This is a genomic window from Billgrantia endophytica, assembly GCF_002879615.1.
In the GTDB taxonomy this organism is placed as follows: Bacteria; Pseudomonadota; Gammaproteobacteria; order Pseudomonadales; family Halomonadaceae; genus Halomonas; species Halomonas endophytica.
Genome location: NZ_PNRF01000023.1, coordinates 1 through 110,943, shown reverse-complemented (window position 1 = coordinate 110,943; position 110,943 = coordinate 1). Strand labels below are relative to the sequence as shown.

At 63.6% G+C, this 110,943-nt stretch carries 97 protein-coding genes and 2 pseudogenes; 72 read left to right on the top strand and 27 right to left on the bottom strand.

Translation table 11 applies throughout. The features are described from left to right. Positions 1-211: 211 nt before the first annotated feature. Positions 212-1,669, bottom strand: coding sequence for an SLC13 family permease (locus tag C1H69_RS11730; protein WP_102653587.1), 1,458 nt, complete (start codon positions 1,667-1,669; stop codon positions 212-214). Between the two features lie 165 nt (positions 1,670-1,834). Between C1H69_RS11730 and cysQ the strand changes: the two genes are divergently transcribed. The 10 genes from cysQ (at position 1,835) to ihfA (ending at position 11,605) form a co-directional block, all read left to right on the top strand. Further along, positions 1,835-2,650, top strand: a complete 816-nt coding sequence (gene cysQ, locus C1H69_RS11725; RefSeq protein WP_165789464.1) for a 3'(2'),5'-bisphosphate nucleotidase CysQ — start codon at positions 1,835-1,837, stop codon at positions 2,648-2,650. 65 nt (positions 2,651-2,715) lie between these two features. Further along, positions 2,716-3,183, top strand: a complete 468-nt coding sequence (locus tag C1H69_RS11720) for a DUF2489 domain-containing protein (RefSeq protein WP_102653585.1) — start codon at positions 2,716-2,718, stop codon at positions 3,181-3,183. Between the two features lie 269 nt (positions 3,184-3,452). Next, positions 3,453-4,124, top strand: coding sequence for an OmpA family protein (locus tag C1H69_RS11715; protein ID WP_102653584.1), 672 nt, complete (start codon positions 3,453-3,455; stop codon positions 4,122-4,124). 308 nt (positions 4,125-4,432) lie between these two features. Next, positions 4,433-6,331 carry a threonine--tRNA ligase gene (gene thrS / locus C1H69_RS11710; RefSeq protein WP_102653583.1) on the top strand — a complete coding sequence of 633 codons (1,899 nt, stop codon included), beginning with the start codon at positions 4,433-4,435 and terminating at the stop codon, positions 6,329-6,331. Beyond that, complete coding sequence (gene infC / locus C1H69_RS11705; protein ID WP_102653582.1) at positions 6,294-6,905, top strand: translation initiation factor IF-3; 612 nt, start codon at positions 6,294-6,296, stop codon at positions 6,903-6,905. Before thrS ends, infC begins: the two co-directional genes overlap by 38 nt. An 85-nt stretch (positions 6,906-6,990) precedes the next feature. Beyond that, entirely contained in the window at positions 6,991-7,185 is a 195-nt protein-coding gene (gene rpmI, locus C1H69_RS11700; RefSeq protein WP_023006837.1) for a 50S ribosomal protein L35, read from the top strand. Between the two features lie 36 nt (positions 7,186-7,221). Continuing rightward, a complete protein-coding gene (rplT, locus tag C1H69_RS11695; RefSeq protein WP_102653581.1) occupies positions 7,222-7,575 on the top strand; it encodes a 50S ribosomal protein L20 in 354 nt (117 codons plus the stop codon). Between the two features lie 168 nt (positions 7,576-7,743). After that, entirely contained in the window at positions 7,744-8,763 is a 1,020-nt protein-coding gene (gene pheS / locus C1H69_RS11690; RefSeq protein WP_102653580.1) for a phenylalanine--tRNA ligase subunit alpha, read from the top strand. A gap of 43 nt (positions 8,764-8,806) precedes the next feature. Continuing rightward, positions 8,807-11,188: a phenylalanine--tRNA ligase subunit beta gene (pheT, locus tag C1H69_RS11685; RefSeq protein ID WP_102653579.1), complete on the top strand. Its 2,382-nt coding sequence runs from the start codon at positions 8,807-8,809 to the stop codon at positions 11,186-11,188. A 111-nt stretch (positions 11,189-11,299) separates the two neighbouring features. Beyond that, positions 11,300-11,605, top strand: a complete 306-nt coding sequence (gene ihfA, locus C1H69_RS11680; RefSeq protein WP_102653578.1) for an integration host factor subunit alpha — start codon at positions 11,300-11,302, stop codon at positions 11,603-11,605. A 67-nt stretch (positions 11,606-11,672) separates the two neighbouring features. Here ihfA and C1H69_RS11675 read toward each other — a convergent pair whose 3' ends face one another. Then, positions 11,673-11,882 carry a DUF2788 domain-containing protein gene (locus tag C1H69_RS11675; protein ID WP_102653577.1) on the bottom strand — a complete coding sequence of 70 codons (210 nt, stop codon included), beginning with the start codon at positions 11,880-11,882 and terminating at the stop codon, positions 11,673-11,675. A gap of 105 nt (positions 11,883-11,987) precedes the next feature. Here C1H69_RS11675 and C1H69_RS11670 point away from each other — a divergent pair, with 105 nt between their 5' ends. Further along, positions 11,988-12,452, top strand: a complete 465-nt coding sequence (locus C1H69_RS11670; protein WP_102653576.1) for a flavodoxin domain-containing protein — start codon at positions 11,988-11,990, stop codon at positions 12,450-12,452. Further along, the gene (locus C1H69_RS11665; protein ID WP_102653575.1) at positions 12,452-12,823 is read left to right on the top strand and encodes a hypothetical protein; all 372 of its coding nucleotides are present in this window, start codon (positions 12,452-12,454) and stop codon (positions 12,821-12,823) included. Before C1H69_RS11670 ends, C1H69_RS11665 begins: the two co-directional genes overlap by 1 nt. Before the next feature lie 225 nt (positions 12,824-13,048). Here C1H69_RS11665 and ppnN read toward each other — a convergent pair whose 3' ends face one another. After that, a complete protein-coding gene (ppnN, locus tag C1H69_RS11660; RefSeq protein ID WP_102653574.1) occupies positions 13,049-14,413 on the bottom strand; it encodes a nucleotide 5'-monophosphate nucleosidase PpnN in 1,365 nt (454 codons plus the stop codon). A 232-nt stretch (positions 14,414-14,645) separates the two neighbouring features. On the opposite strand from ppnN, the gene C1H69_RS11655 reads away from it, so the two are divergent. Continuing rightward, positions 14,646-15,560, top strand: coding sequence for a LysR family transcriptional regulator (locus tag C1H69_RS11655; RefSeq protein ID WP_102653573.1), 915 nt, complete (start codon positions 14,646-14,648; stop codon positions 15,558-15,560). Between the two features lie 92 nt (positions 15,561-15,652). Here the strand turns inward: C1H69_RS11655 and gcvP are convergent, their stop codons facing one another. Together gcvP and gcvH are read right to left on the bottom strand one after the other, a co-directional pair. Further along, on the bottom strand, positions 15,653-18,547 hold the full coding sequence (gene gcvP / locus C1H69_RS11650; RefSeq protein ID WP_102653572.1) for an aminomethyl-transferring glycine dehydrogenase: 2,895 nt from the start codon (positions 18,545-18,547) through the stop codon (positions 15,653-15,655). 69 nt (positions 18,548-18,616) lie between these two features. Continuing rightward, positions 18,617-19,009 carry a glycine cleavage system protein GcvH gene (gene gcvH, locus C1H69_RS11645; RefSeq protein ID WP_102653571.1) on the bottom strand — a complete coding sequence of 131 codons (393 nt, stop codon included), beginning with the start codon at positions 19,007-19,009 and terminating at the stop codon, positions 18,617-18,619. A gap of 631 nt (positions 19,010-19,640) precedes the next feature. On the opposite strand from gcvH, the gene C1H69_RS11640 reads away from it, so the two are divergent. Together C1H69_RS11640 and gcvT are read left to right on the top strand one after the other, a co-directional pair. Beyond that, complete coding sequence (locus tag C1H69_RS11640; RefSeq protein WP_102653570.1) at positions 19,641-21,047, top strand: alanine/glycine:cation symporter family protein; 1,407 nt, start codon at positions 19,641-19,643, stop codon at positions 21,045-21,047. A 128-nt stretch (positions 21,048-21,175) separates the two neighbouring features. Then, the gene (gene gcvT, locus C1H69_RS11635; protein ID WP_102653569.1) at positions 21,176-22,288 is read left to right on the top strand and encodes a glycine cleavage system aminomethyltransferase GcvT; all 1,113 of its coding nucleotides are present in this window, start codon (positions 21,176-21,178) and stop codon (positions 22,286-22,288) included. A 102-nt stretch (positions 22,289-22,390) separates the two neighbouring features. Here gcvT and C1H69_RS11630 read toward each other — a convergent pair whose 3' ends face one another. Genes C1H69_RS11630 through C1H69_RS11615 form a run of 4 tightly spaced genes read right to left on the bottom strand, consistent with a single transcriptional unit; the run spans position 22,391 to position 26,468 of the window. Beyond that, the gene (locus C1H69_RS11630) at positions 22,391-24,505 is read right to left on the bottom strand and encodes a YjbH domain-containing protein (protein WP_205738470.1); all 2,115 of its coding nucleotides are present in this window, start codon (positions 24,503-24,505) and stop codon (positions 22,391-22,393) included. Then, positions 24,502-25,371: a hypothetical protein gene (locus C1H69_RS11625; RefSeq protein ID WP_102653568.1), complete on the bottom strand. Its 870-nt coding sequence runs from the start codon at positions 25,369-25,371 to the stop codon at positions 24,502-24,504. Before C1H69_RS11625 ends, C1H69_RS11630 begins: the two co-directional genes overlap by 4 nt. A 21-nt stretch (positions 25,372-25,392) precedes the next feature. Then, the gene (locus tag C1H69_RS11620; protein WP_102653567.1) at positions 25,393-26,139 is read right to left on the bottom strand and encodes a YjbF family lipoprotein; all 747 of its coding nucleotides are present in this window, start codon (positions 26,137-26,139) and stop codon (positions 25,393-25,395) included. Further along, entirely contained in the window at positions 26,139-26,468 is a 330-nt protein-coding gene (locus C1H69_RS11615) for a hypothetical protein (RefSeq protein WP_102653566.1), read from the bottom strand. Before C1H69_RS11615 ends, C1H69_RS11620 begins: the two co-directional genes overlap by 1 nt. Before the next feature lie 150 nt (positions 26,469-26,618). Here C1H69_RS11615 and C1H69_RS23565 point away from each other — a divergent pair, with 150 nt between their 5' ends. From C1H69_RS23565 to C1H69_RS11515, 22 genes and pseudogenes are all read left to right on the top strand, one after another. Beyond that, positions 26,619-26,774: a hypothetical protein gene (locus C1H69_RS23565; RefSeq protein ID WP_165789463.1), complete on the top strand. Its 156-nt coding sequence runs from the start codon at positions 26,619-26,621 to the stop codon at positions 26,772-26,774. 481 nt (positions 26,775-27,255) lie between these two features. Then, positions 27,256-28,392: a polysaccharide export protein gene (locus C1H69_RS11610; RefSeq protein ID WP_240609916.1), complete on the top strand. Its 1,137-nt coding sequence runs from the start codon at positions 27,256-27,258 to the stop codon at positions 28,390-28,392. 8 nt (positions 28,393-28,400) lie between these two features. Then, positions 28,401-28,883 (top strand): low molecular weight protein-tyrosine-phosphatase, encoded by a 483-nt coding sequence (locus tag C1H69_RS11605; RefSeq protein ID WP_338066175.1) that lies wholly within the window; start codon positions 28,401-28,403, stop codon positions 28,881-28,883. A gap of 14 nt (positions 28,884-28,897) precedes the next feature. Beyond that, complete coding sequence (locus C1H69_RS11600; protein WP_102653565.1) at positions 28,898-31,096, top strand: polysaccharide biosynthesis tyrosine autokinase; 2,199 nt, start codon at positions 28,898-28,900, stop codon at positions 31,094-31,096. Between the two features lie 124 nt (positions 31,097-31,220). Then, positions 31,221-32,537: a nucleotide sugar dehydrogenase gene (locus C1H69_RS11595; RefSeq protein ID WP_102653564.1), complete on the top strand. Its 1,317-nt coding sequence runs from the start codon at positions 31,221-31,223 to the stop codon at positions 32,535-32,537. A 59-nt stretch (positions 32,538-32,596) separates the two neighbouring features. After that, complete coding sequence (locus tag C1H69_RS11590) at positions 32,597-33,547, top strand: Gfo/Idh/MocA family oxidoreductase (RefSeq protein ID WP_102653563.1); 951 nt, start codon at positions 32,597-32,599, stop codon at positions 33,545-33,547. Between the two features lie 8 nt (positions 33,548-33,555). Beyond that, positions 33,556-34,149, top strand: a pseudogene (locus C1H69_RS23825) (acyltransferase); the annotation flags it as partial. A 54-nt stretch (positions 34,150-34,203) separates the two neighbouring features. Beyond that, on the top strand, positions 34,204-35,289 hold the full coding sequence (locus C1H69_RS23820) for a DegT/DnrJ/EryC1/StrS family aminotransferase (RefSeq protein ID WP_205738472.1): 1,086 nt from the start codon (positions 34,204-34,206) through the stop codon (positions 35,287-35,289). A 28-nt stretch (positions 35,290-35,317) separates the two neighbouring features. After that, the gene (locus tag C1H69_RS11580; RefSeq protein WP_102653561.1) at positions 35,318-36,760 is read left to right on the top strand and encodes a lipopolysaccharide biosynthesis protein; all 1,443 of its coding nucleotides are present in this window, start codon (positions 35,318-35,320) and stop codon (positions 36,758-36,760) included. Continuing rightward, on the top strand, positions 36,760-38,385 hold the full coding sequence (locus C1H69_RS11575) for an asparagine synthase-related protein (RefSeq protein ID WP_102653560.1): 1,626 nt from the start codon (positions 36,760-36,762) through the stop codon (positions 38,383-38,385). Before C1H69_RS11580 ends, C1H69_RS11575 begins: the two co-directional genes overlap by 1 nt. 3 nt (positions 38,386-38,388) lie before the next feature. Continuing rightward, positions 38,389-39,039, top strand: coding sequence for a GNAT family N-acetyltransferase (locus tag C1H69_RS11570; protein ID WP_102653559.1), 651 nt, complete (start codon positions 38,389-38,391; stop codon positions 39,037-39,039). After that, positions 39,036-39,962 (top strand): GNAT family N-acetyltransferase, encoded by a 927-nt coding sequence (locus tag C1H69_RS11565; protein ID WP_102653558.1) that lies wholly within the window; start codon positions 39,036-39,038, stop codon positions 39,960-39,962. The genes C1H69_RS11570 and C1H69_RS11565 overlap by 4 nt, the downstream gene beginning before the upstream one ends. A gap of 5 nt (positions 39,963-39,967) precedes the next feature. Continuing rightward, entirely contained in the window at positions 39,968-41,416 is a 1,449-nt protein-coding gene (locus tag C1H69_RS11560; RefSeq protein WP_205738469.1) for a polysaccharide deacetylase family protein, read from the top strand. Between the two features lie 33 nt (positions 41,417-41,449). Further along, positions 41,450-42,736: a hypothetical protein gene (locus C1H69_RS11555; RefSeq protein WP_102653557.1), complete on the top strand. Its 1,287-nt coding sequence runs from the start codon at positions 41,450-41,452 to the stop codon at positions 42,734-42,736. A 2-nt stretch (positions 42,737-42,738) separates the two neighbouring features. Beyond that, positions 42,739-43,869, top strand: coding sequence for a glycosyltransferase family 4 protein (locus C1H69_RS11550; RefSeq protein WP_102653556.1), 1,131 nt, complete (start codon positions 42,739-42,741; stop codon positions 43,867-43,869). Next, complete coding sequence (locus C1H69_RS11545; protein ID WP_102653555.1) at positions 43,870-45,120, top strand: glycosyltransferase family 4 protein; 1,251 nt, start codon at positions 43,870-43,872, stop codon at positions 45,118-45,120. Beyond that, the gene (locus tag C1H69_RS11540) at positions 45,117-45,713 is read left to right on the top strand and encodes a sugar transferase (protein ID WP_102653554.1); all 597 of its coding nucleotides are present in this window, start codon (positions 45,117-45,119) and stop codon (positions 45,711-45,713) included. Before C1H69_RS11545 ends, C1H69_RS11540 begins: the two co-directional genes overlap by 4 nt. Then, positions 45,706-46,425 carry an acetyltransferase gene (locus tag C1H69_RS11535; protein WP_102653553.1) on the top strand — a complete coding sequence of 240 codons (720 nt, stop codon included), beginning with the start codon at positions 45,706-45,708 and terminating at the stop codon, positions 46,423-46,425. The genes C1H69_RS11540 and C1H69_RS11535 overlap by 8 nt, the downstream gene beginning before the upstream one ends. After that, positions 46,425-47,606, top strand: a complete 1,182-nt coding sequence (locus tag C1H69_RS11530) for a DegT/DnrJ/EryC1/StrS family aminotransferase (protein WP_102653552.1) — start codon at positions 46,425-46,427, stop codon at positions 47,604-47,606. The genes C1H69_RS11535 and C1H69_RS11530 overlap by 1 nt, the downstream gene beginning before the upstream one ends. Before the next feature lie 58 nt (positions 47,607-47,664). After that, complete coding sequence (locus C1H69_RS11525; RefSeq protein ID WP_102653551.1) at positions 47,665-49,632, top strand: polysaccharide biosynthesis protein; 1,968 nt, start codon at positions 47,665-47,667, stop codon at positions 49,630-49,632. Positions 49,633-49,714: 82 nt separating this feature from the next. After that, positions 49,715-51,568, top strand: coding sequence for a glutamine--fructose-6-phosphate transaminase (isomerizing) (gene glmS / locus C1H69_RS11520; RefSeq protein ID WP_102653550.1), 1,854 nt, complete (start codon positions 49,715-49,717; stop codon positions 51,566-51,568). Positions 51,569-51,605: 37 nt separating this feature from the next. Then, positions 51,606-52,895 carry an O-antigen ligase family protein gene (locus tag C1H69_RS11515; RefSeq protein WP_102653549.1) on the top strand — a complete coding sequence of 430 codons (1,290 nt, stop codon included), beginning with the start codon at positions 51,606-51,608 and terminating at the stop codon, positions 52,893-52,895. Here C1H69_RS11515 and C1H69_RS11510 read toward each other — a convergent pair. The 4 genes from C1H69_RS11510 to C1H69_RS11495 all read right to left on the bottom strand — a co-directional run bounded on the left by C1H69_RS11510 (position 52,846) and on the right by C1H69_RS11495 (position 56,218). After that, complete coding sequence (locus C1H69_RS11510; protein ID WP_102653548.1) at positions 52,846-53,484, bottom strand: alpha-ketoglutarate-dependent dioxygenase AlkB family protein; 639 nt, start codon at positions 53,482-53,484, stop codon at positions 52,846-52,848. The genes C1H69_RS11515 and C1H69_RS11510 overlap by 50 nt on opposite strands. Positions 53,485-53,489: 5 nt before the next feature. Next, a complete protein-coding gene (locus C1H69_RS11505) occupies positions 53,490-54,428 on the bottom strand; it encodes a M23 family metallopeptidase (RefSeq protein ID WP_102653547.1) in 939 nt (312 codons plus the stop codon). Beyond that, entirely contained in the window at positions 54,377-55,246 is an 870-nt protein-coding gene (locus tag C1H69_RS11500) for an acyltransferase (RefSeq protein WP_102653546.1), read from the bottom strand. Before C1H69_RS11500 ends, C1H69_RS11505 begins: the two co-directional genes overlap by 52 nt. 90 nt (positions 55,247-55,336) lie before the next feature. Further along, the gene (locus tag C1H69_RS11495; RefSeq protein ID WP_102653595.1) at positions 55,337-56,218 is read right to left on the bottom strand and encodes a LysR family transcriptional regulator; all 882 of its coding nucleotides are present in this window, start codon (positions 56,216-56,218) and stop codon (positions 55,337-55,339) included. A gap of 128 nt (positions 56,219-56,346) precedes the next feature. Between C1H69_RS11495 and C1H69_RS11490 the strand changes: the two genes are divergently transcribed. Beyond that, complete coding sequence (locus tag C1H69_RS11490) at positions 56,347-57,045, top strand: CoA transferase subunit A (RefSeq protein WP_102653545.1); 699 nt, start codon at positions 56,347-56,349, stop codon at positions 57,043-57,045. A gap of 76 nt (positions 57,046-57,121) precedes the next feature. Further along, a complete protein-coding gene (locus tag C1H69_RS11485; protein WP_102653544.1) occupies positions 57,122-57,781 on the top strand; it encodes a CoA transferase subunit B in 660 nt (219 codons plus the stop codon). Positions 57,782-58,013: 232 nt separating this feature from the next. Here C1H69_RS11485 and C1H69_RS11480 read toward each other — a convergent pair whose 3' ends face one another. From C1H69_RS11480 to C1H69_RS11470, 3 genes are all read right to left on the bottom strand, one after another. Then, positions 58,014-58,781, bottom strand: a complete 768-nt coding sequence (locus C1H69_RS11480) for a VOC family protein (RefSeq protein ID WP_102653543.1) — start codon at positions 58,779-58,781, stop codon at positions 58,014-58,016. A gap of 138 nt (positions 58,782-58,919) precedes the next feature. After that, a complete protein-coding gene (locus tag C1H69_RS11475; RefSeq protein ID WP_102653542.1) occupies positions 58,920-59,195 on the bottom strand; it encodes a GrxA family glutaredoxin in 276 nt (91 codons plus the stop codon). A 166-nt stretch (positions 59,196-59,361) separates the two neighbouring features. Continuing rightward, a complete protein-coding gene (locus C1H69_RS11470) occupies positions 59,362-60,192 on the bottom strand; it encodes an inositol monophosphatase family protein (RefSeq protein ID WP_102653541.1) in 831 nt (276 codons plus the stop codon). Positions 60,193-60,293: 101 nt separating this feature from the next. Here C1H69_RS11470 and hybE point away from each other — a divergent pair, with 101 nt between their 5' ends. Together hybE and C1H69_RS11460 are read left to right on the top strand one after the other, a co-directional pair. After that, positions 60,294-60,734 (top strand): [NiFe]-hydrogenase assembly chaperone HybE, encoded by a 441-nt coding sequence (gene hybE, locus C1H69_RS11465; RefSeq protein WP_165789462.1) that lies wholly within the window; start codon positions 60,294-60,296, stop codon positions 60,732-60,734. Between the two features lie 209 nt (positions 60,735-60,943). Next, a complete protein-coding gene (locus tag C1H69_RS11460) occupies positions 60,944-61,717 on the top strand; it encodes a 3-hydroxybutyrate dehydrogenase (protein ID WP_102653539.1) in 774 nt (257 codons plus the stop codon). 27 nt (positions 61,718-61,744) lie between these two features. Here C1H69_RS11460 and C1H69_RS11455 read toward each other — a convergent pair whose 3' ends face one another. Next, positions 61,745-62,284 (bottom strand): response regulator transcription factor, encoded by a 540-nt coding sequence (locus tag C1H69_RS11455; RefSeq protein ID WP_102653538.1) that lies wholly within the window; start codon positions 62,282-62,284, stop codon positions 61,745-61,747. A 15-nt stretch (positions 62,285-62,299) separates the two neighbouring features. Continuing rightward, positions 62,300-63,586 carry an ATP-binding protein gene (locus C1H69_RS11450; RefSeq protein ID WP_102653537.1) on the bottom strand — a complete coding sequence of 429 codons (1,287 nt, stop codon included), beginning with the start codon at positions 63,584-63,586 and terminating at the stop codon, positions 62,300-62,302. A gap of 271 nt (positions 63,587-63,857) precedes the next feature. Between C1H69_RS11450 and gbdR the strand changes: the two genes are divergently transcribed. The 10 genes from gbdR to fdhF all read left to right on the top strand — a co-directional run bounded on the left by gbdR (position 63,858) and on the right by fdhF (position 79,579). Beyond that, the gene (gene gbdR, locus C1H69_RS11445) at positions 63,858-65,018 is read left to right on the top strand and encodes a choline metabolism transcriptional regulator GbdR (RefSeq protein WP_102653536.1); all 1,161 of its coding nucleotides are present in this window, start codon (positions 63,858-63,860) and stop codon (positions 65,016-65,018) included. Positions 65,019-65,199: 181 nt separating this feature from the next. Further along, positions 65,200-66,177 (top strand): dipeptidase, encoded by a 978-nt coding sequence (locus C1H69_RS11440; RefSeq protein ID WP_102653535.1) that lies wholly within the window; start codon positions 65,200-65,202, stop codon positions 66,175-66,177. Between the two features lie 183 nt (positions 66,178-66,360). Continuing rightward, positions 66,361-66,903: a 4-vinyl reductase gene (locus C1H69_RS11435; RefSeq protein ID WP_102653534.1), complete on the top strand. Its 543-nt coding sequence runs from the start codon at positions 66,361-66,363 to the stop codon at positions 66,901-66,903. Positions 66,904-66,914: 11 nt separating this feature from the next. Next, positions 66,915-68,999 (top strand): dimethylglycine demethylation protein DgcA, encoded by a 2,085-nt coding sequence (gene dgcA, locus C1H69_RS11430; RefSeq protein WP_102653533.1) that lies wholly within the window; start codon positions 66,915-66,917, stop codon positions 68,997-68,999. A 123-nt stretch (positions 69,000-69,122) separates the two neighbouring features. Continuing rightward, a complete protein-coding gene (locus C1H69_RS11425; protein WP_102653532.1) occupies positions 69,123-71,144 on the top strand; it encodes a (Fe-S)-binding protein in 2,022 nt (673 codons plus the stop codon). Continuing rightward, positions 71,141-72,475: an electron transfer flavoprotein subunit alpha gene (gene etfA, locus C1H69_RS11420; protein WP_102653531.1), complete on the top strand. Its 1,335-nt coding sequence runs from the start codon at positions 71,141-71,143 to the stop codon at positions 72,473-72,475. Before C1H69_RS11425 ends, etfA begins: the two co-directional genes overlap by 4 nt. Then, positions 72,465-73,289 carry an electron transfer flavoprotein subunit beta gene (gene etfB / locus C1H69_RS11415; RefSeq protein ID WP_102653530.1) on the top strand — a complete coding sequence of 275 codons (825 nt, stop codon included), beginning with the start codon at positions 72,465-72,467 and terminating at the stop codon, positions 73,287-73,289. Before etfA ends, etfB begins: the two co-directional genes overlap by 11 nt. A gap of 319 nt (positions 73,290-73,608) precedes the next feature. After that, entirely contained in the window at positions 73,609-74,802 is a 1,194-nt protein-coding gene (gene fdhA / locus C1H69_RS11410; protein WP_102653529.1) for a formaldehyde dehydrogenase, glutathione-independent, read from the top strand. A gap of 145 nt (positions 74,803-74,947) precedes the next feature. Beyond that, positions 74,948-76,702: an NADH-ubiquinone oxidoreductase-F iron-sulfur binding region domain-containing protein gene (locus C1H69_RS11405; RefSeq protein ID WP_240609915.1), complete on the top strand. Its 1,755-nt coding sequence runs from the start codon at positions 74,948-74,950 to the stop codon at positions 76,700-76,702. Positions 76,703-76,708: 6 nt separating this feature from the next. After that, a complete protein-coding gene (gene fdhF, locus C1H69_RS11400; RefSeq protein ID WP_240609914.1) occupies positions 76,709-79,579 on the top strand; it encodes a formate dehydrogenase subunit alpha in 2,871 nt (956 codons plus the stop codon). A 126-nt stretch (positions 79,580-79,705) separates the two neighbouring features. Here the strand turns inward: fdhF and C1H69_RS11395 are convergent, their stop codons facing one another. Then, positions 79,706-80,992, bottom strand: coding sequence for an aromatic ring-hydroxylating oxygenase subunit alpha (locus C1H69_RS11395; protein WP_102653528.1), 1,287 nt, complete (start codon positions 80,990-80,992; stop codon positions 79,706-79,708). Positions 80,993-81,292: 300 nt separating this feature from the next. On the opposite strand from C1H69_RS11395, the gene C1H69_RS11390 reads away from it, so the two are divergent. Next, complete coding sequence (locus C1H69_RS11390; RefSeq protein WP_102653527.1) at positions 81,293-82,399, top strand: FAD-binding oxidoreductase; 1,107 nt, start codon at positions 81,293-81,295, stop codon at positions 82,397-82,399. Between the two features lie 181 nt (positions 82,400-82,580). On the opposite strand, the gene C1H69_RS11385 is transcribed toward C1H69_RS11390, so the two are convergent. Then, entirely contained in the window at positions 82,581-84,266 is a 1,686-nt protein-coding gene (locus tag C1H69_RS11385; protein WP_102653592.1) for a BCCT family transporter, read from the bottom strand. 399 nt (positions 84,267-84,665) lie between these two features. On the opposite strand from C1H69_RS11385, the gene C1H69_RS11380 reads away from it, so the two are divergent. Next, complete coding sequence (locus C1H69_RS11380) at positions 84,666-86,255, top strand: peptide chain release factor 3 (RefSeq protein ID WP_102653526.1); 1,590 nt, start codon at positions 84,666-84,668, stop codon at positions 86,253-86,255. Positions 86,256-86,294: 39 nt separating this feature from the next. After that, entirely contained in the window at positions 86,295-87,062 is a 768-nt protein-coding gene (locus C1H69_RS11375) for a TatD family hydrolase (protein ID WP_102653525.1), read from the top strand. On the opposite strand, the gene ygfZ is transcribed toward C1H69_RS11375, so the two are convergent. Beyond that, the gene (ygfZ, locus tag C1H69_RS11370) at positions 87,059-88,087 is read right to left on the bottom strand and encodes a CAF17-like 4Fe-4S cluster assembly/insertion protein YgfZ (RefSeq protein WP_102653524.1); all 1,029 of its coding nucleotides are present in this window, start codon (positions 88,085-88,087) and stop codon (positions 87,059-87,061) included. The two genes, C1H69_RS11375 and ygfZ, sit on opposite strands and share 4 nt — an antisense overlap. A 165-nt stretch (positions 88,088-88,252) precedes the next feature. On the opposite strand from ygfZ, the gene C1H69_RS11365 reads away from it, so the two are divergent. The 3 genes from C1H69_RS11365 (at position 88,253) to uvrB (ending at position 90,980) form a co-directional block, all read left to right on the top strand. Further along, positions 88,253-88,450 (top strand): copper-exporting P-type ATPase CopA, encoded by a 198-nt coding sequence (locus C1H69_RS11365; RefSeq protein ID WP_102653523.1) that lies wholly within the window; start codon positions 88,253-88,255, stop codon positions 88,448-88,450. Positions 88,451-88,468: 18 nt separating this feature from the next. Further along, positions 88,469-88,891, top strand: coding sequence for an OsmC family protein (locus C1H69_RS11360; protein ID WP_102653522.1), 423 nt, complete (start codon positions 88,469-88,471; stop codon positions 88,889-88,891). A 67-nt stretch (positions 88,892-88,958) separates the two neighbouring features. Then, positions 88,959-90,980: an excinuclease ABC subunit UvrB gene (uvrB, locus tag C1H69_RS11355; protein ID WP_102653521.1), complete on the top strand. Its 2,022-nt coding sequence runs from the start codon at positions 88,959-88,961 to the stop codon at positions 90,978-90,980. A gap of 197 nt (positions 90,981-91,177) precedes the next feature. Here uvrB and C1H69_RS11350 read toward each other — a convergent pair whose 3' ends face one another. Further along, entirely contained in the window at positions 91,178-92,965 is a 1,788-nt protein-coding gene (locus C1H69_RS11350) for a thiamine pyrophosphate-requiring protein (protein WP_102653591.1), read from the bottom strand. Positions 92,966-93,199: 234 nt separating this feature from the next. Between C1H69_RS11350 and C1H69_RS11345 the strand changes: the two genes are divergently transcribed. The 3 genes from C1H69_RS11345 (at position 93,200) to C1H69_RS11335 (ending at position 97,292) form a co-directional block, all read left to right on the top strand. Further along, complete coding sequence (locus C1H69_RS11345) at positions 93,200-94,705, top strand: fumarate hydratase (RefSeq protein ID WP_102653520.1); 1,506 nt, start codon at positions 93,200-93,202, stop codon at positions 94,703-94,705. Between the two features lie 104 nt (positions 94,706-94,809). After that, positions 94,810-96,228, top strand: a complete 1,419-nt coding sequence (gene cls, locus C1H69_RS11340) for a cardiolipin synthase (RefSeq protein WP_102653519.1) — start codon at positions 94,810-94,812, stop codon at positions 96,226-96,228. A gap of 143 nt (positions 96,229-96,371) precedes the next feature. Next, complete coding sequence (locus C1H69_RS11335) at positions 96,372-97,292, top strand: LysR substrate-binding domain-containing protein (RefSeq protein ID WP_102653518.1); 921 nt, start codon at positions 96,372-96,374, stop codon at positions 97,290-97,292. A gap of 30 nt (positions 97,293-97,322) precedes the next feature. On the opposite strand, the gene C1H69_RS11330 is transcribed toward C1H69_RS11335, so the two are convergent. After that, a complete protein-coding gene (locus C1H69_RS11330) occupies positions 97,323-98,399 on the bottom strand; it encodes a bifunctional nicotinamide-nucleotide adenylyltransferase/Nudix hydroxylase (protein ID WP_102653517.1) in 1,077 nt (358 codons plus the stop codon). 149 nt (positions 98,400-98,548) lie between these two features. Here C1H69_RS11330 and C1H69_RS11325 point away from each other — a divergent pair, with 149 nt between their 5' ends. Then, positions 98,549-99,436 (top strand): YihY/virulence factor BrkB family protein, encoded by an 888-nt coding sequence (locus C1H69_RS11325; RefSeq protein WP_102653590.1) that lies wholly within the window; start codon positions 98,549-98,551, stop codon positions 99,434-99,436. A gap of 32 nt (positions 99,437-99,468) precedes the next feature. On the opposite strand, the gene C1H69_RS11320 is transcribed toward C1H69_RS11325, so the two are convergent. After that, positions 99,469-100,512, bottom strand: coding sequence for a Glu/Leu/Phe/Val family dehydrogenase (locus C1H69_RS11320; RefSeq protein WP_102653516.1), 1,044 nt, complete (start codon positions 100,510-100,512; stop codon positions 99,469-99,471). A gap of 186 nt (positions 100,513-100,698) precedes the next feature. Here C1H69_RS11320 and C1H69_RS11315 point away from each other — a divergent pair, with 186 nt between their 5' ends. After that, positions 100,699-100,971: an acylphosphatase gene (locus C1H69_RS11315; protein ID WP_102653589.1), complete on the top strand. Its 273-nt coding sequence runs from the start codon at positions 100,699-100,701 to the stop codon at positions 100,969-100,971. A 24-nt stretch (positions 100,972-100,995) separates the two neighbouring features. Here C1H69_RS11315 and C1H69_RS11310 read toward each other — a convergent pair whose 3' ends face one another. From C1H69_RS11310 to C1H69_RS11300, 3 genes are read right to left on the bottom strand one after another with little or no spacing between them, the layout of a single operon-like run. Then, a complete protein-coding gene (locus C1H69_RS11310) occupies positions 100,996-101,937 on the bottom strand; it encodes a nucleoside hydrolase (RefSeq protein ID WP_102653515.1) in 942 nt (313 codons plus the stop codon). Positions 101,938-101,954: 17 nt separating this feature from the next. After that, positions 101,955-102,851: a ribokinase gene (locus C1H69_RS11305; RefSeq protein WP_102653514.1), complete on the bottom strand. Its 897-nt coding sequence runs from the start codon at positions 102,849-102,851 to the stop codon at positions 101,955-101,957. Positions 102,852-102,866: 15 nt separating this feature from the next. Next, positions 102,867-103,802: a D-2-hydroxyacid dehydrogenase gene (locus tag C1H69_RS11300; protein ID WP_102653513.1), complete on the bottom strand. Its 936-nt coding sequence runs from the start codon at positions 103,800-103,802 to the stop codon at positions 102,867-102,869. A gap of 157 nt (positions 103,803-103,959) precedes the next feature. Between C1H69_RS11300 and C1H69_RS11295 the strand changes: the two genes are divergently transcribed. The 10 genes and pseudogenes from C1H69_RS11295 to C1H69_RS11250 all read left to right on the top strand — a co-directional run. Continuing rightward, positions 103,960-104,244 carry an FmdB family zinc ribbon protein gene (locus C1H69_RS11295; RefSeq protein ID WP_102653512.1) on the top strand — a complete coding sequence of 95 codons (285 nt, stop codon included), beginning with the start codon at positions 103,960-103,962 and terminating at the stop codon, positions 104,242-104,244. Between the two features lie 57 nt (positions 104,245-104,301). Next, positions 104,302-106,083, top strand: a complete 1,782-nt coding sequence (gene aspS, locus C1H69_RS11290; RefSeq protein ID WP_102653511.1) for an aspartate--tRNA ligase — start codon at positions 104,302-104,304, stop codon at positions 106,081-106,083. Between the two features lie 60 nt (positions 106,084-106,143). Beyond that, positions 106,144-106,254 (top strand): YebC/PmpR family DNA-binding transcriptional regulator, encoded by a 111-nt coding sequence (locus C1H69_RS24135; protein WP_240609913.1) that lies wholly within the window; start codon positions 106,144-106,146, stop codon positions 106,252-106,254. A gap of 30 nt (positions 106,255-106,284) precedes the next feature. Beyond that, on the top strand, positions 106,285-106,824 hold the full coding sequence (ruvC, locus tag C1H69_RS11280) for a crossover junction endodeoxyribonuclease RuvC (RefSeq protein WP_102653510.1): 540 nt from the start codon (positions 106,285-106,287) through the stop codon (positions 106,822-106,824). A gap of 138 nt (positions 106,825-106,962) precedes the next feature. Continuing rightward, a complete protein-coding gene (gene ruvA, locus C1H69_RS11275; protein ID WP_102653509.1) occupies positions 106,963-107,580 on the top strand; it encodes a Holliday junction branch migration protein RuvA in 618 nt (205 codons plus the stop codon). A 25-nt stretch (positions 107,581-107,605) separates the two neighbouring features. Then, entirely contained in the window at positions 107,606-108,643 is a 1,038-nt protein-coding gene (ruvB, locus tag C1H69_RS11270) for a Holliday junction branch migration DNA helicase RuvB (RefSeq protein WP_102653508.1), read from the top strand. Continuing rightward, on the top strand, positions 108,640-109,035 hold the full coding sequence (gene ybgC, locus C1H69_RS11265; RefSeq protein WP_102653507.1) for a tol-pal system-associated acyl-CoA thioesterase: 396 nt from the start codon (positions 108,640-108,642) through the stop codon (positions 109,033-109,035). Before ruvB ends, ybgC begins: the two co-directional genes overlap by 4 nt. A gap of 23 nt (positions 109,036-109,058) precedes the next feature. Further along, on the top strand, positions 109,059-109,748 hold the full coding sequence (tolQ, locus tag C1H69_RS11260) for a protein TolQ (RefSeq protein ID WP_102653588.1): 690 nt from the start codon (positions 109,059-109,061) through the stop codon (positions 109,746-109,748). A 12-nt stretch (positions 109,749-109,760) separates the two neighbouring features. Beyond that, complete coding sequence (tolR, locus tag C1H69_RS11255) at positions 109,761-110,198, top strand: protein TolR (protein ID WP_102653506.1); 438 nt, start codon at positions 109,761-109,763, stop codon at positions 110,196-110,198. Between the two features lie 16 nt (positions 110,199-110,214). After that, a pseudogene (locus C1H69_RS11250) lies at positions 110,215-110,943 on the top strand (cell envelope integrity protein TolA); the annotation flags it as partial.

Here is a 110,943-nt window from a genome sequence, read left to right as displayed (position 1 = left end):
GCGAGCTGAAGCTGGCTCCAACAAGCCTGCTTTTCCCACCCTTGTTGGAGCGCTGCTCCGCATCGCGACTGGCGCCGTCAGGCGCCTTGGCGGAGGCCGCTGTCGTTGGTGGCTATCGCCAACGCAGGGCAACCCCGCGGTCGCGAGCTGAAGCTGGCTCCAGCAGCTGTTTTTTCTACCCTGTTGGAGCGCCGCGCCGCGACCTCCTATCTCACCACAGCGTGACGATCAGGAAATACGCCATCAGGGTCACCAGCACGGTACATAGCAGGTTCAGGGCGAATCCTGCGCGCATCATTGACTGGATCTTCATGTGGCCGGTCGCAAATACGATGGCGTTGGGTGGCGTTGCCACGGGCATCATGAAGGCACAGCTGGCAGCAATGGCGGCGGGCACCGTGATCAGCAGCGGCGAGATCCCCTGAGACATCGCCAGTGCGCCCAGCAGTGGCAGGAATGCGGCGGCCGTGGCGGTATTGGAGGTGATTTCCGTCAGGAAGATGATCACCAGCACCACGATGCCGACCAGGGCCAGCAACGGGAAGGCGCCAAATACACCAAGCTGCTCCGCTATCCACTCGGCCAGGCCGGAACGGCTGATCGAGCCAGCCAGGGCGAGACCACCACCGAACAGCAGCAGGATGCCCCAGGGCAGCTTCTGCGCTTCCTCCCAGATCATCAGACGCTCGCCGTTGCCGCGTCCGCTGGGCACCAGGAACAGTGCGATGCCGGCGGCTATGGCAATGCTGGTATCCGACAGCCAGCCAAGCCCCATGTCGTTGATTAGCGGACGCACCACCCAGGCCAGGGCGGCAAGCAGGAAGATGATGCCTACCCGGGCTTCCGGAGCGGTCATCCTGCCCAGTTTGTTCAATTCGTCACTTATCATGGTGCCGCCGCCGTTACCGGTCTGTATATTGAAATTGCGGCGGGTCAGCCACCACCAGGCGCTGACCATCATCACCACGCTGATTGGCAGCCCGACCAGCATCCACTGGGCAAAACCGATCTCGATTCCTCTGTCTTCGGCCAGATAAGCGGCGAGCAGGGCATTGGGCGGGGTGCCGATCAGCGTGGCCACGCCACCGATGCTGGCCGAGTAGGCAATGGCAAGCAGCAGGGCGGTGGCGTAGCGGCTGAGCTCGCGAGGATCGCTATCGCCGAGCAGATTGATCACCGACATGCCGATCGGCAGCATCATGATGGCGGTTGCCGTATTGGACACCCACATGCTGAGAAAGCCGGTGGCAATCATGAAGCCGGCGATCTGACGCCGTGGCTGGTGGCCGACCACCTTGAGGACATGCAGCGCTATGCGCCGATGCAGATTCCAGTACTGCATCGAGATACCAAGCAGGAAGCCACCCAGGAAGAGGTAGATGATCGGGTTGGCATAGCTCGAGGCGGCATCACTCATGCTACCGATGCCCAGTGCTGGCACCAGTACCAGGGGCAGCAGGGAGGTTACCGGTATGGGAATGGCTTCGGTGGACCACCAGGTGGCCATCAGTAGTGCCAGTCCGGCGCAAGTCCAGGCGGGGTCGGACATGCCGGCGGGTGCCGGCAGCACAAGTGTGATCACCACCCAGAGCGGGCCAAGCCACAGGCCGATTCGTCCGGCACGAGAGGGGCCGGACTTGAGTGCCGGGGTTTCACTGGTGGTCTGCATGAGCGCTCCATGAATGGGTTGCTGCTTTGATTGAGGCTGAGCCTGGGAAGCGGCCGCACATTATACGTAAGTTGAGGATCGTCTCCAGAGGCGCCAGCGTAAATTCAGCATGGAATCCATGACCACGGAAGAGAGAGCATGACTGGGGGCAGGAGTGACCGGCAGGTGAACTTGCCGAGTCTGGAGGCGTTGCGCGCGCTTTGTGAGGCTGCCGGACGGGATATCCTCTCGGTGCGCCGGGGTGAAGGCCACGTCTCCTACAAGCTGGATGGCAGCCCGCTGACGGCGGCAGACATGGCGGCTCAGCAACGGCTTGCCGACGGCCTGCCCGGGCTGCTGGACGTTCCCATCCTGTCCGAGGAGCAGGCTGAGACGCCTTGGCCGGTACGGCGCCACTGGCGCTGCTATTGGTTGGTCGATCCACTGGATGGAACCCGGGAGTTCGTTGATGGCTTCGACGACTTTACGGTCAATGTGGCCCTGATCCAGGACGGCGGGGTGGTCGTCGGAATGGTGCATGCGCCTGCCTTGGGATCGACCTGGGCGGGCGGCTCCGGCCTGGGGGCCTGGCGCTGGGAGAGTGGCGCCCGGGAGTCCATTTCCGTATCCGTTCGATCTTCCCCGTCTGGTGGTTCGGCCACCACCGACGAGCCGCCGCTTCGCATTCTGGCCAGCCGTGCACACCTGGATGCCGGGACACGTGAGTGGTTGGCCGGGTTTCCTGCGGCGCGGTTGTCGAGGTGCGGCAGCTCAGTGAAATTCTGCCGCATCGCCGAGGGGACGGCCGATCTCTACCCACGTTTCGGACCTACCTGCGAGTGGGATACGGCCGCCGGACAGGGTGTGCTCGAAGGGGCCGGCGGGGCGGTGCTATGCCATGAGACGGGGGCGGCGCTTTGTTACAATGCCAGGGAAAGCCTGATCAACGGCCCCTTCGTGGCCTGCGGTGACGTGACCCGTCTTGTACCGACCGGCACCTGAAACATGTCGCATCGATGTGCTTGCTGTACAATTTCCGCCTCATTCCCCGACCGCCTGGATGCCCCATGACGACGACGACCGCCCTGATCCTGCTTGCGCTGGGCCTGGCCATCATTGCCGGCCTGGGCACGTATGCCTTTACCTTGTGGCGTGAGGTCAAGCGCCGCGAAGCCTTCCGACGGGACGAGTTGCGTCGGGCGCATGAAAACTGCCTGGAAAACCTCGAGATGGTGGCCTCCTCGCTGCTGCAGGAGCAGGTTGATGTCACCGAAGGGGCCTGGCGCTGCAAGGTGCTGCTGGAGATTCTCGACCCGCGACTGCTGGAGCGTCCGGCGTTTCAGCCCTTTGGTGAGGTCCACGCCCGAACGCAGCATCTGCACACCCACTCGGCCCGCAAGGCGTTGACGCCGCGAGACAGGATGCGTGAGGACCGCGAGAGGCTGGCGATAGAAGACGAGCTTCGCCAGCCGGTGCTGGAGGCGGCCGCGGCGGTACTGGAATTTCGTCGTGGTTGGCCGGCAAGCCTGCATTGAGGTGTTTTTCGGTAACCTGGGGGGTGGCTGTACGTAAATAGTACAGTAAGATGTAATTGCAACATTTTGCCCTTTTCGGCAAGCTAATTAGTGGGTTCCGTGTAGTATTCCGTGCTCGGATCGCAGCGTTATGCGACGTTGGAATTAGGTTGTACTTTGAGCTTGGCTCAATTAGGCCTACACTTTCCGGAACCGGGGCTTAGAATTCCCGGATCTTTCGGGATATCAAAAACGGATTGCCCGAATATGAATCAAGAAGGAGTCTTGTAATGAAAAAATCTACGACTGGCTTGCTGTTAGGTTCTGCTCTGGTCATCGGCCTTTCCGGCTGTGCCAACACCGGGGGAGGGGCTACGGCATCATCCGATCGTGCCTGGTATCAGCAGCCTGTGGTGTGCGGTATTGCCGGCGGCCTGATTGGCGGTAGTATCGGCTATGCTGTCAGCGGTAGTTCCGATGAGGATCAAGGCATCGGTGTCGGTGGTGCATCCGGTGCCGCTATCGGCGCGCTGCTGTGTGCCGATCGCACTCCGGAGCCGGTTGCCCAACCCGAGCCGGAGCCGATGCCGGAGCCCGAGCCGACTCCTCCGCCCACCTTCGAGCCGGTAGTGCTGGATAGCGAAGTCACCTTCGCTTTCGATTCCGACGAAATCCGTCCGGAAGCGCATCGCGAGCTGGACCAGGTGGCCAACACCCTGCGTGAAAACACCGACCTCCGCGTTCGTATCGAGGGTCATACCGACCACGTGGGCTCTGCGGAGTACAACCAGGGGCTCTCCCAGCGTCGTGCTGAATCCGTCAGGGACTTCCTCGTCTCTCGCGGTATTGCCGAGAACCGCATGACTACCATCGGTCACGGTGAAGAGCGTCCGGTTGCCACCAATGAGACCGACGAGGGCCGTGCCCAGAACCGTCGCGTGGAAATCGTCAACTGGGATTGATTCATCGATCAAGACCCAGGGCCTGATGGATGGGCCGACGGCATGACACAGGGGCACCTTCGGGTGCCCCTGTTGCGTGGTGCTGCCGTGGGATGGGCGTGGCGCGGCGGGCCGTGCTTCTGGTAGTCTTGTCGGCTGACGTGACGCGCGGCGGGGCGCCTGAATGGCCGCACCCGCATCGTCCAGAGTAGAGGGCGGGCTGCGTGGCTCACGATCTCCATCGTTTTTTCTCCATGATTTTGCTCTACGCCACTAACCGCGACACGTGATCCCTGGTATGGATCACCACTGCGCACAAGGACGCTTCAATGCCCATCGTCACCTTGCCCGACGGCAGCCAGAGAACTTTCGACGAACCCCTTTCCATCATGCAGCTGGCCGAATCCATCGGCCCCGGTCTGGCCAAGGCCTGTATCGCCGGCAAGATCGATGGCGAACTCGTCGATGCCGCTGACATCATCGACCACGATGCGGAAGTGGCGATCATGACTGCCCGCGACCCGGAAGGCGAAGAGATCATCCGTCACTCCTGCGCCCACCTGATCGGCCATGCGGTCAAGCAGCTCTATCCCGACGCCAAGATGGCCATCGGGCCGGTCATCGACGACGGGTTTTACTACGACATCGATTTCGGGCGCTCGGTGACGCCGGAAGATCTCGAGGCGATCGAGACGCGCATGAAAGCGCTGATCGACACCGAGTATGACGTGGTGCGCGAGTACGTCGACCGTGACCAGGCGATGCTGACCTTCCTGCACAGGGACGAGCCCTATAAACAGGAAATCGTGCGGGAGATCCCCGAGGACGAAACGATTCGTCTCTACCGGCACGAGGAATATATCGACATGTGCCGGGGCCCCCACGTGCCCAATACCCGGCATCTGAAGGCCTTCAAGTTGACCAAGCTGGCCGGCGCCTACTGGCGTGGCGACGCCACCAAGCCGATGCTGACGCGCATCTACGGGACGGCCTGGGGCGACAAGAAGCAGCTCAAGGCCTATCTGAAGCGCCTCGAGGAGGCGGAGAAGCGCGATCACCGCAAGCTGGCCAAGCGCATGAATCTCTTCCACCTGCAGGAAGAGGCGCCGGGCATGGTGTTCTGGCACCCGAATGGCTGGACGATCTACCAGGCGCTGGAGCAATACATGCGCAAGGTGCAGGTCGAGCACGGCTACCAGGAGATACGCACCCCCCAGGTGGTCGACCTGTCGCTGTGGAAGAAGTCGGGCCACTGGGGCCACTACAGCGACCTGATGTTCACCACCGAGTCGGAGAAGCGCGAATACGCGGTGAAGCCGATGAACTGTCCCTGTCACGTGCAGGTGTTCAACCAGGGGCTGAAGAGCTATCGCGACCTGCCACTGCGACTGGCCGAGTTCGGCAGCTGCCATCGTAACGAGCCGTCCGGCTCGCTGCATGGCCTGATGCGGGTGCGCGGCTTCACCCAAGACGATGCGCACATCTTCTGCACCGAGAAGCAGATTCAGGCCGAGGCGGAAGATTTCATTGCCCTGACACTCAAGGTTTACAAGGAGCTGGGCTTCGACGACGTGGAACTCAAGCTGTCGACGCGCCCGGAGGACTTCATGGGCGAGGCGGCGCTGTGGGACCGTGCCGAGCAGGGGCTCGAGGCCGCATTGAACGCGACAGGGCTCCAATGGGAGCTGCAGCCGGGCGAGGGCGCCTTTTATGGCCCGAAGATCGAGTTCGCGCTGCGCGATTGTCTGAATCGCGTCTGGCAATGCGGTACACTGCAGCTGGACTTCAATCTGCCGGGCAGGCTGGGCGCTCAATTCGTCGACGAGGACGGGGAGCGCAAGACGCCGGTCATGCTCCATCGGGCGATCCTGGGCTCTTTCGAGCGCTTCATCGGTATCCTGATCGAGCACTACGCCGGGGCCATGCCGCTGTGGCTGGCTCCCGAGCAGATAGTGATCATGACGATTACCGATGCCCAGCGTGACTATGCGGTACAATTGGAGCGTCGCTTGCAGAAAATTGGTCTTCGCGTCAAGGCGGACTTGAGGAACGAGAAGATCGGCTTTAAAATCCGCGAGCATACCTTGCAGAAAGTTCCCTATCTCCTCGTGGTAGGGGATAAGGAAGTCGAAGCCGACTCGGTTGCCGTGCGCACCCGCACAGGCGAAAACCTCGGCATCCAGACCGTCGATGAATTCATCGAGCGCGTTCGGGCCGAAGGTTGGTAACGACACTGTCAATTACCGGAACGGAGACGGAACGATCAAGCGAAGCAGCCAGCGCGGACGTCCACAGGACAAGCGCCCCCCAATGAACGAGCGTATTACCGAGGATCAGGTGCGCCTGATCGACAGCGACGGCGAGCAGCTGGGTGTCGTACCCACCAGCGAAGCACTGGAACGCGCCGAAGCAGCCGGTTTGGACCTCGTCCAGATTTCAAATGCCGATCCGATTGTCTGCAAGATCATGGATTATGGCAAATTCGTCTTTGAGCAGAAAAAGCAGAAGGCCGCTCAGAAGAAAAAGACGAAACAGATTCAGGTCAAGGAAGTCAAATTCCGGCCTGGCACCGACGAGGGCGACTATCAGGTCAAGCTGAAAAACCTGGTTCGCTTCCTCGAAGGTGGCGACAAGGGCAAGGTCACGCTGCGGTTTCGCGGCCGTGAAATGGCGCATCAGGACATCGGCCGCAAGCTGATGGAGCGGATCGCCGCGGATCTCGAGGAACTCGGGACCGTGGAGTCCTTCCCCAAGATGGAAGGGCGCCAGATGATCATGATCATTGCCCCCAAGAAGAAGTGATCCGAAGGCCCGTCAAACGGATGGCTGGCGTCAGCGCCGGCCATTGGCCCCGGATTTTCTAAAAAACTCGAGCGGAGAATTCCTCATGCCGAAAATCAAGAGCAACAGCGGCGCTGCCAAGCGCTTCAAGAAGACCGCCAATGGCTTCAAGCACAAGCAGTCTTTCCGTAGCCACATCCTGACCAAGAAGTCGACCAAGCGTAAGCGTCACCTGCGCGGTATGAAGCAGATCCACGACGCGGACAAGGCCCTCATTCAGCGCATGTTGCCGAATCTGTAAGCCTCTGGTTGCTCACTTTAACGTCAGGAGAATGCCATGACTCGTGTCAAGCGTGGTGTCGTCGCTCGTCGTCGTCACAAGAAAGTTCTGAAGCTGGCCAAGGGTTACTACGGTGCCCGTTCGCGGGTTTTCCGCGTTGCCAAGCAGGCCGTTATCAAGGCCGGCCAGTACGCATACCGTGACCGTCGCAACCGCAAGCGTCAGTTCCGTGCCCTGTGGATCCAGCGTATCAACGCCGGTGCCCGTCAGCATGGCCTGTCCTATAGCCGTTTCGTCGGTGGCCTGAAGAAGGCCGGTATCGAGATCGACCGCAAGGTGCTGGCCGATCTGGCTGTTCACGAGAAGGCCGCCTTTGCTGCCATCGTCGAGAAGGCCAAGGCTGCCCAGTAAGTGATACCGACCGATGGTGTGGGCCGGCATTGACTGGTCCTGTGTCACACCAGACCGTCACGGGGGAAGAGCAGCCGCTCTTCCCCTGTTTTTTTGCACCATGTCTTTTGAGCCGGGTCTTTTGAACCGGTATCTTCAGCCAAGATCAACGATTTCGGAGCTCAACGGATGGACCACCTTCCCACACTGGTCACCGAGGCCCGTCAAGCCATTCAGGCCGCCGAGAGCATTGCGGCACTCGATGAGCTGCGGGTGCGCTACCTCGGCAAGAAGGGCGAGATCACCGCACAGCTCAAGGGGCTGGGCAAGTTGTCGGCGAGTGAGCGACCCGCGGCCGGTGAGCGTATCAACCAGGCCAAGCAGGCTCTGACCCAGGAACTGGACGAGCGCAGGCAGTCACTGTCAAAGGCGGCGCTGGAGGCCCAGTTGGCCGCCGAGCGTATCGACGTCACCTTGCCGGGGCGCGGTCAGCCCGGTGGTGGCCTGCATCCGGTGACGCTGACCCTGGAGCGTATCGAGAGGCTCTTCACCCGGATCGGCTATGACGTGGCCGTGGGGCCGGAAATCGAGGATGACTACCACAACTTCGAGGCGCTCAACATTCCCGCCCACCACCCGGCACGGGGCATGGCCGATACCTTCTATTTCGATGCCACCCGGCTGCTGCGCACCCATACCTCGCCGGTTCAGGTCCGGACCATGAAGGAGCAGGCGCCGCCGATTCGCATCGTCTGCCCGGGGCGGGTCTACCGCAGCGACTCCGACCTGACGCATACGCCGATGTTCCATCAGGTGGAAGGGCTGCTGGTGGATGAGGACATCAGCCTCGCCGACCTCAAGGGGACCATCGAGGACTTCCTGCACGCCTTCTTCGAACGTGAGGATCTCTCGGTGCGCTTCCGTCCTTCCTATTTCCCCTTCACCGAGCCGTCGGCCGAGGTCGATATCCAATGCGTGATGTGCAGCGGTGAAGGCTGCCGGGTCTGTTCGCAAAGCGGCTGGCTGGAAGTGATGGGCTGCGGCATGGTCCATCCGGAAGTGTTTCGCCATTCCGGTATCGATTCCGAGCGCTACAAGGGCTTCGCCTTCGGCATGGGGGCCGAGCGCCTGGCCATGCTGCGCTATGGCGTCAACGATCTGCGCCTGTTCTTCGAGAACGACCTGCGCTTTCTGCGCCAGTTCGCCTGACCTCGCGGCATTACATGTACATCGGCAGAACACAGGATGAGTCATGAAATTTTCCGAACAGTGGCTGCGTGAGTGGGTCTCGCCGCAGCTTGGCGCCCAGGCATTGGCCGACCAGATCACCATGGCCGGGTTGGAAGTCGATGCCGTCGAGCCGGTGGCAGCGGTTTTCAATGGCGTGGTGGTGGCCGAGGTGGTCGGCAAGGAGCCGCATCCCGATGCTGACAAGCTGAATGTTTGCCAGGTGGACGATGGCAGCGGCGAGCCGGTCCAGGTGGTGTGTGGTGCATCCAACGTGGCGGTAGGCCAGAAAGTGCCCTTTGCCCGTGTCGGAGCCGTGCTGCCCGGCGACTTCCAGATCAAGAAGGCGGCGCTTCGAGGCGTGGAGTCCCGCGGCATGATCTGTTCTGCCTCGGAGCTGGGCCTGGAGGAGGAAACGTCGCCCGGTATCCTCGAGCTGCCGCTCGATGCGCCGGCGGGCGAGGATTTCCGGGCCTGGATGGGGCTCGACGATCATACGATTGAAGTGGACCTGACACCCAACCGCGGCGATTGCCTGAGTCTCAAGGGCCTGGCGCGTGAAGTGGGCGTGCTCAACCGGTTGCCAGTGATGTCGCCGGACGTGACGCCGGTGGCACCGGTTCATGACGAGACCTTCCCGGTTCGCATCGAGGATGTCGAGCGCTGCCCGCGGTATATCGGTCGCCTGATCAAGGGCGTCGATGTCACCGCTGTGACGCCGTTATGGATGGTCGAGCGGCTGCGTCGCAGCGGCGTGCGTTCCATCGATCCGGTCGTCGATATCACCAATTACGTGATGCTGGAACTGGGGCAGCCATTGCACGCCTTCGACCGGGCCAATCTGCATGGGGCGGTGATCGTACGCCTGGCCCGTGAAGGCGAGAGGCTGGTGCTGCTCGATGGCCAGGAAATCACCCTGAATGCCAATACGCTGGTCATTGCCGATGAGCGTGGTCCGCTGGCCATGGCCGGGGTGATGGGGGGAGAGGGATCGGGCGTCAGCGAAGCCACCCGCGACATCTTCCTGGAGTCGGCCTTCTTTTCTTCCCTGGCGATTGCCGGTCAGGCGCGCTCCTACGGCCTGCATACCGATGCCTCCCATCGTTTCGAGCGCGGTGTCGATCCGCAGCTGACCGTGGATGCCGTGGAGAGGGCGACCGCGTTGCTGCTGCAGATCACCGGTGGCGAGCCGGGCCCGCTGGTGGAAGCGGCAAGCCAGGCGCACCTGCCGGGTGAGCGTGAGGTGACCCTGCGCGCCGCGCGCCTCGAACAGGCGTTGTGCAAGCGGCTGCCCGCCGGTGACGTCACCGAGATACTCGAGCGACTCGGCATGGGTGTCGAAACGGGTGAGGCCGGTTGGCAGGTGCGCGTGCCGAGCTGGCGTTTCGATATCGCCATCGAGGAGGACCTGATCGAGGAGGTGGCCAGAATCCACGGCTACAACCTGTTGCCGGCACGTCGTCCCGCGGCACGCCTGGCGCTGCGTCCCGATCACGAGGCTCGCACGCCTCTGGGCCGGTTGCGTCGGCAGATGGTGGCACGGGGCTACCAGGAGGCCGTGACCTACAGCTTCGTGGCTCCCGAGCTGCAGCGGGCGCTGCTGCCGGACGCCGTCTCCCCGCGACTGGCCAACCCCATCTCCAGCGACCTTTCCGTCATGCGCGCGAGCCTGTTCCCTGGCCTGGTGCGGGCCCTCGAGCATAACCTCAATCGCCAGCAGACACGGGTTCGCCTGTTCGAGGCAGGCCTGGTGTTTCGCGGGGACCTGGATGACCTGCAGCAGACTCCCATGCTGGGAGCGCTGGTCTGTGGTTCGCGTGAGCCCGAGGGCTGGGCGGGTGGCCGTGAGCAGGTCGATTTCTTCGACCTCAAGGGTGACCTGGAGAGCTTGACCGCCATGGGGGGGGAGGCCGAGGCCTGGCGCTTCGAGCCAGGCGAGCACCCCTCGCTGCACCCGGGGCAGAGTGCCCGAATTCTTTATCGCGGCGAGGCCGTGGGCTGGATCGGGGCGCTTCATCCCGGGGTCCGCGCGACGCTGGGCCTCAAGGCCGATGCGCTGCTGTTCGAGGTGCGCCAGGATGCCCTGACCCGAGGTGTGCTGCCGGCCTTTGCGCCGCTGTCTCGCTATCCGGAAGTCCGCCGTGACCTGGCCTTCCTGCTGGAAGAGGACCAGTCGGTCCAGACATTGCTGGATTGTGTACGCAGCCAGGCCGGCCAGTGGCTCGAGGAACTGCGCCTTTTCGACGTCTATCAGGGCAAGGGGGTTACGGAAGGGCACAAGAGCGTCGCCTTGGGCTTGACCTGGCAGCATCCTTCGCGCACGCTGAATGACGAGGAAATCAATCAGTTGGTCGATGCCATCGTCGCCGAGTCGCACCAGCATCTGGGTGCCGAGCTACGCGGATGAAGTTTCGGGGTGTCTTTTCGTGCCACGAGGCTGCGCAGCATGACCTGCCGCGCACTTCCCGGGCGAAAAATCACCGGCGACGGGCTGGACCGCCACTCTGAAGGAGTAGACATGGGAGCGTTGACCAAGGCGGAACTGGCCGAGCACCTTCACGCCGAGTTGGGACTGACCAAGCGGGAAGCCAAGGCGATGGTAGAAGCCTTCTTCGAGGAAATACGGGCCTGCCTGCGTGAGAACGAACAGGTGAAGCTGTCGGGATTCGGCAACTTCGACCTGCGTGACAAGCGCGAGCGTCCTGGCCGAAACCCCAAGACGGGCGAGGAGATTCCCATCTCGGCTCGCCGGGTCGTGACCTTCCGTCCTGGCCAGAAACTCAAGAGCCAGGTGGAGTGCTACGAAGGGCCGCCGCCAAGCTGACTTCTGAACGGACAGGATGCCACCCCAGAGGTGGCATCTTGCCATGATGGAAGAGGGGGCGGTCGAGTCAGACGCCTCCACCGCGCTCGAGCAGCCAGGTAATGACGACTTTCAGTACATAACCCAGTATGCCGGCCCCCAGTACCACGAACAGCATGATGGTGCCGAATCGTCCGGCCTGGGATTTCTTGGCCAGATCCCAGATGATGAAGCTCATGAACAGGATCAGTCCGCCAATCATGATGGGCGTGATCCAGGCCTCAAAGGTCTGCTGCATATCGCCTCCTTGCCGTAAAGTTCGTCATTGTACTCGGACTTCAGGGGGGCTGCATGCCAGGTACGCTATGACTATACGATCGAAACACTCAGGTATATTCCCGACATGCCAATGCTGAAGATCCTTGTTGGAACCATGTATGGCGGCGCTCTCGACGTCGCTGAGCAAGTCCGCCCTCTGTTCGAGGCGGCCGGCTACGAGGTCGCCGTTCTCGAACAGCCCACGGTGGCGGACGTGACCGATTCCCCCACCGATCTGGCGCTCTTTTGTGTCTCCACTACCGGCAGCGGTGATTTCCCGGGCAATTTCGTGCCATTTGCCCGTGGCCTGGATGAGCAGAGCCCGTCGCTTTCCGGGCTGCGCTATGGCTTGATTGCCCTCGGGGACAGTTCTTACGGCGAGACGTTCTGCGGCGCTGGCCGCCAGTTGGATGAGATGCTGCAAGGGCTGGGTGCCAACCGCCTGGGAGAGCGGCTCGAAGTGGATGCCATGGAAACCTTCATGGCTGACGATGCCGCGCTACCCTGGGTGGAAGAGTGGATCGATGCGCAGCAGTTGAAGGTGGCCTGATGAAAGCAGTACCGACGGCGGAACGGGTCAGCATCATGCTGGGACTGGTGGTGCTGATGCTTTCCACCATTCCCCGATATCTGGCCGGCGGCCATGAAAACCGGCTCACGATGATCCTCCTCGCCCTGGCGGCTGTCGTGGCGGTGTCGGTGATGCATTGGCGGATGCTCGAGGCGGATGAGCGCCAGCGCTTGCCGCAGCTGCTGATACGTTTCGGACTCGCCTTGCTGGTCGGCATGGCGGTGATGGGGGGGTGGCATGCCCTGATGACCGACTGGATCAGTTGGCAGCTGTTCATCGCGCATGGCGCGACGGCCGGGCTGCTGCTGCACGTCCTGCTGCTGTGGTGGCGCCCGGCAGTGCCCAGGTAGATTTTCCTGCAGCGGCCTGTATCACCATGACAGGCAGGCCCACCCTGTTGGAGGACGATTTATCGCACGACCGCGGTGTTGCCTGGGTTGGCATCAGTTGCCAGTGCTCGCAGCTTCCGCGGGGGCGCCTGCGGCGCCAGTCGCGATGGGGCCAGCGCTTCGACAGCGATGGCCTCCACCCAGGAGGCACAAACCGCTGTCGAGGCCCGCTTCACTTTCCCGGCGTTAGACCAGACGGTAGCAGGGCACGTATTCACTCCCCGGCAGCTTCATCCTGCCCTGGGCAACGAAGGAGCCCAGCAGGTCGTCCAGCCGGTGCATCAGTTCCGGCTCGGCGTGCAGGGAGAAGGGGCCGTGCGCTTCGATGGCGCGAATGCCATTCTCCTTGACGTTGCCGGCAACGATGCCCGAGAACGCCCGACGGAGGTTCGCGGCCAGCTCATGGACAGGCTGGTCCCGGTGCAACGCCAGGCCGGCCATGGCGGCATGGGTGGGCTCGAAGGTTTCCTGGAAGTCTCGGGCGATCGTCAGTCGCCAGTTGTAGTGGAAGGCATCCTGATGGGCGCGGCGGAAGCCGGTCACGGTATCGATGCCCTTGCGCATGGCGCGGGCGACCTCGATGGGATCGTCGACGATGACCCGGTACTTGGAGCGGACCTGCTCGCCCAGGGTATAGAGCAGGAATTCGTCGATGCGTTTGAAGTAGTTGGCGGCACTGGCGGGGCCGGTGAAGATCACCGGCATTTCCATGTCGGCGTTGTCCGGGTGCAGCAGGATGCCGAGCAGATAGAGGATCTCTTCTGCCGTCCCGACACCGCCAGGAAACACGATGATGCCGTGCCCGAGACGGATGAAGGCTTCCAGGCGCTTTTCGATGTCGGGCATCACCACCAGTTCGTTGACCAGCGGGTTGGGGGCCTCGGCGGCAATGATGCCGGGTTCGGATATGCCGAGATAGCGACCGTCACTGAACCGCTGCTTGGCATGGGCCAGGTTGGCTCCCTTCATTGGCCCCTTCATGGCGCCGGGGCCGCAGCCGGTACAGATATCGAGCTCGCGCAGCCCGAGGTGATAGCCCACGTCCTTGGTGTACTCGTATTCCTCACGGGCGATCGAGTGCCCGCCCCAGCAGACGACGATGCCGGGGTCGCGACCGGGTTTCAGCGTGCCGGCCTTGCGCAATATATGGAACACCGCATTGGTGGTACCTTCGGCGGTGGTGAGGTCGAAGCGCGCGTGGTGCTGGATCTCGTTGTAGACATAGACGATATCGCGCAACACCGAGGAAAGGTGTTCGCGTATGCCGCGAATCATCTTGCCGTCGACGAAGGCTTCGGCCGGTGCGTTGGTCACCTTGAGGCGTATGCCGCGATCCTGCTGGATCACGTCGATATCGAAGTCATGGTAGGTTTCCATCAGTACCAGGCTGTCATCCGTCATGTTGCCTGAACTGAGGACGGCCAGCGCACAGCGGCGCAGCAAGTCATGCAGGCCGGCCTGAGAGGTATCGCGCAGGCGGTTGACTTCGTGCTGGGAGAGCACTTCCAGGCTGCCCAGCGGTGAAACGGTACTGGAGAGGGTATCGGGCATGGAAACGTTCCTTGTCGGATCAGGTCAATTCGGTATGGTGCGCTGACGAGTGCCAGGCGTCATGCAGGGTGATGGCGTGGCGAGCGAACGGGTCGGGCATCGGGTGTGGTCTCGCGGTGTGTCATGTGGGCGATGCTACCATGCCGGGCGGCATGGCGCAGCGCTGCACGGCGTGGTCCGTGCTGCTAGAATGGCCTCATCCGGCCCCGGCCGATCCCGCAAGCGATGCGCCATGTTCAATGCCCAGTACTTCCGTACCTTCATCACCCTGGTCGAAACCGGAAGCTTCACGCGTACTGCCCTGTGCCTGGAGATGACCCAGCCCGGTGTCAGTCAGCACGTGCGCAAGCTGGAACAGTATCTCGATAAATCCTTGCTGGAACGCCAGGGCCGTCGCTTCACCCTGACCGAGGCGGGTCGGCGTGCCTATGACTATGGCCTGCGACTCTTCACCGAGCACGAGCAGTTTCGTCACTCGCTCGACGACGAGGCGCTGGATACGGGTGAGTGTCGTATCGCTTCCCCGGGTAGCGTGGGGTTGATGTTCTATCCGTATATCCTGGGCCAGCAGCAGATGTATCCCGGCCTGACGGTGAGCTACAGCTTCGCCTTCAGCCAGGAGATCATTGCCGACGTACTGGCAGGGCGTCACGATCTGGGCATCGTGACCGAAGCCGTTCGTCATTCGGACCTGAACTGCCAGGCATGGCACCAGGAGCCGCTTTGCCTGGTCGTGCCGGCCGATTTTGCCGGCACGACGCTGACGGAACTGATGGGCATTGGCTTCATCAACTACTCCGATGGCGTCAACCACGCCGGATCGCTGCTTCGCAGCAACTTTCCGGACGAGTTTCGTTCCATGAGCCAGTTTCGCCGCCAGGGCTTCACCAACGAGGTCGCCATGGTGCTGGATGCCGTGGCGCGCGGCCTGGGCTTTACGGTGGTGTCGCGACTGGTGCTGGAAACCTCGCCCTGGCAGCGTCAGGTGAGGGAGCTCGACCTGCCGGTGGTGGAATACGAGTCCTTGCATCTGGTCACCAGGGCGAGTGCCCGAGTACCGCGCCGCTACGAGCGCCTGCTGGATGGCTTCCGGGAGCAGCGGCTGCGGGAACGCTTCGGCCATGGGGAGGCGGCGCCGAATCCCTGACGCGGGCGCCTGGCCACGACCATGCCCCAATACATTCGCCCCGCCATGGCGGGGCGAATGCATGTGGCGCCGTTAACCCGCTTCGAGCCGGTTCAGTCGCGGTATTCGTCGATGCTGGGGCAGGAGCAGATCAGCTGCCGATCGCCGAACACGTTGTCGACGCGGTTGACCGCGGGCCAGTATTTGGCGGCCTTTACGGCATCCGATGGAAAGGCACCGAGCTCACGCGAGTAGGGGCGATCCCAGCTGTCGTCCATCAGGTCGGCCATGGTGTGCGGGGCGTTGACCAGCGGGTTCCCGTCCGCCGGCCACTCGCCGCTTTCCACCTTGGCGATCTCGGCACGAATGCTGATCATGGCGTCGCAGAAACGATCGATCTCGTAGCGTGACTCCGACTCGGTGGGCTCGACCATCAAGGTGCCGGGCACCGGGAAGGACATGGTCGGCGCGTGGAAGCCGTAGTCCATGAGGCGTTTGGCGATGTCCTCCTCGCTGATGCCGGAGGCCGCCTTGAGCGGACGGATGTCGATGATGCACTCGTGGGCCACGGTGCCATTGACTCCGCGATAGAGCACGGGGTAGTGCGCTTCGAGCCGCTTGGCCACGTAGTTGGCATTGAGAATGGCGAGCTCGGTGGCCTCGCGCAGGCCGCGGGCCCCCATCATCTTGATGTACGCCCAGGAGATCGGCAGGATCGAGGCGCTGCCGAAGGCGGCTGCCGAGACGGCGCCGCAGTCGGCATTGACGCCGGTGATGGGGGTCACGACGTGGTTGGACACGTAGGGGGCCAGGTGCGCCTTGACGCCGATGGGTCCCATCCCGGGGCCGCCGCCGCCATGGGGAATACAGAAGGTCTTGTGCAGGTTGAGATGGGAGACGTCGCCGCCGAAGTCGCCAGGACGACTCAGGCCGACCTGGGCATTCATGTTGGCGCCGTCGATATAGACCTGCCCGCCATGCTGGTGAACGATCTTGCATGCCTCTCCAACGCCTTCCTCGAACACCCCGTGGGTGGAGGGGTAGGTGAGCATGATCGCCGACAGAAGGTCACTGTGCTGTTCCGCCTTGTCGCGAAGATCGTCGAGATCGATGTTGCCATCGCTGTCACACTCGACCACGACGACCTGCATATGGGCCATGGCCGCGGAGGCGGGGTTGGTGCCATGGGCGGAACTCGGGATCAGGCAGATATTGCGGTGCCCCTGGCCTTCTGCCTCCTGATAGCGGCGAATGGCGACCAGGCCGGCATACTCGCCCTGGGCGCCGGAGTTCGGCTGCATGGAGATATGGTCGTAGCCGGTGATTTCCACGAGGAAGGCTGCCAGCTCGTCGATCATCTGGTGATAGCCGGCCACTTGGCTCTGGGGAGCGAAGGGGTGGACCTGGCCGAATTCCGGCCAGGTGATCGGGATCATCTCGCTGGTGGCGTTGAGCTTCATGGTGCAGGAGCCCAGCGGAATCATGGCGTGGGTCAGCGACAGGTCCTTGTTTTCGAGACGCTTGAGGTAACGCAGCATCTCGGTTTCGCTGCGGTAGCGTTTGAAGGTCGGGTGATCGAGGAAATCCGTTTCGCGGCGACAGGCAGCGGGTATGCCGCTGTTGCCCGAGGTGGCGATGGATTCGTCCAGGGCCTTGATCGAGAGCCCGTGCTCCTCGTCGACAAGCACATCGAACAGGATGTCGAGATCGTGGGCAGTGGTCGTCTCGTCGAGACTCACGCCGATATCGCCGTTCTCGAAGTAGCGCAGGTTGATCTCATGGGTCATGGCCCGGCCATGTATCTTGCCGGCATCGACTCCGGTCAGGCGCAGGGTATCGAACCAGCTGCCGTGGGCCAGCTTCACTCCCTTGGACTCGAGGCCCGCAGCGAGAATGGTGGTCAGGCGATGGATGCGCGAGGCAATGGTACGCAACCCCTCGGCGCCATGATAGACGGCATAGAAGCCGGCGATGTTGGCCAGCAATGCCTGGGCGGTGCAGATGTTGGACGTGGCCTTTTCCCGACGGATGTGCTGTTCGCGGGTCTGCATGGCCATGCGCAGCGCGGTGTTGCCACGGGCATCCCTGGAGACGCCGATGATGCGGCCGGGAATCGAGCGCTTGAGCGTGCCCGTGGTGGCGAAGAAGGCGGCATGGGGGCCGCCGAAGCCCATGGGGACACCGAAACGCTGGGTATTGCCGACCACGATATCGGCTCCCAGCGCGCCGGGCTCCTTGAGCAGGACCAGGCTCATGATATCAGCGGCCACGCAGGTCATTACGCCCTTGGCGCGGGCGCCGGCCAACAGTGGCGCGAGGTCGCGCACTTCGCCACTCTGGCCGGGATACTGCAGCAGGGCGCCGAACACGTCATGCTCGGCCAGCGTATCCGCTGCGCCAATGATCAGCTCGAAGCCGAAGTAGTGGGCGCGGGTGCGAACCACGTCCAGGGTCTGGGGCAGTACGTCGTCGGCAACGAAGAAGGCGGTGCTTTTCGATTTCTTGTTGGCGCGTTGGCACAGGGCCATGGCCTCGGCGGCGGCGGTGGCTTCATCGAGCAGCGATGCGTTGGCCAGTTCCATGCCGGTCAGGTCCATGACCATTTGCTGGAAGTTGAGCAGGCCTTCCAGGCGACCCTGCGCGATTTCCGGCTGATAGGGCGTGTAGGCGGTGTACCAGCCGGGGTTTTCCAGCACGTTGCGCTGAATGACGGCGGGCACATGGGTGTTGTGGTAGCCCTGGCCGATATAGGTCTTGAAGACCTTGTTCTGCCGTGCAAGGCGTCTCAGGTAATCCAGCGCCTCCGCCTCGCTGCGGGGCGGGTCGAGATCGAGTTCGCGACCCAGGCGGATGTCCGCCGGTACCGTGCGCTCGACCAGGGAGTCGAGGCTTTCCATGTCCAGTGCCGCCAGCATGGCGGCAACGTCGTCGGCACCTGGGCCGTTATGGCGGCGAATGAAGGCGTCGTGATCGGCCAGTTCGGCCAGGCGGCGGTTGTCGGAAGCCATGGAGCACCCTGTCAAATAAACGTGAAGAAAACCCGGTCATCATGACCGGGGGCGAGACGCTGCGTGGAATCAGGCGTCAGCGTCGGCAATGGCCTGGTAGGCATCGGCATCCAGCAGGGTTTCCAGGCTGGCGGCATCCTCGATGCGGACCTTCATGATCCAGCCGTCTTCATAAGGGGCTTCATTGACGGTTTCCGGCGCATCTTCCAGTGCCTCGTTCACTTCGACGACGTCACCGGCTACCGGGGCATAGAGGTCGGAAGCAGCCTTCACGGATTCGATCACGCCGAATTCATCGCCTTTCGCCAGCGTACGTCCTATCTCGGGTAGCTCCACGAACACCACGTCCCCGAGCGCCTCCTGGGCGTGGTCGGTAATGCCGATGGTGACGGTGCCATCCCCGTTGTCCAGCACCCATTCGTGGCTGTCGTTGTAGCGTAGATTGGCCGGAATCGAGCTCATGATGATTTCCTATACGAAAAAGGTTTTCTGACCGAACAAATGCTAACGCCATTGATGGCGTTTGGCGAGTCCGCACGAAGCACATTATTTCAGGGCGGCCCCGGAGGCCGGCCTCTTCAGGGTGGCTCTACCGTTGGCTAGCGTCCAGTGAGCTTGCAAACGGGCTCGAGCGTCACGCTCCAGGCAGGGCGCCTATGCCCACGCTTTGCCTTGGCCGGCCGTTTTTTCAGGTGCTTGACAATGCGAAAAACTCGATTCGACAGCGTTGACGGAGGTCACTAGTCTGAATTCGTGGTTCGTGTCCTTGCGCGACCTCGGGTGAACCGATCAGGGGATGGCAGACGCCGGTGGCGGGAGTCGAACGTGATGATTGTTTCCAATAGGAAACAGGCGTTACGCTTGCAGCCCATGCGGGAAGATTCGGTGGGCAGACGATTCAGCGAACAGAAGGCAATTCGAAAGGGTGGTGTCTTCCTGGTGAATTCCGCTATGGTACGCCGGTTTGTACTGTTGATCGCTCGATGATGACGCGCTGTGGCATGACGATTGCCTTGCCGAGGCTGGCTGCACCTTGACCTGGGAGCAACGCGCTAGACGGAACAACAAATCCATACGACAGAGGGAAACGTTCGTGGAAACCTTGACAACGATATTCACTGCCATCAACAGCGTGGTCTGGGGCCCGTTGATGCTCATACTGCTGCTTGGCGTGGGCCTGTATCTGCAGGTGGGCCTGAAGTTGATGCCCATACGCAAGCTGGGTACCGGTCTCAAGTTGATGTGGCAAGGACGCGACGCGAAGCCCGTGCCGGGCGAGAAGAAGAAAGCGGAAGGCGAAGGGGAGATTTCGCCCTTCAATGCGCTGATGACGGCGCTCTCCGCCACCATCGGTACGGGTAACATCGCCGGGGTGGCTACGGCCATCGCATTGGGCGGGCCAGGCGCGGTTTTCTGGATGTGGTTCACTGCGCTGGTCGGGATGGCGACCAAGTTCGCCGAAGCGCTTCTGGCCGTTCGCTATCGCGAAATCGATAGCACCGGTTATCACATCGGTGGACCGATGTTCTACATCAAGAACGGTCTGGGCAAGAAGTGGCTCTGGCTCGGTGGCATGTTCGCCTTCTTCGGTGCCATAGCGGCCTTCGGTATCGGCAATACCGTGCAGTCGAACTCCGTGGCCGATGCGCTCAACTCGACATTCGACATTCCCCATTGGCTGACCGGTGTGGTACTGATGGTGCTCGCCGGGGCCGTGATTCTGGGCGGCATCAAGCGCATTGCCAAGGTGGCCGGCAAGCTGGTGCCGATCATGGGCATCCTCTACGTGGTCGCCGGGCTCATGGTGCTGTTCGTCAATGCCAGCCAGATCGGTGACGCCTTCAGGCTGATCTTCTATTACGCTTTCAACCCCCATGCCGCCATGGGTGGTTTCGCCGGGGCGGCGGTGATGGCTGCCATTCGTTTCGGTGTGGCCCGGGGCATCTTCTCCAACGAGGCGGGGCTAGGCAGTTCGCCCATCGCCCACGCCGCGGCCAAGACCCGCAATCCGGTGCGCCAGGGCCTGATTGCCATGCTCGGCACCTTTATCGACACCATTGTCGTCTGCTCCATCACCGCCCTGGTCATTCTGACCTCTACGGTATGGATCGATGGCGAGCAGGGTGCGACATTGACGGCACTCTCCTTCGATGCCGCGCTGCCCGGCTATGGCAACCAGATCGTTTCACTGGCATTGGCGGTGTTCGCCTTCACGACACTCCTTGGCTGGTCGTTCTACGGCGAGAAGTGCTTCCAGTTCCTGTTCGGGACTCGCTCGATCATGCTCTACCGCGTGCTGTTTGTGCTGGCCATTCCGCTGGGGGCGATGGCCCAGTTGGGCTTCATCTGGCTGATGGCAGATACCTTCAACGCCATGATGGCTATTCCCAATCTCATCGCCCTGGCACTGCTCTCGCCAGTCGTGTTCAAGCTGACCAAGGATTACTTCGATGGCAAGGAGGTGTTGCCAGGCGAAGATATCATGCATCACCGTGATTGACGTCAACTCATGACGAGACGGGGGGCGCCCTGGACGGCCGCCCCCCTGCATGGCCAGCGCAGCAACCGTTGCCATACCAATTCCATTTCATTCCCGCGATATCCCATACCTGACAAGAGGTTTTCGACATGAGCGAACTCAAGCACACCCCGCTGCATGACCTGCACCTGGAGCTGGGTGGCAAGATGGTGCCCTTTGCCGGCTACGACATGCCCGTGCAGTATCCGCTGGGCGTCAAGAAGGAGCATGAGCATACCCGGGCAGCTTGCGGCTTGTTCGACGTCTCGCACATGGGGCAGATCCTGTTGCATGGGCCACGTCCTGCCGAGTCATTGGAGACGCTGGTGTGTGCGGATATCGTCGGTCTTCCCCGGGGCATGCAGCGTTACGCCCTGTTCACCGGTCAGGATGGCGGGATTCTCGACGATCTCATGGTGGCCAATGTCGGTGACCATCTGTTCCTGGTGGTGAACGCCGCCTGCAAGGACCAGGATCTCGCTCTGTTGGAGACCGGACTGGATGCGGACCATCACGCCGAACTGCTCGATCGAGGTCTGCTGGCCTTGCAGGGGCCGGAGGCGGCGGCCGTCATGCGGCGTTTCTGTCCAGCGGCCTGCGACATGGTATTCATGCAGCAGGGCGAGTTCACTATCGATGGCATCGAGGTGTGGGTGAGCCGCAGCGGATATACCGGCGAGGATGGTTTCGAGATATCCGTGCCGGCTGAACAGGCCGAGACTCTGGCACGTCGCCTGTTGGCCGAGGGGGAAGTGGAGGCAATAGGCCTGGGGGCGAGGGACTCCCTGCGACTGGAAGCGGGATTGTGTCTCTATGGCCATGATATCGACATCGAGACGACCCCCGTCGAGGCCGGACTGATCTGGGCAATCGGCAAGCCTCGCCGGCGCGGGGGAGAGCGAGCCGCGGGGTTTCCCGGTGCGGATCTCATCCTCCACCAGGTGGAAATCAAGGATCACCCGCGCAAGCGTATCGGCCTGCTTGGTGAAGGTCGCGCGCCGGTTCGTGAGGGGGCGGAGCTGTTCAGCGACGATGACAAGTCGATTGGCAAGGTGACCTCGGGTGGCTTCGGCCCCAGCGTCGGCAAGCCGGTTGCCATGGGCTATGTCATGATCGAGTATGCCGAGATTGGTACCACGGTGTACGCGGAAGTGCGCGGCAAGCGGCTGCCGATGGTGGTCAGCAAGATGCCGTTCGTGGTGCCGGGTTATCATCGGGGTTGAGACACCTTTTATTATTTATACCGTTATCTATCGTGGTTGGAGCGCTGGTCCCCATCGCGACTGGCGCCGTCAGGCGCCCGGGTTTGCCGCAGCATTGGTCACCTATCGCATGGCATCGTCGTAATCCTCCCAGTAACGCCCCATCTGCCGCTCCTCGGTCAGGTCGTACAGGGTGGTTCTGCGTGCCAGCTGCGCGCCGCCGTCGCGGGTCAGAGGCCGCCAGGCCAGCTGGGCGCGCTGTCGTGTCGAGCGGACGAAGAAGGCATCGAATGGCAGCGATACGTAGATGCCCTTGTCGAAACTGCCTTCACCGAAGTCGTCGCCGGCGTCGGTGAACGTGGCCCAGCCCCCCAGGCGTACCCCTGAGTCGAACTCTCGCGATACATCGAAGGTCATGCCGATGTCGCCGGCCAGGTAGCGGCCTATGCTGACCTTTGCCAGTACGTCTTCGAAATCGGTCTGCCAGTAGCCGGTCAGGTGGCCGGTCCAGGTGCTGTAGTCCCGCATCTCGAAACGCTGATCGAAATCACGCTGCCTGACCCAGTTCATGTCGACTCCAATCGCCACGTCGCTGTTGAAGGGGCGATAGAGCAATTCGCCGCCGGCCCCGGCGTACATGGTTTCCAGCAGCCCGCCATATCCCATGGCGTACCAGTCGTTGCTGAGGCGCGTGGTATGGGTGTATTGCAGGTTACTGATGCCAAGATCGGTTTCAGCCAGGTAGTCGCCGATATGGGTGCGAACCCGGGGCAGGTCGGAAGGGCCGATATAGCGGTACTTGTCCAGGTTGTCGTCCACGGTGTAGGTCAGCGTCGCCGATAGCCAGCTGTTGGCTCCGAGGCGATATTCGCTGTCGAGGTTCGCCGACAGTCGGTACAGGTAGCCATCCGGTCCACCGAAATTCTGCTCCAGCACCGGTTCCAGGTTGTAGCTGAAGCCTCGGGGGTCGCTCTCGTAGAGTATGTCTCCCTCGGCTGGCTGAAAGGCACCATGGGCATAGAGGCCGTGCCGGTGAAGCGGAACGTCGTCGGCGGAGTGGGTCGCGGCGACCAGGGCGTCGCGTTCATGGACGCTCTCCCGCAGTTCCAGGCCTCGCTCCTGCCAGCGAAACCGGAATGTCTCGACGTCACCATCCAGGTGATTGTGCAAGAGGCGCCCCGCTCGTTGTTCGCTGTCGGCGAGCGAGCGGTAACGGCTGGGTTCGCCCTCGATGGTGACGGTGTTGCCACTCTGACGCAGTCGTCGGACGGCAATGCCGGCATTCCCATCGAGCTCCTGGCTGAGCGCCTGCCAGTCGCCGGTGTGCTCGGCCGGTGCGTCTCTGGCCGGCATCGGCTGCGGGTCTCGCTTGGCCTGGGACAGCGTGGCCAGGTTGGTGGAAAACGATACCCCCACCATGGCGGTATCGCCGCGCTGCCAGCCAGCCTTGAGTTCGATGCCGTCGGTCAGCCGGTATCGGGCGCCGACATTCAACCGGGAATCCTGATTCTGGTGGTTGCGCTGTGGCTCGTGCTGGTAGTCGTTGCCCTCCAGCTCCACCTGTAGGATCAGCGGATCCCAGGGCGTCTGGTATTCGATGCCGCCAAACACGGCCGCTCGGCCGCTGAAAAGGCTGTCCAGGTTGAGGTCGCCGCCATCGTCGCCGGGGCTGAAGCCGGTGCGGCGTTCGAAACGGTCGTCGAGGTGTGTGAGCGGATTGGTGAAATCCTCCTGATTGCCCAGATACCCCCAGCCGATACCCAAGGTGAAATCGACGTCGTGCCAGCGTTTGCTGGCGACCAGGTATTCGGCGCCGAACAGGCCGGTACCGCCCATGTCGCGCGCCCCTACCGCAACCTGGGGCCAGTAACGGCTCTCCTCGCGCAGGCGCAGCTTGATATCGATCCCCTTGTCCAGATTGTTGCGATCGCGGGTGGCGGCCAGGTACTGGCGGTTCTCCACCTCGACGTAGCGAAAGCCCGCTTCCAGCCATTCCGTTGGCTGGAAGAACAGGTTGTAGCGGCGATAGGGCGCCGTGCGTGACGCGGAGAATGCGAAGTTTCCCAACGGTGCCATGCGTGCCGACGGCGTCTGCATCAAGCCCTTGCCGCCGAAGTCGCTTTCGCCCTGTCCAAGACGTACGTCCCGGGCCCCGGCCTGGGCGATCGGGGTCATGGCAAGACCAATGGCAAGAGCCAGTGGCGTGAGTCGCCCATAGGGCATTCGGCGGCTGGTCATGATGCCGTGCCTGCCTGGCCGAGGCCATGGCCGGGCAGCGGTTGGTCCTGCTCGGAAGCGTTGCGGGTGTCGGCGGGAAGCGGAATGCGCCGGCAGTCATCCCCGGGTAGCCGAGTCGACAGAAAATCCGGCAGGGCGCGATTGACCCAGTCGGCCTCCTGTACCTGCTCCGGCAGCGCCAGGACGACTCGGGTGCCGGGCACCAGGGCGCTGTCATTGGCGTTCCAGGCACCTGTTCCGACCTGGCGCGGGGCATTCTGGGGGGAGATGATCCAGGCGGTATCCGCTGCCTGCCAGTGGTCGCGTGGCTGTTCGCGCAACAGGCCGTTCAGTGACATGCCGACGGTCCATGGCTGGCGCGTCACTCCGCCGAAGCTCCACAGCTCGATCCAGTCAGTCAGCGAGCATTCGCCCGCTTCAGCCAGTGCCGACAACGGTGGATCTTGCCTTGGCGCGGCAAGCAGGGCGGTAAGGTCGGCTCTCGCCGGAGTGCGGCTACCTGCCTTGATCTGGTTGCCAATCTGTTCGCGCCAATTGCCCAGGCCCCGGGCAGCATGCCGATGTCCGGCAAGCGTGAGATGGTCGATCAGGGTGGTGAGCTCTTCCTGTAGCCTCACTCCCTGCCGACGCTGGGGGGCAATATGCTGTTCACGCAGGTAGTAGCTGTAGGCCGGCTGATCGGGCAGGGCCCGTTCCAGCCAGAGCTCGGAGAGCCGTGTGCTGTCGGCGGGCTCTTGTGCCTGAAGTGGCCAGGCGGCGCACAGCAGCAGGGCTCCGATACCCGCCAACTGGCCGAATCCCGGCAGGCCATGGGTGCCTTCCGCCGCAGGGGGGTCGGCCGAAGGGGGGATTGCATGATCCAGCATCGTTTTTCCACTCTCTCATTCTCATTCAGTGCCGGTTATGACCGGTGCGACGGAGATGGCTTCCCCTTGTGCCTGGTCTTCGGCATCACTCCACCATGGCCGCGCCACCTGCCATTTCAGGCGATGTCCGCGTGGCCAGAGAGTCATGTTCCCCCCCCAGATACGCAGACTGGCGGGGTCGCGCCAAAGCTCCCCCTTGCTGCGCAAGCCGCTTTGCCATTCCAGTCGTTCGGTGCACCGTTCCAATCGTGCCGTTGTCAATGGCAGGTCTACGGGGCGAGCCGCCTCGCAGGTCAGTGTCGCCATTGCGACATCCAGGTGTTCCTGCCCGCTGCGATCACGCCAGTGAGCGTGGACCCGATAGGTGTCGTTCTTGGCGTCGTTCTCGAGCCAGCGTCCCAGGAGCGTTTCGTGGAAGCCCATGGAACTCATGGGAAGGCCGTCGCGAAGATGCAGCGTGGCGTAGTCGCCGGCTTGCCAGAAGGTATCGCGCCCTTTTTCGCCGGTACGGTGTGCCATCACCATGAGCGCTTGGTTGCCCTCGCTGTTCACCGCCAGCGAGGCATACGGTAGTTCTGCTGCCTGGGCGGCGAGGTCCGGTGAACGCAAGGATCCCAGTACGGTTTCCCCCATCGGCGAAAGGCCGCCTCCCTGGGTGCAGCCTGCCAGGCCGAGTGCCGCCAGCAGTATGCCGCACCGAAACGGGACCGCCTTGCGGCGGTCCCGTGGCGGCACACGCTGCGTGGCGCATCGTGTGTCGCGGTCCATCAGCGTGTGCCCGTACCGGTGCCAGTCCCTGTACCCGTACCGGTGCCGGTTGCACCCACCACGACACCGATGCCGGCGGCACCCCTGTCGATGGCACCGGCAATGGCATTTCCGGAATTGCCGGGTGCATCGCCAGCGGCACCGCCACCAGGCGTTACGCCGCCGCTGGTCATCGCATCGGGGGCAGGGGCGTTGCCGGAGCCGTCCGGCGCCCCAGAGGGCGGGGTATTGCCTGCCTGCTGGGCCAATGCCAATGGCGATAGCGCCATCAGGGCCATGCCAGCGACAGCTGCAGACCGTCGAAGGCCTTTGCGAGTGACTTGAATCATGGTGTTGCTCCTGTGTTGCGCCGGGGAGCCCGGCGGGATCAAGCCGGGCAGTCTTGCCGGAAAATAACCAGGCCTTCCTGTTCGGCCGACCTGCCGATAGGCAGGTTATTGCAGAGTTATATTGAGGATTCTCTCACGACGAATTCGATCATGATCGAGAGAGATTCAAGTATGGCGGAAGAAGACTATCAGCTTATTACACAACTTGCTCAGAACAGAAAAGAAACAAAGTATGTATCATGTTATCTTAACGTAGCTTTAGGTAAAAAAGAGAAAAAAGTTGGAGATTGGGGGGTGACAAGTTAGAAAAAAAGATTATTCTTGCTTCCGTTCTATCGCCGATTCCCAGGACGGGAGAGTTGCGTCTCATCGAACGTATCCACATCATATATTTCATTCTGTCTTACGGCCTGAGTGCTGTATATCGCTGTTTCAAAAGGGGGTTGGCTTCAGGGATGGCCGTGAAACCTTGTGGCGGTAGCGTGCCAGAAAAGGCTTGATTCTCGTTAATAAAGGCGATTTCAAGGCTTCGTGTTCATATATTAATCACGCTGTACAGTAATAATGATGAGGCGTGGAAAAATGGCGACAACAGGAATTTTAAATGTCGCAGGTTGGCAACATTAGTGTCAAAAATGGCGTCAATGATAGAAATGTACACCCGGTTATTTGTTTGGGGTCAGTGTTTGCACTTGTGTCCCTTGGTGGCGACATCTTGAAAACCAGACTTATCAGCGTGATGTCGAGAAGCCGGTGTTGGCGACATCCAGACGAGCGAGACGTGTAAATGACGCATTATCAGATGCGAGGCCGGTTAACCGGATTATTGCTTGCCATTGGCCTGCTTGCCCTACAGGGCTGCGCCTTTTCACCCGGTGGGCATATCGATTACCAGACCGATACCGCTCCCATCGATGACCTGGTCGATATCGAGCCGATCACCTTCGGGCTGGTACGAACCCAACAGCGTGAGAGTATCGCGCCGGAGGACATTGGCAAGATCAGTGAGTCGCTGCGTGGCGACATCAGCGGCTATGACTATCGAATCGGCAAGGGCGATGTGCTCAGCATCATCGTCTACGGGCATCCCGAGCTGACGATTCCCGCCGGGGGAGAGCGCAGCGCCGCCGAGTCCGGCAACACGGTGCACAGCGACGGCACCATCTTCTATCCCTACATCGGCCGCATCAATGTGCTGGGACGCACGGTTACCGAAGTGCGCGACATCGTTGCCAGCGGGCTCGAGCCCTATGTGGCGATGCCTCAGGTCGAAGTCCATGTCGCTCAGTTCAACTCACAGAAGGCCAACGTGACGGGGGCTGTCGCCGACCCTGGTCCAATGGCAATCCGCAATGTGCCGCTGACCGTGCTCGATGCGATCAGCCTGTCCGGTGGCCTGACCGACGAGGCGAACTGGCACGACGTCATCCTGACCCGCGAAGGCGAGTCGATTCGCCTCTCCCTGCACGACATGCTCAACAATGGGCAGCTGGAGCAGAACCGGCTGCTGCGTGATGGCGATGTGCTTCACGTGCGGGACAACACCGACCAGAAGGTCTACGTCATGGGCGAGGTGCGGGACCCCCGGAGCCTGGCGATGGGCGGCAGTCGCCTGACCCTGACCGATGCATTGGCGGAAGCCGGCGGTATCGACGAAGGGAATGCCAATGCATCCGGCATCTTCGTGATCCGTCGAGCGTCGGCGGAGAGCGACAAGCTTGCCACCGTTTACCAGCTGGATGCCCGCAACGCCACGGCCATGATGTTGGGAACGGAGTTCCAGCTTCAGCCCACCGATGTGGTTTACGTCACCACGACCCCGCTGGGTCGCTGGAATCGCGTGATTCGCCAGTTGTTGCCGACCATCTCCAGCGTCTACCAGACCACCCGTACCGGGCGTGAGCTCGAGCGGATCGGCGAATGAGCGCGGGCATGATGTTTCGGCGAGTCCTCGTGGTGTGCACCGGCAACATCTGCCGCAGCCCCGTTGGCGAGGCGCTGCTTCGGCGGGGGCTTCCCGGCCTTCAGGTCAGTTCGGCCGGGCTCGGCGCGCTGGTCGATCATGGCGTCGAGCCGACCGCCAGGCGGCTGGCCGAAGCGGACGGGTTGCGGGTCGCGGAACACCGGGCGCGTCAGATCACCGCGGAAATGGTCCGGGGCGCCGACCTGGTACTGGTCATGAGCGAGGGGCAGAAGCTGGCCATTGCCGAACACTTTCCCTCGGCCACGGGCAAGACCATGCGATTCGGTCGCTGGCTGTCGGGTGGGGACTCGGAGGGAGCGGACATTCCCGATCCGTATCGCAGGAGCGAAGAGGTCTTTGTTCATGTTCACGAACGGCTTGTCGAGGCCGCTCGGGGGTGGCTCGTCCGCCTCGGTGGACATCAGCCCCGACATGACGCCACCGACCAATAGTTCAGGACGTATTCATGGTGAAAGAAGCGAAAACGGGCTTGCGCCCAGGACACGACGACATCGACCTGGGTCGCCTCTTTGGCGTTCTGCTCGATAACAAGTGGTTGATTCTGCTTGTCACCGGCCTGTTCGCTGTCACGGCAATCGTGCATGTACAGCTCGCGACACCCATCTATCGGGCGGACGCGCTGGTCCAGGTGGAGGGCAAGGCCAGCCTGAGCAACCCGCTGGCGGAAGTGCGCTCCATCCTGGGTGAAGAGCCCAAGGCCGACGCGGAGCTGGAGATCCTTCGTTCGCGAATGGTGCTCGGGCAGGCCGTCGACAAGGAGCGGCTCGACATCGTGGTGGTACCGACACGGCTGTCCCTGGTGGGAGGGTATCTGGTACGCCGCGGCATGGAGCGCCCCGACTTTGCCAAGCGCAGCGTCTGGGCCGGGGAATACCTCAATGTCGGCGACCTTCATGTCGATCACGAGTGGCTGGGGCGGGCGATGCGCCTGGTAGCGGGCGGGCCGGGGCACTACCGCTTGTATCACGGCGATTCACTGCTGGGCGAAGGACGTGTCGGCAGCAACGAGAGTTTCGCCAATGGCCAGGTCGAGCTGCGTGTCGCAGAGCTCGACGCGGGGGAGGGCGCGGAGTTCACCGTGGTTCACCGGACACGCCTGGCCGCCATCAATCACCTTCGCGCCAGGTTCAGCGTCAGTCAGCGCGGGCGCGATAGCGGTGTCTTCAACATGACCTTGACCGATGAGGACCCCCGGCGCGCCCAGCGAACCCTGAGCGTGATCGGTCAAATCTACCTGACCCAGAACGTGGATCGGCAGAGCGCGGAAGCGGAGCAGAGCCTCGAGTTTCTCGAAGCGCAGGTTCCGGAAGTTCGCAGTGAACTGGCGATTGCCGAGGATGCGCTCAATGCCTATCGGATGGATCACGACAGCGTGGATCTGTCTCTCGAGACCCGTTCGGTGCTGGACCGGGTAGTGGACCTCGAGGCGAAGCTCAGTGAGCTGGAGATGGAGCAGTCGGAGCTCAGCCGGCGCTATAACGCATCGCATCCCACCTACGCGGCGATGATGGAGAAACGCCAGAACATGGAGCGTGATCGCGAAAGGCTCAACGAGCGAATCCAGGCTCTGCCCGAGACCCAGCAACAGATCCTGCGCATGTCGCGTGATGTGGAAGTGACCCAGCAGGTTTACGTGCAGCTGCTGAACAAGATCCAGGAAATGAGCATCACCAAGGCCAGCACTGTCGGCAACGTGCGCATTCTCGACGATGCCATGGCACAGCCGGGGCCCATCGAGCCGCGCAAGCCCGTCACCGTGGTGCTCCTCACCCTGATCGGCGGCTTCCTGTCGGTGGCCTTCGTTTTGGTGCGCGGCATCTTCCGCCGTGGTATCGAGAGCGCCGAACAGATCGAGGATCTCGGCCTGCCTGTCTACGCGACCATACCGCTTTCCGAGGACCAGCAGAAACTGGTACGGCGGTTCAAGCGGCGCCATCAGCGGCGCGGCCGTGACGTGGCCTGTGGCGTGCTGGCGCAGCGCGCTCCCGACGACACGGCGGTCGAGGCGCTGCGTGGCCTGCGCACCAGCCTGCACTTCGCCATGCTTGAAGCACCCAGCAACAGGCTGATGATTACCGGCCCCAGCCCCAACATCGGCAAGAGTTTCATCAGCATCAACCTGGGTGCCGTTATCGCCCAGGGGGGGCAGCGTGTCGTGGTGCTGGATGCCGATATGCGCAAGGGGCACGTGCACAGCGCCTTCGATGCCGAGAGCCAGGGTGGGCTGTCGGAGGTGCTGGCTGGCAAGTGTGAACTGGACGATGTCGTCCGCCAGTCGCCCGTCAACGGCTTGAGTTACGTGGCTCGCGGCAAGGCGCCGCCCAATCCGGCCGAACTGCTGATGAGCGACCGCTTCACGCAACTGCTCGAGAGCCTGAGCGCGACCTTCGACATGGTCATTGTCGATACTCCACCGGCGCTTGCCGTGACCGACGCCAGCATCATCGGGCAGCAGTGTGGCACCACCTTGCTGGTGGCCCGGTTCGGCCTCAACCCCCCCCGCGAGATAGACGTGGCAATGCGTCGCCTCGAGGGCAGTGGCGTCGAGGTCAAGGGCGGCATCCTGAACGCCATCGAGCGCAAGGCCGCTACCAGCTACGGCTATGGCTATTACCACTATGCGTACAAGACCAAGGGTGCCTGATGCGCCCGGTACCCGGCCTGGCCGTGCGGGCCGACCAATGGCGTGACGCCTGCTTGCCGTGCCCGCTCAGGGGCGGTGAGGCATCACTCCGACCTCGCTACATCGGAAACCATGGAAGAACGTCATGACTACCATCAAAGAGCGTTTGATCGACCGGCTGGAGAGCAGGGATGCCGTCATCGGGATCGTCGGGCTGGGTTACGTGGGCCTGCCACTGATGCTGCGCTACAGCCATATCGGCTTTCGTGTGCTGGGCATCGATATCGACGCCTCGAAGGTGGACAAGCTCAACGCCGGAAAAAGCTACATCGAGCATGTCGACGGCGACAAGGTGGCCCGTGCCCGTGACCGAGGGTTCGAGGCAACCACCGATTTTGCCCGTGTGGCCGAGGCCGATGCGGTGATTCTCTGCGTTCCCACGCCGCTCAACAAGTACCGTGAGCCCGACATGTCCTTCGTGATCGATACCGTGGACGCGCTCAAGGGCCACCTGCGTGAAGGGCAGATCATCTCGCTGGAAAGCACCACGTACCCGGGGACCACCGAGGAGGAGCTGCTGCCTCGCGTCGAGGAAGGCGGCCTTGCCGTTGGCGAGCAGCTGTTCCTGGTCTACTCGCCGGAGCGGGAGGACCCGGGCAATCCCGACTTCGAAACGCGTACGATTCCCAAGATCGTCGGTGGCCACACCCCGGCCTGTCGCGAGGTGGGCGTGGCGCTGTATCGGCAGGCCATCGACCGGGTCGTGCCGCTGAGTTCCACGCGTGCCGCCGAAATGACCAAGCTGCTGGAGAACATCCACCGTGCCGTGAACATCGGCCTGGTCAACGAGATGAAGGTGGTGGCCGACCGCATGGGCATCGACATCTTCGAGGTGGTGGACGCGGCGGCCACCAAGCCCTTCGGCTTCACTCCGTACTACCCCGGCCCGGGCCTGGGTGGCCACTGTATCCCGATCGATCCCTTCTATCTCACCTGGAAGGCTCGTGAATACGGCCTGCACACCCGGTTCATCGAGCTTTCCGGCGAGATCAACCAGGGCATGCCCGATTATGTGGTCGGCAAGCTGGTGGACGGCCTCAACCAGAACGGCCACGCCCTCAAGGGCAGCCGGGTACTGGTGCTCGGCATCGCCTACAAGAAGAACGTGGACGACATGCGCGAGTCGCCCTCGGTGCACATCATGGAGCGCGTCCGGGATCGGGGCGGAGACGTCGCCTACAGCGACCCCCATGTGCCGACCTTCCCCACCATGCGTGAGCATCACTTCGACCTGGAGAGCGTCCCGCTCACGCCGGCGACGCTGGCGGAATACGACGCCGTGGTCCTGGCGACCGACCATGATCGCTTCGACTACGAGATGATCCGCGCCCACGCGAAACTGATCGTGGACACCCGCGGCATCTATCGCGGGGCCGACGCCAACAGGGTCATCAAGGCCTGACAACCGTCCCTTTCGGTCAAGCGGCACATGACCCAAGGGAATATGAACTGGAGTTCGCCATGAAATACTTTGCGTTGATCGGGGCTGCCGGCTACATCGCCCCGCGCCACATGAAGGCCATCAAGGAGACAGGCAACCACCTGGCGATGGCCTATGACATCAATGATTCGGTGGGCATCATCGATTCGATCTCTCCGGAAAGCGACTTCCTTGCCGACTTCGAGCGCTTCCATGAGGTCGCCTGGCAGCGCAAGCGCGACCCCTATACCGCGCTCGACTACGTTTCGGTGTGTTCGCCCAACCACCTTCACCACGCGCACATTGCCGCGGGGCTTCGCCTTGGCTGCAACGTGATCTGCGAGAAGCCGCTGGTGCCAACGCCCGCGCTGCTCGATGAACTGGAGCGGGTGGAGCAGGAAACGGGGCGGAAGGTCTTCAACATCCTTCAGCTTCGCCATCATCCGGCGATCACCGAACTGAAGTCGCGTATCGCAAGCGGCCCGGCCGACGAGAAGCACGACGTCGAACTGACCTATATCACTTCCCGCGGGAAGTGGTACCAGGAGAGTTGGAAGGGAGACCCGCGCAAGTCCTTCGGCATCGCCACCAATATCGGTGTCCACTTCTTCGACATGCTGCATTTCGTGTTCGGCGACCTGGAGCGCAACGTCGTGCACTACGCCGACGATCATCGCGCTGCCGGCTATCTCGAATACCAGAAGGCCCGGGTTCGCTGGTTTCTCTCCATCGACAGCGGTGACCTGCCCACCAGTGTCCAGGGCAAGCAGCCCACCTACCGCTCGATCCTCTGCGAGGGGCGTGAGATCGAGTTCTCGGGTGGCTTCACCGACCTGCATACCGTCAGCTACCAGGAGATCCTGGCCGGTCGTGGCTACGGTATCGGCAGTGCGCGTCATTGCATCGAGACCGTCGATACGATTCGCGGCGCCGTAGCGGAAAGCCCACGGCGTGGCGAGGCTCACCCTTGCCTCAAGCGGCACTCGATGTGAGGTCTGCCATGACGATCCAGTTTCATGATGCGATCCATCCCAGTGTCCAGGTGCATCCCAGCGCCATCGTCGATCCCGGCGCCCGGATCGGTGCGGATTCGAGTGTGTGGCATTTCGTCCATGTCTGCGGCGGTGCCCGCATCGGTCGCGGGGTATCGCTCGGCCAGAATGTCTTCATCGGCAACGAGGTCATCATCGGGGATCGCTGCAAGGTGCAGAACAACGTCTCGGTCTACGACAACGTCGTCCTGGAAGACGGTGTCTTCTGCGGTCCGAGCATGGTGTTCACCAACGTGCACAACCCGCGCTCCCTGGTCGATCGCAAGAGTGAGTATCGCGACACCCTGGTACGCGAAGGGGCCACGCTGGGAGCCAACTGCACCATCGTCTGCGGTGTCACCATCGGTCGTTTTTCCTTCGTTGGCGCCGGTGCGGTGGTGAGCCGGGACGTTCCCGATTTCGCGCTGGTAATGGGCGTGCCGGCTCGCCAGCGGGGCTGGATGAGTCGCCATGGAGAACGCCTTGACCTGCCATTGGAAGGAGAGGGTGAGGCAGTGTGCCCGCACACGGGCGATCGCTATCGGCTGTCGGGAGGGGCGCTGGACTGGCTCCCGGCCGAAACGGCGGCGGTACGACCAGCAGGCGAGGTGAAGACAATGGAATTCATCGACCTCAAGGCGCAGCAGCTGAGGATTCGTGACCGGATCAATGCCGGCATTCGCAATGTGCTGGAGCATGGAAAGTACATCCTCGGGCCGGAGGTCGAGGAGCTCGAGACCCGCCTGGCCGACTATGCGGGGGTCCGCCATTGCATCAGCTGTGCCAACGGTACCGACGCGTTGCAGATTGCCCAGATGGCGCTTGGCATCGCCCCGGGCGACGAAGTGATCACGCCCGGTTTCACCTATATCGCGACTGCGGAGACCGTGGCACTGCTTGGTGCCCGCCCCGTCTACGTGGATATCGACCCCCGCACCTACCTGCTGGATCCCGGGAAGCTCGAGGCGGCCATTACCCCCCGTACCCGGGCCATCGTTCCGGTTTCGCTCTATGGCCAGTGCGCGGATATGGATGCCATCAACGAGATTGCCGCCCGTCACGGCATCGCGGTGATCGAGGATGGGGCCCAGAGTTTCGGTGCCACCTACCGTGGGCGACGTTCCGGCAGCCTTTCCACCATCGCCACGACCTCCTTCTTCCCCAGCAAGCCGCTGGGTTGCTACGGAGACGGCGGCGCGCTGTTCACCGACGACGATGAAATGGCCGTGGTGCTGCGACAGATCGCCCGCCATGGCCAGGGGCGGCGCTACCACCATGTGCGGGTCGGCACCAACAGCCGCCTGGACACGCTGCAGGCCGCGATCCTGCTGCCCAAGCTCGACATCCTCGATGAAGAGCTGCTGCTGCGGGAACAGGTGGCGGAACGCTATGGCCGTCTGTTGCGTGCCAGGGGCTTCGAGACGCCCCATGTGGAGCCCTGGAACACCAGTGCCCATGCCCAGTACACCGTGGAAGTCGAGGACCGTGAAGTCGTGAGCGCCCGGCTTGCCGAGGCGGGCATTCCTTCCGCCGTCCACTACCCGATCCCATTGAACAAGCAGCCGGCGGTGGCGGACCCCTGTGTCGACCTGCCGATTGGCAATGCCGCCTCGCGCCGGGTCATCAGCCTGCCGATGCATCCTTACCTGAGTGAGGAAGACCAGGACAGGATCGTGACCACGCTGCAGGAAGCATTGGTTTGATTGCCGTGGAACCCCAAGGAGACGCCGAGTGTTGAATCGGCTGGTGGCTCCGGCTCGGCGCCTGCTGCCCACCCACGCCTTCGCCCGTGGGGTGAGCGTACTGGTGGGCGGCACCGCGGGTGCCCAGCTACTGACGGTGCTGGCGGCGCCGTTGCTCACACGCCTCTATACGCCGTTGGACTTCGGCCTGCTGGCCGTGTATGGCGCCCTGTTGGCGTTATTCACCGTTGTGGCGAGCGGGCGCTACCAGCTGGCCATTCCGCTGCCCGAGTCCGACCGCGAGGCAGCGGAAGTGGTGGTGCTGAGCCTGGTCGTCGTCGTCGTGACCACACTGGCCTCCGGATTGATGGTGGGCCTGGGAAGGGAACAGTTGGCGAGCCTGCTGGGCGTGCCGGCACTGGCTCCCTGGCTCTGGCTGCTGCCGGTGGGCGTGGCGATGGCGGGTGGCTATCAGGCGGTCAGCCATTGGGCCGTGCGCACCCGCGCCTTTCCCGCGATCGCCGCAACCCGTATCAAGCAGTCGGTTTCACTGCTGGCGATTCAGTTCATCGCCAGTCCCCTAGGCGGCGGCGGGCTCATCCTTGGCCAGGCCGTGGGTCAGGGCATGGGCACCATCGCACTGGCGCGCTCCGCCATGCGTGCCGTCGTGGGGCATCGGGTAAGGCCGGCCGGGATTTTGGCGGCGGCGCGGCGTTACCGTGATTTCCCGCTGTTCTCCACCTGGTCCGGCCTGTTCAACACCGTGGGCAAGCAGCTGCCGCCGCTGCTTTTCGCCGCGCTGTTCAGTCCGGCGGCGGCGGGGCTCTATGCGCTGGCCCACCGTGTGCTGGCGATGCCCATGGCCCTCATCGGCGAGGCGGTAGGAAAGGTCTTCTTCTCGAGCGCGGCGAAAGCCCATCGTGAAGGACGTCTGGGGCCGCTGGTGGCCCGGGTCCACGGCATCCTGGCCCAGATCGCCATGCCCCCGGCCGTCGTGCTGATCCTGGCCGGACCGGAACTCTTTGCCCTGGCCTTTGGCGAGACCTGGCGGCCGGCAGGTGAGTTCGCCCGCTGGATGGCCCCCTGGCTCTACATGGTGTTCATCACCTCGCCATTGAGTCACCTGTTCTCGGTCATGGAGCGCCAGGTTCAGGGCATGGCCTTTCAGGCATTGCTGCTGATCGCCCGTATCGGCGCCATTGCCATCGGCGCCGCGCTCGACGACCTGCTGCTTACCGTGGCGCTCTTCTCGGTGACCAGCGCGGCCTGCTGGGTCGGCTTTCTGGTCTGGATCATGACCTTGACTCGTAATCCCGTGGCGGCGCTCGTCACGCCGACCGTCGTTTCCCTGGCCTGGAGCCTGTTGTCGCTTCTGCCGCTGGCCGTCGCGGTACTGCTGGAGCCTGTCTGGCTGCCATGGCTGCCGGCGTTTGCCTTCAGCGGTGTCCTGGTGGCCGTGCGTTATCTCTTATTGTTCCGGAAGGTCTATTGATGAACTCGATACAGTGCCATTTAACCTCTCCGCGCTGGACGTCCTGTGATCTCCCGGGTGGTAGCGGGCATCTCCGTGGCGCCGCCTGGCTGAATGGGCAGCGACTCTCCACGAGCGAGGCCGTCACGCTTGCCGATCCCGCGGCCGGCATCGACCCCTGGCGCAATCGCCTTTCCGAACTCAATGGCTTTCATGCGCTGGTTCGCCGGGACGAGACCGGACTGGTCGCCATGGTGGACCGGATCCGCTCGATCCCGCTCTTCTACGGCGTGGCAGCCGGTGACATGTTCCTCAGTGACGATGCCGACTGGGTGCGTGCCCGGGTAGGCGAGGAGAGCATGAATGAAGAGGCGCGCGCCGACTTCGAGCTGGCTGGCTACGTGACCGGGCGCGACACCCTGTTCCGGCGGGTCAAGCAGCTGCGTGCCGGCGAGGCGCTGGTCGTTCGTGATGGCGACATGGGGCCGGTGCTCGACCTGGAGCGCTACTTCCTTTTTCACTACCACGGCGCGTCGGACCGGGACGATACGCATCGTCGGGTCCGCCTCGAGGCGGTGGTGGAAGATGCCTTCAGGCGCCTGGTGAAGATGGCCGGCGGACGTCAGATCGTGGTTCCCCTCAGCGGCGGTCATGACTCCAGACTGGTGGCGACCATGCTGGCCCGTCTCGGCTACCCCAACGTACTGACCTATGCCTATGGCCACCGGGGTAATCGCGAGGCCGAGGTGAGCCGTGCCGTGGCCGGGCGACTCGGGTTGCCCTGGGTCTTCGTCGAGTATTCCCAGACGGCATGGCGGGAAGTGGCCACGACCGACGATTACTGGGAATACCAGCAGTGGGCCTCGGGCTGGAACAGTATCACCAACATGCAGGACTGGCTGGCGGTCAAGCTATTGACCGAGCGTGGCGACGTCGAGCCCGGGTCCGTTTTCGTCCCTGGACACTGCTGCGTCACGGGTTTCCTGCCGTCGCCGGTATTCGAGGCCGGGCGGGAAGGCCGGTTGATGCCGGCCGGCGATCTCGGCAATGAACTGCGTGAGCGCCATTTCATGCTCCGGGCGGGGGCGGAGGGCAAGGCGCGCTTCCAGGAGCATGTCCTGCCACGGCTGGCCCGGGCCCATCCGTTGGAGGAGGCGCTCACTGCGGATGACTTCATTCGTGAGTTCGTGCTGTTCGGCTGGCAGGAGCGGCAGGCGAAATTCATCGTCAATACCGTCCGCTCCTTCGAGTTTTTCGGCCATGACTGGTGGATGCCCCTCTACGATCGCGACTTCATGGCCTTCTGGCAGGACGTTCCACGCGATTGGCTGGAGGGCCGCGGCGGCTACGTGGCCTTCGTGGAGCGCGTTTTCGGCGAGCTGTCGGGATGCGACACGCCGCTGGGTAACGCCGCGCAGACGTCTCGCCAGAGCCTGCGGGCGCGCCTGCTGCGCATGGCGGCGTTCAGGCGGGGCCCGGGGGCCAGGATGAAACGCATCGCCAAGCGTCTGCTGCCGGCCCTGGCCCGGGGCAACACCACTGCCTCCGCCGGGCGCTTCCCGCCGGAAACGTTCGAACGGCTCAAGGCCCGCGGCTATTCCCACAACGGCGTGGCCGCCCGGATTTTCCTCGAGAGGTTCTCCTGAACCATGGCTGCGATGCGACGAATGGGGCGCGCCCGAGTGTTGAACGATGCCGTCATGTTGCTGGTGCGAAACCTGCGCAGGGCCTGGCGTCTGGAACCGGTCGTCCCTCGAACCGTTGGTGGCTATCGATTCTGTGGCATGAGTCGATCGCTGTGCGGGGACGCGCTGGCGCTTTACGCGGAGTTGCATGACGGCCGGCCGCTCGACCTCCCTCGACGCTGGCTCTACCGGCTGGCCGGGGAGAGGCTGGGTATCACGGTCCTGGACCCGACGGGCCGTGTCGTGGGGGCGGCCTTCTATGGTTTCAATCCTCGGGATCTGCGGGAAGGCAGGGTGCATTCCAGCTTCAGTGGCGTGCTTCCCGCTCACCGTGGCCGCGGGCTGGCGACGGAGTTGCGGCGCACGGCGATCCTGCACTTTCGCGCCCATGGGGTCAGGGGCTACTCCTCGCGAATTTCGGCGGATAACGTCGCGTCGCTCCAGGCCAGCTTCAAGCTCGGGTTTCGTGTCGAAGAGCGATATGCCGATCCGGCCAGTGGCGAGGAGCGCTGCTACCTGGTGTGCGATTTCGATCGGGACTATCACGGTTCCCTCCGTGCAACCGCGCCTGACGGGGACATGTCATTGAACTCGGCAAAGGATTCTGCGTCATGAAGGTCGATCCCCTGTTTCACCCGGGATGGATACGGTTCAACGAGCAACACTGGTCGCTCGAGGCCGAGTCGGTAACGCTGACCCCGGAAAAAGGCGACGGCTGGCGGCTCGAGACGGTGCTCTACCGTAATCGCAAGGGGCGTCTGGTGACGCCTCCCCGCAACCCCCATTTGCCGATCGACTTTCACTGTTCCAGTGACAGGCCGGCCTCCGTCAACCGACGCAAGCGAATGGCCCTGACCCGGCTTGCCGAGCGGCTTCGTGAAATCGGGCTTGGCGGGAGCCTGAGCCTGTCATCGGTGGCCAATGACATCCGTCCCTTCGAATGGGCCCAGATGGCCGCGCGCCCCCGTTTTACCTATCACCTGGATATCGACGGCAGGGCCGGTCGCATCGACCCCAGCGCGCGCAAGAAGGCGCAAAAGTGTCACCGCCTCGGTTACCGCTGCGACGTCACCGAGGACTACGCCGCCGTGGCCGATTGCCTGGCCGGCCCCGAGGCCCGCAAGGGCTTCGACTATCGCCTCGAGGCGGCCGAGCTCGAGACGCTGGCCGCGTTGATGGGGCCGGAGCACTTCGTCTGTTTCCTGGCGCGCAACGAGCTTGGCGAACCGATGGGCGCCCGGGTCTGTCTCTTCACCCCCGGCGGGCATGCCCTGGCCTGGTCGGCGGGCATGAAGACCGAGGCCATGAAGGATGGCGTCAATAACCTGGTGGCGGAAATGGCCCTGTCCCACTTCGAGGAGCACGGCTGCACGGTCTTCGACTTCATTGGTGCCAACATTCCGCCGGTTGCGGAAATGAAGGAGGCGTGGGGCGGGCGACTGGTCTGCCATTACTCGATCAGCCAGCGTGGCTTCCGTCAGCTGGCGAGGGAGGCCTACGTGACGGCCCGCACCCTGTTGAAAAGGGAATCCAAGTGAACGACATGACGACACGGCATGATCGCCATCCCGCCCCGCGACTGGACGATGCACCGGGACCCGGCACCACCTTGGCTGTAACGGGTCCGGGTGATGACGCCTCGGCCGCCCATGAACCGGTGATCGCCTGGCTGGAGCAGGTCATCCATGAGCGGTTTGGACTGGCGCTTCGACTGGAGCGTGATGGGCCGGACCGGCTCGTCATGACCCTGGACGGCGAGTCGGGCCAGCTGCTGTTCGATTCCCTGCAGCCCGGCTTCCATCTCACCGGCACCGAGTTGCCCCACGGGCAGTGGGACGCCGTTGCCGAGGGGTTCGAGGCCCCTCTGGACATGCCGTTACCGGCTCCGGGAGCCGACATCCTGCCTCGTCCGCTGGTGGAGGCGGCACCCGGTGGTCTGGTGGTCCACTACGATATCCCTGGCCTCACCTACTGGATGCTCACCCGGCAGGAAGAAGTCGATGCGCAGGTTCTGGACCGGCATTGCCGCTTTCCGGCCAGCGCCTCCCATGCCGGGCGCCACGGTTACCTGGATCGTCCGATAGTCGATGAGTGGCTGGCCGTGCTGGGGCAGATCATCCTGCGCCAATGGCCGGGGGCGACCCTGAAGGGGCATCGGTTTCGTATGCGGCCGACCCATGACGTCGACCGCCCCAGCCGCTACGGTTTCGCCCGTGACGTGAAGCTGATACGGGTGATGCTGGGTGACATCCTTCTGTATCGGCGGCCGCAGGCGCTCTTTCTGGGCCCCTGGGTACGGCTGACGACGCGCCGGCGGCTGCATGGCCTGGACCCGCTCAATACCTTCGACTGGTTGATGGATGTCTCCGACAGGCACGGTGTGGCGAGCGCCTTCTATTTCCTTTGTGGTCGAACGGACCCGCGCAAGGATGCCGACTACGAACCGGAGCACCCGGCGATTCGTCATCTCCTCCGTCGTATCCATTCCCGCGGCCACGAGATCGGCCTGCATCCCAGCTACCATACGTTCCGCAACCCCAAGGAACTGGCCAACGAGGCCGTGCGGTTGCGCCGGGTCTGCGCCGAGGAGGGAATCGAGCAGGCCGAGTGGGGAGGTCGCATGCACTACCTGCGCTGGCAGATGCCGCTGACGCTGCAGGGCTGTACCCAGGCCGGGCTCGATTACGACACCACGCTCGGCTATGCCGAGGAACCGGGGTTCCGCTGCGGTACCTGCCATGACTACCCGGCCTTCGATCCGGTCAAGGGCGAGGCGCTGCCATTACGCATCCGGCCGCTGATCGCCATGGAGGGCTCCGTGACGTCTCCCCTCTATCTCGGTCTCGGCACCGGAGACGAGGCCTATGAGCGGTTTATCGTGCTGAAGAACCGGTGTCGCGCGGTCGGGGGGACGTTCACCCTGCTATGGCACAACTCGGAACTGACCACGGCTGCCCAGCGTTCGCTCTATGAGCGCGTTCTGGCGGATTGAGGTCGAGCAGATGGCTGCCAAGGATTGCCGAACATGATCTTCTCGGGCGACAAGCTGGCGTCTCGTGCGTCCAGTATCGGCTTCTTCGTGCTGTTCCCGGGGTTCATCCTGTACCACACCTTCGTGGCCCTCGGGCTGATTCCCGCGTTTCTGGGTGGCCTGTTCGGCGTGGTCTCGGTCGTGATGTTCATCGTCTACATGGCCGTTTTCCCTGCGCTCAGCCACGTCATGATTGCCTGCTCGCGTGGTTTCGCCCTGGTGGTGCTGGCGTTCCTCGCCTACGTGCTGGTCTGGTCCATGGCCAGCTACGGCCTGCAGGGCGGGGGGGCGTTGCGGGCGGCGATGATCCAGTCGCTGGAAACCGTGGTGCTGTGGACGGTGCTGTTCGTCATGGGGTATCGGATCCCGCTGGATTCGCCGCTCCTGGCAAGGGCGTTCTGGATCGCCTTCTGGCTGATCGTTGGCTACCTGGCGTTCTTCGTGGCGACCACGGGGCAGCTGATGTTCTTTGCCCGCCAGATGGTCGAGACCGACGGTGGCGAGAACGTTTCCACCTACCAGGGCTATGCCCGCAGCGCGCTGGTGATGCTGGTCTTCCTGATTTCGGTGAGCCGCAGCGCCATGGTGCGGGCCAGCCTGATCGCGCTGGGCGCCTTCGTCATGTTCCTGCTGGGGGCCCGCTCCGAACTCTACGCCTTCCTGGCCCTCTCCATGGTGCTCCTGATGGTGTGGGCGGGGATGAGCGTCAAGTACATGCTGACCCTGGTGGCCGTGCTGGCGCTGCTGGTGCTGGTACTGGCGACCCAGTTCGAGGCCATGTCCGGCAGCCGTCAGCTTCAGGTGCTGGATCTCTCCGGCACCAGTTCATGGACGGCACGCCAGCATCTCGAGCAGCGTGCGCTGGAGCAGGTCGCCTCCAGCCCCTTGCTGGGTCGTTTCGGGGGCCACATTGCCTCGGCGGGCGCTACCGGTGGCTACGCCCACAGCGTGCTCTCCGCCTGGGTCAACTATGGCGTGCTGGGTTTTGCCCTCTATGTGGGCATGACCCTGGTGGCGTTTCTCGGCTCTACCTATCGCATGGTCATTCGCAGCGATACCGCCGCCTGGTGGGTGTTCGCCTTCTCCATCAACTTTGTCTGCCTGCTGCTGATCGTGCTGGCCAAGTCCGTATTCTGGCCGCTTCCGGCGTTGGGCTGGGGTGCCTTTGCCAACGCCCTGGTCTGCACCCGCCTGGGCCGCCAGGACGAAAGGGCGGCAGAGGCCGAACCTGCCAGCCAGGTGTCCGCAGCAGGCTTGCGTGAATCCACAACGACGAGATGACAATGAAAGTGGCACACCTGACTTCCGCCCATCCCCGCTATGACACGCGGATCTTTCTCAAGCAATGCCGTTCCCTGGCCGCCGCGGGCCATGAGGTCACCCTGGTGGTGGCGGATGGTAATGGCGACGAGGAGCGCGAAGGCATCCGCATCGCGGACGTCGGCAGACTGACGGGGCGGATGAACCGTATCTTCAAGAGTACCCGCCTGGTGTATGAGCGGGCCCGTGCGCTGGAGGCCGATGTCTATCACCTCCACGACCCGGAACTGATGCCGATCGGACGCCGGCTCAAGCGCCAGGGCAAGACCGTGATCTACGACGCCCATGAGGATCTGCCGCGCCAGGTGCTGGCCAAGCACTATCTCGATGGCGTTACCCGCCAGGTGTTGTCGCGCAGTGTCGATTTCTACCAGCGCCGTGCCTGTCGCGGCTTCGACGCGATCATCGCGGCAACGCCCCATATCCGGGACGGTTTCCGGGCTTTCCATCCGCGGGTAGTGGACGTGAACAACTTCCCCATGCAGGGCGAGCTGGATGGTGCCCCCGATCCGAGGCTCGCGGCCTCGCCGAACGAGCCCCCCTCGATCTGCTACGTGGGTGGCATTGGCGCCATTCGCGGTATCCGGGAGGTCGTACGGGCCATGGAACACGTCAGCCACGACTGCCAGCTGCAGCTGGCCGGCGATTTCAAGCAGCTGACGCTGGAGCAGGAGGTCATGACCTATGCCGGGTGGTCCCGGGTCGAGTCACATGGCTACCTGGACCGTGACGGTGTTCGCCGGGTATTGGGCAGCTCTCTTGCGGGACTCGTCACGCTGCACCCGACGATCAATTACCTCGATGCGCTACCGGTCAAGATGTTCGAGTACATGAGTGCCGGACTCCCTGTGATCGCCTCCGACTTTCCCTTATGGCGCGAGATCATCGAAGGCAGCGATTGCGGGATCTGCGTCGATCCGCTTGATCCGCTCGCCATTGCCGGTGCCATCGACTTTCTGGTGGCGAATCGCGAACGGGCACGCGAGATGGGAGCCAATGGCCAGCGTGCCGTGGCCGAGCGTTACAACTGGCGGCAGGAGGAAACCAAGCTGCTGGATACCTACCGAGCCCTTTCCCGCCATGCCGAGGCTTGAATGAAACACGTCTGGATCCTGAACCACTATGCCAAGCATCCGGAAGTGGCCGGCGGCGCCCGCCATTACCAACTGGCACGGCATCTGCCCGCCCAGGGGTGGCGCGCCACGCTGATCGCTTCCAGTGTCGATCATCCGAGCGGCCACCAGCGGCTGGGCGACGGTGAGCAGGCACGCCTTGAAATCTTTAACGACGTGCCTTTTCTGTGGCTGCGGACCTCGTCCTACCTGGGCAATGGAGGGGGGCGCATGAAGAGCATGATCGAGTATGCCTGGCAGGCGGTACGCCCTTCACGGCTCTCCGGGATCGCACGTCCCGATCTGATCATCGGTTCGAGCGTCCATCCCTTTGCCGCCCTGGCTGGCTGGTGGTTGGCAAGGCGCCACCGGGTGCCCTTCCTCTTCGAGGTGCGCGACCTGTGGCCACAGACCCTGATCGACATGGGGCGGTTGCGCGAGGGCAGCCTGGCCAGCCGCGGGCTGCGCCTGCTCGAGACCTTTCTCTACCGCCGTGCACGCCGGGTCTTGACCCTGTTGCCCCGCGCGGTGGACTACATCGCACGTCGTGACGTCCCCGAGGGGCGCGTGGTGTGGCTCTCCAATGGGGTCGACCTGGACGCCTACCCCGAAACCGAACCGCCGCCGCCGCGTCCCCCGGAAATGCCCCTGACACTGATGTACTTCGGCAGCCATGGCGAAGCCAATGGCCTTGATGTCCTCCTCGATGCCATGGCGCGCATCAAGGACGCGCACGCCAGCCCCAACGTGCCGGTACGCCTGCGGTTGATTGGGGACGGGACGGCCAAGAGGGAGCTCCAGCAGCGGGCGAGTCGCCTCGGTCTCGATGGGCGCTGGGTCAACTTCGAGCCGGCGGTTCCCAAGCGGGAGATACCCGCTCTGGCCCGAGAGGCCGACGCCTTCGTGATCACGGTGCGCGACCTGCCGGAGCTCTACCGCTTCGGCATCAGCATGAACAAGCTCTTCGACTATATGGCGGCGGCGCGGCCGGTGATCATCGCCTCGGGTGCGATCAACGATCCGGTGGCCGATGCGAAGGCCGGCATCACCGTGCCCCCGGAAGACCCCCAGGCGCTGGCTGACGCGATTCGCCGGCTCGTTGCCCTGCCTCCGGAGGAGCGGGAGCGCATGGGACGAGCCGGTCGGGAGCATATGGAAGCCGTCTACGATTACCGGATCCTGGCGGTGCGCCTTGCCGATGTCATGAACGATGTCATGGATGAAACGCGATGAAACGATTGATCGATATTGTGGTAGCCCTGCTGGCACTGGTGTTGCTTGCGCCGATCCTGGCCATGGTGGCGCTACTGGTCAGGCTCAGGCTCGGCTCGCCGGTGCTGTTCCGACAGACCCGTCCCGGCTTGCATGGCCGGCCCTTCGACATGGTCAAGTTCCGCACCATGCTGGAAGCCTACGATGCACAGGGCAGTCCGCTACCCAACGAGAAGCGGTTGACCCGTTTTGGTGAGCTGTTGCGGGCCACCAGTCTCGATGAATTGCCGGAACTGTGGAACGTGCTAAAGGGCGACATGAGCCTGGTCGGCCCGCGGCCGCTGCTCATGGAATACCTGCCGCTCTATACCTCGTGGCAGGCGCGCCGTCATGAGGTACGCCCCGGGGTCACCGGCTGGGCCCAGGTCAATGGACGCAACTCTCTCAGCTGGGCAGAAAAATTCGATCTCGACGTGTGGTATGTGGACAACCGATCGATATGGCTGGACCTGAAGATCCTGTTCCTGACCGTCAAGAAGGTAGTGGTTCGCGAAGGCATCACCCACGAGGGTGACGTCGCCATGCCGAAATTCCGTGGAGGTCAGCATGACTAACCGTCGGCGTCTCGCCATCCTGGGGGCCAGCGGCCACGGCAAGGTCGTGGCGGACATCGCCATCCAGTCCGGCTGGCAGGAGGTGGTGTTCTATGACGATGCCTGGCCCGGCAAGGCCCGGCTCGAATATTGGCGCGTCAAGGGAACCCTGGCCATGTTGCTGCACGATCTGCCCGACTACGACGGCGTAGTGGTCGCCATCGGCCATAACGCCATCCGTGAAACCAAGCTGGAGGCACTGGCCTCCCACGGGGCCCGGCTGGTCACGCTGGTGCATCCCCGCGCCACGGTCAGCCCGATGGCGCGGCTAGGCAGCGGCGGCGTGGTGGTTGCCGGGGCGGTGATCAATGCCTTTGCCGAGCTGGGCATGGGCTCGATCGTCAATACCGGGGCAACGGTTGGACATGACTGTCGCCTCGGCACCTGCGTGCACGTGGCCCCGGGGGCAAACGTATCCGGTGATGTGGAGGTCGGCCGCGGCACCTGGATCGGCGTGGGCGCCTCTGTACGCCAGGGCGTTGCCATTGGCGAGGGGGTAATGGTCGGTGCCGGCGCCGCCGTCATCGGGGACATCGCCGACGGGCTCGTGGTGGCCGGCATACCGGCCCGCCCGCTTTACCCCGCCACTGACGCGACCAGGAAAGAGCTGCTGTTCCGGGATGCCTCCCTGGCAAAACGGCTCGGCCTTCTTTCAACACAAGGAAGGTCATGATGCTCAATGGGCCTTTTTCTCCCTGGCCTTCCTTTACCGAGGAAGAGGCGGATGCCGTTAGCCGTGTGCTGCTTGGCAACGAGGTGAATTACTGGACAGGTCAAGTGGGCCGGGAATTCGAGCGGGAGTTCGCCCGCGTTGTCGGGACGGGGCATGCCATCGCCGTGGCCAATGGCACGCTTGCCCTGGATCTGGCGCTGAAGGGGCTGGGTATCGGCGAAGGGCAGGGTGACGAGGTGATCGTCACCTCACGGACCTTCCTGGCCTCGGTCTCCAGCATCGTGACGGCGGGAGCGGTACCCGTTTTCGCCGATGTCGACCGGGACTCCCAGAACATTACCGCCGCCACCGTGGCCGGGAGGATCACCCCGCGCACCCGGGCCATCCTCGCCGTGCACCTGGCGGGCTGGCCATGCGAGATGGACGGGTTGATGGCGCTGGCGGAGCGACACGGCCTCGCCATCATCGAAGACTGCGCCCAGGCCCATGGCGCCCGCTACCAGGGTCGCAGCGTCGGTTCCATCGGCCATGTGGGCTGCTGGTCGTTCTGTCAGGACAAGATCATGACGACGGGTGGCGAGGGTGGGATGGTCACCACCAGTGATCGCGGACTGTGGCAGCGCATGTGGGCCTACAAGGACCACGGAAAGAGCTGGGAGGCGGTCCACGAGCGCGAGCACCCCCCTGGCTTTCGCTGGCTCCACGAGAGCTTTGGCACCAACTGGCGACTGACCGAGATGCAGTCCGCCATCGGCCGCATCCAGCTTTCCCGCCTGCCAACCTGGGCGGCGGCTCGCCGAGCCCATGCCGAGCGCATCTGGGAAACCGCTGCCGGCTGCCCGGGCCTGAGGGCACCGGCCATACCCGCTCACATCGAGCACGCCGCCTACAAGTGTTACGTCTTCGTGGAACCCGAGCGGCTCGCCCCAGGCTGGCATCGGGACCGCATCATGACGGCGATCGTCGAGCGGGGCGTGCCGTGTTTTTCGGGCTCCTGCTCGGAGGTGTATCGAGAGGCGGCCTTCGACGGCACCGGATGGCGGCCGTCCGAGCCCTTGCCGGTCGCGCGCGAACTTGGCGAGACCAGCCTGATGTTCCTTTGCCACCCGACACTCACCGGGGCCGAAGTCGACAAGACCTGCCAGGTACTGAGCGACGTGATGGCCGAGGCCCGCGCCTGAGGCCGTGTCAGAGGAGGGGCAGGGGCATCGGGCGCCTGCCGGTCATGGAGAGACGATCATGCGAGATATGCTGCAACCGTTGTTTCGCCTGCCGCGACGACACAAGCGCACCATCCAGTTGCTGGTCGACTGTGTGCTGATCGCGGTCAGCTTTCTGCTGGCCATGCTGCTGCGTCTGGAGAACTGGGCGCCGCTGACGGAGCCGCGTACCTGGGCTGCGCTGCTGGTGATGATTCCATTGAGCCTGGCGATCTACATCCGGCTGGGCTTCTACCGGGCGGTCATTCGTTACTTGGGCCACAAGGCGATTCGTGCCGTTTTCATCGGGGTCACGGTATCGGCTTTGTCCTTGCCGCTGGCCAGCTACCTGTTTGCACTTGGCATTCCCCGATCGGTGCCTTTCATCTACGCCATGCTGGCGCTGCTGACCATCGGGGGCGTGCGGTTCGGCCTGCGCGCCCTCTATCTGCGCAGCCAGATCCGTCACAAGCCGCGGGTCGTGATCTATGGCGCCGGCTCGGCGGGCCGTCAACTGTCGGTCTCCCTGAGCCACGGCCAGGAGTATCTGCCGATCGCCTTCGTTGATGATGCGGCAAGCCTGCAGAACACTTATATCGAAGGCCTCAAGGTCTATCCGCCACGGCAACTGGGTTACCTGGCCGACACCTACGGTGCCGAACGGGTCCTGCTGGCGATGCCCAGCGCCAGCCGGGGCCGCCGTCGCGAGATCCTGGCCGAGCTGGAGCCGCAGGGCTTTCCGGTACAGACCATCCCCGGCGTCGCCGACATGGTGACCGGGCGTGCCCGGATCAGCGAGGTGCGTGACGTGGCGGTCGAGGACCTGCTGGGTCGCGATCCGGTACCGCCCAATCCGGCCCTGATGGACGCCAATATCCGCGGCAAGGTGGTCATGGTGACCGGTGCCGGCGGTTCGATCGGCTCGGAGCTGTGTCGTCAGATACTGCGACACGCTCCGAGGCGTCTGTTGCTGCTCGAGCTGTCCGAATTCGGCCTCTACAGCATCGAGCAGGAGTTGCGGCGTATCGCCGAGGCGGAAGGGCTGGATGTCTCTATCAAGGCGTTGCTGGGTTCCGTGCAGCATCGCCAGCGCATGGCCACCGTCATGAAGGCCTTCGACGTGAATACCGTTTACCACGCGGCTGCCTACAAGCATGTGCCGATGGTGGAGCACAACGTGGTGGAGGGGGTCCGCAACAATGTCTTTGGTACGCTGGCCACGGCCCATGCCGCCATTGCCGCCCGGGTCGAGACCTTCGTGCTGGTTTCCACCGACAAGGCAGTGCGGCCCACCAACGTCATGGGCACGAGCAAGCGACTGGCGGAGCTGATTTGCCAGGCCTTTGCCGACCGTCGGTCCGGGACCCGGTTCTGCATGGTGCGCTTCGGCAACGTGCTGGGTTCCAGCGGCTCGGTGGTGCCCCTGTTCCGCGAGCAGATCCAGTCCGGTGGGCCGATCACCGTGACCCATCCCGAGATCACGCGCTACTTCATGACCATTCCCGAGGCGGCACAGCTGGTCATCCAGGCGGGTGCCATGGCACGGGGCGGTGATGTCTTCGTGCTCGACATGGGCGAGCCGGTCAAGATCGCCGAACTGGCCCGCCAGATGGTACGGCTCTCGGGGTTGAAGGTGCGTGACGAGCGTCACCCCGACGGTGATATCGCCATTGCCTATAGCGGCCTGCGTCCCGGTGAAAAGCTCTATGAGGAGCTGCTGGTGGGCGACGACGTCTCGCCGACCTCACACCCGAGGGTCATGACCGCGCAGGAGGTGTACTGGGAGTGGCCGAAGCTGGAGGGTTACCTCGACCGGCTGTTCGAAGCCTGCCGCAACTTTCACCACGATGGCATTCGCGAGCTGCTGCTGGAGGCGCCGACCGCCTACCGGCCCCAGGGGGAGATCGTCGACCTGGTATGGAGCGAGAAGCAGCGGCGCGACGCCGAGGCACGTCCTGCACCGGCGGCCGTTACCCGGTTGCGCCCGGCACTCGAGCGCCAGGGTTAGGCGTTGAATCGGTCGGAAAGGGTAACGACAAACGCATCACGGCCCGGGATTGGCCCGAGGCACCGTTCATGGAGGAGTCAACATGTGTGGCATCGTAGCTGCCGTGGGTTCGGACAACGTCCTGCCCGTACTGATGGAAGGTCTCAAGCGTCTCGAATACCGTGGCTATGATTCGGCCGGTGTCGCGCTGGTGGAAGCTCCCGGCCGGATCGGTCGCGCGCGCGAAGTCGGCAAGGTGGCCGCACTGGAGCGGGTGCTGGCCGCCGCCCCCCTGGTCGGCATGACCGGTATCGCCCACACTCGCTGGGCGACGCACGGCCAGCCAAGTCAGGACAATGCCCATCCCCATGTTTCAGGACGAATCGCGGTCGTGCACAACGGCATCATCGAGAACCACCTGGCACTCAAGGCCGAACTCGTGTCCGACGGTTTTCTCTTCACGTCGGAAACCGATACCGAAGTGATCGCCCATCTGGTCGAACGTGAAATGCGCTCGACATCATCGCTGGCCACGGCAGTGGAGCGGGCGGTACAGCGACTCGACGGGGCCTACGCCCTGGGTGTGATCCATGCCGACGAACCCGATCGGGTCATCGGGGCGCGCCAGGGCAGCCCCCTGGTAGTGGGTGTCGGCGAGCACGGCTATTACCTGGGGTCGGACCCCTTGGCCCTGCTGACCGTCACCGACCGTTTTCTCTATCTCGACGACGGGGATATGGTCATCATTACCCGCGAGGGATGTGACGTTCAGGGCCTGGCCTCGAATGGCGGGCGTGTGCCGGTAGTGCGCGAGACGGTGCATTACGAGCATGATGACCAGGCGGTGGGCAAGGGTGGGTTTGCACACTATATGCTCAAGGAGATCCATGAACAGCCCGTGGCGGTTGCCAACGCGCTGGAAGGTCGCCTTGGCACCGATCGGGTGCTGGTCGAGGCGCTTGGGCCCAGGGCGGAACGACTCCTTGCCGGTACCCGTCAGGTGCATATCGTCGCCTGCGGCACCAGCTATCATGCGGGCATGGTGGCACGCTACTGGCTGGAGGAACTGGCCGGAGTGCCCTGCCAGGTCGAGATCGCCTCTGAGTATCGCTATCGCCAGGTCGTGGCTCCCCCGGGGACCCTGTTCCTGACTCTCTCGCAGTCCGGCGAGACGGCCGACACGCTCGCGGCCTTGCGCCATGCGCGCAAGCGGCAGGATGGCGATGCCTATGTCGGCAGCCTGGCGATCTGCAATGTGCCCGGCAGTTCGCTGGTGCGCGAGTCCGACCTGGCCTTGATGACCCATGCCGGCCCGGAAATCGGCGTGGCCTCGACCAAGGCCTTTACCACCCAGCTGACGGCCCTGATGCTGGTGACGCTTGCACTGCGCCAGGTGCGGGGTGGTGATGCGGAATTGACGGCGCGACTGGTGCACCGGTTGCGTTATCTGCCGACCCTGCTGGGTGACGCCGTGGCGCTCGACGAAGAGATCACCTCGGTAGCCGGGAAGCTGGCCACTTACCGGCATGCCCTGTTCCTGGGGCGCGGCCCGCAGATGCCCATCGCGATGGAGGGGGCACTCAAGCTCAAGGAAATCTCCTATATTCATGCCGAGGCCCATGCGGCGGGGGAGCTCAAGCACGGGCCCCTGGCGCTCGTCGACGAGACCATGCCGGTCATCGCGATGGCGCCAATGGACGGCCTGCTGGAAAAGCTCAAGTCCAACCTGCAGGAGGTGCGTGCCAGGGGGGGTGAACTGCTGGTATTCTCTGATCCGGAAAGCGGCGTGCAGTCCGGGGAGGGGCTGTCCGTCGTCACCGTTCCGGCGTGCTGTCACTACCTGGCGCCCATCCTCTACACCGTACCGTTGCAGCTACTGGCCTATCACGTCGCGGTGGCTCGCGGCACGGATGTCGACCAGCCGCGCAATCTGGCCAAGTCCGTCACGGTGGAGTAAGAAGCCGGCAGTGAAGGAATCCGCTTGAGCAAACGACATGATCGACAATGAACACTACCGGCCGATGGCCGTGATCTTTCCACGGCGTTTCCGAGACCCATGCCATGGCCCCCTTGCGGCCATGGCATTGGTGTTTGCCGGTAGTGCATTCCTGATATTGCCCTGGCCGGTACTGGTTGTGGTGCCACTGTTGCTGACAGTGGCCGCCCTGGCAGCCGGCGAGTACCCGGCGAACGATTTCCCGCAGCGCCATGACAAGGTGCTGATGGGGGTATTGCTACTCTATGGCCTGAGCTGGGTGCTGATGGAATCCGGTCATGGCATGGGGTTCAAGGGTCTGCGCGATGCCTGGCCGATCTGGCTTTCCATGGTGGCATTGGTCGCCTTGTCCAGGCTCAGGCCTTCCGCGGCCTGGCTATGGGCCGGGCTCGCTCTGGGAAGCCTCTCCGCCGGCACCTGGGCGTTATGGCAACGTATCATCGAGAAGACCGCTCGTGCCGATGGCCATGATCCCCTGCATGCCATCCTGTTCGGCAACCTGGGTCTGCTGGCCGGGCTGCTGTGCTTTGCCGGCCTCGGTTGGGCGCTGACGCGTCACGAGCGTTGGCGCTGGACGCTGCTGTTGGCGCTAGGTGGACTCGCAGGACTGGCGGCCTCGGCATTGTCCGGTTCACGAGGGGGCTGGATTGGCCTGCCGCTGGCCATCTGGGTGCTCTATCGCGGCCATGGCAAGCGTCTGTCGCTACGCTGGCGCCTGGCACTGGTGGCGTCCCTGCTGGCGCTGCTGGGCAGTCTCTACATGATGCCCCAGACCGGCGTCGCGCCACGCGTCCATAGCGCCATCAACGGCCTGCAGCAGTACATGGCCGGGGATGACGAGATGACCTCGGTCAGTGCACGGCTCGAGATGTGGAAGGGGGCGAGCCAGCTGATTGCCGAGCGGCCGGTCACCGGCTGGGGGACCGGGGGCTACCGGGATGCCATGCGTGAGCGCGGTGCAGAGGGTGTCCAGGACGCGTCACTGGGACGTTTCTGGCATGCCCATAATGATGTGCTCGACGCCTGGGTGAAGCGTGGCCTGCCAGGGTTGCTGACGCTCCTGGCGCTCTATGTCACGCCCCTGTGGCTCTTCGCCGGCGGAATCGGCAGTGGCTCCGGGGAAAGGCGGGCGCTGGCCATCGCGGGTACGTTGCTGTCGGTGGCCTTCATCGATTTCGGCCTGACCTACAGTTTCCTTGCCTACCCCATGGGCGGCATGGTCTATGCCTTGCTGCTGACTATCCTGTGGGGGCTATACCGCCGCTTGCCGCAACATGACGAAAGGTAAGGCTTATCCGCTTGCCGGGGATACGCCTGGGGAGGAGCGCATGTTGCAAGTGATCCTGCGTACCCCGGTCCATGAGAAGCAGGCTGTCATGAGGCAGCCAGACATTGAAGGGGGCGCCCAGCCCCTGCTTCCAGCGAAAACGCAACGGGCGCTCCGCACCCAGGCTGACGGCAGCTATCAGGGGGTCGGAACCGAGTTCGGGCTCGTCGTCGCTATGCCAGCCCATGCGGTCGCTGCCGTCTTCATAACGGTTGAGCAGGACGCTGTTGAAGGACGCCATGACGCCGTTCCCCGCCAGTCGGTCTATCACGGTGTCACGAATGCGCACGACGGCGGCGTGCCACGGTTCCGGGGTGAAGGTGCGCCCGGAGTAGCGGTATCGCGCCGCTTCATCTCCCATCCACACCTGCTGCCGGGGGATCGGACGTTCTTGGCCATAGAGTCGTAGGCGTGGTTGCTGCCAGGCGAGTTCGTCATCCAGCCGGTCCAGCATGTCACTGGCCTCGGGTTCGCCGAGCAGCGTGCAAAACCGCTGCAACCGGGGAGAGGCCAGCAGGATGTCGCACGTTTCCTGGTGGGATATCGACATGGCTATCAGCGTAGCACGCGACGGGGATCGATCGGCTTGCCGCCCAGGCGCAGGTCGAAGAGCAGGTCGTGGCGTTCGGTGGTGTTGCTGAAGCCCACTTCGCATACCGGCGTGCCACGGCTGATCCGGGCACCATCTTCGACCAGTATCGAGTCACACAGGGCATAGACGCTCTGCAGGTTGTCCGGGTGGTGAACGATCACCACCCGACCGAGCTGGCGCATGCTGCCTGCGAAGCGCACGTCGCCGTCAGCGACGGCCTTGGCCCTGGCGCCTCGGCTGGTGGCGAGCAGCATGGGCTGAAGCGTTCCGCGGCTGTCGCTGCCGAATGCCCTGACCACACGATAATCATCCAATGGCCATGGCCAGTTCCGGGCCGAACCGGGCAGCGAGCTGGTGTCCGGCGTTGGCGGGGGAGTGCGTGTCGCGCCGCTGCCACTCGAGCTGGCGGTGCCTTGCGAACCGCTGGCGGGAGCGGCACTGGCCACCGCGCCCTGCAGGGGAACCTGAATCACCTGGCCTACCCTGAGCCGGGTGGGCTCGGTGCCGGGGTTCGCCGACTGGATACGGGCAGGGGTGGTCTTGAAGCGTCGGGCGATACCCGAGTAGGTGTCGCCGGGTCGAATCTGGTAGCGATAGGGGCCGCCGGAAGGTGCCCGTTCCTGTTGCGTAGGCACCAGCAAACGCTGGCCTACCGCCAGGCGATTGGGGTTGGCATCGGGGTTGAAGCGCTGCAATCGAGCCAACGGGACATCGGCCCGGGCAGCAATGCTGCCCAGGGTGTCGCCACGCTGTACCGTGACCCACTGTCCGCCGATGCCGGGGTCTCCGCTGCGCTGGACGTCGCCGCTGCGACCGGCACAGGCCGTCAACAGCAGCAGGACGGCGAATGTCAGCGCAAATCGAGCGCCTCGTCCTTTTCCTGCCACAGGGCATTGAGCCATGAGTGGAAGCGCTCCTTGTAGTGCGGGTCGTCGTAATAGCTGCCTTCCGGCATCCAGGCGGGAACGTCAAGGCACCGTGCTTCGAGTGAGATCGGCCCTTCGCGACCACACAGGAAACCCCAGAAGGTGGGCTTGGGGTTATCGTATCGCAATGTCACATCGAGGATTCCACTGAGGCGATCGCCCAGCAGGTTCAAGACCTGGGCGATGCCGCCGGCCTTGGGTCGAAGAAGATGCTGGAACGGACTGCCCTGGGCATCACGCTTGGCCGGCGTAAATCGTGTGCCTTCCACGAAATTGAAAATGGCCATGGGCGTTTCACGGGCCCGTTCGCACATGCGTTCGGTCGCCTCGCGATCCATTCGGGAGAGGTGGGGTTTCCGCTGCAGCTGTGCCTTCGTGTAGCGGCGCATGAAAGGGAATTCCAGCGCCCACCAGGCCAGCCCCACGACGGGCACCCAGATCAGTTGCCGCTTCAGGAAAAAACGGGGCATGGGGATTCGCCGATGCAGGGCCATCAACAGCATGAAGATATCGGTCCAGCTGCGATGGTTGGACAGTACCAGCCACCATTTCTCCCGGGACAATCCCTTGGGCAGCGAGATGTTCAGGTCCGGCCTGAGCCAGTGGCGCATCCACCAAAGGTTGAAGCCTATCCAGTTGAGGGCGACGTGATTGAGACCCTGCAGGACGGTTCGACGCAATGGACGGCCTGGCGTGATCAGCTTGAGGGCGGTCAGCAGCACGAGGGGAATTCCCCAGAACAGGGTGTTGACCACCAGCAGCAGCACGCTGACGATCCCTTTCAGGGTCGACATGCCTCACTCCTTGCAGATTCTCATGACAGCCGCACATGCTAATGGATCATGGGTGGACTGCCCAGCGCTACGTGATGTTACGTCGCTCCGTCACATGAGCGTGGTTCGCAGTACGTCATAGAGGGCACGGGCAGCGGTGGAGAGCTCCTGGCCGCCACCGACGACGACACCCACCGTGCGCCGGATCCGGGGGGTATGCAGGGGCACGCAACGTGCACCCAGCTCATGCATCTGCTCACGGCACAGCGCGGGTACGGCACTGACACCCAGGCCGCTCGCCACCATGCGGCCGACCGTTGCCAACTGATGACTCTCGAACGCCACGGGCAGTTCGGTGCCGCGGCGAGCGAGTGCCTGCTCGACCAGAATGCGCACCATGGAAGGGCGCTGCAAGGTAATGAAGTCGTATTCCAGCAGGGCGCTCCAGTCGATCGATGCCGCACCGGCCAGGGGGGAGTCGGGAGGTACCACCGCCACGAAGGTGTCATCGGAAAGTGGCAGGAAATCGATTCCTTCGCGTGTTTCCGGTTCGAAGGCGACGCCAAGCTCGACCTGCTGCCGGCGCACCATGTCGATCACCTGCTCATTGATGACGTCGTGTACCGTCACGTTGACACGGGGAAACTGTCCGCGGAAGACTCGCAGGGCCCGGGGCAGGCGATTGCAGGCGATGGAAGGCATGGCGGCCAGGGCGACACGGCCGAGCTGCAGCGTGAAGCGTTGACGCAGCAATTCCTCGGCGTTGTCCCAGTCGGCAAGCAGTCGCTTGGCCAGGGGAAGCAGCGTTTCCCCTTCCGGGGTCAGCCTGACACTGCGTGTGCTGCGGATCAGCAGGGCACCCCCCAGCGTTTCTTCGAGCCCCTTGATGGCGAGACTCAAGGCGGGCTGTGACAGGTGGAGTCGTTCGCAGGCCTGGGTGAAACTCAGGGTCTGGGCCACTGTCTGGAACGCGCGTAGCTGCTTGACGGTCATGGCCATGATGGTTTTATTTATTTATCCGATTAATTGATAAAAAAAACAAACTTAACAAATATATTGGGCGGGTCAACACTGATCAGGTACTGTCACTCACTCATCTCACAACAAGACGAGGCTTCGCGATGGCCGGGTTCGACAAGCGCGTGTACTCCTATGAAGAGGCAATGGAAGGGATCGAGAGCGGCATGACCGTGATCGCCGGGGGCTTTGGCCTGTGTGGCATTCCGGAGAACCTGATTGCCGAGGTCAAGCGTCGTGGCGTGAAGGACCTGACCGTGGTCTCGAATAACTGCGGTGTCGATGGATTCGGTCTTGGCCTGCTGCTGGAAGACCGTCAGATCAAGACGATCTACGCCTCCTATGTCGGCGAGAATGCCATGTTCGAGCAGCAGATGCTCAACGACGAAATCGAGGTCGTGCTGACGCCCCAGGGGACACTGGCCGAGCGGATGCGCGCCGGCGGTGCCGGCATTCCGGCCTTCTATACCGCTACCGGCTATGGCACGCCGATCGGGGAAGGCAAGGAGGTTCGTGAGTTCAACGGGCGCCACTACATTCTCGAGGAAGGCATTACCGGCGATTTTGCCATCGTCAAGGGCTGGAAGGCCGACCGTTACGGCAACGTCGTCTATCGTCACACTGCCCAGAACTTCAACCCCATGGCCGCTACCGCCGGCAAGATCACCGTGGTCGAAGTGGAAGAGATCGTCGAGCCGGGTGAACTCGAACCCAGCCAGATCCATACCCCGGGTATCTACGTCGACCGGATCATCCAGGGTGCTTTCGAGAAGCGCATCGAGAAGCGCACCGTTCGCGACTGAATACGCGACTTTCCATGGGTTTGATTCGAGCGGGCCGGCCAGTCCGGCGTGACTCACAATGACAAGAGGCATCAAGATGGCACTGACTCGCGAACAGATGGCACAGCGCGTGGCGCGCGAACTCCAGGACGGCTTCTACGTCAACCTGGGCATCGGTATTCCGACCCTGGTGGCCAATTACATTCCCGAGGGTATCGACGTCATGCTTCAGTCCGAGAATGGACTGCTCGGTATGGGGCGCTTCCCCACCGAGGAAGAGGTCGACGCGGACATGATCAACGCCGGCAAGCAGACCGTAACGGCTCGTCCCGGTGCGGCGATCTTCTCATCGGCGGAGTCCTTTGGCATGATCCGTGGCGGTCACGTGGACCTGACCGTCCTCGGCGCCTTTGAGGTGGATCAGGAAGGCAACATCGCTTCCTGGATGGTGCCCGGCAAGCTGATCAAGGGCATGGGCGGCGCCATGGACCTGGTTGCCGGTGCCGAAAACATCATCTGCACCATGACCCACGCCTCCAAGCATGGTGAATCGAAGCTGCTCGAGAAGTGCACCCTGCCGCTGACCGGGGCCGGCTGCATCAATCGGGTTCTGACCGACCTGGCCTACCTCGAGATCGCAAACGGTACCTTCATTCTCAAGGAGCGCGCACCGGGCGTCAGCGTCGAGGAGATCGTCGAAAAGACCGCCGGCAAGCTCGTCGTTCCCGAGCATGTGCCGGAAATGACGTTCGATTGAATCCTGCACAGTAGCGGCGACGCCGGTCGGTCCCGTTGCTGACGTACGTCAAAGAGGCCCGGGCATGGTTGCCCGGGCTTCTTTGCGTCGTGTCATTCTTTCTTCTGTTACAGGAGGTGGTGAATTAGTGATCAAAATGTATGAGGCCCGGGTAATCACTGGCTGGCTGGGCGGTCATCCGCCGCCTTGCACAGTGTTATCCACAATTTCTGTGGATAACCGTTGGCTTGCATCAGGCGATTTCGCAGCGGGTATGGTGGGGGAGCAACAGCTCCACGGCACGCTCATGGTCGTTGCTCAGGCACTTCTGGACCAGGGCCAGACCTCCCAGGTCGATCCGATGCTCGTCGCCTGCGGCGAAGGCCAGTCGGCGGGAAGAGGTGGGGTAGAAGCGGTATTCCAGTAAAGGTGAAACCGGAAAGACGCCATGATGCCGATCCCCGCTGCCCGCGAGACCGGACTGTACCAGGCCGGCATCCAGAGTGGTCAGGTCGCTGCCGAGGCGTTCACAGTCGAAGCCGGCATGATGCATGCCTGGCCCCGTGACGGCCAGCCAGCCGGCCAGAGGATGGGCACCGTATAGCGCCTGGTAACTGCTCCAGTCTGGCATGGGCCAGGGGCGGCCGCGGCAAAGCAGGTTCTTGCCACGGGTATCCTGGGGATGTGTTCTGGCTACCAGTTCAGCCAGTATTTCCCGCGGTTGACGCGACAGGGTGCCGAGCTGGAGCTCGGCCAATACCAGCCAGGGGCCCTCATCGGGAGGTGCGAGCAGGGTAACGAGCAGGCCACGATCCGCCATCGCATAGCGTTGCAGCGGTCGATAGCCGAGATGACCGAGGGTAGGCACGAGATTGGCCGTCGCGAAAGGGGGTTCGTTCAGGGTCAGTAGCGTCAGATATTCGGCGGGCGTCTCTATCGGCCACAGGCGTAGTGCTCCCACATCCGGATGTTGGTGGATATAGTCGAGCCACAGCTGTTGGACGAACTCTTCCCGTTGCATCGTGCGTTCCCTCTGTCCTGATGACGCCGGTCATAAGGCGACAGTATAGGTGTTGACGTCTAGGGGCTTTCAACGGGAGAAGGACGCTTTGGGCACAGGCAGGGCCGGCTTGCGACGACCCTGCTGCGAAGGAGTGGTTCAGGTGGCGCGGCTCTGCTCCAGGAGCGCGTTGTCGCGTACGTACTGGTCGAATTCGGTGAATCCTCCGACATGGGCCTGGTCGACGAAAACCTGGGGCACGGTGGCGACCGGCTTGCCGATGGTCTTTTCCATATCGGCCTTGGAAATTCCCTCGGCCAGGATGTCCACGTAGCGGTGCCCCTCGATGGCGCCCGCCTTTTCCAGCCGCTCGGCAAGTGACTGCGCGCGAACGCAGAAAGAGCAGCCGGGGCGACCGAAGATCACGACGAACATGGCATGTTTCTCCTGAAAAAATGTGGCGCCATTGTGGCGTATCACTTGCATCAGCGCCAATAGCGGCCCGCTAGTCCCGTCATTGGTTCGGCCTATCGGCAGGCTGCGGCGCTCCGTTTCTGCCACCTGTTTCGTTCGGCAGTTTCGTTGAATGGGGGTGCGGGTCTCACTCTGCCCGGGACCACTGGAACTCGTTGGCGTCGGCGGCTCGAAGCAGGTCGCCGAGTTCCGCGAAGATTTCCGGTCCACTGACCAGCAGGTTTTCGCCATAGAGATCTTCCGGAATGCCTTCGGGGCATGGGTACAGATGACCCGCGCGTGCGCCCGCCTCCCGGGCGATCAGCCATCCGGCGGCAAAATCCCAGGGGGATACGGTTTCGTAGTAGGCTCCAAGCCGCCCGCAAGCGACATCGCAGAGGTCCAGCGCGGCCGAGCCGTTTCGTCGGATGTCCTGACAGTGCTCGAGCACCGTCGTCAATCGCCGCAGCAGCGGAGGGCGGCTGTCGCGTCGATAGGGAAAGCCCGTGCCGACCAGGCAATGTTGCAGGTTCGTGATTCGGCTGGCATGGATCGACTTGCCGTTGCACCAGGCGCCCTGACCATACAGGGCGGTGAAGGTTTCGCCGAGGAAAGGGGCATGCACGACGCCGAGCCGGGTCTTGCCTTCGCTGGCCCAGGCAATGGAGACCGCAACGTGATGCAGCCCGTGGGCGAAGTTGACGGTGCCGTCGATGGGGTCCACCACCCACAGGGCATCGGCGCTGGTGAGCACCGCCTTGTCCGGTGCCAACTCTTCGCTCAAGCGGGACTCGCCGGGAAGGCTGGCTTCCAGGCGCTTGCTGATCAGGGTGTCGATTTCCAGGTCTACATCGGTCACCAGTTCCTGGCCGTTCTTGTAGCGCTGGCTGAAGTCTTGCCGACAACGAGCGTCGACAATGCGCTCGCCAGCCTCCTTGGCGATCGATACGGCCAGTTCGAGGCGCTGTTGAGGGAGCATGGGCATTCCTCGTCACAGATTGAACTGCCAGAATAGCAGCCATGGCGCGCCCTTGCCGAAACGGGTGCACCGTTGTCCATCCGACGCACGAGGAGTTGCCGATGCAGGCCCTGACCCCCGAACAGTATGAGCGGCTTCGCGACCTGGCCGCGGCCTGGCAGCAGCAACAGGGCCGCGGCATGAAGGCCTCGCCCCATTACAATCCACGCTTGACCGTTGATGCGCTGTGTTTCCAGGAGCTGCCGGCCTCTCTGGACGACACGCTTAGGGAGCGGTATCTGGTGGGCGCCCTGGTGACGCCCGTCTCCCTGTCGCTTGCGCTGGTTCCCGTCGAGGCCGATAGGCCCTCTCCCGAGCCGGAATCCCGTCGCCGGTTCGCCCTGCCTTCGGGCTGCTACCCCTTCGCGGTGGAACGGTTGGGGGCCCCGCTATGGCTATGGCGCTGTGAGCTGATGACGGATCTTTCCGACATCGGGTCGTTGCACGAGGCGAGCCGACTGGCACAGCAGCTGATGGACAGGGTCATGACCCCCGAAGCCTGAGCCGGGCCAGGACATTGCCTGCCTGGGCAACCCCGCGGTCGCGAGCTGACGCTGCCCAGATCGGCTTTCCTGCCGATTCGTCACTGATGTTTGCCTTGTCTGGCCTTCACTCGCCGTCTGTTCGTACAAGACCTAGTCGAGGCATGAACAGGCGCTTATGCTGGGAGATGTGAAACTCCCCACCCACTGCCGTGTAGAAGGATTTGTTCATGACCAATGCAACGACCCCCAGTCCCCGTGTTGCCCTGGTGACCGGGACTGCCAGCGGTATCGGAGAAGCCGTGGTGCGTCAGTTCCGTGAGTTGGGCCACCAGGTACTGGCCGTTGACTTCAATGAGCAGGCCAAGGAAAAGGCCGATGCCGCCGGTGCCGCTTTCTTCCAGGCCGATCTCACCGATGGCGACGCCTGCAAGGCCGCGGTCGCCGAAGCCATCAAGCGTTTTGGTCGAGTGGACATCCTGGTCAATAATGCGGGCATCCAGCATGTCTCTCCCATCGAGGATTTTCCGGAAGCCAAGTGGCATCAGATCATTGGCCTGATGCTGACCGCGCCGTTCCTGCTTAGCCAGTCCGTCTGGCCATCGATGCGGCAGAACGGCTGGGGCCGCATCGTCAATATCGCATCGGTGCATGCCCAGGTGGCCTCGCCCGGCAAGTCCGCCTACATCAGTGCCAAGCACGGCTTGATCGGCTTGACCAGGACCGCCGCCCTGGAAGGCGGTTCACAGGGCATCACCGCCAATGCCATTTGCCCCGCCTATGTGAAAACGCCGCTGGTCGAGAACCAGATCGCCGATCAGGCAAGGCTGCACGGCATGGATGAGCAGGAGGTGATCGAGCAGATCATGCTCAAGAACGCTGCCGTGAAACGCCTGATCGAACCCGAGGAGGTGTCCGGGCTGGTTGCCTACCTGGCGTCCGATGCGGCGGGGGCCGTGACCGGCTCGAGCTGGAACATCGACCTGGGCTGGACGGCACAGTAAGCCGAGCGGAGCCGGTTTCCGACAGGCCTAGCGCCGCACCGGCCGCTTCTGCAGTTTGCGCTGCAGGGTTCGCCGGTGCATTCCCAGCGCCCGGGCCGTCGCGGAAATGTTGCCGTCATGCTCCTGCAGGACCTTCTGAATGTGCTCCCAGGCGATGCGGTTGATCGAGGGCGGATTGTCGGCCACTTCCGCGTCCGGATCACCCTGCTCGCGACCCAGGGCGACCAGGATCTCCTCCGCATCCGCTGGCTTGCACAGGTAATTGACGGCGCCGAGCTTGATCGCCTCGACGGCGGTGGCGATGCTGGAATAGCCGGTCAACACCACGACGCGGCAATTGGGGACCACTTCCAGCAGTTCGGGCAGCAGCTTCAAGCCTGAGCTTTGCTCGAGCTTGAGATCCAGGGTCGCCACTCCCGGATGGTGACGGCGGGCCAGGATCAATGCCTGCTCGGCGTCATGGGCCACCATGACATCGAATCCGCGCCTGGCCATGGCGCGGGAAAGCACATGACAGAACATTTCGTCATCATCAATGATCAGCAGGCGTGTGTCGGCGTCTTGCATGGCGTCCTCGTCGTGTCAGGCAGGGCTCGCGGTGTCTCGGGGATCACTTGACGGCAGGATGACTTCCGTCAGCGTTCCCCCGTCGGGATGATTATACAGGCTCACGCCACCACCGAAGCGGTTGATGGTGGCATGGGTGAGGAACAGACCAATCCCCATACCCTTGCTCTTGGTCGAAACGAAGGTTTCGCCGAGCTGGTCGGCGATGTCCATGGCGACACCCGGCCCATGGTCACGGATATCGAGAATCACTTCGTTGCCGTTCCAGTCCAGGCCGATATGGATATCGTCGGGGTTGGCATCCGCCGCGTTGTTGAGCAGGTTGGTGATCGCCTGCTCGAGGGTGGTATCCACCTTCAGCCATGGCGTACCGCGCTGGCCGGCGATTTCCAGTCGATGGCTGACATCCGGCCGCAGCACCAGCCAGCGCTGTACGACACCCTCCAGCCAGTCCCTGGCATCGTACACTTCCGGCTCGGCCATGCGGCGCCTGTCGGCACTCTGCACCAGGTGCTGCAACCGCGACTTGCATACATCGACCTGCTGACGCAGGAGGTCGATGTCCTTCCGCAGGGCCGGGTTGCCCTGGGCCTCCTCTCGCATCTCGCTGAGCAACACCGCCATGGTGGACAGCGGCGTGCCGAGCTCATGCGCCGTTCCGGCGGCCTGGGTTGCCACCGCCACCACCTGTTCATTGCGCAGGGCCGCCTCCCGGGTGCGCGACAGGGCCTGGTCCCGGCTGCGCAGGGCATGGGCCATCTTGTAGATGAAGAACGTGACCAGGCCCGCGGAAAGGGCAAAGTTGAGCCACATGCCCAGAATATGCAGATTGACGCTCTCGTCGCCGTGATGGTGCGTGAGCTGGGGGACCGGATGGTAGTCGAACATCAGCATCGTATAGGAAGCCATGGCTGCCGATGCGATGATCCAGGCATAGCGCCAGGGCAGGGTGGCGGCGGCGATGGTCACCGGCACCAGGTAGTAATTGATGAAGGGATTGGTGGAGCCACCGGTGAAATAGAACAGCAATGTCAGGCCCAGCACATCGGCCAGGAGATGGAGCACGTACTCGCTATGGTTGACCACCCATTGACGCCCCAGTCGCCACCAGGTAAAGAGGTTGATCAGACCCATGGAGACGATGACGCCGATGACGGCCACTACCTTCAGCTCGAAGTGGAGCAGCTCCACGCCGATGACGATGGCTGCCAGAAAGCCTGTCCATGTAATACCGCGAACGATGGTCAGACGAACCAGGTTGCGGCTGGGCGTTGACAGCGGCAGGGGAGGGGCGGCAGACATGGCGGCTCCGTTGCAGGACATTGGGGAGCATGATACCCCGCCGGGACGCGTCAGTCAGAGCCGAAGGGAGCCGGCTGATTGTCACACTCAATGAGACGCCGTTCCTGATAGAGAAAAATACGATAGGCCGTGGGTGTCGGGTTTCGATACCGTGTAAAAAGGCATGCCGATGGACGACAGGATGTCGCTGTCGGGTCAGTGCGGCAAACGACAAGAACAGGGCAGGGAGCGGTGAGATCGTATCGAACCATAGCTGCTCGGGAGATAGACCATGACGAGTTCATCAAAGCCCCCTGTCGGCGGCAGGATTCCATCCGGCGGGGGCGACGGGATCAAGACCCAGACGATCGGTTTCCTGCTGCTGGACAACTTCACCCTGATCTCCCTGGCGTCGGCCATCGAGCCCCTGCGCATGGCCAATCAGCTGGCGGGGCATGAGCTCTACCGCTGGTACACCCTGACGGTCGATGGTGAGCCGGTGAGCGCCAGCGATGGCCTCAAGGTGACACCGGACGTCTCCATCCGCACCTCGCTGGGGTTGGATATGGTGGTGGTATGCGGAGGCGTCGGGCCGCATCGCAGCGTGCAGCGCGAACATGTGGTCTGGCTGCAGGGCCAGGCCCGGCTCTCGCGACGCCTGGGGGCCATCTGTACCGGTAGTTGGGCGCTAGCCAAGGCCGGGCTGCTCGATGGTTACGATGTCAGTACCCATTGGGAGTGCATGGCGGCGATGCGCGAGGCCTTTCCCAGGATCGAACTCACCACGCGGTTATTTTGCATCGACCGTGACCGTGCCACCTCTTCCGGCGGCACGGCACCGCTGGACATGATGCTCAACCTGATTGCCAAGGACCACGGGCGTGAACTGTCGGCGGGTATCTCCGAAATGTTCATCTGCGAGCGCGTGCGCAATGAGCAGGATCAGCAGCGTATCCCCCTGCGCCATGTGCTCGGCACCACCCAGCCCAAACTGCTCGAGATCGTGGCCCTGATGGAAGCCAACCTGGAAGAGCCCATCGGCCTTGACGAACTGGCCAGCTACGTCAATGTCTCCCGGCGCCAGCTGGAGAGGTTGTTCCAGAAGAACCTCCATTGCTCGCCTTCACGCTATTACCTCAAGCTGCGGCTCACCAGGGCGCGGCAGTTGCTCAAGCAGACGGCCATGTCGATCATCGAGGTGGCCTCGGCCTGCGGCTTCGTGTCGACCCCCCATTTTTCCAAATGCTACCGCGAGTTCTTCGGCTTCCCTCCGAGGGACGAGCGAATCGGCAACCTCCAGCCGATGGTACGCCTGAAGGACAAGCAGGCCGATAGGCTATTCTGCGGTGCCGCCTTCGAGGCGATCCCCGGTGAGCCGATTTCCAGTGCCATGGCCGCCCTCGACCAGGCGCGTGGGGAACCGACCTATGCGAGTGTGGCGGTCACCAAGTAGCGAGGCCTTTGGCCCCTTTGCCTGGGTTCTCTCGTAGGGCCGGCACGACATGCATGGGAAAGAGGTCGTTTTTGCGACAGGCATGACGTAATTGGAATCCTCTCCGTCGCTTCCAGCCTTCGTGCGGGAAGCCTGCCGGCGCTATGCTGCCGGCAGGCAACGACAACACGGAGAACCGGCCATGACCCCCACCGACCTGCACCAGGATGCCATCGTCATCGATGGCTTGATCATCGCCAAATGGAACCGCGAGCTGTTCGAGGACATGCGTCGCGGCGGCCTGACGGCGGCCAATTGCACCGTCTCGGTGTGGGAAGGCTTCCAGGCCACCGTCGACAACATCGTCAAGTCCAACCAACTGATGGCCGAGTGCAGCGACCTGGTGCGCCCGGTACGCACCACCGCCGACATCACCCGGGCCAAGGAAGAGGGCAAGACCGGCATCCTCTTCGGTTTCCAGAACGCCCATGCCTTCGAGGACCAGATCGGCTATGTCGAGGTTTTCAAGCAGCTCGGCGTGGGCATCGTGCAACTGTGCTACAACACCCAGAACCTGGTGGGTACCGGCTGCTACGAGCGTGATGGCGGGCTCTCGGGCTTCGGCCGAGAGATCGTTGCCGAGATGAATCGGGTCGGCATCATGTGCGATCTCTCCCACGTGGGTTCGACGACCTCCGAGGAAGTGATCCTCGAATCCCGCAAGCCGGTCTGCTATTCCCACTGCCTGCCGTCAGGCCTCAAGGAGCATCCGCGCAACAAGTCCGACGCCGAGCTCAAGTTCATCGCCGACCACGGCGGCTTCGTCGGTGTCACCATGTTCACGCCCTTCCTGCGTGCCGGCATCGACGCGACCATCGACGACTACGTCGAGGCGATCGAATACGTGATGAACATCGTCGGCGAGGACGCCATCGGTATCGGCACCGACTTCACCCAGGGTCACGGCCAGGACTTCTTCGAGTGGCTGACCCACGACAAGGGCTATGCCCGCCGCCTGACCCGCTTCGGCAAGATCATCAATCCCGAGGGCATTCGCACCATCGGCGAGTTCCCCAATCTCACCGAGGCGCTGCTCAGGCGTGGAATGAGCGAGTCCCAGGTGCGCAAGATCATGGGCGGGAACTGGGTGCGCGTGCTCAAGGATGTGTGGGGAAGCTGATCGGCAGCCGCGGTGGGGATTGCTCCTGCCCAAAGACGCGGCTTTACCGGCGATAGGTCTAGGAGGGGGCGCTGTAAACCCTTCCCTGGGCGCTACTTTTGCCATCCATGGCAAAAGACCCCCTCCACGACCTATCCCCGGCGCCGCTCACCTTGCAGAACAACGATTTCGAGGAATACGACCGTGACCAAGATGGCCCCCGAGCTGCCCATCGAGGTGGACAGCGAAACAGGTGTCTGGACCACCGACGCCCTGCCGATGCTCTACGTGCCGCGGCACTTCTTCATCAACAATCATATCGCCGTGGAGGAGGCCCTGGGCGCCGGCAAGTATGCCGAGATTCTCTACCGCGCCGGCTACAAGAGCGCCTGGCACTGGTGCGAGAAGGAGGCCGAGCTGCACGGTCTGGCAGGCGTGGAGGTCTTCGAGCACTACATGAAACGGCTCTCACAGCGCGGCTGGGGCAGGTTCGTCACCGAGTCGATCGATCTGCAGGCCGGCACCGCCCGAGTGCGCCTGGAGCACAGCGCCTTCGTCTACCAGCTCGGCAAGACCGGCACCAAGGTCGATTACATGTTCACCGGCTGGTTCGCCGGGGCCATGGACCAGGCCCTCGCGGCCCGCGGCAGCTCGCTGCGCACCGTGGCCGAGCAGACCCAGAGCGGTGCCGAAGCGGGCTGCGAGGTGGGCTATTTCGTGGTCAAGCCGCTGGCGCAGCAAGGTTAGGGGGTATCTCCATGGCATTCGACGCGATCTTCCAGCCGGTCCAGATCGGCAAGCTCACCATCCGCAACCGGGTGGTCAGCACCGCCCATGCCGAGGTCCACGCCACCGACGGCGGCATGACCACCGAGCGTTACGTCAGGTACTACGAGGAGAAAGCCAAGGGTGGCTGCGGGCTATGTATCTGCGGCGGGTCGTCGGTGGTTTCCATCGACAGTCCCCAGGCCTGGTGGAGCTCGGTGAACCTGACCACCGACCGTATCATTCCGCACTTCCAGAACCTTGCCGATGCCGTGCACCGGCATGGCGGCAAGATCATGATCCAGATCACCCATATGGGTCGCCGCTCACGCTGGGACGGCTTCGACTGGCCGGCCCTGGTGTCGCCTTCCGGCATCCGCGAACCGGTGCACCGCTCGACCTGCAAGACCATCGAGGAGGAGGAAATCTGGCGCATCGTCGGCGACTTCGCACAGGCCGCGCGGCGGGCCAAGGAAGGGGGACTCGACGGCGTCGAGCTCTCCGCCGTGCATCAGCACCTGATCGACCAGTTCTGGAGCCCACGGGTCAACAAGCGCAGCGACCAGTGGGGCGGCAGCTTCGAAAACCGCATGCGCTTCGGCCTGGAAGTGCTCAAGGCGGTGCGCGCCGAGGTTGGCGACGACTTCGTGGTCGGCATGCGCATCTGCGGCGACGAGTTTCACCCCGACGGCCTGACGCACGAGGACATGAAGCGGATCGCCGCCTACTACGATGCCACCGGCCAGGTCGACTTCTTCGGTGTGGTCGGCTCCGGCTGCGATACCCACAACTCGCTGGCCAACGTGATTCCCAACATGTCCTATCCGCCGGAGCCCTTCCTGCACCTGGCGGCGGGCATCAGGGAAGTGGTCGGCGTGCCGGTGATCCATGCCCAGAACATCAAGGATCCCAACCAGGCGCAGCGTATCCTGGAGGGCGGCTACGTGGACCTGGTCGGCATGACCCGGGCGCATATCGCCGACCCGCACCTGATCGCCAAGATCAAGATGGGCCAGGTGGACCGGATCAAGCAGTGCGTCGGTGCCAACTACTGCATCGACAGACAGTATCAGGGCCTCGATGTGCTGTGCATCCAGAACGCGGCGACGTCCCGGGAGTACATGGGCTTGCCGCATATCATCGAGAAAACCGAAGGGCCCAAGCGCCGTGTGGTCGTGGTGGGCGGTGGCCCCGGCGGCATGGAGGCGGCCAAGGTGGCCGCCGAGCGCGGCCATGAGGTGACGCTGTTCGAAGCGGCCGACAGTCTTGGCGGGCAGATCACCATTGCCTCGAAGGCCCCGCAGCGCGACCAGATCGCCGGCATCACCCGCTGGTACCAACTGGAACTGGCGCGGCTCAAGGTCGACCTGCGCCTGGGCACCCGCGCCGACGAGGCGACGATTCAGGATCTTCGCCCGGATATCGTGGTGCTGGCCACCGGTGGCCAGCCGTTCATGACCCAGAACCCGGCGTGGGGGTATTCGGAGAATGCAGAGGAGAGCCTGGTGGTCAGCGCCTGGGACATCCTCTCGGGCAAGGCGGCGCCGGGCAGGAACGTGCTGGTCTTTGACGCCATCTGCGAGTTTTCCGGGGTTTCGGCGGCGGACTACCTGGCCGACAAGGGTGCCAGGGTCGAGATCGTCACCGACGACATCAAGCCCGGCGCGGCGGTGGGGGGCACCACCTTCCCCACCTACTACCGCAGCCTCTACGAGAAGGAGGTGATCATGACCTCCGACCTGATGCTGCACAAGGTCTACCGCGAGGGAGAGAGCCTGGTGGCGGTGCTCGAGAACGAGTACACCGGCGTCCAGGAGGAGCGGGTGGTCGATCAGGTGGTGGTGGAGAACGGCGTGCGGCCGGATGAGTCGCTCTATTACGCCCTCAAGGCGCAGTCGCGCAATGGGGGACAGGTGGACCTGGAGGCACTCTATGCCGCCAGGCCGCAGCCCTGCCTGGCGGAGGAGAGAGGCGAGGCGGGGGACGGCTTCCTGCTGTTCCGGCTGGGCGACTGCGTGGCGCCGCGCAATACCCATGCGGCCATTTACGACGCCCTGCGGATCTGCAAGGACTTCTGAGTGAAAGCTATTGCGCTCGAGGATGGCCCTCGGCCGGCAACGCCGACATTTGCGTGCTCCCCCTGCCACCACCTTTTCGCATCCAACGTCGAATCACCATTCCCAGCCTGCGAGGTGAGCGAGATGCCCGAAACCCTGCTGCCGATACTTATCTTCTCCGCCCTGGCCCTGGCGGTAATCGGCGCCTGGCGGCGTATCCGCCTATGGCGTCAGGGGCGGCCCGCCGAGGTCGACCTGCTCCAGGGCCTGGCCGCCATGCCGCGCCGCTACCTGGTCGACCTGCACCACGTGGTGGCCCGCGACAGGGCGATGTCTCACACTCACGTGGCCACCGCCGGCGGCTTCGTGGCGGCCGCGGTGCTGATGATCCTGGTGCACGGCCTGGGGTGGACGAACCCGCTGCTGGGGGGGGGGCTGCTCGTGGCCAGTGCCACCATGTTCGTCGGCAGCCTGTTCGTGGCCAAGCGTCGGTGCGACCCGCCCGCACGTCTTTCCAGAGGGCCCTGGATGCGCCTGCCCAAGAGCCTGATGGCCTTCTCGGGTGGCGTCTTCCTGATCACCCTGTCGACGCTGGGCCTGCTGCCCGTAGAGGCGGGGCACTGGCTCGCGGCCCTGGTCCTGGCCGGGTTGGTGACCTGGGGCCTGGGCGAGCTGTTCCTCGGCATGACCTGGGGCGGCCCCATGAAGCACGCCTTCGCCGGCGCCCTGCACCTGGCCTTCCACCGCCGCCCCGAGCGCTTCTCCGCCAAGGGTGGCGGCACCGGGCGTTCCACCGGTCTCAAGGCGCTGGATCTCGACGATACCGCAGTGCCGCTGGGCGTGGAGACGCCCGGCGACTTCACCTGGAACCAGCTACTCGGCTTCGATGCCTGCGTGCAGTGCGGGCGCTGCGAGGTGGCCTGTCCAGCCTTCGCCGCCGGCCAGCCCCTCAACCCCAAGAAGCTGATCCAGGATATGGTGGTGGGCATGGCCGGAGGGAGCGATGCGAACTATGCCGGCTCCGCGTACCCTTCACCAGGGCTTGGGGGCAAACCGGTAGGGGAGCACTCACTTGAACGGTATGGCAGCCCCCATGGGCCCATCGTGGCGCGTGAAGGGACGGCGCTCGTCGATGCCGGGACGCTATGGTCGTGCACCACCTGCCGCGCCTGCGTGGAGGAGTGTCCGATGATGATCGAGCACGTCGATGCCATCGTCGACATGCGTCGCTTCCTGACCCTGGAGCGGGGCAATACCCCGGGCAAGGGCGCCGAGGTGCTCGACAACCTGATCGCCACCGACAACCCCGGCGGCTTCGATCCCGGCTCACGGCTTCACTGGGCGGCGGACCTCGACCTGCCGCTGATGGCGGATGTACAGCAGGCCGAGGTGCTGCTGTGGCTGGGCGATGGCGCCTTCGACATGCGCAATCAGCGCACCCTGCGGGCCCTGGTGAAGATCCTGCGCGCCGCCGGCGTCGACTTTGCCGTGCTCGGCACCGAGGAGCGCGACAGCGGTGACGTGGCCCGGCGCCTGGGCGACGAGGCCACCTTCCAGAGCCTGGCCCGGCGCAATATCGCCACCCTGTCGAAGTACCGCTTCCAGCGCATCGTCACCTGCGACCCCCACAGCTTCCATGTGCTGGGTAACGAGTATGGCGACTTTTATCCGCAAGGTCGGGATGGCCGCTATGACGTGGCCCACCACAGCACCTTCATCAGCGAGCTGCATGAGGGGGGGCGCCTGACCTTCAGGCCCTGGAAGGGGGGTAGCGTCACCTATCACGACCCCTGCTACCTGGGGCGCTACAACGGCGAGTATGAGGCACCCCGCAAGGTGCTCGCGGCGCTGGGTATCCAGGTGGCGGAAATGGCGCGCTCGGGGTTCCGTTCGCGCTGCTGTGGCGGCGGTGGCGGGGCGCCGATCACCGACATTCCCGGCAAGCAGCGGATTCCCGATATGCGCATGAACGACGTCAAGGAGACCGGTGCCGAGCTGGTGGCGGTGGGCTGCCCGCAGTGTACCGCCATGCTGGAGGGCGTGGTGGATGCCGGCGCCGAGGTGCGTGATATCGCCGAACTGGTGGCCGAGGCCCTGGTCGAGCATTCCACGACCCAGGGCACTGTCCGGGCAAGTCGGCCGGCTACCGAGGAGGCGATACCATGAACCGGGAGATCGATACGATACGCCGCGACCCACGCCGCGAGTGGATTGCCCGCAATCGCCTGCACCCCGAGCACCTGGGCGTGCTGGCGGAACTTGGCAGGCAGGGCGCATCTGCGGCAACCGAGTGGATGGGCCCCAATGGCGTGATCCGCAAGAACCCCCATGCGCCGGGTTTCACTGGCCCCAACGGTCTCAAGCGCATCGACCGCAGCGGGGTCCAGCAGGCTGCCGCGGCGGGACGTGGAGCCGGCCATAGGATGGTGGCCGCCGATGAGCGGCGGCGTGTCACGATCGAGGCCCCGGCCTTCCTGGTGGCGGTGGTGCCAGACATGCCCGGTGGGCGTCTCTCCAGCCACGACCGTGACCTGCTGGGCCTGGCCCGACAGTTGGCCGATGCCGACCCGGCGCGTCCCTGCGCCGTGCTGGCCGTGGCATTCGGCGAGCACAACCGCGAGGGGGGCGGCGAGCTGAAAGAGCAGGCCTTCGCCGAGGCGGGTGTCGATCGCCTGTTGACTATCGAGGGGGACGGCCACACAGGCTTTGTCCCCGAGGCGTGGCTGGCAGGGCTCGTGGCCGTGGAGCGCGAGCTCGCGCCGCGCCACTGGCTGCTGCCCGACTCCGCCCTGGGCGGTGCCGACCTGGGCCGCCGCCTGGCCGCACGCCTGGGCGAACGACCGGCCACCGGCGTCTGGCAGGTCGATGCCGATGCCACGGCGCCGTCGGGCTGGCGCTGCACCGCGCGGGGTGCGGTCGATCGCCTGGATATACAGCGGCCCCTGCCGCGGGTCGTTCTGGCCCTGGCCGAGTGCGCCGAGCCGGTCAGCGAGACCCGCCACGCCGCCGAGGCCATGACGCTGAGCCAGTCTCCACCGGAGGCGCTTTCACGCATCGAGGACCTCGGCCAGGTGGCCGTCGACCCGGCCGGTGTGGCGCTGGCCGAGGCGGAGTTCATTCTCTCCGCCGGCAACGGCGTCAAGGACTGGGAGGGCTTTCACCATGCCGCCAGAATGCTGGGCGCCACCGAAGGCGCCTCGCGAGTGGCGGTGGACGATGGCTTCATGCCCCGCGACCGCCAGGTGGGCGCCACCGGCACCTGGGTCACCGCCCGGGTCTATGTGGCGGTGGGTATCAGCGGCGCCATCCAGCATCTGCAGGGGATCCAGGGGTGCGACAAGGTGGTGGCCATCAACCGGGACTCCGGCTGCGACATGATCAAGCGCGCCGACCTGGCGGTGATCGGCGATTCGTCGAGCATTCTCGCGGCGCTGGTCGACGTGCTGGAGCGCGACCCGGCATTGACCAGGAAAGGAGAAAAACAGGATGCAGCCTGAATCACGAGGCCTGGAAGTGGCGGTGCTGGTTTCCGTGGGCCGCCACCCGGTCACCGGTCGGGCACGTCGTGCCGATCAGGACGCCCGTGGCCTGGAACTGGCCTTGTCGTTGGCCGCGTTCCGCCCGGACTCCCGGGTGCGTCTGCTGCATGCCGGCCAGCGCGACGACGATAACGAGACGGCCCTGCGTGGTTACCTGGGTATGGCCAGAGGCGTTGGCACAGGGCTTGAACGACTGACCCTGCTGGAGCAGCCCGAAGGGGCCGATGTGGTGCCAGCCCTGGCCGAGCGCCTCGCCGCGACGCCGCCGCAACTGGTCGTCACCGGGGCCCGAGCCGAGCAGGGCGAGGGCTCGGGGCTTCTGCCCTATGTCCTGGCCGAGCGGTTGGGCTGGCCGTTGGTCAATGGCCTGGTCGAGGTGGAGTCCATCGAAGACGACCGGATGACCCTGCTGCAGGCCCTGCCGCGGGGGCAGCGCCGGCGCATTCAGGTGCGCCTGCCGGCTGTCGTTACCGTGGACGGTGCCGCCGCGCCGGCACGCCAGAGCGCCTTTGGCCCGGCACGCCGCGGTAGCATCAAGGTCGAGGCGGCCCTGGCAGTGCCGGACGAGGCCTTCGCCGGGTGGACGTTGTCACCGGCGCGCAAGCGCCCCCGGCGGCTGAAGATCGTCAAGTCGGCCTCGGCTCGCGACCGCTTCAAGGCCGCCGCGGGCAAGGCGCAGGGCGGCGGTGGGCAGCTGCTCACCGACGTGACCCCGGAGCAGGCTGCCGAGGCGATCCTCAGGCTACTCGAGGAGGAGGGCGTGATGCGCTAGGCTCTGTACGAAAACTGTCTGCGCTCGCCCATACAGCGTTAAAAATCGGCTCAAAGTACTCATTTACACTGCGTAAACTCCGTCTTTGGACTCGCGACGTCCATGTCGCTCGCTCTCCGAGCAGCGGAGCTGCCCAAATCGGCTTTCCTGCCGATTTTTGCCTTGTCTGGCCATCGCTCGTCGACTTTTCGTACAAAGCCTATTACTTGCCTTGCGATGTCTCGCACAGGCATGCCGGTGCCTCTGTCAGGCAAGTGCCGAGTCCGGGAAGGCCTAGGCTGGAGACGCGAAACCCTCATAACAATGACAGGAGCCAGCCATGAGCCAAGCCAATCGTGGGGTCGTCTACATGGGCCCCGGCAAGGTCGAGGTGCAGCCGATTCCCTTCCCCGAACTGGCGCTGGGCAAGCGCAAGTGCGAGCACGGTGTGATCCTCAAGGTGATCACCACCAATATCTGCGGCAGCGACCAGCACATGGTGCGCGGGCGCACCACGGCCCCGAAGGGCCTGGTGCTGGGGCATGAGATCACCGGCGAAGTGATCGAGTGCGGCCGCGACGTGGAGTTCGTCAAGGCCGGTGATATCGTCTCGGTGCCCTTCAACATCGCCTGCGGACGCTGCCGCAACTGCAAGGAGGGCAGGACCGGGATTTGCCTCAACGTCAACCCGGCGCGTCCCGGGGCGGCCTACGGCTATGTCGACATGGGTGGCTGGGTCGGCGGCCAGACCGAATACGTCATGGTGCCCTACGCCGACTTCAACCTGCTCACGTTCCCCGACCGCGATATCGCCCTGGAAAAGATCGGCGACCTGACGCTGCTGTCGGACATCTTCCCCACCGGTTTCCACGGTTGCGTGTCCGCCGGCGTGGGGCCGGGGAGCACCGTCTATATCGCTGGTGCCGGGCCGGTCGGGCTGGCGGCGGCGGTTTCCGCCCAACTGCTGGGAGCGGCCTGCGTCATCGTCGGCGACATGAATCCCGAGCGTCTCGATCAGGCGAGGAGCTTCGGCTGCGAGACCCTGGACCTGCGCCAGGATACGCCGATGGCCGACATGCTGGAGCCGCTCCTCGGTGAGCGGGAGGTGGACTGCGCGGTGGATGCCGTGGGCTTCGAGGCGCGTTGCCATGGCCATGACCATTCGCACGAGCAGCCGGCGGCCGTGCTCAACGCCTGCATGGACATCACCCGGGCCGGCGGCCAGATCGGTATTCCCGGCCTCTACGTCACCGAAGACCCGGGGGCCGAAAGCGACGAGGCCAAGCACGGCAACCTGTCGATGCGACTCGGGTTGGGCTGGGCCAAGTCCCACTCCTTCCATACCGGCCAGTGCCCGGTGATGAAATACCATCGTCAGTTGATGCAGGCGATCCTCTTCGACAGGGTACGGATCGCCAAGGCGGTCAACGTTCAGGTGATCTCACTGGATGAGGCGCCCCGTGGCTATGCCGACTTCGATGGGGGCGTGGCCAAGAAATTCGTCATCGATCCCCACGGCAGCGTGGCTGCCTGATACCACCGGCGACGACCATGCCCGTCGAAGCGGGTTCGTGATGGGCCTCGGTTCGGGCCGAGGCTCATCCGGCGAGGCCCCGTCGATACGGAACAAGGCCGGCATACCGGACACATTGTCCTAGTATAGGGAATGACACCATGAGATGACCGATACCAACAAGACACGATACGAGCCCGCCATGACCGCCCAGACCGTGAACCCCAAGCGCCGCTTTCGCGGCAAGCCCCGCGGCCGCGAACTCGACAACGACGAGCTTTCAGCACTGCGCCAGTTGCTCGGCGACGAGCGTGACCACCCGGACCTGTGCCGCCGCGACCTGCTGATCGAGCACCTCCATGCGATCCAGGACGGGCGCGGGCACCTGCCCTTGACGGCACTGCGCGCCCTGGCCAGCTACATGAACCTGCCCATGGCCGCGATCTACGAGACGGCAACCTTCTACGCCCATTTCGATGTGATCCACGACGATCAACGGGCGCCGCCCGCGATCACGCTGCGGGTCTGTGATTCCCTTTCGTGTCGGCTCGCCGGCGCCGACGCGCTCAGGGCCCGGCTCGAGGCGGGTCTCGATGCGTCCGAGGTGCGCGTGCTGCGGGCTCCCTGTGTGGGTCGCTGCGAGACCGCACCGGTGGTGGAAGTGGGGCATCGCCATCTGGGGCATGCCACGTCCGAGCGTGTCGCGGCGACGCTGGCAACGGGGGAACTGCATCCCGAGCCGATCGACTGGTCGCGCCTTGTCGACTACCGGGCCGCTGGCGGCCATGCCCTGCTGGCGGACTGCCGTGCCGGACGCGTTTCCGTCGAAGCATTGATGCACGAGATGGAAGAGGCCGGCCTGCGCGGGCTGGGTGGCGCGGGCTTTCCGACCTTCCGAAAATGGCATTTCGTGCGTGCCGAGCCCGGTCCACGCTACTGCGTCATCAATGCCGACGAGGGCGAGCCCGGTACCTTCAAGGATCGCTATTACCTGGAACGCGAACCGCACCGCTTCCTGGAGGGTGCCCTGGTCAGCGCCTGGGCCGTGGAGGCCGAGGCGCTCTACATCTACCTGCGTGACGAGTACCCCGGGCTGCACCGGGTGCTGCGCGAGGCCATCGGTGAGCTGGAAACGGCCGGATTGATCGCCCCCGGCTACGTGGTGCTGCGGCGTGGCGCCGGGGCCTACATCTGTGGCGAGGAGTCGGCGTTGATCGAGTCGCTGGAGGGCAAGCCGGGCAAGCCCCGCCACCGCCCGCCTTTCGTTGCCCAGAAGGGCCTCTTCGACCGCCCGACCCTGGTCAACAACGTGGAAACCGTTTACTGGATTCCGCTCATTCACACGCGTGGCGCCGAATGGTTCGCCAGCCAGGGGCGGCACGGGCGCAAGGGGCTGCGCAGCTTTTCGGTCTCCGGCCGGGTCCGCTATCCAGGGGTACATCTGGCGCCGGCCGGAATCACCTTGCGCGAGCTGGTCGATGAGTACTGTGGCGGCATGGCGGAGGGCCACGGCCTGCTGGGCTATCTGCCGGGTGGTGCATCAGGCGGGATCCTGCCGGCGAGCAAGGCGGATATCCCGCTGGATTTCGACACCCTGCAGGAGCACGGCTGCTTCATCGGCTCCGCTGCCGTCATTGTGCTGTCTGACCAGGATGACCTGCGTGGGGTCGCGACCAGCCTGCTGGCCTTCTTTGCCGATGAATCCTGTGGCCAGTGCACGCCGTGCCGGGTCGGCAGCGAGAAGATGCTGGCCCTGCTGGAGCGCGAGGAGTGGGATGCCGCGGCGCTCACGCGCCTGTCGCAGGTGATGATGGACGCCTCGATCTGCGGGTTGGGGCAGGCGGCACCCAACCCGGTGCTGGGCCTGCTCAAGGATTTTCGCCCCGAGCTGGCCAACCAGAACCTGATCATCAGGGGGTAGGCGATCATGACGACGACCGATATGACGACCATGGGCAGCGATGCCGACCACTTTACCCTGACGCTTGACGGTGTCGACGTCACCGCCGCTCCCGGGGAGACTCTGTGGCAGGTGGCCAGGCGGGCGGGCGAGACCATTCCGCATCTCTGCTTCAAGAATGCGCCGGGCTACCGCAGCGACGGCAACTGCCGCGCCTGCATGGTGGAGATCGAAGGCGAGCGCGTGCTGGCGGCGAGCTGCCTGCGTCCGGCCACGCCCGGCATGGTGGTGAAGAGCCTCTCGTCCGAGCGTGCCCGAGTGGCGCGTGAGGGCGTCATGGAGCTGCTTGCCGTGGACCAGCCCGAGCGCGAGACGAGTCCCGACCGGTCCAGCCACTTCTGGGCCATGGTCGACCAGCTCGCCGTCGATGCCGATGCGGTACGCCAGTGGCTGCCGGGACAGGGTGAGCGCAGTCGGCCGGCCGTGCACCATGTCGCCATCCGGGAGGCGGCCGTGGTGCGGGATCGTTCCCACTCGGCCATGGCCGTCGATCTCGGCGCCTGCATCGAGTGCAACCTCTGCGTGCGTGCCTGCCGCGAAGTGCAGGTCAACGACGTGATCGGCCTGGCTCACCGCGGGGCGGCATCGAAGATCGTCTTCGATTTCGACGATCCCATGGGGGAGAGCACCTGCGTCGCCTGTGGCGAGTGCGTGCAGGCGTGCCCCACTGGTGCGCTGATGCCGGCCACGCTGGTCGACGAGGCAGGACGTGGCGACTCCCGGGTGGCGGATCGCCGGGTCGATTCGGTCTGCCCCTACTGTGGGGTGGGGTGCCAGTTGACCTACCACATCAAGGACGACCGGATAATGTACGTCGAGGGGCGGGATGGCCCATCGAACCGGAATCGTCTCTGCGTGAAGGGGCGCTTCGGGTTCGACTACCCCAGTCACCCCGCGCGGATCACCCGGCCGCTGGTTCGCAAGCCAGGGGTGCCGAAGGGGTTGGACCCGGCGTTCGATCCGGCCGCGCCACTGACCCACTTCCGCGAGGCGAGCTGGAATGAGGCGCTGGATATCGCCGCCGATGGCTTGAAGCGGCTCAAGGCCGACCATGGCTCCTCGGCGCTGGCCGGTTTCGGCAGCGCCAAGTGTACCAACGAGGAAGCCTGGCTGTTCCAGAAACTGGTGCGCACCGGTTTCGGCACCAACAACGTCGACCACTGTACCCGACTGTGTCATGCCAGTTCGGTGGCGGCCCTGATGGAGTGCATCGGCTCGGGGGCGGTGACGGCCTCGTTCATGCAGGCGGACAACGCCGATGTGGTGATCCTCACCGGCTGCAATCCGGCCATCAACCATCCGGTGGCGGCGACCTTCTTCAAGCAGGCCGCGAAACGCGGCACCAAGTTCATCGTCATCGACCCTCGTGGCCAGGCGCTGGATGCCCATGCGCACCTCAGCGTGCGCTTCACGCCAGGGTCCGACGTCTCGCTGTTCAATGCCCTGCTCAACGTGGTCGTCACCGAGGGTCTCCACGACGAGGCCTATATCGCCGAGCACACCGAAGGATTCGAAGCGCTCAAGGCCCACGTGGCTCCCATGACGCCCGAGGCCATGACGGCCGCCTGCGGTGTCGATCCCGCCACGATTCGCGAGGTGGCTCGTCTCTACGCCAGGGCGGACAAGGCAATGATCTTCTGGGGGATGGGGATCTCCCAGCATACTCACGGTACCGACAATGCGCGATGCCTCATCTCGCTGGCGCTGGCCTGCGGTCAGACCGGGCGCCCAGGGACGGGGCTGCATCCGCTGCGGGGCCAGAACAACGTTCAGGGTGCCTCCGATGCCGGCCTGATTCCCATGGTGCTGCCCGACTACCAGCCGGTCGGGGATGCCCGGGTTCGTGCCGCCTTCGAGGCGTTGTGGAACAATACGCCGCTGGATGACCAGCCGGGGCTGACCGTGGTGGAGATCATGCATGCCATCCATGACGGCACGATCAAGGGTATGTATATCCAGGGTGAAAACCCGGCCATGTCCGACCCGGACCTCGATCATGCCCGTGCCGCCCTGGGCAAGCTGGAGCACCTGGTGGTGCAGGACCTCTTCGTTACCGAAACGGCGCAGTTCGCCGATGTGATCCTGCCGGCTTCCGCCTGGCCGGAAAAGGAGGGTACCGTCACCAACACCAACCGCCAGGTACAGTTGGGACGTGCCGCCCTGCCGCTGCCAGGGGAGGCGCGCACGGACTGGTGGATCATCCAGGAGATCGCCCGTCGCTTCGGCCTCGACTGGCACTATGATCACCCTCGTGATGTCTTTGCGGAAATGCAGCGTGGCATGCCATCGCTCGATCACATCACCTGGGAACGCCTGGAGCGGGAGGCGTCGGTCACCTATCCCTGCCCGGCGGACGATGAGCCGGGGGCCGATGTGGTGTTCAGCGATGCCTTCCATACCGCGAGCGGCCGTGCCACCTTTTCTCCGACCCTGCCATTGCCCCCGGACGAGCCGATTACCGCCGACTATCCGGTCGTGCTCACCACCGGGCGCCAACTGGAGCACTGGCATACCGGTTCCATGACCCGTCGGGCCCGGGTGCTCGACGACCTGGAGCCGGAGGCGGTTGCTTCGCTGGCGCCGGGGGAGATGCGCCGGCTGGGGGTGGAGCCCGGGGCCGCCATCACCATCACCACGCGAAGGGGGAGCATCACCCTGTCGGTGCGCACCGATCCGGGCATGCCCGACGGCATGGTGTTCGTGCCCTTCTGTTATGCGGAGGCGGCCGCCAACATCCTGACCAACCCGGCGCTGGACCCCTTCGGCAAGATCCCCGAGTTCAAGTATGCCGCCTGCCGGTTGAGTCGCGGGGAGTCGGCGCTGGCGGAGGGCGGCTGACGACAGGAACACCCGACGCATTGAATGCCCAGGCATGGCCAAACACGCGGGGACTCAGGCTCTTGTCGTTGCCGGGCCGCACGCTGGCGGGCCCCGTCAGGCCCGCCAGCAGGCTTGGCGGGTGGATCAGCTTCGAACCACCTGAAGGCTGGGGCTGTCGTGGACCAGGCTTTCCTGCAGTCGTTCGCAGTACCAGTCGATGAAGTCGATGACGCCGAACTCGTAAGTGGGTGAGTAGGGGCCCGGCGAGTAGGCCTTCGAGTTGATGCCGCGCTGGTTCTCCTCGGCCAGTCGCCGGTCCTGCTCGTTGGTGACATCCCAGACGCGGCGCAGTGCGGCGGGGTCATAGTCGACGCCTTCCACCGCATCCTTGTGTACCAGCCACTTGGTGGTCACCACGGTCTGCTGCGGTCCCAGCGGCATGACCCGGAAGACCACGGCATGATCGCCCATGACGTGATTCCAGGAGTTGGGCAGATGCAGGATGCGCAGCGAGCCCATGTCCGGGTCGCTCAGTTCGCCGAGCAGCCGGCGGCAGCCCTGGCTGCCATCCATGGTCATGGAGACGCGTCCTTCGAGCAGCGGCGTTCGGGTCAGGCGGTTCTGGCGGCCGAACCGCTGCAACTGCCAGGGAGCCCCCAGGGTGTTCCAGTCGGCCTGCTTGCGTGCCACTAGCGTCTTGTACGCGTCGGTGGCGCGGGGATCGTCGGTATCGTCGAACTCCTGAAGCGAATTGAGCAGCTCCGGGTGGGCGCCATTGCAGTGATAGCACTCGCGATTGTTCTCGACCACGAGCTTCCAGTTGGCCTGCTCGACGATGGTGGAGGTCACCGCGACCTTGGTGTTCTCCAGGTCATGGGGGGCGACATAGCGCGACAGGCTTGCCAGAAAGCCCTCGATTTCCGGCGGAGTCTCGGCCAGGCAGATGAAGAGGAAGCCACCGGCGTTTCGTACAGAAATGGGGCGCAGCCCGAACTCGGCGAAATCGAAGTCGACGCCCAGGTCGCTCCCGGCAAACAGAAGCCGGCCGTCGAGCTCATAGGTCCATTGATGGTAGTGACAGACCAGCTTGGCGACCTTGCCTCGCTCCTGGGTGCAGAGGCGCGAGCCGCGATGGCGGCAGACGTTGTGGAACGCGTGAATGGCGCCTTCGCCGCCACGCACGATGATGATGGGGTTATCGCCCACGTCGAGGGTGAGGTAGTTCCCCTTTGCCGGGATCTCGCAGGTCATGCCGGCGAACAGCCACTCCTTCTCGAAGATCGTCTCCATGTCGAGGGCAAACAGTCGACCGTCATTGTAGAACGGCTGCGGCAGTGAGAAGCCGGGCCTTCGGGCGAGAAGACGGCCTGCGACATCGTGGCGAATGGCGGACAGCGGATCGTCGAGGGGAGGCGGGGTGATGGCAGACATGTCGCGAAATCCTTTTTTGGGCTAGTGACGGAGTTTCGTGTCGTCCGGGACCATGGAGAGCCCCGGAGGCAAGCGGAGTGTGGTTCAGGGGCGAGAGGTGTCCATGTCTCGCAGCGACGCCAACGGGCGTGGTTACGACCCGCATCCCCAGGTTGCCTGTCACCATCGACCCCTTCAGGCAAGTCGATGTCGCTGCCAGAACAGTGGGTGGAACCCTCCACCCCGCAGAATGCCTTCAGGTGTGGTTGAGTTGCCCGGCGGTGGCTCAGGCATTCTTGCTTATCCTTGGCGAGACGATACATGACAATGAACTTCCTCAATCCTGTCACCACCCAGACATGGACCAACGGACGCCACAGAGTGCGTTGCGTCAAGGTGATCCAGGAAACCTGGGATGTCCGTACCTTTTGCTTCATGTCCGAGCATCCGGTTCTTTTCTTCTTCAAGCCGGGCCAATTCGTGACCCTGGAGCTGGAGATCGACGGAGAGTCGATCATGCGCTCCTACACGATTTCCAGTTCTCCGTCGGTACCCTACAGCTTCTCGATCACGGTGAAGCGGGTGCCCGGGGGCAGGGTCTCCAACTGGTTGCACGACAACCTCTCGGTCAACGACGAACTCGCCGTGCATGGGCCCGTGGGCAACTTCAATGCCATCGACTACCCGGCGGAAAGGGTGTTGATGCTCTCCGGTGGCGTGGGCATCACGCCGCTGATGTCGATGGCACGCTGGTTCTTCGATACCAATGCCATGGTCAATCTGGAGTTCGTGCACAGCGCCCGGACCCCAGGGGACATCATCTTCCACCGGGAGCTCGAACATATCTTCTCGCGCATACCGGAGTTCAAGCTGCATCTGGTCTGCGAGCGCAGCGATGAACTGGGGCTGCCCTGGGCGGGATTTCGCGGTTTCCTGAACCCTGCCATGCTGGCGCTAATGGTGCCCGACTACCTCGAGCGCGAGATATTCTGCTGTGGCCCCACGCCCTACATGAAGGCGATCCGGCAACTGCTGCGAGACAACGATTTCGACATGACTCGCTACCACGAGGAATCTTTTGGGGCCACGCCTCAGGAGGTGCAGGATGAGGCGCTGGAACTGGCCGAGCAGGCAGAAAGTGCCGCCGATGCCATCGAGGCGGCCGACAAGGTGCTGGTCGAATTTCGTGCCACCGGCAAGAGCGTGCGTATCCCGCCGGGGGAGACGGTGCATTCGGCGGCGGCCAGGCTGGGGCTGCATATCCCCAAGGCCTGCGGTATGGGTATCTGCGGTACCTGCCGGGTGGCCCTCGCCTCGGGCCAGGTGGAGATGGAGCACAACGGCGGCATCACCGACGAGGATATCGCCGAAGGCTACATTCTCTCTTGCTGCAGTACGCCGCGGGGAAACCTGGTGGTCGATTTCTGATCCATCCGTGTGACTCCGGCGTTGCGACACCCTGCGTGCCCCGAGACTCTCGGGGCACGCTTCGTGGTGGGGCCGACCCTGTACGGGCCCAAAAGCCCCGCATGCGGGGCTTTTTCAGGTGGCAGCGATACCAAGGGTGGCAGGCGGCCCACCGCGGGCCACCCAAGATCGGACGAGAAGGTCAGGTGACGGTTGGCTTGAGCGCCGGGCGCCCCCGGGGTTCACTCATCAGTCCCTTGACGATCGAATAGCAGCCCACCAGCAGCACCACGGTAAAGGGGAGCCCAGTGGAGACCGCCATGGCCTGTAGCGCCACGAGTCCCCCGCCCAGCAGCAGAGCGATGGCGATCAAACCTTCGATCATGGCCCAGAACACCCTCTGGGGTTTGGGTGCATTGACCTTGCCACCGGCGGTAATGGTATCGATCACCAGCGAGCCGGAGTCCGATGAGGTGATGAAGAACACCACCACCAGCACGATGCCAATGAAGGAAGTGATGGCAGCCAGCGGCAGTTCGGCCAGCATCACGAACAGCTGCAATTCGAGCGTTGCATTCTGGACCCCTTCGAATCCCGATGACACCAGTTGATGAATGCCGGTTCCACCGAAGGCGGTCATCCACAGCACCGACACCAGCGATGGTACCAGCAGCACGGCAACGAGAAACTCGCGCACCGTGCGGCCACGGCTGACCCGGGCGATGAACATGCCGACGAACGGCGACCAGGAGATCCACCAGGCCCAGTAGAAGGCGGTCCAGCCCTGGCTGAAGTTGGCATCCTCACGGCCAAAGGGATTCGCGAGCGCAGGCAGGTGAGTGGCATAGGCCACCAGGCTGTCCAGCACCCCCGTGGCGATCACCAGAGTGGGGCCGGCGGTGATGACGAAGAGCAGCAGCAGGAAAGCCAGCGTCATGTTGAGCTGGGAGAGGCGTTTCACGCCCTTTTCCACGCCGGCGACGACGGAGAGGGCGGCAACCAGGGTAATACCGATGATCAGCAGAACCATGGTCGTATTGCCGCCCGGAATGCCGAACAGGTAGCCGAGGCCGGCGGCGGCCTGGGAGGCTCCGAGGCCCAGTGACGTGGCCAGCCCGAAGAGGGTGGCGAGCACAGCCAGGATGTCGATGACATGACCGGGCCAGCCCCAGATCCGTTCGCCCAGCACCGGATAGAAGATCGAGCGCATGGTCAACGGCAGCCCCTTGTTGTAGGTGAAGATGGCCAATGCCAGGGCCACGATGGCATAGATGGCCCAGGGATGGAGACCCCAGTGGAAGATGGTGGCGGCCATGCTGAGGCGAGCCGCCTCCTGGGCGTTGCCGGCAGCCGCCCCGAGCGGCGCCCAGTCGCTGCGTGCGCCATTCTCCATTGCCGTTCCACCCATGGCGCTGGTGAAGTGCGACATGGGCTCAGAGACCCCGTAGAACATCAGCCCGATGCCCATGCCGGCGGCGAACAGCATGGAGAACCAGGCCATATAGGAGAAGTCGGGTCGGGCGTTCATGCCGCCGATTCGCACCCTGCCCAGGGGCGAGACGATCAGGGCCAGGCAGAGGACGACGAAGATATTCGCCGAGAGCAGGAAGAACCAGGCCAGGTGGCCAGTGAGCCAGTTGAGCAGGCTACTGAACAGGGGCTCCACGTCATTCTGCAGCGAGAGGGTCAGGATGACAAAGAGCAACGTGACCAGGGCGGAAATGCCGAACACCTTGCCATGGATGTCCAGGTTGAGGCGGAACTGGCCGGTGAGATTGTCCTGACCGATCACATAGTCGGTCGCGATCAGGTCGGTGGGGCCTTCGGGGGCCGGAACGCCCTCTGGGCCGGGGCTGCCGGGTAAGGAACCGGAAGTCGTCGATTTCATCATGGGGTCTCCCATTTGTTATTGTTCTCGACCTATCGCAAGGGCGCACTGCTTCCGCCTTCGTATTGCAGACAGGACGAGGGATAGAGGCATATCGTTCAGGGGCTGTCGGGGGTATGAGGGAGTGGTCTGGGTGATATCTCCTCTACGGTGGGCATTGAGCCGTACCAGTATGAGGACATCACCCCTGCCGGGGCTGCTCGTTCAACGACCTGCCCATACCGAAACGCGCCAGGGCTCGATCTTTTCGCCTCCACGGCATGTCGTTGTTTCGCCGCCACTGGCACGGACCCGGCGATTCTGTTCCGCGCCCTACAACTGCCGGCGCCAAAGCCGTAGAATGCGTGCCATTCCATTCACGCACCGTCAGCCGGTGCCATGACGGCGAATTCGAATCCGATGTCAGAAGCCACTCTGGCCCGAGAAGTCGGGCTGCGCAGGACATTTGCTATCATCTCGCACCCCGACGCGGGCAAGACCACCATCACCGAGAAGATGCTGCTGTTCGGCAATGCCATCCAGCTGGCCGGCTCGGTGAAGAGCAAGCGCAACGATCGCCATGCCACTTCCGACTGGATGAAGATGGAGCAGGAGCGGGGCATCTCGGTGACCACCTCGGTGATGCAGTTCCCCTACGGCGGACGCATCGTCAACCTGCTCGATACGCCGGGCCACGAGGACTTCTCCGAAGACACCTACCGTACCCTGACGGCGGTGGACTCGGCGCTGATGGTGATCGACGGGGCCAAGGGCGTCGAGGCGCGCACCATCAAGCTGATGGAAGTGTGTCGTCTGCGCACCACGCCGATCCTCACCTTCGTCAACAAGATGGACCGTGAGACCCGCGATCCGGTCGAGGTGATGGACGAGGTCGAGGAGGTGCTCGATATCCAGTGCGCACCGATGACCTGGCCGATCGGCATGGGACGCAACTTCAAGGGCGTCTATCACCTCTACAACGACGTGATCCATCTCTACACCCAAGGCCAGGGTAGCCGGATCCCCGAGGACAGGCGCATTGAAGGACTCGATAATCCCGAGGTCGACACGGTGCTCGGCGAGGACCTGGCCGAGGAGCTGCGCATGGAAGTGGAGCTGGTGCGTGGGGCATCACACGAGTTCGACCATGATGCCTACCTGCGCGGTGAGCTGACCCCGGTCTACTTCGGAACCGCCATGGGCAACTTCGGCGTGCGGGAGATGATGGATGGCTTCGTCGAGTACGCGCCTCCGCCCCAGCCGCGGGAGACCGATACCCGCAACGTGGAAGCGGCCGATCCCAGGTTCACCGGCTTCGTGTTCAAGATCCAGGCCAACATGGACCCCAACCATCGCGACCGTATCGCCTTCCTTCGGGTCTGTTCGGGCAAGTACGAGAAGAACATGAAGATGCGCCATGTGCGTATCAGGAAGGACGTCAAGATCGCCGATGCGCTGACCTTCATGGCCTCGGATCGTACCCAGGTGGAGGAGGCGTGGCCCGGTGACATCATCGGTCTGCACAACCACGGTACCATCCAGATCGGCGATACCTTCACCGTGGGCGAGGACATGCGTTTCACCGGCATTCCCCACTTCGCCCCGGAGCTGTTCAAGCGGGTCCAGTTGAAGGATCCACTCAAGCTCAAGTCGCTGCAGAAGGGCTTGCAGCAGCTGTCGGAGGAGGGCGCCACCCAGCTGTTCCAGCCGCTGGACAACAATGATCTTGTCCTTGGTGCCGTGGGTACCCTGCAGTTCGACGTGGTGGCCCATCGCCTCAAGGAGGAGTACAAGGTCGACTGTGTCTACCAGCCGGTGAACGTGCAGACCGCGCGCTGGGTCTACTGCGACGATGCCAAGATGCTCGAGGAGTTCAAGCGCAAGGCGAGTAACAACCTGGCGATAGATGGCGGCGGTTATCTGACCTACATTGCCCCTACACGGGTCAATCTGCAGATGACCCAGGAGCGCTGGCCGGATATTCGCTTCGCGGCGACACGCGAGCATTGATCGCCTGGCGCTCTGAAAAAGCGCCAGGGGAGAGCCACCATGCTGATCGACGCCCACTGTCATCTGGATTTTCCCGAGTTCGACGAGGACCGCGAGGCGGTGTTCGAGCGGGCGAGGGCGGCCGGTGTGGGACACTTCATGGTGCCCGGAACCACGCGTGAGCGCTGGTCAGGCGTGCTGACGCTGGGTGAGCGGGACGATGTCAGTATCAGTCTGGGGCTGCACCCCTATTTCATGCAGGATCATCAGGAAGGGGATACCGAGGCGCTGGCGCGGGTGCTCGATGAGCACCCCGAAGTGAGGGCGCTGGGCGAGTGCGGCATCGATGCCCGCTTCGAGGAGAGCCTGGATGCCCAGTGGGAGCTGTTCAACGCCCAGCTGCGCCTGGCCAAGTCGCGCCAGCTGCCGGTGGTGATCCACTGCGTACACGCCAACGACAAGGTTTCCAAGCGGCTGCGTCAGTTGGACATGCCTGCCGGAGGCTTGATCCATGCCTTTGCCGGTTCGCCGGACCAGGCCTGGAAATTTCTCGACCTCGGCTTCGTGGTTGGCCTGGGTGGCGCCGTGACGTATGAGCGTGCCCAGCGGCTGTGGCGTGCGGTAAGGAGCCTGCCCCGGGATGGCTTCGTGCTGGAAACCGACAGCCCCGATATGCCGCCATGTGGCCATCAGGGGCAGCGTAACGAGCCGGCACGCATCGGCCGGATCTGCGAGATGGTGGCAACACTGCGCGGCGAGACGCCGGAGGCGATTGCCGCCCAGAGCACGGCCACCGCGAGTCGCCTCTTCGGCCTGGATCTCGGCTAGGCCAGGCTTTCCGGATCCAGCCGTTCGATGGAGTAGGGAAGCTTCAACAGCTTGGCCGGCTGCCCGCCGACGCTCAGCGGTCCGAGGCCCTCCCTGGTGCTGGCTACCGCCAGTATCTCGGGCTGGCCGTAGGCGTCCATTTCGGCGGCCAGCACTTCGCCCTGGGACTTGCCGTTTTCGTCGAGCAGGGGGGTGCCGAGTGCCGGCACCCTATCTCCCTCCAGTTGGGCACGTATCAGGCGTTTCTTGACCTGGCCGCGGAAGTGGGCACGTGCCACGACCTCCTGCCCGGTATAGCAGCCCTTCTTGAAACTGATGCCGCCCAGGGCCTCCCAGTTGATCATCTGGGGCAGCAGGGCGTCCTCATGCCTGGGTGTGAGCCAGGCAAGCCCGGCCTGGATGTCATGCAGGCACCAGATCGCATTGCCGACGGGCATGGCTTGAGGAACGAGTCCGGAGAAGACTTCTCGCGCTGTCGTGGCGGGCAGGCAAGCCAGCAGCCGAGGCTGTAACCCCGGGTGTGCCAGGAGTTGAACCGCGTCATGGCTAGCCTGGTGCCAGACCGCTGGCGGCACCGTGTCGAACCGAACCTCGGCCAATGCATGGGCCTCCCTGCCGATCAGCCCGATCAAGGCCAGGTCGTCACGAACCTTGAGCTCGGACTTGTAGAAGGGGGCGAATTTCTTCAGATGATCGCGCAGCGTTTCGATCAGGCCGCGGTGCATGATCAGGCGGTAGTGGTCGGGGGCGATTCGCAACAGTTGGGCATTGGCCAGCATGCGGCCCTTTGGGGTACAAAAGCAGGTTGGGGGGGCGAAGTCACCATTGGCAAGATCCACCTGGGCGCTGGTTTGGCCCTGCAGGAACTTCCCGGCACCTGGGCCGATCACGTCGAGCACGCCCAGATGGACGAGCGGCGTGACGGCAGTGGCCTCCAGTGCCTGCCTGGCCTGATCGCTGGTGTCGAAGTCGACCCGATCCTCGCTGTTATGCCGCCCGTCCAGGGCAGTAATCCAGTCACTCATTGCCTGTGGCTCCAGGTGCATCATGTCGGGAATATCAGGGGGTTGTATCACCTTATGGTATGCGGGCGAAGGGCGGGGATTGCAAGTCTCTGTCGCCCGGTGGGTGGCATGCTAAACTCGCTTTTCGACATGTGCGCCCCCTTACCGCCGGATCAGGAGTGACGTATGGCACAGCAATCGCTGAGCTTTCGAGGCGTGGAGAATGCCGATCAGGTCAACCGCATTACGACGGCGTTGATGATGCTGGATGGCGTCGAGTCAGCCGAGGTTGGTCGCCATGGCGCCGACGTGGAAGGTCGCGTTTCGCGCGAAGCACTGATCAAGGCGGTACAGTCGCTCAAGCTTCCCATCGACGTACAGTAATCCAGCCGAGGTCAGACAATGAAGAAGACCATTGAAGTCATCAGCGAACGCAACAGCATCTTTCGCCAGCGGGTCGAACTCGATGGTTTCGATGATCTCTACGTCGACGTGCCCAAGGCTTTCGGCGGCGAGGGCGGCGCACCGGATCCCCATGACTACTTCGACCTCTCCCTGGGTGCCTGCAAGGCGATTACCGCGCAGATGTACGCCAAGCGCAAGAAATGGCCCCTCGAGCGTATTGCCGTCGTGATCAATCGCGATGACAGCGAGGAACGGAAGGGTACCTATCGACTCGAAGTGGTGATGACCTTTCACGGTATCGACGACCCTGAGCAGCGCGCGCGGCTCGAGGAGATCAGTCACAAGTGCCCGATACACCGCCTGATGACCAGTTCCACGGTAGAGGTCACCACCCGCACCGCCGATGTCGCAGAGGTGTGAGCCGTCGGCAGGTCGGCATCGTTTCACCCAGGCGCCGCTTCGGCGCCTGATGCATTCCGGAGCTGCCATGAGCAAGTCGTTTCGCCTTCAGTCCAATTTCCAGCCGGCCGGTGATCAGCCCGCGGCCATCGAGGGCCTGATCAATGGCCTGGAGTCGGGGCTGACCCACCAGACCCTGCTGGGGGTGACCGGCTCAGGCAAGACCTTCACCATGGCCAACGTGGTGGAGCGGCTGCAGCGGCCGACCATCGTCATGGCTCCCAACAAGACCCTGGCCGCACAGCTCTATGGTGAATTCAAGTCGTTCTTTCCCGACAACGCCATCGAGTATTTCGTCTCGTATTACGACTACTACCAGCCCGAGGCCTATGTGCCGTCTTCGGATACCTTCATCGAGAAGGATGCCTCGATCAACGAGCATATCGAGCAGATGCGCTTGTCCGCCACCAAGGCCCTGCTCGAGCGCCGCGACGCCCTGATCGTGGTGTCGGTGTCGGCCATCTATGGCCTGGGCGATCCAGACCAGTACCTCAAGATGCGGCTGCACTTCACTCGCGGCGAGCTGATCAACCAGCGTGATTTCCTGCGCCGGCTCGCCGAGCTGCAGTACACCCGCAACGACATGGATTTCCGGCGCGGCACCTACCGCGTGCGTGGCGACGTCATCGATATCTATCCCGCCGACTCCGACGAGGAGGCGGTACGTGTCGAGCTGTTCGACGATGAAATCGACACCATCAGCCTGTTTGATCCGCTGACCGGTGAGGTGCGTGGCAAGGTCCCGCGCATGACCATCTATCCCAAGAGCCACTACGTGACACCACGGGAGACGATTCTGGCGGCGGCGGACAGGATCAAGAGCGAACTGGTCGAGCGCCTGGACTGGCTGCGCAAGCACGACAGGCTGGTGGAGGCCCAGCGTCTGGAGCAGCGCACCCTCTACGACCTCGAGATGATGAACGAGCTGGGCTACTGCAACGGTATCGAGAACTACTCGCGCTATCTCTCGGGCCGTGCACCGGGCGAGCCGCCGCCCACGTTCTTCGATTACCTGCCGGCGGATGCGCTGCTGTTCATCGACGAATCCCATGTCAGCGTTCCCCAGGTGGGCGGGATGTACAAGGGTGACCGATCCCGCAAGGAGACGCTGGTGGAGTACGGTTTCCGCCTGCCGTCGGCCCTGGACAACCGGCCGATGAAATTCGAGGAGTGGGAGCGTATCTGCCCCCAGACCATCTTCGTCTCGGCCACGCCGGGCCCCTACGAGGCGGCGCATGCCGGGCAGCTCGTCGAGCAGGTCGTGCGTCCCACCGGCCTGCTCGACCCCGAGCTCGAGGTTCGCCCGGCCTCCACCCAGGTGGACGACCTGCTATCCGAGATACGGTTGCGCGCCGGTGTCGGCGAGCGCGTTCTGGTCACGACGCTGACCAAGCGCATGGCCGAGGATCTGACCGAGTACCTGGATGAACATGACGTGCGCGTGCGCTACCTGCACTCCGACATCGATACCGTGGAGCGGGTGGAGATCATTCGCGACCTGCGTCTGGGCAAGTTCGATGTCCTGGTCGGCATCAACCTGCTGCGTGAAGGGTTGGACATCCCGGAAGTCTCACTGGTGGCGATACTCGATGCCGACAAGGAAGGCTTCTTGCGCAACGAGCGCTCCCTGGTACAGACCATCGGACGGGCGGCACGTAACGCCCATGGCAAGGCCATTCTCTATGGCGACCGGGTGACCGACTCGATGCGCCGGGCCATGGAGGAAACCGAACGTCGCCGAGCCAAGCAGATGGAGCATAACGCAGCGCATGGCATCACCCCCACCACGGTGACCCGGTCGGTGGCCGATATCCTGGAAACCTCCCAGACTCCGGGCAAGAAGGGCAGTCGTAGGCGTGGCGAGAGGCAAGTGGCGGAAGGCGCCGCGGTCTACGACCTCACCGCCCTGTCGCCGACCGAACTGGTGAAAGAGGTGTCGCGCACGGAAGATGCCATGTTCGAGGCGGCCCAGAACCTGGAGTTCGAGGAGGCGGCGCGTCTGCGTGATCGGTTGCATGAGCTCAAGGAGCGGCAGCTGGCGCTGGGATAGGGTACCGTTGATGGTATGCTGTGCTGCGGCTGGGTTACGTGGATCGCTCGAGGCATTTCCGGCGGCTCTACCTGTTTCCTGCCTGCCAGATGGGCTGAGATGCGACTTGGGCACGGAAATATACCGTTATCATGCTAGTAGCAAAAACAGTACGGAAGAGGCTCTCAGGGGAGCGCCTTTTCTCGACGTCCCGGCTCCTAGCGCTTGCGCTTGAACAGGGACCGTCCCATCTGCTTGGCGGATAGCTTGGCGGCGTGGATGCCGGAAGAATCGCCCTTGACGATCGAAGCCATGTAGTTTTTTGCCTGCTCGAATTCGATATGTGGCGGCAGGGGAGCGATGTCGGGGTCGGTGTAGGCGTTGATGACGACGGGCCTGTCGGCAGCAAGGGCCTCCTCCCATACCCGGTCGACATCGTCCTCGTGCTCCATGCGCAGGCCTCGGAAGCCGAGGAGCTCGGCGTACTGGTCATAGCGGAACTCGGGAATATCCTGCGACGTATCGAATTTTGGGTCGCCTTCCATGACTCTCTGCTCCCAGGTCACCTGGCTCAGGTCATGATTGTTCAAGACCAGGATGATGCAGCGCGGGTCTTCCCACTCCTTCCAGTACTTCGCCAGCGTTATCAGCGCCATATTGCCAAGCATCTGCATGGCGCCATCACCGACCATGGCGATCGCGGGCCGATCGGGATGACAGAACTTGGCCGCCAGCAGGTAGGGCACCCCGTTGCCCATCGAGGCCAGCCCACCCGAGACGGAACCAAGCATTCCCTGACGGATCTTCAGGTTGCGCGCATACCAGTTGGTTGCCGTTCCCACGTCGCACGCCAACATCACCTTGTCCGGCAGGCGTGGCGACAGGCTCTGGAAGACATGCTGCGGGTTGATCGGTGAGGCTTCCGTTGTGGCTCGGGCCTCTAACACGTCCCACCAGTCATCGATCCATGTCTGGACCTGCCTGCGCCATCTGCGGTTGGATTTCCTCTTGAGTCGCTGGGCAAGGGCGCTCAAGGTTGGCCCGGCATCACCATGCAGGTTGATCTCGGTGGGGTAGCGTACCCCCAGCGCTTCGGGCGCGACATCGATCTGGATGGCGCGTGCCTGGCCGGGCTCAGGCAGGAACTCGACATAGGGAAAGCGCGTACCGACCATCAGGAGGGTGTCGCACTCCTTCATCATCCTGTCACTGGCTTCCGTGCCCAACAGGCCGATGGAGCCGGTGACACCCGGCAGGTCATCGGGGATCATGGTCTTGGCCAGGATCGCCTTGGCAATGCCGGCGCCAGTCAGCTCGGCCACCTGAAGCAGTTCATCGACGGCATGCTTGACGCCGGCGCCGGCGAGTATGGCCACTCGCTTGCCCTTGCCGAGTATTTCCGCCGCGGCATCGAGATCGACGTCTTTTGGCACCTGATGGGGGAAACGATAGCCGACACCGGAGAAGACCGCGCCATGTTCCATGGGGGGATCCTTCATGGGAAGATCCTGGACATCGTTGGGCAGGATCACGCAGGTCACGGTGCGACGGGAAATGGCGATACGCATGGCCTGGTCGATGACGTGCCGTGCCTGGGCGGGCTCCGTGACCATCTGGACGTATTCACTGGCCACATCCTTGAACAGGGACATGAGGTCGAGTTCTTGCTGATAGTCGGTTCCCAGGCTCATGCGGGCCTGCTGGCCGACGATGGCCACGGCGGGCATATGGTCCTTTCTGGCATCGTAAAGGCCATTGAGGAGATGGACGGCCCCGGGCCCCGACGTGGCGACGCAGACTCCGACCCGATCACTGAACTTGGCATGGCCGCAGGCCATGAAGGCGGCCACCTCTTCATGGCGGGGCTGGATCAGGCGAGGGGCGCCCTCGACGCGTCGCAGTGCCGACATGACGCCATTGATGCCATCGCCGGAATAGCCATACAGACGCTCGACTCCCCACTCTTTCAAACGAGAAACGATAAAATCGCTGACGTTGGGCTGCATGATCATCTCCTTGATCGTATGTCGTCACTCCTTCCCAGGCTACTGGGAAGGGTAGTGCCGGCCGAGGGATAGGACAAATCGAGGCAAGCACCCATTCCCGCACAAATAAGACCTTGGCGGCAAACGACTGTCGACAGGATGTCGTTGCGGTATAATTCGTCACCGTTCGAGCCCGTGACAACAAGACGATCCCTTCCGCGGGCAATGCCGACAACGCCGAGGAGTTTTCTGCTCATGACCGTGATCCGCCAGGACGACCTGATCCAGAGTGTCGCCGATGCGCTACAGTACATTTCCTATTACCACCCGAAGGACTTCATCGACGCCATGACGGCGGCCTATGAGCGTGAAGAGAATCCGGCGGCCAAGGATGCGATCGCCCAGATCCTGATCAATTCACGGATGTGTGCCACCGGGCATCGTCCCATCTGCCAGGATACCGGCATCGTCACCGTCTTCGTTCACGTCGGCATGAACGTGCGTTGGGAAGCCGACATGAGCCTGGACGACATGATCAATGAAGGTGTTCGTCGTGCCTATGCACTGCCGGACAACGTGCTGCGCGCCTCCGTTCTGGCCGACCCGGACGGAGCCCGCAAGAATACCGGCGACAATACACCGGCGGTCATCCATCACAAGATCGTGCCGGGCGACACCGTCGAGGTGCATGTTGCCGCCAAGGGCGGCGGCAGCGAGGCGAAGTCCAAGTTCGCCATGCTCAATCCCTCGGACAGCGTTGTCGACTGGGTCATGGAGCAGTTGCCGAAGATGGGTGCCGGCTGGTGTCCGCCGGGTATGCTCGGCATCGGCATCGGGGGCACCGCCGAGAAGGCGATGGAGATTGCCAAGGAAGCGCTGCTCGATCCTATCGATATCCAGGAGCTGCAGGCCAGGGGGCCATCCAACCGGGCCGAGGAGCTGCGTCTGGAACTCTTCGACAAGGTCAACAAGAGTGGTATCGGCGCGCAGGGGCTGGGCGGCCTGACCACGGTTCTCGACATCAAGGTCAAGGATTATCCGACCCACGCGGCCAACAAGCCGGTGGCGATCATCCCCAACTGCGCCGCCACGCGTCACGCGCATTTTACCCTCGACGGCTCCGGTCCCGCGTCACTCCCGGCTCCCAAGCTGGAGGACTGGCCTGAAATCACCCGCGAGGCGGGTAGCAACGTCAAGCGCGTCAACCTCGATACCGTGACGCCGGAGGAGGTGTTGACCTGGCAACCCGGCGATACGCTGCTGCTCAACGGCAAGCTACTCACCGGTCGTGACGCCGCCCACAAGCGCATGGTGGAAATGCTGGCGAAAGGGGAGAGCCTGCCGGTCGACCTGAAGGGGCGCTTCATCTACTACGTCGGTCCGGTGGACCCAGTGCGTGATGAGGTGGTCGGCCCAGCCGGCCCTACCACCGCCACCCGCATGGACAAGTTCACCCGCACCATGCTGGAGGAGACTGGCCTGTTGGGCATGGTCGGCAAGGCCGAGCGCGGGCCGGCCGCCATCGAGGCGATCCGCGACAACAAGGCGGTCTATCTCATGGCCGTAGGTGGCTCTGCCTATCTGGTGGCCCAGGCGATCAAGACGTCACGCGTCGTTGGCTTCGCGGACCTGGGCATGGAAGCGATCTATGAGTTCGACGTCGAGGACATGCCGGTGACCGTGGCGGTGGACAGCCTGGGAACATCCGTCCACCAGACGGGCCCCGCCAAATGGAAGGAGATCATCGCCGAGCGTGCCTGATCCGCTTCGATTGCTCCTTTCCACATGAGCGGCGGCCTCGCCATCTGGCGGGGCCGCTGCCATTTGAGGTATGCTGTAGAACACTGTTTTTTCAGGGAGAGATCATGACATCCTGGCTTTTTGGCCTGGTGATTTTCCTGTTACATCTGCTGGGCTTTTTATCGGCAGTTCTGGCACTGCTCTCCAGCCGCACATCACAGGGAGCCGTGGCCTGGATCATCTCGTTGGTGACGATTCCCTACCTGGCGGTTCCTGCCTACTGGATCTTCGGTCGGCCACGCTTCTATGGCTACGTTTCCGCCCGTGGCGAACGCGATACCGTGCTGCGCCGGATACTGGCCCGCTATCGGGAGCAGATCGAACCTTTCCTGGCTCATGTGAAGGATCCCGATATCCGTGCAGTCGAGCAGCTGGCGATGATGCCGTTGACCAATGGTAACCATGCCGAACTACTGATCGATGGCCAGGAAACGTTCGAGAGTCTTTTCGCCGGTATCGATGCGGCTCGGGAATACGTGCTTGTTCAGTTCTTCATCGTTCGGCACGATGCCCTGGGCATCAAGCTCAAGCATCACTTGCAGCAGGCGGTGGAGCGAGGCGTGCGTGTCTATTTTCTCTTCGACGAAATAGGCAGCCGCAAGCTTTCCGAAGGGTATCTCCGCGAGTTGAGCGACTCCGGCGTCGAGGTCAGTGCCTTCCGCTCATCGCGGGGATTCAAGCACCGGTTTCAGCTCAACTTCCGCAACCACCGCAAGATACTGGTGACCGACGGCCGCGAGGGCTGGCTGGGTGGTTTCAATGTCGGGGTGGAATATCTCGGCCAGCATCCGCGTCATGGCCCGTGGCGGGATACCCACCTCAAGCTGACGGGGCCCAGCGTGCTGGGCCTGCAGGAAGCCTTCTGGGAGGACTGGCATTGGGGCACCGGGAAGGTGATCAACCTGAACTGGGAGCCGAGCGTGACCTGTGAGGAGTGCCAGAACGTGGTGATCGTGCCTTCCGGGCCGGCCGATCGGCAGGAAACCGCCAGTCTTCTCGTCCAGCATGCCATTCACAGTGCCCATGAACGTCTCTGGGTGACCAGTCCCTATTTTGTCCCTGACCAGGGCGTTCAGGACGCTCTTCGCCTGGCTGCCATGCGCGGCGTGGACGTCCGCATCATGATCCCCGAACATCCCGATCATCTCCTGATCTACCTGTCGGCATTCTCGTTCCTGCCTGACATGGTTCGTGCCGGGGTCAAGGTGTTCCGGTATCAGCCCGGATTCCTTCACCAGAAGGTGATCTTGATCGACGATAGCGCGGCCAGCGTTGGCACCGTGAACCTGGATAACCGTTCCTTCCGGTTGAATTTCGAGATTACCGCATTCATTCCGGATCGTCGTTTTGCGGCGGAAGTGCGGCTGATGCTCGAACGCGACTTCGCCAACTGTCGACGGATTGGATATGACGAGCTGCAGAACCGCCCCTTGTGGCGCAAGCTCGTCTCTCGTGCCGCATACCTGACGGCGCCCATTCAATAGTGACTGATGCCGTCGGTCGCAGCTTGGGTTCGGCTTGGGGCTAGGGTACATTAGCCCTTGCCTGTCGGTACGGCAACGCTGTCGATAGTGATGCTATCGGCACTTCCGTTCACTCTACTGTCACGCTGTCATCGGGAGTCGCGGTGAACCTCGAGACCAAATGGCTGGAAGATTTCGTTGCCTTGGCCAGCACCCGTAGTTTCTCCGCCTCCGCACGCCAGCGGCATGTCACTCAGCCGGCCTTCAGCCGTCGCATTCGTGCGCTGGAACAGGCGGTAGGGGTGGTTCTGGTGGATCGTTCCACCACACCGATCAATCTCACGCCGGAAGGACAGCTCTTCCTGATCACCGCTCGTAACCTGGTGGAGCAGCTCAATGAGTGTCTTGGCCATTTGCGTGGCGTCTCCATGGCGCGTGAAGCACTGGATATCGTGGCGGCTCACTCCCTGGCACTGAGCTTCTATCCGCAATGGATCTCGCGGCTGCAGGAGGGCCTTGGCGAGCTGCCGACCCGGCTCGTCGCCATGAACGTGGGGGAAGCGATCCATGTGCTACGCGAGGGGAATTGCGATCTGATGCTGGCCTATCACGACCAGTACGCCACCATGCAGCTCGATGCCGAGGTCTTTCCCTCCTTCTCGATTGGCCAGGTCAAGATGCTGCCGGTAAGCTTGCCGGATGCCGCAGGCAAGCCGCGCTTCAGCCTCGAAGACAAGGAGCAGATACCCTATCTCTCCTACACCCAGGGCGCCTTCCTCGGGCGCAGTGTTCGCATGCTGCTGAAGAACGATCCGCTGCGCCTGCGGCTTCGCACCGTTTACGAGACGGCCATGGCCGAAGGGCTCAAGGGCATGGTCCTGCAAGGCGTCGGCCTGGCCTGGATCCCCGATTTCTGCATTCGCGAAGAACTCAATAGCGGGCGGCTGGTGCGTGCAGGCGATGAGAAATGGAATGTGCCCCTGGAAATCCGCCTCTACCGCTGTTCGCTGGTCCACAAGCCTGGCGTGGAGAAGCTATGGCGGCAGATGATGAAGCTGCCCCGGGATTTTCTGCAGGCGGAATAGGAGCGCCGCCTTGCATCGCGATTGGTGCCGTCAGACCCCGCCAAAATCCGCGGGCAGGCCGAGAAAGTTCTGGATGATGAAGAAGTGGTCTTCGAAAAGGCTGTCTGGTTCCAGCTCGGCCAGCGGTACCCAGCGCGCATGGTCGCCGCCCTTGACCGGCTTCAGTTGAGGAAGCTGCTGGTCCGGGCGCAAGGCAAAGTAGAAGGCTTCGGCCAGGGTACGGCCTCGCCAGCTGCGATGAGGCTCATCGAAGAGCCGCTGGCCTCGCAGGGACCCCTTGAGAACAGGCTCGGGCACCTTCAGCCTGACCCGCTCGCGCAGTTCCCGTAGGCAGGCATCCAGCAGGCGTTCATGGGGGTTGATGAAGCCCCCGGGCAGTGCCAGCAGCCCCTTGCCTGGTGCGGCGGTACGGCGAACCAGCAGCACGTGACCGGACTGTACGACCACCCCGTTGACGGTTACGAAGATGGGTGGATAGGGCGCGTGTGCCCACGCCTGACGATACTGCTCGAGTAACTGCTGTTCTTCCATCAACTGGCGATGGGCCTCGCTATCGGAGAAACTGCGCAACTCCTGGCAGACTCCCGGAGGGAGGTCGTGGGTCGCCCCGGTACTCAGATAATCGTCCGTCGAGGAGGATGAGCGGAACAGGCGCTCGCGAATCTGGCTGGCCGAGATCCCTTCAACCAGCGGAACGCTCATCGACTCCCATTGGGGGAACAGAGAAAGGTAGTAGCTCGACTGGCCCCGGCTGGCACCAATCAGCCCGATACGTGGCAGTCGGGCATGGTGGTGGCCCGCGATATCACGCACCTTGCGCTGGACATCGCGCACCCACACGTCATCGTTATAGAGGGCATCCAGCAGCGGCACGATTTCCAGCCGGGCATTCTCCTCGTCATCGAAGCAGCCCCGAAGCAATGACTGCCGTTCGTCGAAGCGCCAGGGGTTTCGCAATGAGCGCGCCTGCCAGGCAGAGCCGACCAGCACGATGACCTGGCGAGCATGGCGCAACGCCTCGTTGATCACGGCCAGGTGCCCCAGGTGTGGGGGCTGGAAGCGTCCGATGAAGACGAGACAGTCGAAATCATGATCTGGGGCGGACATCGGCGAATCCTTCGCTGGCTGTTCGGGGCGCCCATTATGGGACGCCCTCGTCAGGGCTGCAACGAACCACCGGCAGGCCTGGCAGGTATCGGGTATGCTGGGGGAAATGGTCGAAACGGCAAGGAGATGACGTGCGCACCGATTTCCTGATGTTCTGGTGGAACGTGGTTCAGGATGCGATTCGACTCTGGCTCGAGCGCAATGCGTTCAGTTACGCCGGCTCCCTTGCCTTCTATACCCTCTTTTCCCTGGCCCCGACCGTTATCATTGCCGTTACCGTCATCGGTGTCGTGCTGGGAGAGGAGGCCGCTCAAGGCCAGATCTTTGTCCAGTTGCAGGACACTCTCGGCGAAGAGGCCGCCAGGGCCGTGGAACAGGCCGTGATCGCATCACGTATCGAGGAGAGTGGTCTGATGCCGACCCTGCTGGGCGTCGGAGCCCTGCTGGTAGGCGCCACGACCGTCTTCGCGCAGATGCAGTTTTCACTCAACACCATGTGGGGCGTGACCGCCAAGCCGAGCAGGAACAGCCTGCTGCTGTTTCTTCAGAATCGCCTGCTGTCACTTGCCGTCGTGCTGTCCATCGGCTTCATTCTGCTGGTCTCCCTGGTGTTCGGGGTGATACTGCGTTCCATGCTCCAGACGGCCGATGGCCTGGTCCCCTTTGTCGGGCTCTTGACGACGGGGATGGAATTCCTGGTTTCGCTGGCGGTAATCACGGCCCTGTTCGCTACCATCTTCAAGGTCTTGCCCGACGTGGTACTGGGCTGGAAGGATGTGATGCTGGGAGCGCTGGTGACGGCATTGCTGTTCGCGGTCGGACGCAGCGCCATTGCCACCTATCTGGCCTACACGGCGACGGCTTCCACCTATGGAGCAGCCGGCTCACTGGTCATGCTCCTGCTGTGGGTGTATTACTCGTCACTTATTCTTCTGTTTGGCGCATCCTTTACTCGAAGCCATTTATTGGCCAAGGGACAAGCCATCGTGCCGCGTAACAGTGCGGTCGTGGTCAGGCGAGAGTTGCTCGATGGCTAGAGCGGTCGGGCGGCAACCGCCGCCCGACTCCATCATGACCTGGCGAGGCGTTCCTTCGCCAGTTGGTCGGCAATGCCGGCAGGGCTGTCGCCGCTGGCCCTGGCCCGCTCGAATATTTCATCCAGCGTGTCAGTCACCCGCTCCACATGGGCCATGACGGCCTGACGGGAATAGTCGTCGTGTCGCTGGTACTCGACCTCTATCACGCCGCCGGCATTGGCGACATAGTCCGGGGTATAGAGGATGCCCCGTGCATGGAGCTGGTCCGCCACATCGGGGGTGGCCAATTGGTTGTTGGCGGCACCGCATACTACTCTGGCTTTCAGTCTCTGGGCCACGCCGGAAGTCAGCACCGCCCCCATGGCGCAGGGCGCGAAGACATCCACCTCGGCATCGAAGATTTCCTCGGGTGGCATCGTCGCAGCGCCAAGCTCCTCCGCCAGCATTCCCAGTGCATCGCGATCGATATCGGTCAGTACCAGCCGTGCACCGGCGGCATGCAGCTGACGAGCCAGGTGCGCGCCCACATGGCCCACACCCTGCAGGGCGACCCTGAGACCCTCCATGTCTTCCCGACCCAGGGCGTGTCGAATGGCGCTCTGCAATGCGCAGTAGACACCGTGAGCGGTGCAGGGGGAGGGGTCGCCTGAGTCGCCGGGGCTTCTCCCCAGGCCACTGACGTGCCGGGTTGCCTCATTGACATGGCGCATGTCAGCTTCACTGGTGCCGGAATCCTCGGCGGTGATATAGCGTCCGCCGAGAGAATCGACCAGCCGCCCCATGGCACGCAGCATGCCGGGGGACTTGTCGCGGCGTGGATCGGCGATGATGACGGCCTTGCCTCCCCCAAGTGGCAGGTCGGCCAGGGCAGACTTGTAGGTCATGCCGCGGGAAAGCCGCAACACGTCGGTAAGCGCCTCGGCTTCGCTGGCGTAGGGGAAGATGCGCAGGCCGCCCAGTGCCGGCCCGCGACGTGTATCGTGGATGGCGATGATGGCGCGAAGTCCACTTGCTTCGTCGCTGCCGAAGACGATCTGTTGGTGATGGTCGAACTCGGGGTGATCAAAGACCTGCATGGCGTGTCTCCCTCTTGAGGAATGCTTGTTGTCGTGCGTGTTGTCAGGCCCGATCAGGGCCTTTGGCCGGGACTTGCCGTTGCTTTTGGCGGTGACAGATCCCTATCCTCAAAGATTAGAGCATTACACTAACGACAGGAACCCGGGGCGGAGAGACGCGCAACGCACCCCATGGAGGAAGCAGAGATGACCAAGCGCTGTGTGAAGGCGGTGGTGGCGGGAAAGGTTCAGGGTGTCTGGTACCGTCGAGCGGTCCAGGAGCAGGCCCTGCAACATGGCGTCACGGGGCATGCGAAGAACCTGCCGGATGGGCGTGTGGAAGTGCTGTTATGCGGTGATGGCGAGGCGGTCAACCTGATATCGGCATGGCTATGGCAGGGGCCGCCCAATGCCCGGGTCACCCACGTGGAGCTCGAGTCACTCGAACCCCGGGACCCGGACAATTTCGTGACGTTATAGACGTGACAGGAAATATCGTACCGATCAAGCCAGGGTATCGGTGATCCACTCCACCACGGCTTCACCGTCTACTTCGAGACAGGCTTCCACGATCGGGGTCTGTGACCAGCGTGGCTCGATGAAGCCGCGCCCCTGGGGAGCGAAGATGGTCTGGCCTTCCGCCGCGCCTTCCGTTGCCACCATCAGGTGGCCGGGGGCGGTCGTGAAGAGATCCGGCCGCAACAGCCAGGCGAGGGCGCAGCTGTCGTGTGGGCAGCAGCCATCGATACCCAGGAATTCCTGATAGAAATCGCGATAGAAGGCATAGCTGCCCGCCAGCACCTTGCCCAGCTCTCCCTGGCCCGCTTCGATACGTGCCATGTGCGCGGGGGTCAGCACGCAGCGGTGCGTCACGTCGAGTCCGACCAGAGCCAGCGGCCAGCCAGCGGTGAGCACCCGCGCGGCGGCGTCGGGATCGTTGAACATGTTGGCCTCGGCAACCGGGGTGACGTTTCCCCCTTCACGAATCGATCCCCCCATGACCACGACTTGCTTCACCTTGTCGACAAGGTCCGGAGCGAGCTGCAGTGCCGCCGCCAGATTGCCGACCGGTCCGACGGCGACCAACGTGACCTCGCCGGGGCGCGCATTCACCGTGTCGACGATGAACTGGGCGGCGCTTCGAGGGTCTGCCTTGCCTTTCACGTCGGGCAGCGGGATATTGCCCAGGCCGTTTCCGCCATGGATATGTTTGGGTGGTGCGTGACGCGGCTTGACCATCGGCCCGGCGGCTCCTTGTGCAACGGGTATCTCGCGGCCCGCCAGCTCGCTGAGCAGCAGTGCATTGTGGGTCGCGGTCTCGACATCCACGTTGCCGTAGGTCGTCGTCAGCCCCAGCAGTTCGATGTCGGGATGACGCAGGGCGATGGCGATGGCCTGGGCGTCATCGACGCCAGGGTCCGTATCGAAGATGATGGCGTGGGACACGAGAATTCTCCTTGGTGTCAGGCCTTGTGCAGCGCGTGTTCAACGGCAGCACGAGGCGGAATACTGTCGGCGGCACCCGGTTGCAGGACGCTCAACGCAGCCGCATGGGCGGCGAATTCCAGGCTTTCGGTGATGGACTGCCCCTCCTGCTGGGCGGCCATGAAGTAGCCAATGAAGGTATCGCCGGCACCCGTCGTATCGACGGGTTCGACCGGAAGTGCCGGCTGATAGTGGCGGACGTCACCCGCTTGATACCAGGCGCCCTCACCACCCAGCGTGAGAACCGTAGCGGTATCAGGCAGCCGTTGATGTAGCGCCGTCAACAGGATCTCGGCGTCGGAGGCTTCCGACAGGCCGACCAGCCACGCCGCTTCACCGCGGTTCACGAACAGGAGTTGGCAGGCGTCGAGCGGCAGCGACATCACCGCCTCGGACATGGGTGCAGGATTGAAGGCTATGTTGAGATCCTTCATGCGCGCCCGCGGCAGCAACTGGGGGAGGGCGTTGCACTCGTTCTGGGTCATCAGCCAGTCGCCCGGGCTGGCCGAAGCGAGCAGGGCCTCGAGCGCCGGCGGTTCGAAACCATGGTTGGCGCCGGGAAAGAGGATGATGGCGTTCTCGCCGCGATCATCGACCTGGATGATGGCATGTCCACTTGGCTCATCAACCAGCAGGAGGTGGGAGACGTCGACACCGGCACGGGCAAGCCGATCCCGTGCCCAGGCGTCCTGCCTTCCCAGCCGCCCCCAGTGGCAGAGCCGCCCGCCGGCAAGCGCCATGGCCAGCGACTGGTTGGCTCCCTTGCCACCCAAGCCCACGTGATAGCTGCGGCTGGCCAGGGTTTCGCCGGGATGCACCAGATGCGGCACGCGGTAGAAGTGGTCGAGATTGATCGATCCGAAGTTGTGGAGCATCGCCATGGCCTCTGGTCAGCCCTGTTGCCAGTGACGCAGATTGTCGGCCGTCAGCGTCACGATGCGTTGACGCGCTTCCGGTGTTATCCAGGCATTGTGGGGGGTCACGATCAGATTCAGCGATTCCGCCAGGGCATCGAGAAGCCGGTGTCCCTCACGGGGAGGCTCTATCGGCAGGACATCGACGCCGAGCCCACCCAGGCGCCCTTCGCGCAAGGCTGCCAGTGCGGCCTGTTCATCGATGATCCCGCCGCGTGCGCAGTTGACCAGCAGGGCGTCTGGCTTGAGGGTGGCGAGCAGGTTCGCATCGACCAGGTGACGCGTCGCATCCGTCAGGGGGCAATGCAGGCTGATGACATCGGCCCGCGGGGCGAGTTCGGCGACGCCCGGACGGCTGTCGTTGGCCTCGTTGCCGGGCCTGGCGGCGAAGCTGACGCGCATGCCGAAGGCCTCCGCCAGGGCGGCGACGCGGCTGCCGAGTTCACCCTGGCCGACCACGACCAGGTGCTTGCCCTCGAGTTGCAGCGTGCCGTGGTCCATCAGGCAGAAGAAGGGGCTCCGGTTCCAGCGGCCTGCCGCCACATCCCGCTGGTACAGGGGGAGCCGGTTGGCCAGGGCCAGGATCAGCATCAGCGTATGCTGGGCCACACTGGCCGTACCGTAGGCCGTGACGTTGCGCACGGCGATACCCAGGCGCTCGGCCGTGGCCGTGTCGATGTTGTTGGTGCCGGTGGCGAGCACGCAGATCAACCGGAGCGAGGGCAGGGCCTCGAGCGTCGCGGCGTCAAGCACGACCTTGTTGACGATGGCAACCTCGGCACCGGCCAACCGTCCGCGGCTCTGCTCGGTGGTGCTCTGTTCATGGACCTCGAGTTCGTCGACCTGCGTGCGGATCGATGACAGGTCGATGTCGGGGCCAAGACTTGCGGCATCAAGTATCACGGCTTTCATGCAGAGAGTTCCTTTTGTGGATCCGCCGCGGCAGGACTGGGACAGCCCTTGCCAGGCACGCTATAATATCGGGCTTTCACGGCAGGCTTGGAAAGCGCGTCGCTCGACCCTATATCGCTGCAGGTTGCGCACTGTCGACTCAGGAGTGAATTGAACCATGCCCATCTATGAATACCAGTGCAAGGCCTGCGGCCATCGCCTGGAAAAATTGCAGAAGATCAGCGCCACGCCCCTGACCGACTGCCCTGCCTGCGAGACACCCGAGCTCACTCGCCTCGTCTCCGCGGCGGGCTTCCGTCTGGCCGGTGGCGGGTGGTACGAAACCGACTTCAAATCCGGCAGCAAGAAGAACCTGGCCGGGGACACCGGCAGTGCCGGTGGCGACGACAAGGCGCCGGCGAAGGATGGCAAGGCACCGGCGAAGGATGGTGCTGCGGCCTGACACCGCGCCTTGAATCGCGAACAACCCTTTCGATAACGCTAGAGAACAGGATACGACATGCGCAGCCATTATTGCGGCCAGCTGAACGAGACCCTGGTGGACCAGACGGTCAGCCTGTGCGGTTGGGTACACCGCCGCCGTGACCACGGGGGAGTCATCTTCCTCGACATGCGCGATCGCGATGGCATCGCCCAGGTCGTGGTGGACCCCGACACTGCCGAGGCCTTCGCCACTGCCGACCGTGCTCGTGGCGAGTACGTGCTGCGCATTACCGGCCGCGTTCGCCTGCGTCCCGAGGGTACCCAGAACCCCAGCATGCCCACCGGGCTGATCGAAGTGCTGGCCAAGGAAGTCGACGTCCTCAATACCGCGGCCACACCACCGTTCCAGCTCGATGAGCATGGCAAGGTCGGTGAGGAGGTTCGTCTCAAGCATCGCTATATCGACCTGCGCCGTCCGGAGATGATCGAGAAACTGCGTCTGCGTTCGCGCATTTCCCATAATGTTCGGGCGTTCCTGGAGGGGCAGGGCTTCCTCGATATCGAAACGCCGGTGCTGACTCGGGCCACGCCGGAAGGTGCCCGCGACTATCTGGTGCCGAGCCGCACCCATCCAGGCAGCTTCTTCGCCCTGCCGCAGTCGCCGCAGCTGTTCAAGCAACTGCTGATGGTGGCGGGCTTCGACCGCTACTACCAGATTGCCAAGTGCTTCCGGGACGAGGACCTGCGTGCCGACCGCCAGCCGGAGTTCACCCAGATCGATATCGAGGCTTCCTTCGTGGAAGAGGGCGATATCATGGGGATCACCGAGACGATGATCCGTCGGCTCTTCCAGGAAGTGCTGGCCGTCGAGTTGCCTGAATTCCCGCGGATGACCTGGATCGAGGCCATGAACCGCTTCGGCTCCGACAAGCCGGACCTGCGCATTCCGCTGGAACTCACCGACGTCGATGACTTGATGAGCCAGGTGGACTTCAAGGTGTTTTCCGGCCCGGCCAGTGCCGAGGATGGCAGAGTCGCGGCACTCAAGGTGCCGGGTGGCGCCAGGCTGTCGCGCAAGGAGATCGACGAGTACACCAAGTTCGTCGGCATCTATGGCGCCAGGGGGTTGGCCTGGATCAAGGTCAACGAGCGCGCCAAGGGCCTGGAGGGACTGCAGTCGCCGATCGTCAAGTTCATGGAGAACGTGATCGAGGAGTTGCTGGAGCGGCTCGGGGCCGAGGATGGCGATATCATCTTCTTCGGTGCCGACAAGGCCCGTATCGTCAACGAGGCGCTCGGTGCGTTGCGGGTCAAGCTTGGCGAGGACCTGGATCTCTATACCCAGGCGTGGGCGCCGCTGTGGGTCGTCGACTTCCCCATGTTCGAGGCCGACGACAGCGGACGCCTGAGCCCGCTTCACCATCCGTTCACCTCGCCCTCGTGCAGCCCCGAAGAGCTCAGGGCCAGCCCGGCGACGGCGCTCTCCCGGGCTTACGACATGGTGCTGAACGGAACCGAACTGGGCGGTGGCTCCATTCGTATTCACGACCAGGCCATGCAGACCACGGTGTTCGAGATCCTCGGCATCGGCAAGGAAGAGGCCCGCGAGAAATTCGGCTTCCTGCTCGACGCGCTGCAGTATGGCGCGCCGCCCCACGGCGGCCTGGCCTTCGGTCTCGATCGCCTGGTGATGCTGATGGCCGGTGCGCGCACCATTCGTGAAGTGATCGCCTTCCCGAAGACCCAGAGTGCCGGTTGTCTGATGACCGATGCCCCGGGCGAGGTGGCGGCCGATCAGCTCAAGGACCTCAATATCCGCCTGCGCCAGAAAGCCAAGGCAGAGGTTGCCGGCGAGTAGGGACGGGTACTGCCCCGCCCTGATACCGGCGCTCCAGGGCGCCGGTATCGCAACGGCGCCATGGCAAGCAAGGTGGTTCGTCCGATCGACATGCTCGAGGATCTGGACGATGTACAGAACGTCTATGACAACGCGGAGCTCAGCGATGCCGACCTCGAGCAACTGGAGTGACAGCGACGCATCGTCCTGTCGTGACCTGGCATGCTGATCCTGGGTATTGACCCCGGCTCGCGCATCACCGGCTATGGCGTGCTGGATGTTGCCACGCCGACGCCGCGCTATGTGGCCAGCGGCTGTATCCGAATCCAGGGCGACGACCTGGCCCAGCGGCTGGCCCGGATCTATGCCGGCATCAGTGAGCTGATCGCGGTACACCGGCCGGGGGAGTTCGCCATCGAGCAGGTGTTCATGTCGAAGAATGCCGACTCGGCGCTGAAGCTTGGCCAAGCCCGCGGCACCGCTATTGTCTGTGCGGCAAATCATGGATTGCCGGTCAGTGAATACGGCCCACGCCAGATCAAGCAGGCCGTGACCGGCAACGGGGGGGCCGACAAGCTTCAGGTACAGCACATGGTAACGGCAATCCTTGGCCTTGACGGCACGCCGCAGGCGGACGCCGCCGATGCCCTGGCGATCGCCCTGACCCATGCGCATGCTCGCCGGGGGCTGTTGACCAGCGGTAGCTTTGGTGGCCACCACAGTCGGCGGAGAGGGGGCTCCTGGCGAGACTTCAAGCCGTGAGCCATCGATGCCGGGGCTCGTGATGAATTTTCGAACGCTGTTTGACGGTGGGCTGGTCAGCCGCTTGGGCGACCAGTATAGTGGCGCCAGGATGGCCTTCGGGCCTTGACGGACCCAGGATCGAGATAACGAAGCCTCATGATCGGACGCCTGCGTGGCACCCTGCTCGACAAGCAGCCGCCCTGGCTGGTAGTGGACGTGGCCGGGGTCGGCTATGAACTGGAAGCCTCCATGACCACCTTGGTGGCTCTACCAGGGCTTGGAGAACAGATTTCCCTGTTCACGCATCTCACGGTGCGCGACGACGCACACCTGCTCTATGGCTTTGCCCGCGAGCAGGAGCGAGCCCTGTTCAGGGCGCTGATCCGTGTCAATGGCATCGGGCCCAAGCTGGCCTTGGCGATACTGTCCGGCATGGACGAGGCGGCCTTCATCCGCTGTGTCATGGATGACGACGTCAAGTCATTGACTCGCCTGCCCGGTGTCGGCAAGAAGACGGCCGAACGATTGATCATCGAAATGCGCGATCGTTTTCCGCACTGGGAGCAGCCCCTGGGCATGGGGTTGCCAGGGGAGGGGGCGACGGTACCCGGCTCGACGATCACCCGGCAGACCGCCTGGGCCGATGCCGAGGCAGCCCTGGTCAGCCTGGGCTACAAGCCGATGGAAGCCGCGAAGATGCTCTCGGGCGTGGATGAAACGCTGTCGACCGAGGCCATGATCAAGGCGGCACTGACCCGTCGCCTGGCAGGATGATCCATCATGATCACGAGTGGCTGGCATGATTGACAACGATCGACTGATCGCCGCCGGCGAGCACGAGGGCGAAAGCCGAGTCGACTATGCGATTCGCCCGAAGCGCCTGGCCGAATATATCGGCCAGGCAAGAGTGCGCGAGCAACTGGGGATCTTCATCAGTGCCGCCCGTGGGCGTGACGAGAGTCTCGACCACACCTTGATCTTCGGCCCTCCCGGGCTGGGCAAGACGACGCTGGCCAATATCATTTCGGCAGAAATGGGGGTGGGCTTGAAGTCCACTTCGGGGCCGGTATTGGAGCGCGCCGGGGATCTGGCCGCCATGCTGACCAACCTTCAGCCCGGTGACGTGTTGTTCATTGACGAGATACATCGGCTTTCTCCGGTGGTAGAGGAAATTCTCTATCCCGCCATGGAGGATTTTCAGCTCGATATCGTCATTGGCGAGGGGCCGGCTGCACGCTCCATCAAGCTCGACCTGCCGCGCTTCACCCTGGTCGGGGCAACGACCCGGGCGGGATTGCTCACCTCGCCCCTACGCGACCGCTTCGGTATCGTCCAGCGCCTGGAATTCTATGCCATCGATGAGCTTACCGAGATCGTGACCCGTTCAGCCCGTCTGCTGGGGGTGGAAACCGACCGGGAAGGGGCGTCCGAGGTGGCCCGTCGCTCTCGTGGCACGCCCCGTATCGCCAACCGCCTGCTGCGCCGAGTACGGGACTTCGCCGAGGTCCGGGCGGATGGCCGTATCGATGCCGACATTGCCGACCAGGCGCTGACCATGCTCCACGTGGATAGCCATGGACTGGACCATATGGATCGGCGCCTGCTGCTGGCGATGATCGAGAAGTTCGAGGGAGGACCGGTTGGCGTCGACTCGCTATCGGCTGCCATCGGCGAAGAGCGCGATACCATCGAAGACGTCATAGAGCCCTATCTGATCCAGCAGGGCCTGATGATGCGAACGGCCAGGGGGCGGGTCGTCACTCGTCAGGCCTGGCAGCACTTCGGCCTCGTGCCCCATGAACAGGCCCTGGACACCTCTGGAGAGGTGCGGCCATGAGCGAATACCGCTTTCCCGTGCGTGTCTACATTGAAGACACCGATGCCGGTGGTATCGTGTATTACGTCAATTACCTGAAGTACATGGAACGGGCGCGCAGCGAATGGCTTCGCCACCATGGCATTACCCAGCGTGAGCTGTTCGAGGCCGGCATTCAGCTGGTGGTACACAACCTGGAGTGCCGCTATGCCAAGCCTGCCCGGCTCGATGATGCCCTGGAAGTCAGCGCCGTCATCCAATCCCGGGGGCACTGTCGGCTCAGTTTCGCTCAAGCAGTGACACGAAGCGGGGAACCCTTGTGCGAAGCAAGGGTCGACATCGCCTGTCTGGATGCCGTCCGCCTCAAGCCCACGCCATGGCCGCCGGCACTTGCCGCGGTACTCAACGGTTAACTGCAAGATCAACGAGGATGCCCGTGAACGACTCCATGTCCATTCCCCACCTGATCATGAGCGCCAGCACCGTGGTGCAGTTGGTCATGCTGATCCTGGTGATCGGCTCGATTCTCTCCTGGGTCGTGATTTTCCAACGCACGTTCGTGATGCGCCGGGCCAGCCGCACCCACCAGGAGTTCGAGGAACGCTTCTGGTCCGGCGTCGATCTCAATGAGCTGTATCGCGAGACGCCTTCTGAGCAGGAGACCCAGGGTGCCGAGAACGTCTTCAGAGCCGGCTTTCGCGAGTTCAACCGCCTCATGCCCAAGACCAGGAGCCCCGACGCCATTCTCGATGGCGTGCAACGCAGCATGCGCGTGGCCTGGTCACGGGAAGAGGAACGTCTTTCCCTGCATCTGGTCTTCCTGGCCACGGTGGCGTCCGCCAGCCCCTATATCGGCCTGTTCGGTACCGTCTGGGGCATCATGGGCTCTTTCCAGTCCCTCTCGATGACCCAGCAGGCCACGCTGTCCACCGTGGCTCCGTGGATTGCCGAGGCCTTGATTGCGACGGCCATGGGTCTGTTCGCCGCCATTCCCGCGGTCATCTTCTATAACCGGCTCTCTGCCGAATCGAGCAGGCTGCTGGGCAAGTACGAGGACTTCGCCGAAGAGTTCCACTCCATCCTGCATCGCAATCTGCAGGGGCGTAGCGAAGCCGGTGCCGCCTGAAGGAATCGCAACATGCATGGACCTTTCAATCGTGGTGGTCGTCGCAAGCCGATGGGCGAAATCAACGTGGTGCCCTTCATCGACGTCATGCTGGTGCTGCTGGTGATCTTCATGATCACCGCGCCGATGCTGTCCCAGGGGGTGCAGGTCGATCTGCCACAGGTGACCTCCGAGCCCATCGACTCCCAGGAAGATAGCGAACCGATCGTGGTATCGGTCGACCGCGACGGCAGCTACTTCCTCTCCATCGGTGGGGACGAGATGCAGGTCGAACTGGATGAGCTCTCCGACAGGGTTCTCATTCTTCTCGATCGGAGTCCCGGCACTTCGGTAATGGTGCGTGGCGACCGTAGCGTGCCCTATGGCCAGGTCGTGACCTTGATGAGCACCCTGCAGGTGGCCGGCGTGGCCAATGTCGGGCTGATCTCCGAACCACCGTCGCGTGACTGAGGAGAAAGGAAACGCCATGGCTCGACATGACCAGCGCGTGGCCTCCCGGCCGGATCGACCCGTCGGCTATGGGTTGCCGACGGTTCTCGCTATTGGCCTGCACGTTCTGGTGGTGGTGCTCAGTGTCATCTCGCTACCCCAGCGTCAACCCGATGAGCCTCAGACGAGTTCTATCGTGCAAGCCAGGCTGGTGAGCACCGAGACCACTACCGACCAGGCGCAACGTGCCGAGGAGGCACGTTCCAGAGCCGATGCCCGCCAGGCCGAAGAGGAGGCCCAGGAGGCCGAGGCCCGTGCCGAGGAAGAGCAGGCCACAGAGGAAGCCGCCCGCCAGGCCGAGCAGGAGGCGGCGGAGCGGGAGGCCGCTCGTGAGGCCGAGGCACGAGAGCGCCGGGAAGCCCGCGAAACGGCCGAGGCGGAAGCAGAGCGGCGCGCCGAGGAAGCCGAACGTCAGGCTCGGCTGCGAGAGGAGCAGGAGGCCGAGCGGCAGCGACAGCAGGAGGAAGCGGCCGAGGCCCGCCGCCAGCAGGAGGCCGAGGAGCAGCGCCAGGCCGAAGAGGAGGCCCGTCGCCAGGAGGAGGCCGAGGAACAGCGCCAGGCCGAGGAGGAGGCCCGTCGCCAGCAGGAGGCCGAGGAACAGCGCCAGGCCGAGGAGGAGGCCCGTCGCCAGCAGGAGGCCGAGGAGCAGCGCCAGGCCGAGGAGGAGGCCCGCCGCCAGCAGGAGGCCGAGGAACAGCGCCAGGCC

What these genes read in the sequence shown, in the direction of transcription:
- C1H69_RS11515 (WP_102653549.1), top strand. Translation starts at nt 51,606, where the DNA reads ATGATCGACAATGAACACTACCGGCCGATGGCCGTGATCTTTCCACGG.
- C1H69_RS11550 (WP_102653556.1), top strand. Translation starts at nt 42,739, where the DNA reads ATGAAAGTGGCACACCTGACTTCCGCCCATCCCCGCTATGACACGCGG.
- C1H69_RS11495 (WP_102653595.1), bottom strand. Translation starts at nt 56,218, where the DNA reads ATGACCGTCAAGCAGCTACGCGCGTTCCAGACAGTGGCCCAGACCCTG.
- C1H69_RS11440 (WP_102653535.1), top strand. Translation starts at nt 65,200, where the DNA reads ATGACCCCCACCGACCTGCACCAGGATGCCATCGTCATCGATGGCTTG.
- C1H69_RS11675 (WP_102653577.1), bottom strand. Translation starts at nt 11,882, where the DNA reads ATGCAGCAGACCTTTGAGGCCTGGATCACGCCCATCATGATTGGCGGA.
- C1H69_RS11450 (WP_102653537.1), bottom strand. Translation starts at nt 63,586, where the DNA reads ATGTCTGCCGCCCCTCCCCTGCCGCTGTCAACGCCCAGCCGCAACCTG.
- C1H69_RS11365 (WP_102653523.1), top strand. Translation starts at nt 88,253, where the DNA reads ATGGCACAGCAATCGCTGAGCTTTCGAGGCGTGGAGAATGCCGATCAG.
- C1H69_RS23820 (WP_205738472.1), top strand. Translation starts at nt 34,204, where the DNA reads ATGGAATTCATCGACCTCAAGGCGCAGCAGCTGAGGATTCGTGACCGG.
- C1H69_RS24135 (WP_240609913.1), top strand. Translation starts at nt 106,144, where the DNA reads ATGGCAAGCAAGGTGGTTCGTCCGATCGACATGCTCGAGGATCTGGAC.
- ihfA (WP_102653578.1), top strand. Translation starts at nt 11,300, where the DNA reads ATGGGAGCGTTGACCAAGGCGGAACTGGCCGAGCACCTTCACGCCGAG.
- C1H69_RS11480 (WP_102653543.1), bottom strand. Translation starts at nt 58,781, where the DNA reads ATGCAACGGGAAGAGTTCGTCCAACAGCTGTGGCTCGACTATATCCAC.
- fdhF (WP_240609914.1), top strand. Translation starts at nt 76,709, where the DNA reads ATGACGACGACCGATATGACGACCATGGGCAGCGATGCCGACCACTTT.
- glmS (WP_102653550.1), top strand. Translation starts at nt 49,715, where the DNA reads ATGTGTGGCATCGTAGCTGCCGTGGGTTCGGACAACGTCCTGCCCGTA.
- C1H69_RS11525 (WP_102653551.1), top strand. Translation starts at nt 47,665, where the DNA reads ATGCGAGATATGCTGCAACCGTTGTTTCGCCTGCCGCGACGACACAAG.
- C1H69_RS11345 (WP_102653520.1), top strand. Translation starts at nt 93,200, where the DNA reads ATGACCGTGATCCGCCAGGACGACCTGATCCAGAGTGTCGCCGATGCG.
- C1H69_RS11330 (WP_102653517.1), bottom strand. Translation starts at nt 98,399, where the DNA reads ATGTCCGCCCCAGATCATGATTTCGACTGTCTCGTCTTCATCGGACGC.
- C1H69_RS11560 (WP_205738469.1), top strand. Translation starts at nt 39,968, where the DNA reads ATGACGACACGGCATGATCGCCATCCCGCCCCGCGACTGGACGATGCA.
- C1H69_RS11305 (WP_102653514.1), bottom strand. Translation starts at nt 102,851, where the DNA reads ATGCTCCACAACTTCGGATCGATCAATCTCGACCACTTCTACCGCGTG.
- C1H69_RS11625 (WP_102653568.1), bottom strand. Translation starts at nt 25,371, where the DNA reads ATGCTGGATCATGCAATCCCCCCTTCGGCCGACCCCCCTGCGGCGGAA.
- C1H69_RS11605 (WP_338066175.1), top strand. Translation starts at nt 28,401, where the DNA reads ATGATGTTTCGGCGAGTCCTCGTGGTGTGCACCGGCAACATCTGCCGC.
- etfA (WP_102653531.1), top strand. Translation starts at nt 71,141, where the DNA reads ATGAACCGGGAGATCGATACGATACGCCGCGACCCACGCCGCGAGTGG.
- infC (WP_102653582.1), top strand. Translation starts at nt 6,294, where the DNA reads ATGAATTCATCGAGCGCGTTCGGGCCGAAGGTTGGTAACGACACTGTC.
- C1H69_RS11425 (WP_102653532.1), top strand. Translation starts at nt 69,123, where the DNA reads ATGCCCGAAACCCTGCTGCCGATACTTATCTTCTCCGCCCTGGCCCTG.
- C1H69_RS11295 (WP_102653512.1), top strand. Translation starts at nt 103,960, where the DNA reads ATGCCCATCTATGAATACCAGTGCAAGGCCTGCGGCCATCGCCTGGAA.
- tolR (WP_102653506.1), top strand. Translation starts at nt 109,761, where the DNA reads ATGCATGGACCTTTCAATCGTGGTGGTCGTCGCAAGCCGATGGGCGAA.
- C1H69_RS11485 (WP_102653544.1), top strand. Translation starts at nt 57,122, where the DNA reads ATGGCACTGACTCGCGAACAGATGGCACAGCGCGTGGCGCGCGAACTC.
- C1H69_RS11715 (WP_102653584.1), top strand. Translation starts at nt 3,453, where the DNA reads ATGAAAAAATCTACGACTGGCTTGCTGTTAGGTTCTGCTCTGGTCATC.
- C1H69_RS23565 (WP_165789463.1), top strand. Translation starts at nt 26,619, where the DNA reads ATGATCGAGAGAGATTCAAGTATGGCGGAAGAAGACTATCAGCTTATT.
- C1H69_RS11505 (WP_102653547.1), bottom strand. Translation starts at nt 54,428, where the DNA reads ATGGCTCAATGCCCTGTGGCAGGAAAAGGACGAGGCGCTCGATTTGCG.
- C1H69_RS11390 (WP_102653527.1), top strand. Translation starts at nt 81,293, where the DNA reads ATGACAATGAACTTCCTCAATCCTGTCACCACCCAGACATGGACCAAC.
- rpmI (WP_023006837.1), top strand. Translation starts at nt 6,991, where the DNA reads ATGCCGAAAATCAAGAGCAACAGCGGCGCTGCCAAGCGCTTCAAGAAG.
- C1H69_RS11570 (WP_102653559.1), top strand. Translation starts at nt 38,389, where the DNA reads ATGGCTGCGATGCGACGAATGGGGCGCGCCCGAGTGTTGAACGATGCC.
- C1H69_RS11590 (WP_102653563.1), top strand. Translation starts at nt 32,597, where the DNA reads ATGAAATACTTTGCGTTGATCGGGGCTGCCGGCTACATCGCCCCGCGC.
- pheS (WP_102653580.1), top strand. Translation starts at nt 7,744, where the DNA reads ATGGACCACCTTCCCACACTGGTCACCGAGGCCCGTCAAGCCATTCAG.
- C1H69_RS11665 (WP_102653575.1), top strand. Translation starts at nt 12,452, where the DNA reads ATGAAAGCAGTACCGACGGCGGAACGGGTCAGCATCATGCTGGGACTG.
- C1H69_RS11455 (WP_102653538.1), bottom strand. Translation starts at nt 62,284, where the DNA reads ATGCAAGACGCCGACACACGCCTGCTGATCATTGATGATGACGAAATG.
- C1H69_RS11395 (WP_102653528.1), bottom strand. Translation starts at nt 80,992, where the DNA reads ATGTCTGCCATCACCCCGCCTCCCCTCGACGATCCGCTGTCCGCCATT.
- C1H69_RS11720 (WP_102653585.1), top strand. Translation starts at nt 2,716, where the DNA reads ATGACGACGACGACCGCCCTGATCCTGCTTGCGCTGGGCCTGGCCATC.
- C1H69_RS11320 (WP_102653516.1), bottom strand. Translation starts at nt 100,512, where the DNA reads ATGCAGGTCTTTGATCACCCCGAGTTCGACCATCACCAACAGATCGTC.
- C1H69_RS11565 (WP_102653558.1), top strand. Translation starts at nt 39,036, where the DNA reads ATGAAGGTCGATCCCCTGTTTCACCCGGGATGGATACGGTTCAACGAG.
- C1H69_RS11655 (WP_102653573.1), top strand. Translation starts at nt 14,646, where the DNA reads ATGTTCAATGCCCAGTACTTCCGTACCTTCATCACCCTGGTCGAAACC.
- uvrB (WP_102653521.1), top strand. Translation starts at nt 88,959, where the DNA reads ATGAGCAAGTCGTTTCGCCTTCAGTCCAATTTCCAGCCGGCCGGTGAT.
- C1H69_RS11540 (WP_102653554.1), top strand. Translation starts at nt 45,117, where the DNA reads ATGAAACGATTGATCGATATTGTGGTAGCCCTGCTGGCACTGGTGTTG.
- gcvT (WP_102653569.1), top strand. Translation starts at nt 21,176, where the DNA reads ATGAGCGAACTCAAGCACACCCCGCTGCATGACCTGCACCTGGAGCTG.
- gbdR (WP_102653536.1), top strand. Translation starts at nt 63,858, where the DNA reads ATGACGAGTTCATCAAAGCCCCCTGTCGGCGGCAGGATTCCATCCGGC.
- C1H69_RS11510 (WP_102653548.1), bottom strand. Translation starts at nt 53,484, where the DNA reads ATGTCGATATCCCACCAGGAAACGTGCGACATCCTGCTGGCCTCTCCC.
- C1H69_RS11630 (WP_205738470.1), bottom strand. Translation starts at nt 24,505, where the DNA reads ATGACCAGCCGCCGAATGCCCTATGGGCGACTCACGCCACTGGCTCTT.
- C1H69_RS11325 (WP_102653590.1), top strand. Translation starts at nt 98,549, where the DNA reads ATGTTCTGGTGGAACGTGGTTCAGGATGCGATTCGACTCTGGCTCGAG.
- etfB (WP_102653530.1), top strand. Translation starts at nt 72,465, where the DNA reads ATGCAGCCTGAATCACGAGGCCTGGAAGTGGCGGTGCTGGTTTCCGTG.
- C1H69_RS11375 (WP_102653525.1), top strand. Translation starts at nt 86,295, where the DNA reads ATGCTGATCGACGCCCACTGTCATCTGGATTTTCCCGAGTTCGACGAG.
- gcvH (WP_102653571.1), bottom strand. Translation starts at nt 19,009, where the DNA reads ATGAGCTCGATTCCGGCCAATCTACGCTACAACGACAGCCACGAATGG.
- thrS (WP_102653583.1), top strand. Translation starts at nt 4,433, where the DNA reads ATGCCCATCGTCACCTTGCCCGACGGCAGCCAGAGAACTTTCGACGAA.
- C1H69_RS11615 (WP_102653566.1), bottom strand. Translation starts at nt 26,468, where the DNA reads ATGATTCAAGTCACTCGCAAAGGCCTTCGACGGTCTGCAGCTGTCGCT.
- cls (WP_102653519.1), top strand. Translation starts at nt 94,810, where the DNA reads ATGACATCCTGGCTTTTTGGCCTGGTGATTTTCCTGTTACATCTGCTG.
- C1H69_RS11460 (WP_102653539.1), top strand. Translation starts at nt 60,944, where the DNA reads ATGACCAATGCAACGACCCCCAGTCCCCGTGTTGCCCTGGTGACCGGG.
- ppnN (WP_102653574.1), bottom strand. Translation starts at nt 14,413, where the DNA reads ATGCCCGATACCCTCTCCAGTACCGTTTCACCGCTGGGCAGCCTGGAA.
- C1H69_RS11475 (WP_102653542.1), bottom strand. Translation starts at nt 59,195, where the DNA reads ATGTTCGTCGTGATCTTCGGTCGCCCCGGCTGCTCTTTCTGCGTTCGC.
- aspS (WP_102653511.1), top strand. Translation starts at nt 104,302, where the DNA reads ATGCGCAGCCATTATTGCGGCCAGCTGAACGAGACCCTGGTGGACCAG.
- dgcA (WP_102653533.1), top strand. Translation starts at nt 66,915, where the DNA reads ATGGCATTCGACGCGATCTTCCAGCCGGTCCAGATCGGCAAGCTCACC.
- fdhA (WP_102653529.1), top strand. Translation starts at nt 73,609, where the DNA reads ATGAGCCAAGCCAATCGTGGGGTCGTCTACATGGGCCCCGGCAAGGTC.
- ybgC (WP_102653507.1), top strand. Translation starts at nt 108,640, where the DNA reads ATGAGCGAATACCGCTTTCCCGTGCGTGTCTACATTGAAGACACCGAT.
- C1H69_RS11405 (WP_240609915.1), top strand. Translation starts at nt 74,948, where the DNA reads ATGACCGATACCAACAAGACACGATACGAGCCCGCCATGACCGCCCAG.
- rplT (WP_102653581.1), top strand. Translation starts at nt 7,222, where the DNA reads ATGACTCGTGTCAAGCGTGGTGTCGTCGCTCGTCGTCGTCACAAGAAA.
- C1H69_RS11385 (WP_102653592.1), bottom strand. Translation starts at nt 84,266, where the DNA reads ATGAAATCGACGACTTCCGGTTCCTTACCCGGCAGCCCCGGCCCAGAG.
- C1H69_RS11300 (WP_102653513.1), bottom strand. Translation starts at nt 103,802, where the DNA reads ATGAAAGCCGTGATACTTGATGCCGCAAGTCTTGGCCCCGACATCGAC.
- C1H69_RS11535 (WP_102653553.1), top strand. Translation starts at nt 45,706, where the DNA reads ATGACTAACCGTCGGCGTCTCGCCATCCTGGGGGCCAGCGGCCACGGC.
- gcvP (WP_102653572.1), bottom strand. Translation starts at nt 18,547, where the DNA reads ATGGCTTCCGACAACCGCCGCCTGGCCGAACTGGCCGATCACGACGCC.
- ruvA (WP_102653509.1), top strand. Translation starts at nt 106,963, where the DNA reads ATGATCGGACGCCTGCGTGGCACCCTGCTCGACAAGCAGCCGCCCTGG.
- C1H69_RS11575 (WP_102653560.1), top strand. Translation starts at nt 36,760, where the DNA reads ATGAACTCGATACAGTGCCATTTAACCTCTCCGCGCTGGACGTCCTGT.
- C1H69_RS11470 (WP_102653541.1), bottom strand. Translation starts at nt 60,192, where the DNA reads ATGCTCCCTCAACAGCGCCTCGAACTGGCCGTATCGATCGCCAAGGAG.
- hybE (WP_165789462.1), top strand. Translation starts at nt 60,294, where the DNA reads ATGCAGGCCCTGACCCCCGAACAGTATGAGCGGCTTCGCGACCTGGCC.
- C1H69_RS11530 (WP_102653552.1), top strand. Translation starts at nt 46,425, where the DNA reads ATGCTCAATGGGCCTTTTTCTCCCTGGCCTTCCTTTACCGAGGAAGAG.
- C1H69_RS11500 (WP_102653546.1), bottom strand. Translation starts at nt 55,246, where the DNA reads ATGTCGACCCTGAAAGGGATCGTCAGCGTGCTGCTGCTGGTGGTCAAC.
- ruvB (WP_102653508.1), top strand. Translation starts at nt 107,606, where the DNA reads ATGATTGACAACGATCGACTGATCGCCGCCGGCGAGCACGAGGGCGAA.
- C1H69_RS11670 (WP_102653576.1), top strand. Translation starts at nt 11,988, where the DNA reads ATGCCAATGCTGAAGATCCTTGTTGGAACCATGTATGGCGGCGCTCTC.
- C1H69_RS11620 (WP_102653567.1), bottom strand. Translation starts at nt 26,139, where the DNA reads ATGGACCGCGACACACGATGCGCCACGCAGCGTGTGCCGCCACGGGAC.
- C1H69_RS11490 (WP_102653545.1), top strand. Translation starts at nt 56,347, where the DNA reads ATGGCCGGGTTCGACAAGCGCGTGTACTCCTATGAAGAGGCAATGGAA.
- C1H69_RS11730 (WP_102653587.1), bottom strand. Translation starts at nt 1,669, where the DNA reads ATGCAGACCACCAGTGAAACCCCGGCACTCAAGTCCGGCCCCTCTCGT.
- C1H69_RS11595 (WP_102653564.1), top strand. Translation starts at nt 31,221, where the DNA reads ATGACTACCATCAAAGAGCGTTTGATCGACCGGCTGGAGAGCAGGGAT.
- pheT (WP_102653579.1), top strand. Translation starts at nt 8,807, where the DNA reads ATGAAATTTTCCGAACAGTGGCTGCGTGAGTGGGTCTCGCCGCAGCTT.
- C1H69_RS11555 (WP_102653557.1), top strand. Translation starts at nt 41,450, where the DNA reads ATGATCTTCTCGGGCGACAAGCTGGCGTCTCGTGCGTCCAGTATCGGC.
- C1H69_RS11350 (WP_102653591.1), bottom strand. Translation starts at nt 92,965, where the DNA reads ATGCAGCCCAACGTCAGCGATTTTATCGTTTCTCGTTTGAAAGAGTGG.
- C1H69_RS11380 (WP_102653526.1), top strand. Translation starts at nt 84,666, where the DNA reads ATGTCAGAAGCCACTCTGGCCCGAGAAGTCGGGCTGCGCAGGACATTT.
- C1H69_RS11610 (WP_240609916.1), top strand. Translation starts at nt 27,256, where the DNA reads ATGACGCATTATCAGATGCGAGGCCGGTTAACCGGATTATTGCTTGCC.
- C1H69_RS11315 (WP_102653589.1), top strand. Translation starts at nt 100,699, where the DNA reads ATGACCAAGCGCTGTGTGAAGGCGGTGGTGGCGGGAAAGGTTCAGGGT.
- ruvC (WP_102653510.1), top strand. Translation starts at nt 106,285, where the DNA reads ATGCTGATCCTGGGTATTGACCCCGGCTCGCGCATCACCGGCTATGGC.
- C1H69_RS11600 (WP_102653565.1), top strand. Translation starts at nt 28,898, where the DNA reads ATGGTGAAAGAAGCGAAAACGGGCTTGCGCCCAGGACACGACGACATC.
- C1H69_RS11360 (WP_102653522.1), top strand. Translation starts at nt 88,469, where the DNA reads ATGAAGAAGACCATTGAAGTCATCAGCGAACGCAACAGCATCTTTCGC.
- ygfZ (WP_102653524.1), bottom strand. Translation starts at nt 88,087, where the DNA reads ATGAGTGACTGGATTACTGCCCTGGACGGGCGGCATAACAGCGAGGAT.
- C1H69_RS11545 (WP_102653555.1), top strand. Translation starts at nt 43,870, where the DNA reads ATGAAACACGTCTGGATCCTGAACCACTATGCCAAGCATCCGGAAGTG.